The following is a 115,343-nucleotide window of genomic DNA, read 5'->3' on the forward strand; positions in this document are numbered from 1 at the left end:
TCACCATCTCCCAGATTTTCATCTGTTCGATCGGCGAGGCAACTTTTCCAGCTTAGCTCAACCATCGGACCCGAACCAAATCGGGGTCTCGGTCGAACCAGTGTGATCGTCAGGCGCTCCCCGTACTACCGCGTTGTCCCCTTGCCTTCCGGCCCGGGGTTGGTGTCCGTGTCGCTCTGACTTGGAATAAGTTACGTGGCGGTTGATTCTATGTCAAATCGCCTGGTCAGGAAGGTCTTTCGGATGTACGGCGGACTACGCCGGCGTGCCGACCCGTTTCACCTCGGCGCCCAGCGAGCGCAGGTTCTCGACGAAGTGGGGGTAGCCGCGGTCGATGTGGAAGACGTCGTGCACCTCGGTGACGCCGTCGGCGACGAGACCCGCGAGCACCAGACCCGCGCCGGCGCGGATATCCGACGACCACACCGGCGCACTCGACAGCCGCGGGATGCCACGAACCACGGCGTGGTGGCCGTCGGTACGGGCGTCGGCGCCCAGGCGGATCATCTCCTCGACGAAGCGGAAGCGCGCCTCGAAGATGTTCTCGGTGATCATCGACGTCCCGTCGGCGATGGTCGCCAGGCCGATCGCCATCGGCTGCAGATCGGTGGGAAAGCCCGGGAACGGCAGGGTGGAGAAATTCACCGCCCGCGGGCGCTCCGGTTGTTCCACTCGGAAACCGTTGGGTTCGAACGTGATTCGCGCCCCCGACGAACGCAGCTTGTCCAGCACCAGTGAGAGGTGTTTGGGGTTCAGGCCGGTGACGCGGACGTCACCCCTCGTCATCGCGGCGGCGATTCCCCAGGTCGCGGCCACGATCCGGTCGCCGATCACCTGATGGGTGGTGGGGGCAAGTTTGCGCACGCCGGAGATGGTGAGGACCGAGGTGCCGGCGCCGTCGATACGGGCGCCCATCCGGGTGAGCATGGTGCACAGGTCGACGATCTCGGGTTCGCGCGCGGCGTTGTCGATCACCGTCTCCCCCTCCGCGAGGACCGCGGCCATGAGGATGTTCTCGGTCGCGCCGACCGACGGGAAATCCAGCCGGATCCGCGCGCCCTGCAGTTCGTCGGCGCGTGCGACCAGGCAGCCGTGCTCGATTTCGCTGGTCGCGCCGAGCAATCTCAGACCGGCCTGGTGCATATCGAGCGGACGGGACCCGATCGCGTCGCCGCCGGGCAGGGCGACGACGGCGCGCTTACACCGCGCCATCAGTGGTCCGAGGACGCAGACCGAGGCGCGGAACTGGGTCACCGCCGGGAAGTCGGCGTGATATTTCGGCTCGGCCGGTGTGGTGATGGCGACCACGGATCCGTCCACGGTGACATCGCAGCCCAGACCGCGCAGGACCTCCGCCATCAGCGGCACATCCAGGATGTCCGGGCAGTTGGTGATCGTCGTCGTGCCTTCGGCCAACAGGGCGGCGGCCATCAGCTTGAGGACGCTGTTCTTCGCGCCACCCACTGAGACCTCGCCGACCAGCCGACTGCCCCCGGTCACCAGAAACCGTTCACTCACGGGGGCCAGCCTAACGGGAGGGCTGGTCGGTCGCGGCCGGTCCGCCGGTCTCCGATCCCCCGGGCCGCCACAGCACGTCACCGTCGGGGTTGGCCACCCGGCCGAGGATGAACAGCAGATCGGACAGCCGATTGAGGTATTTCGCGGGCAACACGCCGATGTCGTCCGGATGCGCGTCCACCGCCGCCCACGCCGCGCGTTCCGCCCGGCGCGCCACGGTGCGGGCCGTATGCAGCAGCGCGGCCAACGGCGTGCCGCCGGGCAGGATGAACGAATTCAGCGGAGCGAGCTCGGCATTGAACTCGTCACACCAGCGTTCCAGGCGGTCGATATAGGACTGGGTGATCCGCAGCGGCGGATATTTCGGGTCCGGCACGACCGGGGTGGACAGATCGGCGCCGGCATCGAACAGATCGTTCTGCACCTGGCGCAGCACCTCGGCGATGCGCGCCGGCGGCTGTCCGAGGGCGAGCGCCACGCCGAGGGCGGCGTTGGTCTCGTCGCAGTCGGCGTAGGCGACCAGTCGCGGATCGGTCTTCGGCACCCGGGAGAAGTCGCTCAGGCCGGTGGTGCCGTCGTCTCCGGTCCGGGTATAGATCTTGGTCAGATGCACACTCATTGCTGGTGACCACCTATTTCTGGGTCAACGCCCCGGGCGTCGCCGGATGCGTTCGGAGGGCCGAGATTCGACCCAGGACAGGAATGCCGTCAGCGCAGGGCGATCCAGGGCGAGTTCATAGCTGCCGTCACCGTCGGAGACCGCGATCACGACGATGTCGTCGGTCATGATGTCGTACTCGTCGCCCACCGGAGAACGCCGATCGACCACTTCGATGCCCAGCCGCCGGATGGTCGAATCCGGTCCCACTTTCAGGCTGGTGAGTTTGTAGAAGACGAGCCGGGATTCGCCGTAGCGAATCAGTCCGTGCCGCCACCCTTGACCACCCTGCGCCGGAAGTACGCGCAGAATCGCCGCGGTTCCACCTCGGCGCAACATGATCAGGCGATACAGCGACACCAGCGCTACGCCGACCAGCAGCAGCACCAGAATGATCAGAAGCACCATCCCGGTCCGCAATCCAGGTCCGTCCCTTCGCTTCGCCCCTGTGCCGTCGCCAGCGCCGTGCCATCCCCGAACAAGGCCGCTCCCGCAGCGAGTCTACAAACCAGGGCGCCGCGGCACACAGCCGGTACATCCGTTCCACAAACGAGGATATCGGGCGATTCGCCGATCCGGAGGAAGGTGAGCAGAGGCACACTCGCACAACGACATTCGAAGCCCGTCACGGTTGGCTGCGCGCCGGGTCCGCGACGGGCCCGTTATCACGCCGGCATCGGCGCGCGTCGACCCATCGTGAAGGGCATTTCCGGAGTCCTCCTCGTAGGGGTCTGATGCCCGGCCCGTCGACGTGACCGTCCGGCAGCGGCAGACCGCGCGATAGGCGGAAACGCCGTGTGGCGGCCCGGATATCCGGACCGCCACACGGTTGCGCTATTCGGTTCTCGCCCTGAGGCGTTCGCGTCAGGCGCTCGCCGCTTCCACCGCGCGAATTCGCGCGGTGGCCGCATTCTGTTCCTGCTCCGAGGCATTCGGATCGGCCAGTACCGCGCGGGCCGCGTCGAGATCGATATCGCCCGCGAATTCCGCCGACTCGGCGAGAATCCGGACCGCCTCACCCGTGCACGAGAAGAAGCCGCCGTGCACGGCTGCGACGATGCGCTCGCCCTCGGTGCTGTCGATGGTCACGATCCCGCCCTCGACCAGCTGGCCGAGTACGGGCTCGTGGCCGTGCAGAATACCGATCTGACCTTCCGTGGTCTGGGCGCTGACGAAACTCGCCGTCCCCGACCACAGCCGCCGCTCGATGGCGACCAGATCAACTGACATATCCGCCATGGTGGACTACTTCCCGGCGATCTTCTTCGCGGCCGCCTCGACGTCGTCCAGGCCACCGCAGGAGTTGAACGCCTGTTCCGGCAGGTGGTCGAATTCGCCCTTGCAGACCCGCTCGAAGTCGTCGATGGTCTGCTCCAGCGGCACGACCGAACCCGGCTGACCGGTGAACTTCTCGGCCACGATGAAGTTCTGGCCGAGGAACTTCTCCAGACGACGGGCCCGGCCGACGAGGACCTTGTCCTCTTCGGAGAGCTCGTCCATACCCAGAATCGCGATGATGTCCTGGAGTTCCTTGTACTTCTGCAGAATTCGCTTGACCTCGTTGGCCACCGCGAAGTGCCGCTCGCCGACGATCGAGGCCTCGAGGATTCGCGAGGTCGAGGTCAGCGGGTCGACGGCGGGGTAGATACCCTTCTGCGAAATCGGGCGGGAGAGCTCGGTGGTCGCGTCCAGGTGGGCGAAGGTGGTCGCCGGCGCCGGGTCGGTGTAGTCGTCGGCGGGAACGTAGATCGCCTGCATCGAGGTGATCGAACGACCACGGGTCGAGGTGATGCGCTCCTGCAGCTGACCCATCTCGTCCGCCAGGGTCGGCTGGTAACCGACGGCCGAAGGCATACGACCCAGCAGGGTCGAGACCTCGGAACCGGCCTGGGTGAAACGGAAGATGTTGTCGATGAACAGCAGCACGTCCTGACCCTGCACATCGCGGAAGTACTCCGCCATGGTCAGCGCGGACAGCGCGACGCGCATACGGGTGCCCGGCGGCTCGTCCATCTGGCCGAAGACGAGGGCGGTGTCCTGGAGGACGCCCATCTCCTCCATTTCCAGGTGGAGGTCGGTGCCCTCACGGGTGCGCTCACCGACGCCGGCGAACACCGACGTACCGGAGAACTCACGCGCGATACGGGTGATCATCTCCTGGATCAGAACGGTCTTGCCGACACCGGCACCACCGAACAGACCGATCTTGCCGCCCTTCACGTACGGGGTCAGCAGGTCGATGACCTTGATGCCCGTTTCCAGGATCTCGGTCTTACCCTCGAGCTGGTCGAAGGCGGGCGGCTGGCGGTGGATGCCCCACTGCTCGCCGTCTCGGCCCAGGCCCGGGGTGTCGAGGCAGTCGCCGAGGGCGTTGAACACGTGGCCCTTGGTGACGTCGCCGACCGGAACCGAGATCGGCTTGCCGGTGTCGGACACCGGGACGCCGCGAACCAGGCCGTCGGTCGGCTGCATCGAAATGGTGCGAACGATGTTGTCGCCCAGATGCTGCGCGACCTCGAGGGTCAGCGTCTTGGCCACCGACGGCAGGGTGACGTCGGCGTGCAGGGCGTTGAACAGCTCTGGGATGGCGCCGCGGGGGAACTCGACGTCCACCACAGGGCCGTTGACCCGGACGACGCGGCCTGTGCCAGCGCCCGCCCGGCTTGCGTTTTCTTGCGTGACAGCTGCGGTCATTTGTTCTCTTCCATGGGGGCTAGGGCTTAGTCGCGATCCGAGGACGCAGCCAGCGCGTTCGCGCCGCCGACGATTTCACTGATTTCCTGCGTGATGTTCGCCTGCCGGATCGAGTTCGCCTGGCGGGTCAGGGTATTGACCAGCTCGGTGGCGTTGTCGGTGGCAGCCTTCATTGCGGTGCGGCGCGCGGCCGACTCCGAGGCCGCGGCCTCGAGCAACGACGAGTAGATGCGGGTATTGATGTACTTCGGCAGCAGGGCGCCGAGCAGCTTGTCCGCATCCGGTTCGAACTCGTAGAGCGAGGTGATCTTCGCGTCCGGCGAGTCGGTGAGCATGTCCTCGCCGAGTTCGAAGTTCTCATCGACGAAGCTCACCTGGATCGGAGCGAGCCGGCGAACCTCGGGCACCTGCGACAACATCGAGACGAAGCGGGTGTAGACGATGTGAATCTCGTCCACGCCCTCGATGGTCCCGGTGCCGCCCGGCCCCTCCACCTCGGTGTCGGAGCCCGCCATGAACACATCCACCAGGTGGTGGCATGCGGCCGACGCGTCGGTGTAGTGCGGCTGCTGCGAGAACCCGGTCCACGAACCGGCCAGCGGGCGGTTGCGGAAGGTGTAGTACGTCAGGCCCTTGCTGCCCATCACGTACAGCACCGGCTCCTTGCCCTCGGAGCGCAGCGTCGTGATCAGTTCCTCGGTGCGCTTGAGCACGTTGGAGTTGTAGCCACCACACATACCGCTGTCACTGGTGATCACCAGGATGGCGGCGCGGCGCGGAGTGGCCCGCTCGGTGAGCAGGGGGTGGTTGAGATTCGAGGAGGCCCCGGCCAATTCGCCGAGCACCTTCGTGATCTCTTCCGCGTACGGCTTCGCGGCGGCCACCCGGGCCTGGGCCTTGCTGATTCGCGAGGTCGCGATCAGTTCCTGGGCCTTGGTGATCTTCTTGATCGAGCTCACGCCACGAATACGGGAGCGCAATTCACGCAAGTTCGCCATCAGCGGTTCACACTCCCTTCGCGTATCGAATTCGTAGGCATCGTCGGACCCGGCTTACTTCTCGACGTGCTTACGGGTGACCGACAGCGACTCGACCTCTTCGTGGTCCAGTTCACCGGCGTCGGCCTCGTTGACCACGCGGCTGCCGTCGGAGGCCAGGAAGCCCTGCTTGAAGCGCTCGGTCTCGGTCTTGATCGCGTCGGCGGGCTCGCCCTCGAGCCGCTTGGCGCCACCTTCGAGGGCATCGAAGGAACTCTGCACCTTGTTGTGCAGGTGTTCGAGCAGCTCGGCGTTGAAGCGCCGCACGTCGCCGACCGGCACCGAATCGTAGTAACCGGCGTCGACCAGGTAGATCGAGACGATCTGGTCCTCGACCGCGACCGGCGAGTACTGATCCTGCTTGAGCAGCTCCACCCAGCGCGCACCGCGCTCGAGCTGGGCCAGGGAGGCGGCGTCCAGATCGGAGGCGAAGGCGGAGAACGCTTCGAGCTCGCGGTAGGAGGCCAGCTCCAGACGCAGCGAACCGGCGACCGTCTTCATGGCCTTGGTCTGGGCGGCGCCACCGACACGGGAGACGGAGGTACCGACGTTGATGGCCGGACGCACACCCTTGTTGAACAGGTCGGACTCGAGGAAGACCTGGCCGTCGGTGATGGAGATGACGTTGGTCGGAATGAACGCCGAGATGTCGTTGGCCTTGGTCTCGATGATCGGCAGACCCGTCATCGAGCCGGCGCCCATCGCGTCGGACAGTTTCGCGCAACGCTCCAGCAGACGGGAGTGCAGGTAGAAGACGTCACCGGGGTACGCCTCACGGCCCGGCGGGCGACGCAGCAACAGCGAGATGGCACGGTAGGCCTCGGCCTGCTTGGACAGGTCGTCGAACACGATCAGGACGTGCTTGCCCTGGTACATCCAGTGCTGGCCGAGCGCGGAACCGGTGTAGGGCGCGAGCCACTTGAAACCGGCGGAGTCGGACGCGGGGGCGGCGACGATGGTGGTGTACTCCATCGCACCGTGCGCCTCGAGCGCGGACTTCACGCCGGCGATGGTGGAGCCCTTCTGGCCGATCGCGACGTAGATGCAGCGCATCTGCTTCTTCGGATCGCCGGACTCCCAGTTGGCCTTCTGGTTCAGGATGGCGTCGATGCAGACCGCGGTCTTACCGGTCTTGCGGTCGCCGATGACCAGCTGACGCTGGCCACGACCGATGGCGGTCAGCGCGTCGATGGCGGTGATGCCGGTGGCCATCGGCTCCTCGACCGGCTGGCGCTCCAGCACGGTCGCGGCCTGCAGCTCCAGCACGCGGCGCTCGTCGGCCTCGATCTCGCCCAGGCCGTCGATCGGCTGGCCGAGGGGGTTGATGACGCGGCCCAGGAACTTGTCGCCGACCGGCACCGAGAGCACGTCACCGGTGCGGCGGACCTGCTGGCCCTCTTCGATGCCGTCGAACTCACCGAGGATGACCGCACCGATCTCGTCGGGGTCGAGGTTCAACGCGACACCCAGCACACCGCCGGGGAATTCGAGGATCTCGTTGGTCATCGCCGACGGCAGGCCACTGACGTGCGCGATGCCGTCACTGGTGTCGGTGACCGTGCCGATTTCCTCGATGGAGGTTTCGGGGGTGTAGCTCTGGGTGTAGCTTTCGATCGCGCTACGGATCTCATCGGGGGAGATCGTCAGCTCCGCCATGGTTCTTCCTGCTCTCGCTGTGGTCTGGAATGTCGGGGTGGGGTGGCCGGGCTCGTGGGCTCGGCTAGGCCAGGGCCTGGCGCAGGCGCTGCAGTCGGCCGACGGCGCTGCCGTCGATCACGTCGTCACCGATGCGCACGACGACACCGGCCAGCAGTTCCGGATCGACCTGCACGTGGATGGTGACCGGCTTGTCGTAGATTCGCTGCAGCGATGCGGCGAGATGCTCCCGCTGCTGCGGCGTCAGGGCCGTCGCCGAACGAACGTGCGCGACGATCTGCTTGCGCAACGACGCCGCCAGATCGGACAACTGGTCGAAGGCGACGCCGACATCACCGCGCGACCGGCCGACCGCCTGTTCGGCCAGCTGCATGGTGACGTCTTCGACCTTCCCGGTGAGCAGCCGCGTCAGCAGATCGCGCTTGGCGGCCGCCGGCTTACCGCGATCGGTGAGCGCCTGCTCCAGATCCGGGTTGTCTTCGACGGTGCGGCCCAGCCGGAACAACTCGTCCTCGACGGCGTCGATACGTCCGCGGTCGGCCGCGGCGCGCAGCAGCGCCTCCTGCCCGAGCAGCACCAAGGTGTCGACCAGATCTCGGGTACGAGACCAGTCCTGGGCGACGGCAGTGGTCAGCACGGCCTGAGTGGCCGCGCTGATCTTGCCGCCGAACACGCGTTCGGCCAGTTCGGCACGCACCGAACTCGACACCGACTTATCCGCGAGCGCCACACGCAGCGAACGCTGGTCGTCGAGCACGGCGACTACGGCGAACAGTTCGGAGCCCGTCGTGGCGGCGACGGAGTCACTCCCGGTGAGTGCGGCCGAAAGAGCTTCCCTCGCACGGGAACTCGCCTCGCGGCTCGCTGCGTACATGATTCCCACTTTCACTGTGTTGAATTCCGGGGCCCGGAGTGGTCGGGCGCCGGTGACTTGCGTCACCGACAAGACCTCTCAGGCGCAGGTTACCTTCCGACCCCGATGCCGGCCTTCTGATCCAGCTCGGTGAGGAACCGATCGATGGACGCCGCCTGCTTGGCTTCGTCCGCCACGGACTGCCCGATGATCTTCTCGGCCAGGTCGACCGCGGTGCGGCCGAGCTCGGACCGGAGCTCGGTCACGATCTGCTGACGCTGGGCGTCGAGCTGGGCATGACCGGCGGAGACGATGCGATCGGCTTCGGCCTGAGCCTCCGAGCGCAGCTGCGCGAGGATCTGCTGGCCCTGGGTACGCGCTTCCTCACGGATGCGCGCCGCCTCGAGCCGGGCCTCGGCCAGCTGCTGCTGGTACTGCTGCAGGGTTTCCTGCGCCTCGGCCTGCGCGGCCTCGGCCTTGGCCATCCCGCCTTCGATCTTCTCCGAGCGCTCGTCGAGCACCTTCGTCAATCGAGGAACCACGTACTTGTAGAACAGGATCCCGATGACGACAACGCACACCACCGACCAGACGATGTCGTATGGCTCCGGAATCAGAGGGTTCTTGTCCTCTGCATTCTCGGCGAGCAAGTACATGCTGTTCATCGGAATCAGAAGATGAAGCCGGCGACGAGACCGATCAGCGCGAGCGCCTCGGTGAACGCGATACCCAGGAACATGTTGGTCCGGATGGTGCCCTGCAGCTCGGGCTGACGGGCGATACCCTCGATCGCCTTACCGACGACGATGCCGACGCCGACACCCGGGCCGATCGCGGCCAGACCGTAACCGATAGCGCCGTAGCCCTTGACCCGATCCGAGGTCTGGGCGAGTTCGGCGGCCACGTAGGAGAGGCTCATGAGATTTCTTTCCCTTTCTGTTGCCCACCCGCCCGGCGGCAGGTGGGGCAGTTCTTGTGCGGTCGTGCGGTCAGTGCGAGTCGGCGTGCTCGGCGAGGCTGATGTACACAGCCGTCAACAGCGCGAACACGTAGGCCTGCAGGAAGATCACCAGAAGTTCGAAAAGGGTGAATCCGAATCCCGCGAGCAAGGAGAACGGCGAGAAGATCTTCATCCACGAAGCGGCGTCGAAGAGGAAGAACTGGGTGGCACTGAAGAACAGCACCAGCATGATGTGACCGGACAGCATGTTGGCCATGAGTCGGACGGTCAGCGTGAACGGACGCAGGATGAAGGTCGAGACGAACTCGATCGGAATCAGCAGCACGTGCAGCGCAACCGGAACATTCGGCACCACGACGGACGAGCGCATGTACCGCCAGAATCCGTACTTGCGGATACCGACGTAGTTGAACGTGATGTAGGCGATGGCCGCCAGCACGATCGGCATTCCGACGCGCGCGTTCGAGGAAATGTTCAACAGCGGTATGACGCTGGAGAAGTTCAGGAACAGCACCGTGAAGAAGATCGTGGCGATCAGCGGGAAAAACCTGCGGCCGGTCTTCTTGCCCAGCACTTCATCGCAGATCTGCTCACGAACGAACAGCAGGCCGATCTCCGCGACGTTCTGCAGACCGCGAGGAACGAGACGGGGACTGCGGAATGCGAGCAACATCACCGCAACCAATACCGCCACCATGATGAGGCGAACCATCATCAATCGGTCGATCTCGAAAGGTGTCCCCCCGAACAGCAGCGCATCAGGGAAGAAGTCTTGTAGCGAAGGCGCGTGGAACTCGCCCGCCAGAGTGGTGACGCTCAGCATTCTCTCCCGTGTTCGGCCACGAGACATGTTCCATCTCGCGGTTCGATCGGACATTGACGATCAGGTGGTCGACTCAGGTCGGCTCGAAGTTCGTCAGCAGCTGCGCGGGGAGACCCGCAGTGGCGTCTGTACGTCGGCGACATCGTCGACGGTGCAGGGCCGGAACTTCTCACCGAAGGACCGGCACGGCAGTAAGCATAACCTCTCGCACCGGCGACGATGCGGTCGGCCCCGTTGGTTCGGATGCTTACGGTAAAGAGTTTACCAAGCTATCTACGACAACGTGTAGGGGGTCTTGTTCACACGTTCGAACGATCTTGGTCGGCGGGCCCCGCCGGCGGGTCGATCACCGGAACACGTTGGCGCAGAAGTCCGTACGTCTCGGCTCCGAGAACAATCAGCAACGCCCCCACGACGGTCAGGAAAAGGGTGCCGGGGCTGTAGAAATCGAACTGGTGCAAGATCGCGACCACGATCATCACGACCAGGATTTTGCCGATCCAGCTCGCCAGCATCACCATGCCCTGAATGCCGGAATCCAATTTCGCGCTGAACAGCACGAGAGCGGCGGTGGTGAGAATGAAGAAACCACCGATCGCGGATCCGATGAGCGCGCCCCAGAAACCGGCCCAGCCCGCGACGATCGAGCCGGCGACGACCGAAACCACCACCAGCACGCACAATCCGGCGATGCCGTAACGCAGCGCTGCTCGTAGTGGCGCGTCGGGGTGCAATTCGGGTGCCGTGCTCACGTCGAGCCACTTTACCCGTTCCTTACTTGCGGCGACCGCGGAGCCCGACCACTTCACGCAGCGATGGGACGGCCGTCACAACCAGGGAGAAAACCAAACCCGCCGCGAACAGCAGAACCACCAACCGGCGATCCATCAAAGAGGTTCCCACGGCCGCGAATGCGAGCACGCCGACCCACAGATAGATCAACAACACCACGCGCCGATGCGAATGCCCGATCTGCAACAGACGGTGATGCAAATGCATTTTGTCGGGAGTGGAGAAACTCACACCCGCGCGCACGCGGCGCACGATTGCCAGCACCAGATCCAATACCGGAATGAACATCACCGCTCCCACCAGCAACAGCGGTGACAGCAGACCCACGATGTCGCGCGGCCCGTATCCGGTGAGCGGAATTCGGCCGGATGCGCCGGTGGAGACCGCGGCGAGCATCAGACCGATCAACATCGATCCGGAATCGCCCATGAATATTCGGGCCGGGTGGAAATTATGTGGCAGAAATCCCAGACATCCCCCCGCCAGCGCGGCGGCCAGCAGGGCCGGTGGATAGCCGTCGGTCGCACCGCCCTGCTGATAGAGCAAACCCACGGTGAACACGAACACGGCGGCGGCGGCGATCAGCCCCAGCCCCGCCGCGAGCCCGTCGAGACCGTCCACGAAATTCATCGCGTTGATCATGGTGACGGTGATGGCCACCGTCACCACCCACCCCTGCAACTGGTCGAGCACGACCGTGGTGTTGCTGAACGGGTTGTAGATGGCCACCCAGCTCAGGCCCATCACGGCCATCGCCCCGGCGGCCGAGATCTGGCCCACGAACTTCGTCAGCGCGTCCAGGCCCCAGCGGTCGTCGACGATGCCGACCAGGACGATCAGGGTGCCCGCGACCAGCACGGCCGGAATATCGCGCGGATAGTCGAAACCGCGGCGCAGCGCCGGCAGCTGATGGGCGAACAGCACCGCGGCCAGCACACCCAGATAGATGCCGACGCCGCCCATGCGCGGAATCGGCTCGAGATGCACATCACGATCGCGGGGTACCGCGATGGCGCCGAAACCGATGGCCAGCACCCGAATTCCGCCGGTGGACAACATCGTCACCACCGCGGACACGAGCAGCACCAGAAGCAGCTCGCGCAGCGGGACGACCGCACCCTGACTGAAAACCATCTACCGGGCCGTCAGCGGGTGGTCTCGGGCGACAGTTCGTCCGGCGCCATACCCAGCACCTCGGCGACCTGCGCGACGGTCACCGCGCCGGCCCGCAGCACCCGCGGACGGTCGCCGGTCAGATCCACGATCGTGGAGGGCACGCCGTGTTCGGCCGGGCCGCCGTCCAGATACACGCCGACCTGGTTGCCCAGCTGGTGTCGCGCCTCGGTGACCGTCGTGGCGGGCGGCTGCCCGGAGACGTTCGCGCTCGACACGGCCATCGGGCCGACCTCGCGCAGCAGTTCCAGCGCGATCGGGTGCAGCGGCATGCGCAGCATCACCGTGCCGCGGGCGTCACCGAGATCCCAGGCCAGCGAGGGCGCCTGCTGCACGACCAGGCTCAGCCCGCCCGGCCAGAAGGCGCGGATCAGGTCGCGTGCCTGCGGCTGCACGGAGAAGACGAGTCCGTCGATGGTGTTCCACGAACCGACCAGCACCGGCACGGGCATGTCGCGCCCGCGCCGCTTGGCCGCCAGCAGGCCGGCCACGGCCGTGGAATCGAACGCATCCGCGGCGATTCCGTAGACCGTATCGGTGGGGATGACGGCCAGCCGTCCGGATTTCAAGGTGGTCCGCGCGGCGGTCAATCCGGCGGCACGAGAATCGGGATCGGAGCAGTCGTAGACGGTACTCACGGCGGTGAGTCTATTGAATGTGTCTCCCGGCACGTTGCCCGGCTTCGCGCAAATTCTCGGCAATCGCGAGGGTCAGCGCGCGCGGCGGGCGGCGACGAAGCGCGGCCGGCCGGCCAGATCCGGGTGTTCGACGATGTCGCAGAACCGGCCGTCTCCGGCGAACAGCGCCGCGACCTGAGGACCGTGCGAATCGTCGTGTTCGACGGCCGCCACGCCCTCGGGGCGCAGCAGCCGGGTGATGGTGGCGACCATGGGGGCGATCACCTCGAGTCCGTCGGGGCCGCCGAACAGGGCGAGATGCGGATCGTGTTCGGCCACTTCGGGATCCAGCCGTGCGTCCGAGGGGATGTAGGGCGGATTCGCGACGACGACGTCGACCCGGCCGTTCAGCTCGGCCAGCACCTGCGCGTCGGTGACATCACCTGCATGCAGGACGATCGGCGTATCTCCTTGCGCGGCTTGCCGTTCGGCGTTGCGCTGCGCCCATTGCCTTGCGGTGGGGTCGATTTCGACGGCGTGGACCTCGGCGTCGGGACGGGCATTGGCGATCGCCAGGGCCAGGGCCCCCGATCCGGTGCACAGGTCGACCACGATCGGGGGGTGCTCGTGGCCGGCCGCCTCGAGCTGGGCCAGCGCCCACGCGAAGATCAGCTCGGTTTCCGGCCGCGGGACGAACACACCCGGGCCCACCTCGAGATCCACCTCACCCATCGAGGCGGCGCCGGTCAGATGCTGGAGCGGTACCCGCTCGGCCCGGCGCGCCACCAGCTCGAGGAACCGTTCGAGTTGTTCCGAGGTCACCATCGGCACAAGGGCCAGCCGCGATCGCTCGACCTCGAGGACGAAGGCGGCCAGAAATTCCGCGTCGATCTGCGGACTGTGCACCCCCGCCGCCGCGAGCGTGCGCGTGGCGGCGATGATCGCGGGACGGAGCGGCACTCGGTGCCGATCCGCCTCGCCGGAAGCCCGCATCACTCCGCCGCGAGCCGGGCGGCGCGGTCGGCTTCACCGAGAGCGTCCAGCAGCGCGTCCAATTCTCCGTCCAGCACAGAGTCCAGATTGTGAGCCTTGAAGCCGATGCGGTGGTCGGTGATGCGGTTCTCGGGGAAGTTGTAGGTGCGGATGCGCTCCGAGCGGTCGACCGTGCGGATCTGCGAGGCACGTCCGGCGGCGGCGTCGGCCTCGGCCTGTTCCTCGGCCAGGCTCTGCAACCGCGCCGAGAGCACCTGCATCGCGCGGATCTTGTTCTGCAGCTGCGAACGCTCGTTCTGGCAGGTCACGACGATGCCGGTCGGCAAATGGGTGATCCGGACCGCGGAGTCGGTGGTGTTGACGCCCTGGCCGCCCTTACCGGAGGAGCGGTAGACGTCGATGCGCAGATCGGATTCGTCGATCTGGACCTGTTCGACCTCGTCGGGTTCGGGATAGATCAGCACGCCGGCCGCGGAGGTGTGGATGCGGCCCTGCGATTCGGTGACCGGCACACGCTGGACGCGATGGACCCCGCCCTCGAACTTCAGCCGGGACCAGACGCCGTCGCGGCTGGGCTCGCGGCTCTTGATCGAGAGCGTCGCCTCCTTGTATCCGCCCAGGTCGGACACGTTGGCGTCGAGGACCTCCACCTTCCAGCCGTGCCGTTCGGCGTAGCGGATGTACATGCGTGCCAGATCGGAGGCGAACAAAGCCGACTCCTCGCCGCCCTCCCCCGACTTCACCTCGAGCACGACATCGTCGCTGTCGTGCGGGTCGCGCGGGGCCAGCAGATCGGTCAGCGCCTTCGACAGCTCTTCGACCTGCTGTTCGAGTCCGGGGACCTCGGCCGCGAAGGACGCATCGTCGGCGGCCAGCTCCCGGGCGGCGGCCAGATCGTCGCGGGCCGCGCTGAGCTTGGTGTAGGTCGACATGATCGGCGCCAATTCGGCGAACCGCTTACCGACGCGACGGGCCTCACCCGGGTTGTTGTGCAACGCCGGATCCGACAGCTGTGTCTCCAGGCCGGCGTGTTCGGCGAGGATATCGTCGATGGCGGAGGGGGCCGTGATCTTGTCGGCCATGGCGGTCATGCCTTCCGTAGGAGCGTGCGAACACCTGTAAACGCACCAACGCCCGGCCTGCGCTGGGCAGGACGGGCGTTGGCGGGGTAGCTACTCGGCTGCCGAACTCTCGGACTGCTCGGCCTTCTTGGCGCGCTTGCCGTAGCGGGCCTCGAAGCGGGCGACGCGGCCGCCGGTGTCGAGGATCTTCTGCTTGCCGGTGTAGAACGGGTGGCACTGCGAGCAGACCTCGACGGTGATGTGGCCCGACTCCTTGGTGCTGTGAGTCTGGAAGGTGTTGCCGCAACCGCAGACAACGGTGGTCGGCACGTATGCCGGGTGAATTCCTGCCTTCATGGGTGTCCTCTCGATCTGGCCCCGGGTCGCCCGAGCCCACGGCTGTATCTGCCGTGCTGCCGTAATGGACGTGAACCGGAACCGACTAGGCGGGATGGTCTGCCGATCGCAGACGCACCGACGGTCCAGTATGCCAGAACCGCCGATACGCACTCACAACGCACCCTGTACCGCATTTGTTCCGGCATCGACACCCCGGACAGCGGCAGACCCCCAAGGAAGTAACGGCACGCGTCTTCGCGATTCTCGAGCCACGCTGAAACGAGTAGTCGGCTACTCGGGAATATGAACACCTTTGTTCGTAGATTCGTTGCAGGAAGTAGACCCATGGCAATCGAACCGACGATCCGAGGGACAGCAGTGAATTTCTCCACCGCGCGGGGGACGAGCAGGAGATCTCGATCCCCGGACGCCGGACATACCCGCCTCGGATACCGCACCCTCCGCCGGTGGCCCCGGAGCGGACATTCGAAGGAAATCGGCGCCGCGACGACGTTGGCCGCCCTGGCGGTCCTCGTCCTCGCCGGATGGCTCACGGCCTCCGGCACCCCGCCCCGCGCCGCCGTCGTGACCCCCTCCGGACCGGATCGGCCCTACGAATTCGCCGCGACCTCGATCTCCACCGGATCCATCACCGGTGCCACCGCACTGATCCTGATCGGGCTGATCGCCGGTGCCGCGGTCATCGGCCTGCTGTTCTACTCCCCTACTCCGCCCCGCCCCGGCAGACGGCGCGGTCGTCGGCGTGCACGTCTCCCGCAGACAGCAATGCGGCCCCGCCGAAGCGGGGCCGCATTATCGCGAGCCGAGCGGCACCCGCGGGTGCGCGCCGGGCGAACGTACTGCTCGTCGCCTATTCGTCCAAGGCTCCCGGTGCGGTCTTCGAGACCGTCATCAGGAATTCGACGTTGCTCTTCGACTTCTTCAAACGGTCGATGAGCAGGTCGATCGCCTGCTGCGAATCGAGGCCCGAGAGCACCCGGCGCAGCTTGTGGATGACCGCCATCTCGTCCGGCGACATCAACAGCTCGTCGTGGCGGGTGCTGGACGGGTTGATGTCGACGGCCGGGAACACGCGCCGCTCGGCGATCTTGCGATCGAGCTTGAGCTCGGCGTTACCGGTGCCCTTGAACTCCTCGAAGATCACCGTGTCACCGGTGGAACCGGTCTCCACCATGGCAGTGGCGATGATGGTCAGCGAGCCGCCGTTCTCGATGTTGCGGGCCGCGCCGAGGAACCGCTTGGGCGGGTACAGCGCGGTGGAATCCACACCACCGGACAGGATGCGACCCGAGGCCGGCGAGGAGTTGTTGTACGCACGACCCAGCCGGGTGATCGAGTCGAGCAGCACGACGACGTCCTGCCCCATCTCGACCAGGCGCTTGGCCCGCTCGATGGCGAGTTCGGCGACCGAGGTGTGATCGCTCGGCGGACGGTCGAACGTCGAGGCGATCACCTCGCCGCGCACCGAGCGCTGCATATCGGTGACCTCTTCGGGACGCTCGTCCACCAGCACCACCATCAGGTAGCACTCCGGGTTGTTGGTGGCGATCGCGTTCGCGATGTCCTGCAGGATCGTGGTCTTACCCGCCTTCGGCGGCGACACGATCAGCGCGCGCTGGCCCTTACCGATCGGCATGATCAGGTCGATCACGCGAGTGGTGAGCTTGTTCGGCGTGGTCTCGAGCCGCAGCCGCTGGTTCGGGTACAGCGGGGTGAGCTTGTTGAATTCCGGCCGGCGGCGGGCGGATTCGACATCCGAGCCGTTGACCGTGTCCAGCCGCACCAGCGGATCGAACTTCTGGCGCTGATTGCTCTGTTCGCCCTCGCGCGGAGCACGCACCGCACCGGTGATCGCGTCACCACGGCGCAGACCGTTCTTGCGCACCAGGTTCATCGACACGTAGACGTCGTTCTGGCCGGCCAGGTAGCCCGAGGTGCGCACGAACGCGTAGTTGTCGAGCACATCGAGGATGCCGGCGACCGGCTGCAGGACATCGTCCTCGCGGATCTCGACCTCGCGGCCGCCCTCGCCGCCCTCACGGTCACGTCCGCCACGACGGCGCTCCCGGAACCGGCGGCCGCGGCGCCCGCGCCCGCCTTCCTCGTCGTCCTCACCACGCTGGTCGCGGCCACGATCGCCACCGCGGGCGGCGCCGTTCTGGCCGGACTGGTTCTGGCCGCCGGACTGGTTGCGGTCGCGGCGACGATCGCCCGACTCCTGATCCGACTTGGCGTCGCCGCCCTCGGCCTTCGGTTCGGTCCTGGTCTCGGCGCGAGCCTCGCCACCGCGGTTCTCGCCACGGTTGTCGCCGCCCTCACCACGCTGGTCGCGGCCACGGCGCTGACGGCCGCGGCCGCGCTGGCCACCGTCACGGCCGGACTCGTCACCCGAATCGGCCGGGCGCGCAGCCGTTTCCGCGGTTTCCGCCTTGGCGGACGCGTTCTCGGTGCCGACACCGTCGAGAGTCTGCTGCTGGCCACGCGCGGCACCGTTGCGGGTGCCCTTCGGCGCATCGTTCCGGGCGCGTCCCTTACCGGCGGACTCGGCGGCGTTCTCGGAGGTCTGAGGGGACTCGGCCTTCGCCGCCGCACCGGATTCGGTCGCGACATTCGACGCGGACTTCACGGCGGGCTCGGCGCCCGCGTCCGCTTCGGCGGATTTCGCATCGCCCCGGCCACCACGCGCGGACTTGCCGGAGGCGGCCTGATTTTCCTTGATGGCGGCGATGAGATCGCCCTTACGCATTCCGGATGTGCCTCGGATACCGAGCTCTCCGGCAAGCGCACGCAACTGCGGCAACAACATTCCAGTCAGCCCCGATCGTGCGACGTCGGTGTGTTCGCTCATCTTCGAAATCTGTCCGGAGTCACTTTCGCGGCCGTCCGAGGGATTTGCAGTGTCCACCCCGGGTGTCGCGAGCAGGTCCGTATCTGTCACGGAGATCCTTTCCTTCCCTCGATTGCCGTGTGCATATTCGAGGGTTCGTCCCGAAGCCCGATCACTGTGCCGAGCTCGGATGCCGTATCGCCTGCCCCGCCGGACCGATGGAATCACCCACCTGGTCACGGCCACCGGTTCATTGAGTGGGAGTGATCATTCCAGTCGCTGTCCCCGACGTCGAGGTCGAAGTCCCGAGTGATTCGAGCCCCCGAGCCACCGAGCTTGAGCAAGGAGCCTGCTGGAGCGATTGCCCTGATGAAGCACCGGCGTCTGACGCGCACGATGTACGGACGTGCTCAGGATAGCTCTGTCCGACCACGTCAGCAAGGCAGCCACGCCATCAGTCCACGCTCACACCCGCGGAAATGTCGGGGTCGACCACGCGCAGACCGTCCTCCTCGGCGAGTTTGCGCAGGTCGTCCGGAAATTCTCCGGTACTCAGCGCCAGAATGGTCGGACCGGCGCCCGACACCATCGCGGCGAGTCCGGCGGTGCGCAGCCGGGTGATCCAGGCGGTGGTCAGCGGCAGCGCGGCGGCGCGATAGCCCTGGTGCAGGCGGTCCTGGGTCGCGGGCAGCAGCAGGTCGGGATGCTCGGTCAGGGCGACCACCGACAGCGCGGCGCGGCTGACGTTGAACGCGGCGTCGCCGTGCGGGACCATCTCCGGCAGCAAGCCGCGGGTGTGCGCGGTCGAGGAGCGCTCCTGGGGAATCAGCACCGTCGCGCGCAGGCGCGGGTGCGGTTCCAGCCGCACCGCGCGGTAGACGCGCTGGTGGTGCTCGACGGAACTGCTCGCGTCGAGTTCGCCCGCGCGGTCGGATTCGGTCCACGACACCACGATGCCGCCGAGCACGCTCGCGGCCGCGTTGTCGGGATGGCCCTCGAATTCCGAAGCCAGCTGCACCAATTCGGCATCCGAACCCGTCAGCGCCGGATCGAACTTCGCGGCCAGCCCGCGCGCGGCGGCGAGTCCGCCGACCGCCGCCGAGGCCGACGATCCCAGCCCTCGCGAATGCGGAATGACGTTGCGGCACACCACATCCAGCCCGTCGGCCCACACGCCCGCGGCTTCCAGGCCGCGTTCGATCGCGCGCACCACCAGATGCGAAGGGCCCCAAGGGACGTCGTCGGCACCCTCACCCTCCACTCGGATGGTAAGCCCGGAATCGGTGGTACGTACCACGATTTCGTCGTACAGCCCCAAAGCGATACCGAGCGAGTCGAATCCGGGTCCCAGATTGGCGCTGGAGGCGGGCACCTTCGCGGTAACGGTGATACCGGGCGGGAGGGTCCGCGTCATCAACTGACCTTCGCGCGCACTCAACTCAGGCCAACTCGAGCTCGCGGGCCACCGCTACCGGGTCCACCGCGATCGCCTCCACCGCGGGCATACCCAGCAGGGCGGTGTCCGGATCCTTCAGGCCGTTACCGGTGACGGTGCACACGACGGTGAGACCGGAATCGAGCCAGCCCTCCTTGCGCGCGGCCAGCAGACCGGCCACGCTGGCGGCCGAGGCGGGTTCGACGAAGACGCCTTCGGTGCTCGCGACCAGGCGATACGCCGCCAGGATCTCGTCGTCGGTAGCGGCCCGGAAGGCGCCACCGGACTGCTCCTGGGCGGCCACCGCGCTGTTCCAGGACGCGGGCGCGCCGATCCGGATCGCGGTGGCGATGGTTTCGGGGTCCTTCACCGGCGCACCGTTGACCAGCGGCGCGGCCCCGGCGGCCTGCACACCGAGCATGCGCGGGCGGCTCGTGGTGAGGCCGTCGGCGTGATACTCGCTGTAGCCCTTCCAGTACGCGGTGATGTTGCCCGCGTTGCCGACCGGCAGGGCGTGCACGTCGGGGGCCTTGCCCAGCGCGTCGCAGATCTCGAAGGCCGCGGTCTTCTGTCCCTCGATGCGGGCCGGGTTGACCGAGTTCACCAGGCCGACCTCGGGGAAGTCCGAGGTGACCTTACGGGCCAGCTCCAGGCAGTCGTCGAAATTGCCCTCGACCTGAATGATCTTGGCGCCGAGCATGACCGCCTGCGCGAGCTTGCCCATCGCGATCTTGCCCTGCGGGATCAGCACGGCGCAGTGCATGCCGGCCCGGGTGGCGTAGGCCGCCGCCGAGGCGGAGGTGTTACCCGTGGAGGCGCACAGCACCGCCTTCTGACCGCGGGCCTTGGCGTCGGTCATCGCCATGGTCATACCGCGGTCCTTGAAGGACCCGGTGGGGTTGAGGCCCTCGACCTTGAGATACACCTCGCAGCCGGTGAGCTCGGACAGGTGATGCGCGGGCACCAGCGGCGTGCCGCCCTCGTAGAGGGTGACCGGCTCCCAGTCCGCGCCGACCGCCAGGCGCTCGCGATAGGCGGCGATCAGCCCCGGCCACGGAGTGTGCACGGCCCCGGCCGACGGCGGCGCTCCTGTCTGACTCATTCCTCGGTGCCTTCCAATCTCAAGACGCTGGTCACGGATGTGACGGATTCCAGCTCGGCAAGTGCTGCCACGGTATCGGCCAGCGCCGACTCCGGCGCGTGGTGGGTGACCACGACCAGTCGGGCGCCCTCGTCGAATCCCTCCTGGCGGACCGTCGAGATGCTGACACCGTGTTCGGCGAATTTGCCGGACACCGCCTGCAGAACCCCGGTGCGGTCGGCAACCTGCAGGTTCACGTGATAGCGGGTCGGGATGTCGCCGATCGGCGCGATCGGCAGCTCAGCATAAACCGATTCACCCGGTGCGCGGCCACCGTAGAACTTGTTGCGGGCCGCCATCACCAGATCGCCCATCACCGCCGAGGCGGTCGGCGCGCCGCCCGCGCCCTGGCCGTAGAACATCAGCCGGCCGGCGTTCTCGGCCTCGACGACCACCGCGTTGAAAGCGCCGTTGACCGACGACAGCGGATGCCGCCGCGGGATCAGCGCCGGGTACACGCGCACCGACACCCGGTCCTTACCGGCGGCCGAGCTGCCCGCATCACCCGGCGCGGCGACCGCCGACCCGTCCATCGACAGGCGCTCGCCGCCGGGCATGCGCTCGCAGATGGCCAGCAGCTTCACGGTGCAGCCGACCGCCGCCGCGGTCTCCAGATCCTCGGCGGTGATCTTCGAGATGCCTTCGCGGTAGACGTCGGCGGCGGTGACGCGGGTGTGGAAGGCCAGCGAGGCCAGGATCGCGGCCTTGGCGGCGGCGTCGTAGCCCTCGACATCGGCGGTGGGATCCGCTTCGGCGTAGCCGAGCCGGGTCGCCTCGGCGAGCGTGTCGGTGTAGTCGGCGCCGGTCTCGTCCATCGCCGAGAGGATGAAATTCGTTGTGCCGTTGACGATTCCGACCACCCGGTTCACCCGGTCGCCGGACATCGACTGGATCAGCGGGCGCACCACCGGAATGGCGCCGGCGACCGCGGCCTCGAAGTACAGGTCGGCACGGCTGCCCTCGGCCGCCGCGGCCAGCTCACCGGTGTAGTCGGCCAGCAGCGCCTTGTTCGCGGTCACGACCGACTTGCCGCCGTTGAGCGCGGCCAGGATCAGCTTGCGAGCCGGATCGATACCGCCCATCACCTCGACCACCAGGTCGACGTCGTCGCGAGCGACCAGCGCTTCGGCATCGGTGGTCAGCAGCTCGGCCGGAATGCCGCGGTCGACGTCGAGGCGCCGCACCGCGACGCCGCGCAGCACCACCGGGGCGCCCACTCGCGAGCGCAGGTCGTCGGCGTGGTCGCGCAGGATGCGCACCACCTCGGTGCCGACATTGCCCATACCGAGCACCGCGACCCCGATGGGATGTTCGATCCCGAACGCACCGCCCCGGGCCTGGTTCGTCAGCTCGGTCATGAGTGCACCTCCGTCGCTTCCAGGCTCATCAGATCCGCCACCGTCTCACGGCGCAGCAACAGCCGTGCCTGCCCGTCGCGGACCGCGACCACGGCCGGGCGGGTGAGCATGTTGTAGCGGCTGGCCATCGAATAGCAGTACGCGCCCGTGGCCGCGACCGCAACCAGGTCGCCCGGCCCGACGTCGGCCGGCATCCAGGTGTCGCGGATGACGATATCGCCGCTCTCACAATGCTTTCCGACCACGCGCGCCACCACGGGGGCGGACTCGCTGGAGCGGGAGACCAGCCGGCAGTCGTAGTCGGCCTGATACAGCGCGGGACGGATGTTGTCGCTCATCCCGCCGTCGACGCTGACGTAGCGGCGCTGCGCGCCGGCGTCGAGCGAGACGTCCTTGGTGGTACCCACCTCGTAGAGGGTGACCGTGCCCGGCCCGGCGATCGCGCGGCCCGGCTCCACCGCGATGGTCGGGGTGGGCAGGCCGATCTGCGCCGCCTCCACCTCGACGAGGTCGCGCACCTTCGCGGCGAATTCGTCCAGCGGCGGCGGATCGTCGCTCGGCAGATACGAAATGCCCAGTCCGCCACCGAGATCCAGGATCGCGATCTGCTCGGTGCGCTCGACGCCGAACTTCTCGATGGCATCGCGCAGCAGTCGCAACATGCGCCGCGCGGAGATCTCGAATCCGTCGATGTCGAAGATCTGCGATCCGATATGGCTGTGCAGGCCGACCAGGCGCAGATTGTCCGCCTCGAAGACCCGGGCCAACGCCTCCATCGCATCGCCGCCGGCGATCGAGAAGCCGAACTTCTGATCCTCGTGCGCGGTCGAAATGTATTCGTGGGTATGCGCTTCCACGCCGACCGTGACGCGGACCAGCACGTCCTGCACCACGCCCGCGCGGGCGGCGACCGCCTCCAGGCGCTCGATCTCGATCAGCGAGTCGACGACGACGTGCCCGACGCCCGCCGCCACGGCCTGCTCCAGTTCGGCGACCGATTTGTTGTTGCCGTGCAACGCGATTCGCTCGGCCGGGAAACCGCCGTGCAGCGCCACCGCCAGCTCGCCGCCGGAGCACACGTCCAGGTGCAAGCCCTCGTCGCGCACCCAGCGTGCGATCTCGCCGGACAGAAATGCCTTGGAGGCGTAGTGAACTCGCGCGCCGGGACCGAAGGCGCGGACCATATCGCGGCAGCGGGAGCGGAAGTCGTCCTCGTCGACCACGAACAGCGGCGTGCCGAATTCGGCGGCGAGCTGCGTGACGGGCACACCGGCCAGGCGCACCACACCCGCGGCGTCACGAGAGGCGTTGCGCGGCCACACCTTGTCGGGCAGGTCGATCATCTCGCGGGGGTCCGCGGGCCGCTCCGGCAGGTTGGGGGCGTGGGGGATCTCGGCGTGCCGAGGTCCCGCCGGATGCGCACTCACAATAATTCCTTCCTCACACGATGACCTGACCGACGGCGGTTCACATGCGCTCCGGGGCGGATACGCCCAGCAGCGCAAGGCCGTTGGACAGCACCTGACGGGTGGCGTCGACCAGTTGCAGGCGGGCGGCGTTGACCGGCAGGACCGGGTCGTCGTTCTGCGGCAGAATCCGCAGCGTCTTGTTGGTCTGGAAGCGGTGGTAGGCGCCCGCCAGTTCCTCCAGATAACGGGCCACGCGGTGCGGTTCGCGCAGACTCGCCGCACTCGCCACCACGGCCGGGAACTCGCCGAGGGTGCGGATCAGCTCGCCCTCCTCGTCGGCGACCAGCAGGCCGAGATCCGGTGTGACACCGGCGAATCCGAAGTCGGTGGCATTGCGGGCGACCGCGCAGGTGCGGGCGTGCGCGTACTGCACGTAGTAGACCGGATTCTCACTGCTCTGCTTGGTCCACAGATCCAGGTCGATATCGATGCTCGAGTTCACCGAACTGCGCACCAGCACGTAGCGGGCGGCGTCCACACCGATCGCCTCGACCAGATCGTCGAGGGTGACCACCGTGCCCGCGCGCTTGCTCATCCGCACCGCCACGCCGTCGCGCACCAGGTTCACCATCTGGCCGATCAGCACCTCGACGGTGTTCGGATCGTCGCCGAACGCGGCCGCCGCCGCCTTCAGCCGGCCGATGTAGCCGTGATGGTCGGCGCCGAGCATGTAGATGCAGAGGTCGAACCCGCGCGAGCGCTTGTTCTGGAAATAGGCGATATCGCCACCGATATAGGCGGACTTGCCGTCACTCTTGATGACGACGCGGTCCTTGTCGTCACCGTATTCGGTGCTGGCGATCCACCAGGCACCGTCCTTCTCGTACAGATTGCCCGAGGCCTTGAGCTGGTCGAGCGCCTTCTCCACGGCGCCGGAGGCGAACAGCGAACTCTCGTTGAAGTAAACGTCGAAATCGGTGCCGAAATCGTGCAGCGTCTGCTTGATGTGGGCGAACATCAGCTCCACACCCTCGCGGCGGAACAGTTCGTGCCGCTCGTTCTCCGGCAGACTCGCCGCGTCCGGATGCGCCGCGGTGATCTGACCCGCGATCTCGGAGATGTAGGCGCCGGCGTAGCCGTTCTCCGGGGTGGGCGCGCCGGTGGCGGCGGCGACCAGCGATTCGGCGAAGCGGTCGATCTGCGCGCCGTGGTCGTTGAAGTAGTACTCCCGGGTCACGTCGGCGCCCTGAGCGGCCAGGATGCGACCCAGCGCATCGCCGACCGAGGCCCAGCGGGTACCGCCGAGGTGGACCGGGCCGGTCGGATTGGCGGAGACGAACTCCAGGTTGATCTTGGTGCCGGTGAGCGCCTGCGCGGTGCCGTAGGCGGCGCCCGCGGCGCGGATCTGCTCCACGATGGCGCCCTGGGCGGCCGCGGCGAGGCGGATGTTGAGGAAGCCCGGACCGGCCACGTCGGCGGATTCGACGCCGTCGGTGGCGGCCAGCGCGTCGGCCAGCAGACCGGCCAGTTCGCGCGGATTCATTCCGGCCTTCTTACCCACCTGCATGGCCACATTCGTGGCATAGTCTCCGTGTTCCGGATTACGGGGACGCTCCACCTTGACCTCGTCGGGCAGGACCGCAGGGTCGGATCCACGTTCGACGAGCACCTTCGCCGCGGTCGCACGAAGGAGTTCTGCAAGGTCAGCTGGAGTCACGAGTCTCTATCCTATGGTCCGAGCGGGTGTGCGCCGTCAGCGGGCACCTGCTCGGCGCACCCGGCATCCGGCACCGGCGGCCCCGGCCGTCGTTCCGACACCGCGAGAACCACCGACGCACCCGAAGAGAGCGCCAACCGATGCCGAACACCAGCGCGAAATCAGCCAAGGCGATTCGTGCCGCCGCCAAATCCGCCCCCGGCGGGGCGTACAACGGCAATTCCAACCCGCCGAAGCACCGGCGTGTTCCCTGGGCGCTGGTCGGCGCGGTCGTGGTGATCGCCGTACTGGTCGTCGCGCTGGTCGTCTATTTCGTCCCCAAGTCGCGCCACCACGCCGACGAGGAGAAGGCCGTCCCGCCCACCGGCCAGATGGACGAAGTCCCCGCCGGTATCCCCGGCATTCCCGCCATCCCCGGTATGCCGGGTGCGCCGATGCCGACGCGGTAGTGCCGTGACGCCGAACTGAATCCCTGCTCGGACCTGTCTTTTGGCGCACGCCGTGTGATGCGATACGCTTTCCCCGCCCGATCGGACGACGTATCCACTGGTGTCGACCGGGTCCAATCCCCGCCCTCGTAGCTCAGGGGATAGAGCGTCTGCCTCCGGAGCAGAAGGCCGCAGGTTCGAATCCTGCCGAGGGCACAGAACGCGAGGTCCCGACCGATCCGGTCGGGACCTTTCTCGTTTGTCGATTCTGGGGATGCTCGCGCGTCGGAGAGGTGTATGGCCCGAACAAGGACCCCGCCGACGAACGAAGGACATGCCATGACCACGACTCGAACCGACGACTCGGCCGCCATCGCGCAGATCTTGGCCGATCAGTACAAGGCCTGGGCGGCCGGGGACGCGGACGCTTTCGTCGCCGACTACGCCGAAAACGCCACGGTGATCATGCCGGGGACCGCTCGGCGCAGCCGGGCGGAGATCCGGCAGGGTATGGCGGACAGTTTCGCGACCGCCCTCGCGAACTCGACCGTCACCGATGACATCGAAGATATCCGGTTCCTCGGCGCGGATCACGCTGTCGTCATCAGCAGGGCCGCCATTCTGTTCGCCGGCGAAACCGACGTACCAGCGGACCGATACGTGAACGCGACCTGGGTCCTGCACCGGCGGGACGGCAAGTGGACGGTTGCCGCGTATCACAACAGTCCGGCCGCGGCGCGCTAGCGGCCCGGCGGGAAGTCACCCGAATCGAATGATCGACACCACCCCCACGATCACGCAGTACGCCGCGAACGGCAGCAGGGTCCGGGTCCGGAAATACCGTTCGAGGTAGCGGACGGCGAGCCAGGATGTCACGCCGGAGACGACGGCGCCGACGATGATCGGGCCCCAGATCACCTCTGCGCGTGGGGTTATCAGGTCGGGGAGGTCGACGATCCCGGCGCCGAAGATCGCGGGGGTGGCGAGGAGGAAGGCGAATTTGGCGGCGTGTTCGTGCTCCAGACCGCGCCAGAGGCCGCCGACCATGGTGAGGCCGGCCCGGCTGAAGCCGGTGAGGAGCGCACCGGCTTGGGCCAGGCCGATGCCGACGGCGTCCCGGGAGTCGAGGGCCGCGAGGCGACGGTCGGATTGCGGCAGGGAAAGCGTTGTGGCCGTGCGCGTTCGGCGGTTCGCCTGGTTCAGGGCCACGCGCCGGCCGTATTCGGCGAGGGTCGGCTCGTTGCGGCGACGCAGACCCTCGCCGACGACCAGCACCATGCCGTTGACGGTCAGGAAGGCCGCGGCGCACAAGGGAGCGGCGAAGACGTCGTGCAGCGGATGTTCCAGCAGCGGATGTTCCAGCAGCGGACCGAGAATCGCGACCGGCACGGTCGCGATCACGATCAACCAGGCCAGCCGTTGCGGCACGGTGTCCAGCCGCCTGGTCCGCACCATCTCGACGAATCCGGCGGCGATCGCGCACCACTCCCGCCAGTAGTAGATCACCAGCGCGACCGCCGTCGCCACGTGCAGAGCGACGACGAACGCCAGATAGGTTGCGGCCGAATCGGTTCCGCCCCGGCCGGGCAACGCTCCCCATCGACCTCCCAGCCAGGCCGCCACGAGGACCGAATGTCCGAGACTGGAGATCGGGAACAGCTCGGTGAAGCCCTGCACCGCGCCGATGACCATCGCTTGAAAATAGGTGAGCATCGCAACGAGTTTCGCACGGCAGGTGGCCCTCGGAAGTTCCGAGGGCCACCGTCCGGTCACTCACCGTTGCGCTCGCACACTGCGAAATGTCGACGCCACGAGCAAGGTCAGCACCGCGATCCCGGCCGCCGCGGCGAAGGCGGTCGTGATACCGGAGACGAGCACGTGCACGGCCGATCCGGACGCGGCGCGCACAGCGGTGCCGAATACCGTGACCAGCACCGCCAGCCCCAGCGCGGCACCGGTCTGCTGCAAAGTCTGCAGCGCGCCACCCGCCGCACCGGCCTCCTCGGGCGCCACATTCGCCATGATGATCACGTTCAGCGGCGAAAAGGCCAGGCCGATACCGCATCCCATCAACACCGTCGCCACCGCGAGCAGCGGGAAGTAACCGGTATCGGTATCGAGCAGGGTGAGCAGCGCCAGCCCGGCGATCATCGCGGACGTGCCCACCAGCGTCACCGGTTTGGGACCGAAGCGCGGCAGCAGGCGCGGAATCAGCCGGATCATCGCGAACATCGTCACCGCGGTCGGAAGGAAGGCGAAACCCGTTGCCAGCGCGCTCATTCCCCGCACTTCCTGCAGATACTGGGTGAGGAAGAAGAACATCGAGGTACCCGCCATCGGCCCCAGGAACATGTTGGCGTACGCGGCGGCGCGATTGCGGTCGGCGAACAGGTGCAGCGGCAGCAGCGGTTGTGCGGCCCGGCGCTCGATCAGCAGGAACGCCACCAGCGCCAGCACGCCGGCCGCCAGCGACACATCGGTCGTCACATTGTCCCAGCCGTGCGCCGCGGCGCTGATGAAGCCGTAGACCAGCGCGGCCACCGCACCCGTCGCGGTCACCGCTCCGGGCAGGTCGAGGTGGGCGCGACGGCGCGGCGCGTCGGGCAGGTACCGCGCCGCCAGCAGCGCCACGGCCAGTCCGAACGGCACGTTGATGAACAGCACCGAGCGCCAGCTCAGCCACTGGGTCAGCAGTCCGCCCAGGATCAGCCCGATCGCGAATCCCGCACTGGACATTCCGGAGAACAGCGCGAGCACCCGGACCCGCATCTTCGGATCGGCGAAGGTCGTGGTCAGCAGGGCGAGGGTGTTCGGACCGGCCATCGCACCGCCGAGGCCCTGCACGATGCGAGCGACGATCAGCCAGGCTGCCGACGGTGCCAGCCCGCCGCCGAGGGAAGCGAGGGTGAAGAGCACGGTTCCGAGGATGAACATGCGCCGGCGCCCGAACAGATCGCCGGCCCGGCCGCCGAGTAGCAGCAGCCCGCCGAAGACCAGGGTGTAGGCGTTCATCACCCAGGACAGGCCGGTGGCAGTGAAGTGCAGATCGTGCTGAATGCGCGGCAGCGCCACGTTCATCACGGTGATGTCGAGCACGATCATCAACTGGCAGGTCAGCAGCGTGGCCAGAACGATGCCGGAGCGCAGCCGCCCGGGCGGTGCGCCGACCTGCGTGGATGAGGAAATCGTGGAGGTAGTCAAGGGGGCTCCATCGGATGCGGAACTAAACGGAGAATGTCTCCGTTTCCAATGGAGATAGCATATGGAGAAGTTCTCCGGTTACGCAAGACTAAGCGGAGAGTTCATCCGTTTCCACTGGAGGAATCGTGAGCGCACCGTCGACACAGGGGTCCGGGCGCGCGGCGCCGCCGCGTCCGATGCGCGCGGATGCGCGGCGCAACTACGAGCGCATACTCGAGTGCGCGCGGGAGGCGTTCGCCGAACACGGCCCGGAGGCGCCCCTGGACGAGGTGGCGCGCCGAGCCGCGGTGGGTCCGGGCACCCTCTATCGCCACTTTCCCAATCGGGACGCGCTCATCGAGGCGGTCTATCGATCGAGCATCGAGGCATTGGCCGAACTCGCCGCCGAGCTGACCGAAACCCTCTCCCCCCTCGACGCTCTGGAGCAGTGGTTCCGCGCCCAGGTGCGGTTCGTGATGGACAAACGCAGTCTGGCGGTGACCCTCAAGGCGGCCATCGACCGCGGATCGCAGACCTTCACGCTGTGTTCGAATCTGATCACCGACGCCGCGACGGCGGTCCTGCAACCCGCCCAGGACGCCGGACTGGTCCGTCCGGAGATCGAACCGCGCGATCTGTTGCGCCTGGGCCACGGCATCGGCGTCGCGTGCGAAACCTCACCCGATGCGGCAGAACGGCTGATCACGGTCACCCTCGCCGGACTGCGCAGCACCGGCTGAGCCGATATTCGATTGCCCGCCGGGACCGGCGGCCGTAGCCTCGCTCCGTTTTCCGTTCATCCATTCGGAAGGAGTGAACACGTGCAACCACTGACCGAACGCGAGATCCGCTCGTCGTTCGTCAACTGTTCCAAGGGCGATGCCAAACGCATGCCGGTCCCCCGGGATCTGGACACACAACCCTGGGAGGACCTGGACTTCTTCGGCTGGAACGACCGGTCGATGCCGGGCCGCGCGTATCTGGTGACCCCGCAGGACGATCGGCTGGTCGGCGTGGCCTTGCGCTACGAGACGGGCGGATCCGGCCGGGCCCAGCTCTGCTCGATCTGCCTGACCACGCACACCGGTACCGGGGTGTCGCTGCTCACCGCGCACAAGGTCGGCGAATCGGGGCGGCGCGGTAACTCGATCGGCATCTACATGTGCACCGATCTGGCCTGTTCGCTGTACGCGCGCAACAAGAAGCGCCCGGCGCTGGGCAACCGCTACCGCGAGGATCTGACCGACGAGGAGAAGGCCGAACGGGTGCGCACCAACCTGCGCGCATTCGTCGAGCGCCTCTACAGCTGACCGAACAGGACAGCGTCCACCCGATCGAACGGAGGTAGATGCCGTGCGCCGACACTCGAGGACCGCACCGCAGCCCTGATGCCCCGAGCCCGCACTGCCGGACTCGGGGCATTGTCATATCCGTTCCCGGCCCATCGCACCGGGACCCATCTCATCTCGGCACCGACACCAGATACCGCTGCACCGTCGCGCCGATCTCCGCGACTATCTCCTCGGCCGTCAACGCCACCACCGGCGGCAGGCGCAAAACATAGCGGCACACCGCCAGTCCCAGAATCTGCGTGACCACCAATCCGGCTCGCCGCGGCGCGTCCGCGGGATCGCCGACGCGGGTCACCATCGGCATCAGCTGTTCGGCGAAGACGCGTTGAAACCGTTGCGCCACAGTCTCGTCCGACACCGAAGAACGCAACAGGGTCAGCAGCAGTTCGTTACCCGGTGGCGTCTCCCACAGTTCCAGGAAGCGCCGGGCGACCGTCGCACCCAGCTCGTCCTCGGCCACCGCGGCCAGATCCGGCAGGGCGAGATCGACATCGAGCGCCGCGTCGAACAGGCCGTCCTTGTTGCCGTAGTACCGCATCACCATCGACGGATCGATGCCGGCGTCGGCGGCGATCGCCCGAATGGTCGCTTTGGCGTATCCCTCGCGGGCGAAATGCCGGCGAGCCGCCTCCAGAATCGCCGCGCGAGTGGCGTCCGAGCGGCGCGGCACAGTGTCTTCACTCATGCCTACAACCGTAGGCCAACAGCTGTTGACTTTCCATCCCGGGCCGCCTTATTCTTATGTCAACAGCCGTTGGCCAACATTTGTTGGCAAACCTCAGGGAGTAGTCATGAGCAGCACCGTTCCCGCCACCGCCGCGATCGTCATCGTCGGCGCCGGACCCGCCGGACTGACCGCCGCGATCGCACTCGCCGATGCCGGTGCCGACGTGGTTCTGCTGGATCGACTCGCCGCCGGGGCGAACACGTCCCGCGCCGCGGTCGTCCATGCCCGGACGCTGGAGGTCCTCGACGAACTGGGCATCGCCACGACTTTGCACGACCTCGGACTCGAGGTGCCGCGCTTCGTCATGTACGAAGGCGCCGATCGGCTGACCACCATCGGCTTCTCCGAACTGCCGACACCGTTTCCCTTCACGCTGATGATCGGCCAGGAGACGACCGAGGCCGTCCTGCTCGACCGGCTGCACCGGGCGGGCGGAACGGTCGTGCGCCCCGTGGAGGTCACCGAGGTGATACCGGGCGAGGACTTCGTCACCGTCGAATTCACCGATGCCACAGGGCAATCCGGATCGATCCGCGCCGAGTACGTGATCGGCGCGGACGGGATGCACAGCCAAGTCCGCGAGGCGGCGGGAATCGGCTTCACCGGCGCCACCTATCCGGAATCGTTCGTCCTGGCCGATGTGCGGATGGACTGGCCCGCCTCGCGCGACGAGGTATCGCTGCACGTCTCGCCGGAGGGCATCGTGGTGGTCGCGCCCTTGCCGGATACCGAGCACGATCGTTTCCGCATCGTCGCCACCGTCGCCGAGGCACCCGAACATCCCACCCGCGCGCAGGTCCAAGCACTGCTGGATGCCCGCTGCCCCGGCGCCACGGTGCGAGAGGTGCTGTGGAGCTCACGTTTTCGCGTGCACCACCGAGTGGCCGACCGCTATCGCGCCGGGCGGATCCTGCTGGCCGGGGATGCCGCACATGTGCACAGCCCGGCCGGTGGGCAGGGAATGAACACCGGGATCCAGGATGCGGCCCTGCTGGGCACGCTGCTGGCCCGGGTCCTGGGCGGCGAACCCGACGCGCTGCTCGACGACTACGAGCGCACCCGCCGCCCGGTCGCGCTGGACGTGGTGGCCTTCACCGATCGCATGACCCGGATGGCGACGCTGCGCCCGCGACCGGCCCGCGTGCTGCGCAACACCGCGATCCGCCTCGTCACCCGCATCCCGGCGGTACGCACGGCGCTGGCCTACCGGCTCGCCGAACTCGCCAACCGATGAAAAACGCTCAGGCGCAGGCCAGTCCGAACTCCGCGGTCGCGGTCCGGCCGGTCACCACATCGACCTGCTGGGCGGGGTCGGTGGCCAGCCGGCATCCCATCGGCACCGACGTCACCTGAACCTGATAGCAGTCGGCGGCCACATCCTGGTGGGCCTTGCCGTCGCGGCCGGTGGTCAGGGTGGCCAGCACCGATCCGGCCTGACAGGTGGTGATGCCCGCGGCGAGTCCGGCGGCGGCGTATTTCTCGGGACCGTGGGTGGCCACCACCTCGATCGTGCCGTTGGTGCCGTGGTCGGCAGCCGCGGGCGCGGACGCGGGCGCCGATGTCTTCGCCGGTGCGCGGTCGGCCTCGGCGGAGCAGGCGAGCGCGGGTAGTACGGCGGCACACAGCGTCATCGCGAACAGTATGCGGCGCACCTGGTCTCCTCTCACCGGACGGATATCGCTCTCACTGTAGGCGACCGAGCCCTCCGGACCGGCACACGCTCGCGGCGATCCGGCCCGGCGATTCGGTCCCGGTGAGCGGGACCGGGTTCGGCGAATCGCGAGTGCCGCACGGTAGACGGAATTACCGTCGTCGCTGCCGAACGCAGTTCCCCGAAAGGATCCGGCATGAAATTGATGTACGCCCTCTGGGGGCCGGATCTCGCGGACACCCTGCACGCGCCGGAGTTCCACCGGCGGCTGGCCGCCGCGGGGGCGACCGAACTCCAGGTCAACATCGGCGACGCCGACGTCGCGGCCGCACAACTGCGGGTGAGTACCTACGACGAACCCGTCGCCGCGATCGTCGGCATCTGGAGCGAGGGGCAGAACGGGCCGATCACCGATGTGCTCAGCGGCGTCGCCGAGCGGATCAACGGCTGGATCGTGGACGAACGCGAACCGCTCACCACCGCGCGGCCCCCGGACGGAACCCGCTACGAGGCGCTGGCCAATATCGCGCTGCTGCGGATTCCGCAGGAGCTGACCCGCGCCGAATGGCTGCGCAATTGGCAGGACCGGCATACCACCGTGGCCATCGAAACCCAGGCCACCTTCGGTTATGTGCAGAACACCGTGGTCGCGGCGGTCACTCCGGGTCCGCGGGTGGACGCGCTGGTCGAAGAACTGTTCCCGATGGACGCGATGACCGACCAGCACGCGTTCTGGGGCAGCGGCGGTGACGACGCGGAGTTGCAGCGCCGCGCCGGTCGCATGATGGCCAGCGTCGCGACCTTCGGCGCCGACCGCGATCTCGACGTCATTCCGACCAGCAGGTACCGCTACGACCTGACCGCCTCGTAGCGGATCAGAGCAACCCCGCCTCGCGCATCAACGCCTCGACTCGCTCCGGGTCGAGTTCGCTCGGATTCACGCGCGGCGGGTCCAGTGAATCCAGCGGCGGCAGGGCCGGATCGGCGGGGACACCGACGGCCACCGGATACTCCATGGCCGCACCGCCGCTGAGCAGTCGCTGCCCGGCCGCGGCCGTCACGAATCGCACGAACCGCTGGGCCTCGGCGGCGTGCCGGCTCGACTTCAGCACGCCCGCGCCGGACAGCGAGAGGTATCCGCCCGGGTCCCCGCCGCGGAAATAGTGCGGCGCCGAGGGCCCGGTGATCCGCTCGGGCGCGAGCTGGTCGCGGTACCAGTCGGTGGCGAAGACCAGCGCGCCGCCGACCCCGCCCGCGCCGACCGCCTTCAGTGCCGCGAAGCCGTTGGGCGCGACGGTGGCGTTGTCCTTCACCCCGTGCAGCCACGCGCGCGTGGTGTTCTCGCCGTCGAGGGCCAGCAGCGCGGCCACGATCGCCTGGAAGTCCGCACCGTGCGAATCGGCGGTCCAGCGGCCGTGCCACCGCGGCTGTTGCAGGTCCAGCAAGCCTGCGGGCAGTTCGGCGGGCGGGATCTTCCCCGGATGGAAGACGAAAGCCGTCGACCGCGCGGCGATTCCGGTCCACTGCCCCGAACTCGGACGGAACTGTTCGGGCACCTGCGCGAGGGTGGCGGGGTCGAGGCCGGCGAACAGGCCGGCGCGCTCCATCCGGGCCATCGCCGGTGAATTCTCGGTGAGAACCACATCGGCCGGCGATCGGTCGCCCTCGGCCAGCACCTGATCGGCGACTTCGGCGTCGGCGCCGTCGCGTACCGTCACCCGGATTCCGGTCTGCTCGGTGAAGGCGTCGGCCCACTGCCGGGTCAGGCGCTGATCATGCGCGTTGTAGACCACGATCTCCGGTTCCTCCGAGGACGCCGAACACGCGGTGATCACGGCCGAGGCGGCCAGCGCCACCACACCGAGCACGAGTTTCCACCGACGTTCGCGCTGCTGCGCCGCTGCCATGGACCGTCCTTCCGATCGGAAATTGCGCCGAGGCGACCGGCTAGCCAACCTACCCGGTGAGTCGGCGGCCCGACACGCGGTATGGCGTCGGTCCGGTTAGGGTCGGGCGTGGATCGGTATCGACACCCACGAGGGAGCGACGATGACCTGTTGCGGGCCGAATCGCCGCCGCCTGCTCGCGGGCCTGGCCGCCGCGGCCGCCGTACCGCTCGCAGTCCCGAGTTCAGCTCGGGCACAGGCGAATTCACTGCGCGCGACGGATCTGGAGGTGGTCACGCTCACCGACACGTCGGCGATCATCACCTGGACGACACTCGCCGCCGATGCGTCGGGAGCCCCCGTCCCGGTCGAGGCCGGCACCGAGATCCGCTTGGCCCCTGCGGATTCCGCCGGGCCCGCCCGGACGGTCCCCCTGGCCGGGGCCGATCGGACGCCGTATCACTACGCCCAGATCGAGGGCCTGGAGCCGGGCCGGCGATATCGATTCGAGGCGTGGTCGGACGGGGTGCGGGCGGTACCGGCCCCGGAGCTGGTCACTCATCTGCCCGGCGCACCCGAAAGCAGCGGTGAATTCACCACTCTCGTCGCTCCCCCGGGCCGGCTGCTGCGCACCCTCGCGCTCTGCAACGACGTGCACATCGGTGAGGAGACCAGCGGCATCATCGCCGCCGGGCTGCCGCCGGGCGTGCGACAGGAACCGGGACTGCCGCCGTACCCCGAGGTGATGCTGGCGGCATTGCTCGACGATCTGCGCCGTCCTGATCGCGGCGCCGACCATCTGATCCTGGCCGGTGATCTGACCGCGGAAGCCACCCCCGAGCAGACCCGGACGGTGCGAAATCGGCTGGACGCCTGGGGAATCGAGGGGCGGGACTGGTTCGCCGCACGCGGCAATCACGACCGTCCCCATACCGGCGCCGACTACGCCGGCTGTCCGGCGGTGACGGCCGGCCACTACGACTGCTGGGGCGAATCCTTCCTGCCCCCGGCACAATCGAGCGAACATCGACTCGGCGGGCTGCGGCTGATCGGACTCGACACCACCGAACTCGACGGCTCCGGGGGCAGTATCGGTCCCGAGCAATTCGATCGCCTGCGCGAGTCGCTGCGTCGCGATCCCGATCGGCCGACGGTCGTCTTCGGGCATCATCCGGTCACCGCGGAATCGGGGCTGACCAATCTCGCCGGGCCGAATTTCGTGCTGAATCGATCGGACGCGCTGACCCTGCAGCAGCTGTATCAGTCGACGCCGGGGGTGTTCTTCCACCATGCGGGCCATACCCACCGCAATCGCCGCACCCGGCCAGACATCCCGCTCCGGGTGGAATTCCTGGAAGTGGGCGCGGTGAAGGAGTATCCGGGCGGCTACACCCTGCTGCGCCTCTACGAGGGCGGTTACATGGTCAATTTCTACAAAACCCGCACCCCGGACGCGCGGCGGTGGAGCACCCGAAGCCGGGCCGAATATCTGGGACTGATGCCCGAGTACACGCTGGGAAGCACCGCCGATCGCAACCACGTTGTCCTCGGTGACCTTTCGGGACTGTCCTGAATCACCGATCCGGCGACTCCGGACCGCAGCGTGGGAGCGGGCGGGCAAATACACTCGGCGGTATGGCCGCACCCCGCCCGCTTCCGCTGGACCCCATCGAAGAGGCCCACCGCCAGTGGACCTCGCACGGCTGGGGCGATGTCGCCGACGGCATGGCCGCGGTGACCTCGCTGGTGCGTGCCCAGCAGATCGTGATGGCCCGGGTGGACGAGGCGCTGCGCCCGTCGGGGCTGACCTTCTCCCGCTACGAATTGCTGACGCTGCTCGGCTTCAGCAAGTCCGGGGCGCTGCCGATGGCGACCGCCAGCGCCCGGCTGCAGGTCCACCCGACGAGTGTCACCAATACCGTCGATCGGCTCGAAGCGGCCCAACTGGTCAAACGAGTACCGCACCCCAGCGACCGCCGGGCAACCCTGATCGAGATCACGGCCGCCGGCCGAGATCTGGCGGCCGCGGCCACCCGGGAATTGAACGAGAAGGTCTTCGCCCAGCCGGGCCTGCCTCCGGAGCGTCTCCAGCTGCTGCTGCAACTGCTCGCGGAATTCCGGCGCGAGGCGGGTGACTTCGACAGCGGCGATACGCCGACCCGGTGGGCCTGAGGGTCGACTCGCCGGCATTCCGGCAGCGACATCCCGGGCCGCTGCCTTCCCATCGGCGGCCGAAAGGTTCACCATGGACGCCATGGTGCTGGTCCTGGGGGTGTCGGCGGGCGCTGGAGGCGCGCGCGCCATGCTCACCCACTCCGATCAGCCGCATCTGCCGCCGATCGACCGCTGTGTGGTCGCGCGCCGCGCGGGGGCGGGGGTCGAGGAGCCGGTCTTCCAGGCCATCGATGCGATGCGGGCCTCCGCGGCCGACCGCGACGAATTCGTCACCGGCATCGCCGTCACCTCCCGCTGCGCCCTGCACGCCGAGGCCATCCGGGCCGCGGCCGGACGCAGCCGGCTGACCATCATCGACGAACCGCCGGCCCAGCTGCGGTATCTGCGGTTCAGCGGGCAACTGCCCGACGAGGGTGCGGTGCTGATCTACGACCTCGGCAGTTCCGGGCTCACTCTCACCGAGGCCGACTGCCGCACCCAGGCCATCCTGGCCGCCAAGCGCAGCACCCTGCTGGGCGGCGACGGACACGACGCCCTGCTGCGCTGGCATCTCGCGCACGGCGGGGTGGAGATCGACAATGCCGCCGGGCGCGAATACAAGGAGCAGCTCAGCGCCACCCGGGTGGTGACGGTCGGCGATCCTCGTTCCGGCACGCGAATCGTCGTGACCCGCAGCGATTTCCGTGATCTGGTCGCGGCCGGGATCCATCATTCGGTGTCGTATGTGCGGCAGTTGATCGACGACACCGGGGTCGTGCCGCGGGCCGTGGCACTGCTGGGTGGTTGCACGCGCAGTCCGGGGATCCGGGAGTCGCTGGAGCAGCTGCTGGACCTGCCGGTGATCTACGATCCGGAGCCGGATTTCGTCTCCGCGCGCGGGGCGGTGCTGATGGCCACCGAACAACCGGCGGCGCGCCGGGTGCGCGGTATCCGATTCGCCCCGCCGCAGTGCGGGCCGGCGACGCCGACGCCACGACCGGCGGTATCGCGACGCAAGGTGGTCGCCGCGCTGGCCGTGACCGCGGCCCTCGGCGCCACGGTGACCGGCCTGCTGGTCACCGGACACGATTCGGCGCGGCCGGCGCACGACGGCACCCCGGCCCGTCCGGTGGAGGTCGCGGGCAGCAGCGCCGAACCCGTTCCCGGGAAGTGACGCCAGGCGCAGCTGGTCGGTCCGCCCGCGCGGGGACCCGCGCACCACGGCATGGGCCGAGAGCGCTCAGCGGTGTTCGAAGTTCGCGGCGCGCTTCTCCACGAAGGCGGTCATGCCCTCGGTCTGATCCTCGGTGGCGAACAGCGAGTGGAACACCCGGCGCTCGAAACGCAGGCCCTCGGTGAGTGTGGTTTCGTACGAGCGGTTCACGGCTTCCTTGGCGATCATCACCGACGGCAGCGACATGCCGGCGATGGTCTCGGCGACCTCACGCGCGGTGGACAGCAGTTCCGCCGCCGGAACGACGCGGGCCACCAGTCCGGCGCGTTCGGCCTCCTCGGCGCCCATGTTGCGGCCGGTGAGAATCAGATCCATGGCCTTGGCCTTGCCGACCGCACGGGTGAGGCGCTGTGAGCCGCCCATACCGGGGATCACGCCGAGCTTGATCTCCGGCTGGCCGAACTTCGCGGTATCGGCGGCGATCAGGATGTCGCACATCATCGCCAGCTCACAGCCGCCGCCCAGGGCGTATCCGGCCACCGCCGCGATGATCGGCTTGCGGAACGCGCCGACCCGGTCCCAGCCCTGGAAGAAATCGGCCAGGAACATGTCCATATAGGACTTGGACTGCATCTCCTTGATATCGGCGCCGGCGGCGAACGCCTTCTCCGAACCGGTCAGCACCACCGCGCCGATGCCCGCATCGGCCTCCAGCTCGTCGAGGGCGGCGGTGATATCGACGAGCACCTGCGTATTCAACGCGTTGAGTGCCTTGGGCCGATTCAGGGTGATCACCGCGACTCGTCCGGTGCGCTCCAGCAGAATGGTCTCGAAGTCGGTCACTGTTTCCCTTTCTCGGCTACTCGCCGGAATCCTGGCCCGGCTCCGCGCCGGAACGGCGACGAATATCGGTGACGATAGCGGAGAAGTCCAGGTCGCCCGCCGACCGGTTGAACTGCTCGTAGATCTCGGCCGCCAGCAGACCGAACCGCCCCTCGACATCGTTGTCGCGCAGGGCATTCGCGGCCAGGCCGAGGTCCTTGTTCATCAGCGCGGTGGCGAATCCGGGCCGGTATTCGTTGTTGGCGGGGCTGGTCGGCACCGGGCCGGGCACCGGGCAATAGGTGGTCAGCGACCAGCATTGGCCCGACGCCGTGGAGACCACGTCGTAGAACTTGTCGTGGGTCAGCCCCAGCTTCTCGCCCAGCACGATCGCCTCGGACAGACCGATCATCGAGATGCCCAGCATCATGTTGTTGCAGATCTTCGCGGCCTGCCCGACGCCCGCGCCGCCGCAGTGCACGACCTTGCCGCCCATCACGTCCAGCACCGGCTGCGCCGTGGCGAAGTCCTCGGCCGCACCGCCGACCATGAAGGTCAACGTGCCGGCGGTGGCACCGCCGACGCCACCGGACACCGGTGCGTCCAGGGCCCGATGTCCCGCTGCCACAGCGACTTCCGCCGCGCGCTTGGCGTCGGCGACATCGATGGTGGAGCAGTCGATGAACAGGGTGCCGGGCTTGGCGGACGGCAGCACCGCGTCGTAGACGTCGAGCACGATGCGGCCGTTGGGCAGCATGGTGATGACGATCTCGGCCTCGGTCACGGCCGCCGCGGCGGTGTCGAAGACCTCGGCCCCGTCGGCACGGGCCTGCTCCTGTGCGGCCGGTACGGGGTCGTAGGCCAGCACCTGATATCCGGCACGCACCAGATTCGCCGCCATCGGGCCGCCCATATGCCCGAGGCCCAGGAAGGCCACCTTCGTCACGCTCATCACTCCTGTGCTCCGCTCAGTCCGAGTTCCCGGTCGCCCAGATCGGCGAAATAGCTGTCCACCAGTGCATCCGATACCTCGGCGAGGGTGGCGGGCGACCACTGCGGATTGCGGTCCTTGTCGACCACCTGGGCACGGATGCCCTCCACCAGATCGTGGGTGGTCAGCGCGGCCACCGAGACCCGGTACTCCTCGTCGAGCGCCTGTTCCAGGTTCGCCGCCCGCCGGGCGTTGCGCAGCGACCGCAGCGTAACCTTCAGCGCCACCGGCGATTTCGCCAGCACATCGCCGGCGGCCTTGGCCGCCTCGGGGGCATCGTGGCGCTGCAGCCGCGCGACGATCTCCTCGACCGTGTCGGCGCTGTAACAGGCGTCGATCCACGACCGCTGCGCGGCGAGATCCGATACCGGTGCGGGCTGCGCGACGGCGGCGATCGCGGCGTCGGCATCGGTGCGCCGCAGCTGCGCCAGCAGATCCGGAATGCGTTCGGCGGGAACGAAATGGTCGGCGAATCCGGCCGCGATCGCATCACCGGCGCCCATGCGGGCCGTGGTGAGAGCGACATGGGTGCCCAGTTCACCGGGTGTGCGCGCCAGCAGATAGGTGCCGCCCACATCGGGAACGAAGCCGATACCGGTCTCGGGCATACCGACCATCGACCGCTCGGTCACGATGCGGCGATTACCGTGCGCGGACAGCCCCACACCGCCGCCCATCACGATGCCGTCCATCACGGCGACATACGGTTTCGGATAGTTGCCGATCAGCGCGTTGAGGATGTACTCGTCGCGCCAGAACCGGCCGCTCGGCGAATCGGCGCTGTCGTGGCGCGAAACACCGTTCGCCACAGCGTTCTTCGCATCGGTGTGAATCGCGACGATATCGCCGCCCGCGCACAGCCCGCGTTCGCCGGCGCCGGTCAGCACCACCGTGCGGACCTCGGCGTCGTCGGCCCACTCGCGCAGGGTCGACAGAATCGCCTGCGCCATCGGGTGATTGAGCGCGTTGATGGCCTTGGGCCGGTTGAGCGTGATCAGGCCGACGCCGTCACGCTTGTCGAACAATACTTCTGCTTCGGTCATGTGATTCCTTACGCTGTATCCGCTCACGCCGCGCCGACTACCGAACGGGCCACCACGACCCGCATGATCTCGTTGGTTCCCTCGAGAATCTGGTGCACGCGCAGGTCGCGCACGATCTTCTCGATTCCGTACTCGGCCAGATAGCCGTAGCCGCCGTGCAATTGCAGTGCCTTGTTGGCCACCTCGAATCCGGCGTCGGTGCCGAAGCGCTTGGCCATCGCGCACAGCTCCACCTTGTCGGGGGCATCGGCGTCCAGCGCGGCCGCGGCCCGCCACAGCAGGGTCCGCGCCGCCTCCAGCGAGGTGCGCATATCCGCCAGGTCGAACTGCAGTGCCGCATTGTCGAGCAGCCGCGCCCCGAACGCGGTGCGCTGGGCCATATACGCCACGGTCCGGTCCAGCGCGGTCTGGCCGCCACCCAGGGAGCAGGCCGCGATGTTGAGCCGGCCGCCGTTGAGGCCGTTCATCGCGATCCGGAAGCCGTTGCCCTCGCCGCCGAGCAGATTCGCCGCCGGCACCCGGGCCTCGTCCAGGATGACCTGCCGGGTCGGCTGCGCGTTCCAGCCCATCTTCTTCTCGTTGGCGCCGAAGGAGAGTCCGGGCGTATCCGCGGGCACGATGAAGGCCGAGATGCCACGCGAACCGGCATCGTCGGTCCGCGCCATCAGCACGTACACATCGGTGCTGCCCGCGCCGGAGATGAACTGCTTGACCCCGGTGAGCAGATAGTCGTCGCCGTCGCGAACGGCCCTGGTGCTCAGGGCCGCCGCGTCCGAGCCGACTCCCGGTTCGGTGAGCGCGTAACTGCCCAGCAGATCCATCGAGGTCAGCCCGGGGAGCCACCGATTGCGCTGGGCCTCGGTGCCGTAGCTGTCGATCATCCACGCGGCCATGTTGTGGATGGAGATGTAGGCCGCGATCGCCGGGCATCCGGTGGCGAGCTGTTCGAAGATCCGCACCGCGTCCACGCGGCGCAATCCGGAACCGCCGACATCCTCACCGACGTAGATGCCGCCCATGCCGAGCGAGCCGGCCTTGCGCAGCACATCGACCGGAAAGTGCTTGTGCTCGTCCCATTCCAAGGCGTTCGGAGCGAGCAACTCGTCGGCGAAACCGCGAGCGGTGTCCACGATCGCCTGTTCGTCCTCGTCGAGTACGAACATCGGGTCAGTCCATCGTCGGGATGACGAAGTGATCGGCACCCGCGTCCGCGGCCGGCGCGGTCCGCAGGCCCTGGGGCCAGCGCTGGGTGACCGTCTTGGTCTTGGTGTAGAAGCGGATCGAATCGGGACCGTGCTGGTTCAGGTCGCCGAAGCCGGACGCCTTCCAGCCGCCGAAGGTGTGATAGGCGATCGGCACCGGAATCGGGACGTTGACGCCGACCATGCCCACCTGCACGCGGGCGGCGAAATCGCGGGCGGTGTCACCGTCGCGGGTGAAGATCGCGACGCCGTTGCCGAATTCGTGTTCGCTCGGCAGCCGCAGCGCCTCCTCGTAGTCGGCGGCGCGCACGATCGCGACCACCGGACCGAAGATCTCCTCCTTGTAGATCCGCATCTGCGGGGTGACGCGGTCGAAAAGTGTTGCGCCGACGAAGAATCCGTCCTCGGCACCCGCGACTTTCAGTCCCCGGCCGTCGACCACCAGTTCGGCGCCCTCGTCGACACCGATCCGGACGTAGTTGTTCACCCGGTCCACACCGTCGCGGCCGACCAGCGGCCCGAAGTCCGCGCCCGGATCGTCGGAGCGGCCGACGTTCAGCTTGCCGATGCGCTCGACCAGCTTGGCGCGCAACCGATCCGCGGTCTCCTCCCCGACCGGCACCGCCACCGAGATGGCCATGCAACGTTCCCCCGCCGAGCCGTAGCCGGCGCCGATCAGCTGATCGGCGACATCGTCGAGATCGGCATCCGGCATGACGATCGCGTGGTTCTTGGCGCCGCCGAAGCACTGGGCGCGCTTGCCGTTCGCGGTCGCGGTTTCGTAGATGTACTGCGCGATCGGGGTGGAGCCGACGAAGCCGACAGCCTTGATCCGCTCGTCGTTCAGCAGCGTGTCGACCGCCTGCTTGTCACCGTTGACGACGTTGAACACACCGGCCGGCAACCCGGCCTCGAGGAACAGTTCGGCCAGCCGCAGCGGCACCGAGGGATCGCGCTCGGACGGTTTGAGCACGAAGGCGTTACCGCAGGCCAGCGCCGGTCCGGCCTTCCACAGCGGAATCATGGCCGGGAAGTTGAAGGGGGTGATGCCGGCGACCACACCGAGCGGCTGCCGCATCGAATACACATCGATACCGGTACCCGCGCTCTCGGTGTACTCCCCCTTGAGCAGGTGCGGGATGCCGATCGCGAATTCGATCACCTCGAGCCCACGCTGGATATCGCCCTTGGCGTCCGGGATGGTCTTGCCGTGTTCGCTCGACAGCAGCGCGGCCAGCGAATCCATCTCGTCCTGGACCAGGGCGACGAACTTCATCAGCACCCGGGCCCGCTTCTGCGGATTGAACGCGGCCCACGCGCGCTGCGCCTCGGCCGCATTCGCGATGGCCGCCTCGACCTCGGACACACTGGCCAGCGGCACCCGCGCCTGCACCTGCCCGGTGCTGGGGTCGTAGACGTCGCCGAAGTTACCGGAGGTCCCGGGCACCTGCTGCCCGCCGATGAAATGAGTCAGTTCGCGAACCATGCCAGTCCTGTTCTCGATGCGGTCGATGCCTCCCACGCGGAGCCGAGGCAGTACGCGGCCATCCTATAGTTGGACATCCAAGTATTGGAAGTCATGTGATTTATGCCACCGATGGCGCCGTGGTCCGCATCACAGTACAGTTGATTTGACGTCCTACTATCGGGACGCCAAGCGTAGGCGCCCGGCGGTCCCGCGCCGGCCTCTGGTGGAGGATTACATGGCCGACCTGCACGTTCCGGTCCATCCCGTACGTTTCGTCACCTCCGCGGCCCTGTTCGACGGCCATGACGCGGCGATCAACATCATGCGGCGCATCCTGCAGTCGCAGGGCGCCGAGGTGATTCACCTGGGCCACAACCGCGCGGTGCACGAGGTGGTCGACGCGGTGCTGACCGAGGACGTGCAGGGTGTGGCCGTCAGTTCGTATCAGGGCGGGCACGTCGAATACTTCGAATATCTGGCGTCCGCGCTGCGGGAGGCCGGCGCGGGGCACGTCGAGATCTTCGGCGGTGGCGGCGGCGTGATCGTCGCGGAGGAGATCGAACGGCTGGCGGCGGCGGGAGTGCGCATCTTCTCGCCCGAGGACGGCCAGCGCCTGGGCCTGCCCGGCATGATCAACGAACTCGTCCGCGCCTGCGACGTGGATCTGTCGACCGAACCGGCCGCGATCGAGGCGGTGCTCGCCGGTGAACGATATGCGTTGGCGCGCACCATGACCTGCCTGCAGGCCGATGCGCTGCCCGCCGCACATCTGGACGAACTGCGGGCCGCGGCGGCCGGCCGGACCGTGCCGGTGCTCGGCATCACCGGCACCGGCGGATCCGGAAAGTCCTCGCTCACAGACGAACTCGTGCGGCGGTTGCGCACCGATCAGCAGGACAAACTGCGGGTGGCGATCCTCGCCGTGGACCCGACTCGGCGCCGCGGCGGCGGCGCACTACTGGGTGACCGCATCCGGATGAACGCGCTCGACAGCGAACACGTCTACTTCCGGTCGCTGGCCACCCGCGGCGCGCACGAATTGCCGACCAATATCGACGCGATGATCCTGGCCTGCAAGGCGGCCGGATTCGATCTGGTGATTCTCGAAACGCCGGGCATCGGCCAGGGTGACGCCGCGATCATCGACCACGTCGACATCTCGATGTATGTGATGACGCCGGAGTTCGGCGCCGCCTCGCAGCTCGAGAAGATCGACATGCTCGATTTCGCCGATGTGGTGGCCATCAACAAGTTCGAACGCCGCGGCGCCGAGGACGCCCTGCGCGACGTCTCGCGCCAGCTCGTGCGCAACCGGGAGGCGTTCGGGTCGGCGCCGGAGGACATGCCGGTATTCGGCACCAGCGCGGCGACATTCAACGACGACGGGGTGACCGCGCTCTACCAGCATCTGGCCGGGCTGCTCGGTGCGCGCGGCCTGCCGCTGGAGTCCGGGGTGCTGCCGCGGGTCGACACCCGGGCCTCCACCCGCTTCGCGCAGATCATCCCGCCGGGACGAGTGCGATATCTGGCCGAGATCGCCGAGACCGTCCGCGATTACCATGCCGAGACTCGACGGCAGGTGACGGCGGCGCAGCGGGTACAGCGCTTCGAACAGGTGCTGGCCGAACTGCCGGCGGGCGCCGACGACGATTCGACGGACACGAACACCCTTGCGCCGGAGGATATTTCCGCTACGCGGCGAACGGTGTCCGGACTACTCGCGCGGGCGAGCGAGGAGCTCACCCCGGAATCCGCCGCGCTGCTGCGGGATTGGCCCGCCACCGTGGAGTCGTATCGGGGTGAGGAGCAGGTGGTCCGCGTCCGCGACCGCGAAATTCGCACCCCGCTGCGACGAACCACATTGTCGGACAACTCGATCCCGCGCGTGGCGTTGCCGCAGTTCACCGACCACGGTGAGCTGCTGCGCTTCCTGCGATCGGAGAATCTGCCGGGCCGATTCCCGTACACCGGCGGCGTATTCGCGTTCAAGCGCGACAACGAGGATCCGGCCCGCATGTTCGCCGGTGAGGGCGATCCGTTCCGCACCAACCGGCGATTCAAGGTGCTCTCCGAACACGCCGAGGCCAAACGCCTGTCGACCGCCTTCGACTCGGTGACGCTCTACGGCCACGATCCGGCCCCGCGTCCCGATATCTACGGAAAGGTCGGCACCTCGGGCGTTTCCATCGCCACCGTCGACGATATGAAGGCCCTCTACGACGGCTTCGACCTCAGCGCGCCGAACACCTCGGTCTCGATGACCATCAACGGTCCGGCGCCGACGATTCTGGCCTTCTTCCTCAATACCGCGATAGATCAAGCGCTGCAGCGCTTTCGGGAGGACAACGGGCGCGAGCCGAGCGGCGACGAAGCGGCCGGCATCCGTGCCCGCACCCTGGCCACGGTCCGGGGCACCGTGCAGGCCGATATCCTCAAGGAGGATCAGGGGCAGAACACCTGCATCTTCTCCACCGAATTCAGCCTGCGCATGATGGCCGATATCCAGGAATGGTTCGTCCGCAACGGCGTGCGCAATTTCTACTCGGTGTCGATTTCCGGCTATCACATCGCCGAGGCCGGCGCGAATCCGATCAGTCAGCTGGCGTTCACGCTGGCCAACGGATTCACCTATGTCGAGGCCTATCTGGCGCGCGGCATGGCCATCGACGATTTCGCGCCGAATCTGTCGTTCTTCTTCTCCAACGGCATGGATCCGGAGTATTCGGTGATCGGGCGGGTGGCCCGGCGGATCTGGGCGGTCACCATGCGCGACAAATACGGCGCCAACGATCGTTCGCAGAAGTTGAAGTACCACATTCAGACCTCCGGGCGGTCGCTGCACGCCCAGGAAATGAACTTCAACGACATCCGCACCACCCTGCAGGCGTTGATCGCCATCTACGACAACTGCAACAGCCTGCACACCAATGCCTACGACGAGGCGGTGACGACCCCCACCGAGGAATCGGTGCGGCGCGCCCTGGCCATCCAGTTGATCATCAACAAGGAATGGGGCCTGGCGATGAACGAGAATCCGTTGCAGGGCAGTTTCGTGATCGACGAGCTGACCGATCTGGTGGAGGAGGCGGTGCTCGCCGAATTCGAGCGGATCAGCGAACGCGGCGGGGTGCTGGGCGCGATGGAGACCGGATATCAGCGCGGGCGCATCCAGGACGAATCGATGCGCTACGAACACCGCAAACACGACGGCACGCTGCCCATCATCGGAGTGAACACGTTCCGCAATCCGAACGGCGAAACCCATCAGGTGCTGGAACTGGCCCGCGGCACCGAGGCCGAGAAACAATCGCAGCTGCGGCGCACCGAGGAATTCGTGACCGCGCACCGCGAGCCGGCGCAGGCGGCCCTGGCCCGGCTCGAGGCCGCCGCACGCGGCGACGACAACGTCTTCGACGTGCTGATGGATGCCGCGCGGGTATGCACTCTGCAGCAGATCACCGACTGTTTCTTCACCGTCGGCGGGCAATACCGCCGCAATGTGTGACAAGGGTTCGGATGTGGCCCGCCGGTGTGCGCGGGCGTGTGACAATGCCGGAGAGCGGACAGTCGAACGCGACGGAAGGGCGCCATGGACCTCGCCGGTATCAGCGTTGTGGACGCACATATCCATCAATGGGATCCGCTGAACACCCCGCGGGATTTCAGCATGCTGGCGAAGCTGTTCCGATTCGTGCCGGTGCCGGTCGACAAGGCCGCACGGCTGGCTCCCAAACGGGACCGCGATTTCGTCGGGATTCCCGATGCGTATCTGCGGCCCTATCTGCCCGCGGATTACCGGGAGGATCTGGGCGCGGTGCCGGTGGAAGCGCTGGTGCACATCGAGGTGGAATGGGCGGGGCGGGCGCCGGACGCCAAGGCCGACGAGACACGCTGGGTGGCCAGCCTGCCCTTCGGGGTGGACACCCCGGCCCTGGGCGCGATCATCGGCAGCGGTGATCCCGCGACGCCCGGATTCGCCGAACTCGTCGACAAGCATCAGTCCGCGTCACCGCTGTTCCGCGGCATTCGCACCATGGTCGCCCACCACCCGGACGCGGGGGTGCGGTCGTTCTGCCGGGCCGACGGCGCCCTGACCGAGTCGGCGTTCCTCGACGGCTTCGCGGTCCTCGCCGAACGCGGGCTGTCGTTCGAGGCGTGGGTCTATTCGCATCAGATCCCGCAGGTCACCGCCCTGGCCCGGCGCTATCCCGAGGTGACGATCGTGCTCAACCATCTCGGCACGCCCGCCGGGATATTCGGCCCGGTCGGCAAGAACACCGGCACCCAACCGGGCCGGCGCCGCGAACTGTTCGTGCAGTGGCGCGACGATATCGCCACCCTCGCGACACACCCCAACGTGATGGCCAAGGTCAGCGGGCTGGCCATGCCGATCCTCGGCCACCCGGTGCCGGCCAGGGGAATTCCGACCACGGTCTCCGAACTGCTGGACCGCACCGCGCCGCTGCTGCACCACGCCTTCGACGTCTTCGGCGCCCAGCGTCTCATCTGGGGCTCCAATTACCCTGTGGACAAACCGATTACGAGTATCGCCAACGGCGCGCAGGCGGTGATCGACGTGCTGGCCGACCGCGGCGGCAGCGCGGAGGAACTCGAACAGGTCTTCCGCACGAACGCCCAGCGCACCTACGGCATCGACGCGGAACTGCTGGCCTGAACACGGCGGCACGCCACTTGCGCTGTCTCCCGGGAGGTCTCGTGCGCGGTGGCGGTCTCAGCCGAAGCGCAGTTCGGGAATCGTCGCCATCAACTCCTTCCACTCCGGGTACATGGCCAGTTTGCGGTCGTTGACGGCCATGATCTTCGCGCTCAACTCGGGGTCCGGATCGTCGGAGACGTCCGGGCCGATATGCAGCTTCGCGAAGTGCGGAATGATCTCCGGATCACCGGCCAGGTGGACCGGGTCGTGCATATACCGCTCCAGCGCCGCCAGATCCTCGATACCGAAGTAGTAGGCGTGGGTGTACCCGTCGTCGGGGTCGTTCAGCAAGGCCTGGCCGACGGCCGAGAACGACACCGACTCGACCGAAGCCGTGCGGCGGATGGCTGCCAGAACTCGTTCCTTGTCCGCCTCGGACGTCTCGGGACGGAAGGCGAAGCGCAGTGTGTGGATGATCATCCGTTCCTCCTGTTTTGAACCGACGAGTTCAATCTAATGAACTTATCCGCAAGTGCACAAGAGCTGACCAGGAAGTCCATCGGATTGGACGTACGATGCGGAGGTGACGAAGGCACCGGTCGCGCGGGGACGCATCGACAAGCGCCAGGCGATCCTGGACGTCGCATTCGACGTTTTCGCCCGGCGCGGTTACGGCCGCGCCTGCGTCCAGGAGATCGCGGACGAGGCGGGGGTCGCCAAACCCACCGTCTACAACCACCTCAGCGACAAGGAGACGCTGTTCCGCAGCACGGTCGAGGCGGCCGCCGACCAGGTCGGCGCGCAATGTCTCGCCGCGGTGGAGACACTGCGGGCCGTCGACGGCGACCCGGGGCCGGCGCTCACCGCCACCGCGCGCGAACTCGTGCACATCTGCGCCGGGCCGCGGTCGCACGCCTTGCGCGCACTGGCCTATGCCGAACTGGGCACCTTTCCCGACCTGGTGCTGACCGTGCAGGAACGCACCTCGCTGCGCCTGGCGCAGACCCTCGCCGACCGCTTCGCGCGGCTGGCGCTCTCGGGCGGGCTGCGCCGATGCGATCCCGAACTCGCCGCCGAACATTTCCTCGCGCTCCTGACCGGGCCTCTCGAGGCTCGTTCCCGGCTCGGCACCCGCACCGTGGAACCGGCCGAACTGGACGAGATCGCCGACGCCGCCGCCGATGCTTTCCTGCGGGCCTACGGCACGGCCTGAGCAGGCCGGGCGTTGACATCCCCGCCACCGCGCGGTTAATTGGTGGCAGGTGCGGCCAGTCAGGTGCCCTGGCCGAGGACGGCACGGGAGCAGTCATGGCCATCGACCACGAAGTGATCATCGTCGGCGCCGGATTTTCCGGTATCGGGGTGGCTATCGCCTTGCGGAAGGCCGGTTTCCGGGACTTCCTGATCGTCGACGACGCCGACGGCGTGGGCGGCACCTGGCATTGGAACACCTATCCCGGCATCGCCGTGGACATCCCCTCGTTCAGCTACCAGTATTCGTTCGAGCAGAGTTCGCGGTGGTCGCGCATCTACGCACCCGGGCGCGAACTGAAGGACTACGCCGAACACTGCGTAGACAAGTACGGGCTGCGCCCGCGCATCCGGTTCAGCACCACGATCACCGCCGCGGAATTCGACGACGACGCCTCGGTGTGGACCCTGCGCACCGACGACGGTGACACCCTGACCGCAGGCTACGTCATCGGCGCGACCGGTGTGCTGACCCGGCCGAAGCTACCGGATATTCCTGGCGTGGAATCGTTTTCGGGTCTCACCATGCACACCTCGCGCTGGGACCACGACCGCGACCTGCGCGGGAAGCGCGTGGCGATCATCGGAACCGGGGCGTCCGCGGTGCAGGTCATTCCCTCGATCGCTCCGGATGTCGCCGAGCTGACGGTCTTCCAGCGCACGCCGATCTGGTGCCTGCCGCGGCCGGACACCGCGTTGCCCACACCCGCCCGCTGGGCGCTGCGGTATCTGCCCGGCGGACAGGCGATTTCGCGCCTCGCGAGCCAGGCGTTCGTCGAACTGACCTTCCCGCTGTCTGCGCATTACTATTCGAATCTGCCCCTGGCCAAACTCGGCGAGCGCTCCGGACTGGCCCATCTGCGGCGCCAGGTGCACGATCCGGTGGTCCGGGACAAACTCACTCCGTGGTATGCGCTCGGATGTAAGCGGCCGGGTTTCTCCAACGATTACCTGCCGACCTTCAACCGCGACAATGTGACGCTGGAAACCGATCCGATCGCCGAGATCACCCCCACCGGCGTGCGGACGGCGGCCGGCACCGAATATCCGGCTGACGTGCTGATCCTCGCGACCGGCTTCAAGGTCATGGAATCGGGCAATATGCCGACCTTCGACATGACCGGGGTCGGCGGCCGTGACCTCGAGAAATGGTGGGACGAGAACCGCTTGCAGGCCTACGAGGGCGTCAGCGTGCCGGGCTTTCCCAACTTCTTCTCGATCATCGGACCCTACGGATACAACGGCTCGTCGTATTTCACGCTGATCGAGATGCAGACCTCCCACATCCTGCGGTTGCTCCGGCATGCGCGCGGCAAGCGCGCCCACCGCATCGAGGTCACCGCGGCGGCCAACGAGCGATACTTCCGGGAGATGCTGGAACGGCGCGGCGGACAGGTCTTCTGGCAGGACAGCTGCGCTGTGTCGAACAGTTACTACTTCGACAAGCACGGCGATGTGCCGCTGAAACCGATGAGTACCGTCGAAGCGGCCTGGCGCGCAACCCATTTCGATCTGGACGACTACACCTTCGAACAGGTCCCGGCTCAGCTGCCGACCACGCGGGCCAGCTGAGCGGTCAGCCGCTCGCGCGCCTCGACCAGCGACGGCCCGTACCAGGTGAGGTCGCGGCCGCTCACCAGGGCGACCGGGATGCCCGCAAACGCCTCCGGACCGTCGGTCGCGGTGAAGACGTACGGCTCGTCCGGCAGCACCGCCAGCCGAACTCCCCGCACCAGTTCCGATTCCGTCACCCTGGGATAGCGCTCCGCGCCCGTGGCGTGGACCAGGTTCAGACCGAGGCGACCGGCGAGGTCCGCGGTGAACGTGTCGCGGCCGACCACCATCCACGGCTTGCGCCAGATCGGGATCACCGCATCGATCGGCGGCGTCGGCGCGGGCTCGGACCAGACCTCGCGGGCCCGGGACAGCCAGGACGGCACCGCACCGCCCAGGGCGATGCCGAACAGCCGCGCCATCGAGGTGAAGGCCTCGTCGACGGTGCGAATCCTGGTGACCCACACCGGAATTCCCGCCTCACGCATTCGCTCGACATCGAGGCGGCGGTTCTCCTCTTGATTGCACACCACGAGATCCGGCGCCAGTTCGGCGATCCGGCGCAGATTCGGGTTCTTCGTGCCCCGCACCCGTTCCACCGCCAGTTCCGGCGGATGGGTGCACCAGTCGGTGGCGGCGAGCAGCAACTCCGGGCGGCTCACCGCGATGGCCTCGGTCAGCGACGGGACCAGCGACACCACCCGGCGCACCGGGCGCCGCAGCGCCACCGCGGCATCCAGATCGTCGACGGGATCTTCGGGCACCACGCCAGCATATGGGCTAGCCGGAGCTCTCGAGGGCCCGGTAGAGGGCGCGAAGTTCCCGCATACCGGCCTCGGCGACCGATTCGTCCTCACTGGTCATCCGCAACGCCTGCCGCAGGGGAATCGGATCGAGGTCCTCGATCGCCGCACGGAACTGCGGCGCCGGCAGGTCGGGCAGGACCACGTTCTCGCCGTAGATGTCGTCGGAGACGGTCGGGCCGCTGTCCTCCTGCACCCCGCGAATCAGCGTGTCGAGATCGAGTCCGCGCAGGGTCAGCATGATCGCCGGGGATTCGTCGAGGCGTTCGGCCACGATGTAGCACAGCGCGGCGACGTGTTTACAGGGCCAGCCGTCGTCCGGGCAGGTGCAGGAGAAATCGAGTTCGGCGGCGGTATCGGGCAACAACAGCGGGCCGAGCTCCTGCGGCAGGGCGCCGGAGGCGAGCTGGGCGAGCATGCCGGGTGTGCCGCGGACCTGCCCGACCAGCTCCGCCAACCGGTCGTCACGCAACACCCGCAGCGTCAGCACCGAGGTGAACGGCCGCGGTTGACTGCCCTGCACCTCGGCCGCCACCGCGCCGGGCTCGATGTGGTAGTTGACGACCTGTCCGGAGCGGGCGTAGGTGCGCCCCCGGGAGAGCCGGCCGGCGTCGGCGACCTGCTCCACGGCTTCGAGGAAGGCCCGGCCCCACCAGGATCGCGCGAAAGATCCACGGCGGCTGCGAGGTTCGACGCCGCCGCGCACCGGGCGGCGCTTGCCGTAGACACTGAAATCGGGAACCGGAAACTCGGGCGCCGGACTCATTCGCCCACCGCCTCGGCGCCGAGCATGAACAGGTCGCGCAATTCGTCGGTACTCAGTTCGGTGATCCAGTTCTCCCCGGTGCCGACGGTGAGATTCGCCAATTCCTGTTTGCCGGTGAGCATATCGTCGATGCGCTCCTCGATGGTGTCGACACAGACCAGTTTGCGCACCTGCACATCGCGGCGCTGGCCGATGCGGAAGGCGCGGTCGGTGGCCTGGTTCTCCACCGCCGGATTCCACCAGCGATCCAGGTGCACCACATGATTGGCGGCGGTGAGATTGAGCCCCGTACCGCCCGCCTTCAGCGACAACACCATGATCGGCGGTCCGTCGGTCTCGGCGAAGCGCTCCACCATCCCGTCGCGGCGCTTCTTGGTGACGCCGCCGTGCAGGAACGGGATCGCGGTGCCGAACCGCTCGCTCAGATACGGGGTGATCAGATCACCGAATTCGCGGAACTGGGTGAACAACAGTGCCCGCTCCCCCTCGGCCAGTACCGATTCGAGCACGTCCTCGACCAGGGCCAGCTTGCCGGAGCGGTGGCGTCCCCGCCGCAGCAGCGCCGACCCGTCGCCGAGGAAGTGCGCGGGGTGGTTGCACACCTGTTTGAGCCGGGTGAGCGCGGCCAGGACCGCACCCCGGCGAGCCATGTTCACCGCGCCGGAACCGGTGGCGCGCGAGGCCTTCAACTGCGCGAGCATATCGTCGACGACCGCCTGGTACAGCGCGGCCTGTTCGACGGTGAGGTTGGCGCGCACCGTCATCTCGAACTTCTCCGGCAGATCCGAGATGACCGCGGGATCGGTTTTCACCCGGCGCAGGACGAACGGCGAGGTGACGGCCCGTAGACGGCTGACCGCGTTCTCGTCGTGTTCGCGTTCGATCGGCACCGCGAAGCGCGCGTGAAATTCCGACGGTTTGCCCAGCACGTTCGGCGCCGCGAAATCGAGGATCGACCGCAGTTCCTCGAGCCTGTTCTCCACCGGAGTTCCGGTCAGCGCCAGCCGATGCCGGGCCGGGATCGCGCGGGCGGCGCGGGCCTGCCGAGTGGCGGCGTTCTTGATGTGCTGCGCCTCGTCGAGCACGACGCGTTCCCAGGGCTGTCGCTTCAATTCCTCCACATCGCGGGCCAGTAGCGCGTAGGTGGTCAGCACCAGATCGGAATCGGCCACGGCCGCATCGAATTCCGCGCCGGAGCGGCGCGACGAGCCGTGATGGACCAGCACCCGCAATCCCGGAGCGAAGCGCTCGGTTTCGCGTTGCCAGTTGCCGACCACCGACATCGGGCACACCAGCAGCGTCGGCCCCGGAACGGAATCCGTTGCGGCGCTTTCGTTCTCGTGCAGCAACAACGCGAGTACCTGCACCGTCTTGCCGAGGCCCATATCGTCGGCGAGGATGGCGCCGCAACCGAGACGGTTCATCGTCGCGAGCCACGACAGGCCGCGCAGCTGGTAGGGACGCAGCTGCGCCTTCAGGCCGGCGGGCGGGTCGACCGGGTCGCCGGAGTGGACACCGTCGAACAGTTCCCGGACCCAGCCGGTCGCGGTGACCTCCTCGATCGGAACCTGGCGCACCTGGGTGGCCGCGATCTCGCCGAGCAGCTGCGTCAGTGTCGCCGGACGTTCGTCGACCTTGCCCTCCAGATAGGCGGCGGCCGCGGCCAGGCTGCGCTGATCGGCCTGCACCCAGTGTCCGCGCAACCGCACCAGATCCGATTTGGCCTGGATCAGCCGGCCCATCTCCGCCGGGGTGAGGACCGTATCCCCCAGGGCCAGTTCCCAGCGATAGGAGACCAAGCCGCTGAGGCCGACCGCGGTCTCGGTGGCGGCCGGGGACTGTACCCGCAACCGCATACTCGGCGAGACGATGCGCCAGGCCCGGGGCAGCATCAGATGCACGCCCGCCGAACGCAATTCGTGCGCACCGTGGGCGACCAGCTCCTGCACGACCGGCGTCGGGAGCAGGAAATCCATCCCGTACGGGTCGCGCGGGACCTGCTGCAGCCGCGGGTAGGCCTGGACCGCGGCGGCCACCTTCTCCCCGGCGAGCCGGATCAATGCCGGGTCGCCCTGGATCGGAACCGGTTGCGGCGCTTCACCTTCCGACCGGAGGCAGACTTCCAGCCGCCACAGGGCGTCGACCGCCTGCGGATCGTCGTCGGGATCGTCGTCCGGTTCCAGCAGGCGCAGGACGAGTTCCGGCTCGCCGACGGTGAGGCTCGCGCGCCACTCGTCGAGCACCGAGGCCACCCGATGCGATCCCGATTCCAGCGGAACCGCCGCGACCAGCGCGGCCGTCAGCGGATGCGACGGTTCCCGGACGCTCAGCTCGAGCCGGACGAGCGGGTCGGCGAGTTCGGTGACGAAGTCCTCGAGGATCGAGGCCGCGGGCCGGGCATCCGGCACCCGCAGCGCGGGCGGCATCGCGGCCGCCAGTTCGGCCAGCCAAGCCCGCTGCCGCTGCCCGCCCACCAGCCGCCACCGCACCCACCACTCGCCGTCGGCGCGATGCAGTTCGGGCACGATGCGCCCGGCTCGCACCCATCGCCGCAGTCCGCGGGCCACGTGGGCGAGAAAACGCAGATCCGCCGCCACCGCCGTCTCCGGCAGGGCCTGGGTGAGCACCCGGGCGGCCACCTCCGGCGCCAAGGCATGCCCGCGCACCTCGGCCACCTCCGGTCCGGCGCCCCCGGGCACCAGCACCCGCACCCGATGCCGGAACCGCGCCGACCGCGCGATCGCCCCCAGCGGATCGGGCAGCTCGCCGAATGCCTCCTCCTCCGGTCGTGCCACCGACTCGGGCAGGCGCCACAGCACCAACCCCGACCCCGGCGACCACAAACCGTGCAGCATGCCTTCCATCCAATCAGCCGCCACCGACACGCCAGGTCGCGGCCGGTGGTGGGGTGCGGACCGGGCGCTGGTTCGTGCGCCCAGGCACTCCGAGGTCTGGGGATGCAGCTGTCCACGTGACCGCTACGCGGCCGAGTCGGCCGCGACGCCGGTTGCAGACGACACGAAGTCGACCGATGCCGGGATACGACCGTCGCAGGCCGACGCGACGGAGGCGGTGACCCGGTCGCAGCGGCGTCCGATTCGGGCGTATCGAACGAACGCACCCCGTGCAGGTCCTTCGGGACCGAAGTTGTCGGGCGCGGCCGGTAGATCTGGGATATGCGGTGGGGATGTCGGGCGGGGTGGGCGGCGGTGGTGGTCGTGGTCATGGCGATGACGGGGTGTGGGATCGTCGGCGGGCCCGACCCGGCGCCGGGGAGTCCGAGCCGGGCTCGGATCGAGCAGTTGCTGGGCGCGGTCGCCGTGGTGGCGCGGCGGCCGCATCCGGGCGGGTACGACCGGGACTGCGGGGCGGGGCACGGATGTGTGTTCGGGCCGGCGTGGTCGGACGATCAGGACGGGCCGGGTGGGCACGACGGATGCGATTCGCGCAACGGCGTGCTGGCCCGGCAGTTGCGCGAGGTGAGATTCCGGCCGGGTACCCGCGAGTGCGTGGTGCTCGCGGGCACACTGCGGGATCCGTACACCGGCCGCTCGATCACCTTCGACAAGGCGCGGGCCCGGGAGGTGCAGATCGACCACGTCTACCCGCTGGCCGCCGCCTGGGATATGGGTGCGGCGGCCTGGCCTGCCGAACAGCGGCTGCGCTTCGCCAACGACATCGAATTCAACCTGCTGGCCGTCGACGGCCCGGCCAATATGGACAAAGGCGATCGCACACCCGCGGACTGGCTGCCACCCGCCGGGGCCTATCACTGCTTCTACGCCGGAAAGTACCTCACCACGGCGGCACAGTACCGGCTGCCGATCACCGCAGCCGACCACACCGCGCTCGCCCGCATCGCCCGGCAATGCCCCTGACGCGGTTATTCGCCCGCGTCCAGTCGCCGGAGTAGCTGCTCGGCGGCGGCGCGCAGCACGGCCGGGTCGTCGGTGACGCCCAGCAGACGCAGCGCGGCGTCGGGAATGGTGGTTTCCGCGTAATCGGGTGCGGTGCCCTCGTCGGAGCGAATGTTGATGACCGTCTCCACCATTCGGAATGGCAGCACGTGGGCACCGGGGACGCCGGTGGGTGTGGCCTCGATCGCCGCCGCCGCGAGTTCCTCGTAATGGCGGCGCAACCGGGCGCGGCGGCTCCGGAAGTCGGCGAATCGGTCGCTGCGCAGTTCGGGCAGCAGATACAGGGCACCGAGATTCCACTTGGCGGCGCACAGCTGGCGCACGTCGGCGCGGGCCAGGGCGTACAACCGGACCGCCGCCGGCTCGGGTTCGGCGCGCAACCGCTCGGCCAATTCCAGTGCGCCGGTGATGGTTTCGGCGAGCAGCGCGTCCAGGATGTCATCCTTGGCGGCGAAGTGGTGGTAGAGCGAGGCCTGCCGGATCCCCACCGCATCCGCGATACCCCGCGTGGATGTGCTGCCGTAACCGTTGGCCGTGAACAATTCCGCTGCGGCGTCGAGGATCTCGGCGCGCGGCGTCCGCCCGCGACGGCTGCGCTGATCGACGCGAGGACGGCCCGGACCCAGGTGTGTCACCGCCTCATCCTGCCACCGCCGCCGCACCGCGGACCGGCACAGGGCCGCGCACCGCGTCCCACCTGCGGTTGTGAAATATCTGTCACTCGACAGAAATACCGGCAACGCAGACGTTACGCGGGTTACCGCAAGCGATACACAGCCGTCACCGGAAGCGCGATCCGGCCCGCAAAACTGTCACCTGATAGATATTGGCCGCCACGCCGAAGGACCGCCCATGGCCATCGCACTCGATCCACCCTCCCAATCCCCGACCGGTGACAGCGCCGATCTCGAACGCTTCGGATATCAGCCGGTACTGCATCGCAAACTCGGCCGCTACGCGTCGTTCGCCGCCGGATTCTCCTTCGTCTCGATCCTCACCACCATCTTCCAATTCTTCGGATTCGGTTACGGATTCGGCGGCGGCGCGTTCTTCTGGACCTGGCCGATCGTGTTCGCCGGCCAGTTCCTCGTCGCACTGAATTTCGCGGAACTCGCCGCGCGCTATCCCATTTCGGGCTGCATCTACCAGTGGTCGCGCCGGCTCGCGGGTGAGGTGGTGGGCTGGTTCGCGGGCTGGATGATGATCATCGCGCAGATCGTCACCGCCGCCGCGGCCGCCATCGCGCTGCAGGTCGTGCTGCCCTCGATCTGGAGCGGATTCCAGCTGGTCGGCACCGAGACCGCGCTCACCTCCACCGACGGCGCGGCGAACGCCGTTCTGCTGGGCAGTGTGCTGCTGGTGATCACGACGGTGATCAATGTGATCGGCATCGATCTGATGGCTCGGATCAATTCGATCGGCGTCACGGTCGAGATCGTGGGTGTGCTCGCCGTCATCGCCCTGTTCTTCACCCATACCGAACGCGGCGCCGATGTGGTCCTGCAGACCGACCAGGCGGCGCCCGGCCCGTACTGGGCGGCGTTCCTGGTCTCCGGTTTGATGGCCGCCTATGTGATGGTCGGATTCGATTCCGCCGGAGAGCTTTCCGAGGAGACGAAGAATCCGCGCCGAGTCGCGCCGCGCACCATCCTGCTGGCGCTCGCCGCCTCCGCCCTCGGCGGCGGCCTGCTTCTGCTGGGTGCCTTGATGGCCGCACCCAGCATCAGCGACGGCCACCTGGCCACCGACGGCCTGGCCTACGTGATCACCGCCAAACTCGACAGTCCGGCCGGCACTGTGCTGCTGTGCTGTGTCGCGGTGGCGATCACGGTGTGCACCTTGGCCATTCAGACCGCGGGTTCACGTCTGATCTTCTCGATGGCCCGCGACGGCCGCCTGCCGTTCGCGTCGCGGCTGGCCGCCGTGCATCCGCGCTTCGGCACCCCGGTCCTGCCCGCCGTGATCATCGGCGTGCTCGCCGTGGCGCTGCTGGTGGTGAACCTCGGCAACGCCGCGCTGTTCGCGACGCTCGCCAGCGTGTGCATCGTGACGCTGTACGTCGCGTACCTGCTGGTCACCGTCCCGCTGCTGATCCGGCGGCTGCGCGGGCTGCCCGCCGCCGAACCCGGCCTGTTCTCGCTGGGCCGCTACGGCATCGCGGTGAACGTGGCGGCGGTGGTGTGGGGGATCGCGATGGCGGTGAATCTGGCCTGGCCGCGCCCGGAGGTGTACACGCCGGCCGGCGGCGGCTGGTGGATGCTCTGGGCCGCACCGCTGTTCGTGCTCCTGACCGTCGCGGTGGGCGCGGTGGTGCACCGCATCGTCACTCCCCGCGCCGCGGCCGCCGAAGCCCGGCCCGCACCGCAACCCGCCTGAGCGACATTCCCATCCGACTCTGCGAGGAGACATCATGTCCGCAACCGCCTCGACCGTCGGCGCCCGCGACCACGCGCGAGCGCAAGCCGCGGCCGCGACCGTCGCCGGTCCCGATCTACCCGAGGGCCTCGACCCGGCGAAAGTTACCTTCGCCCAACGTGTTCCGGGTAACGGATACACCACCGCGGTACTCGCCCGCGGCACCCGGCTCCGGCTGGCCGATCCGGACGGCGCGGCCGGCGCCCACCTGCTGCTCCTGCGGGCCGAGGCACCGTGGGAACGGTTGAACGTCGCCGACACCATCAAGGTGCCGTGGCAGGCCTATCCCGGCCCGGGCCATCCGCTGCTGTCGGATCAGGGGCGCGTCCTCGCCACGATCGTCGCCGACACGTCCGGCCACCACGACACGCTGTGCGGACCGACCCCTGAGGTACGACGGACGATGCGGGTCGCGGGGACGAAACACGGTCTCACACCGCGCGATATCGGTCCCTCGATCGCGCTGTTCCGCGGTGTGCGCGTCGGCGCGGACGGCGCCCTCACCGCCACCGGCAGCGCCGGTCCGGGCCGCTCGGTCGAACTGCTGATCCACCTGCCGCTGACCGTCCTCATCGCCAACGGCACCCATCCACTCGACGACCGGCCCGCCACGGCACTGGACGTCGTCGCCTGGCGCGGCGCCGCGGAGCCGAACGACGCCGGCACCGAGCCGGAATATCGCCGGGCCGTGGAGAACACCGAACAGGCCTGGCTGGCCGCACACGATCCGGAGGCGATCGCATGACCACCGTTACCGAACGCACCGTTGTCCTGGACGAGACCGTGGCCGCCTGCGCACCGTGGTCGACCGTGGTCCGGGCGGGTCAGCAGTGGCAGATCATCGACCTGTACGGCAATCAGGCGGTGGACTGCCTGCTCTACTCGGCCGCCGATCACGCCGACCGCTACAGCGCCCAGGCGACCGTCGCCGCCCAGCGCAATATCTTCCTGACCACCGGCAGCGTGCTCCGCACCGAAGCGGGGACGGCACTGATGACCGTGGTCGCCGACGAGGTCGGCAATCACGACACCATCGCCGGCGCGTGCTCGCAGGAATCCAACACCCTGCGCTACGGCCACCACACCCGCCATCAGCACGCCTGCGTGGAGAACTTCCTCACCGAGGCGTTGCGCTGGGGGCTCGGTAAACGCGATCTGGTCTCGAACATCAACTGGTTCATGAACGTTCCGGTCGAGGCCGACGGCACCCTCGGCATCGTCGACGGGCTCTCCGCACCGGGTAAATCGGTGACGCTGCGTGCCGAGATCGACACGCTCGTCCTGGTCTCCAACTGCCCGCAGATCAACAACCCCTGCAACGGATTCGATCCGACGCCGGTACGGATGGTGGTGACGCGATGACGACGGCGATCGAAACAGACTCCGGAACAACGACTCTGGATGCCGACGCTACCGATATCGAGGTAGTGCGGCCGGGGATGCTGACCACCGTGCAGGATTGGCCGGGCCGCGTCGGCTACTGGCACGTCGGCGTCCCGCCGTCGGGACCGATGGATGATCTGTCGTTCCGGCTCGGCAATCGGGCGCTGGGCAACGACGAGGGCGCAGCCGGACTCGAATGCACCCTCGCCGGGCCCGCGTTGCGATTCCACACCGCGACCCGGGTATGCGTGACCGGTGCGCCCGCGACGGTGACCGTCGACGGCGAGCGCGTTCGCCCGTGGCGCACCGTCGAGGTCCCGGCGGGCGGCACGCTGGATGTCGGCGCCGTGCAGGGACCGGGTATGCGGACCTACATCCTGTTCGATGGCGGCCTCGCCCTGCCCGAATACCTCGGCAGCACAGCCACTTTCACACTCGGCAGGTTCGGCGGCGGCACCGGTGCCGCCCTTCGCACCGGCGATCGGTTACCACTGGGAGAGCCGACCGGCACCGTCGGGTCCGGGGTGCCGATGGCCGAGCAGCCGGTGCTGACGCGCCGATGGGAACTCGCGGTCACCGAGGGCCCGCACGGCGCGCCGGAATTCTTCACCCGCGCCGATATCGACACCATCCTCGGCACCGACTACGAGGTGCACTTCAACTCCGATCGGACCGGGGTGCGGCTGATCGGGCCGAAACCGCACTGGGCGCGCGGCGACGGCGGCGAGGCGGGACTACACCCCTCGAACATCCACGACACCGCCTATTCGATCGGCGCCCTGGACTTCACCGGTGATACCCCGATCCTGCTGGGTCCGGACGGACCCAGCCTCGGCGGATTCGTCTGTCCCGTCACGGTTGTCGCCGCGGAGCGCTGGAAACTCGGGCAGCTCTGTCCCGGTGACACCGTGCGCTTCGTCCCGGTGCGTGCCGACCGCGCCGCCTCGATCCGTGCTCTGGGGCCGGCCCGGCGAGCCGACTGGCCGATCGTGCTGTCCGACGGCGGTGACGGCGACGACGGCATTCTGGCCCGCGCCGACGCCGACGACACCACCACCGTCACCTATCGCCGCGCCGGCGACGACGGTGTCCTCGTCGAATACGGTGATATGACACTGGATCTCGCATTGCGCGCCCGCGTCCACGCCCTGCACCGGCATCTGCTCGAGTATGCCGAGCCGGCGATCACCGAGTTGACGCCCGGAATCCGTTCGCTGCAGGTGCGTTTCGATCCGGACCGGCTGGCCACGCCGAAACTGTTGCGACTGCTGCGCGAGGCCGAATCCGCGCTGCCACCGGCTGCGGAACTGGTGGTGCCGAGCCGCACCGTGCACCTGCCGCTGTCGTGGGACGATCCGGCCACGCGCGAGGCCATCATCCGCTACATGCACGGCGTGCGGGCGGATGCGCCGTGGTGCCCCTGGAATATCGAGTTCATTCGCCGGATGAACGGATTGTCCACGGTGGCAGATGTTTTCGATACCGTCTTCGCCGCCGAGTACCTCGTGCTCGGCCTCGGCGACGTGTACCTCGGCGCACCGGTCGCGACCCCGACCGATCCGCGCCACCGCCTGGTCACCACCAAATACAATCCGGCCCGCACCTGGACGCCGGAGAACGCGGTCGGCATCGGCGGCGCCTATCTGTGCATCTACGGCATGGAGGGTCCCGGCGGATATCAATTCGTCGGCCGTACCACACAGGTGTGGAACCACCGCTCCATCGGCGATGCCGAGGATCCTTGGCTGCTGCGGTATTTCGATCGCATCCGCTGGTATCCGGTGTCCGCGGAGGAACTGCTGGACCTGCGGGCCGACTTCGCCCGCGGCCACGGGACACTGCGCGCGGAGGAGGGCGAATTCCGCCTCGCCGACTATCGCGAATTCCTGGCCGCCAACGCCGAATCCATCGCCGACTTCCGCGCCGCGCAGGCGGAAGCGTTTGCCGCCGAGCGTGATTCGTGGCAGGCGGCGGGCGAGTTGCACGAACGAGGATGAGGAGTCCGATATGAGCATCTGGATTCATCGATCCGAAGAACCGGGTTCGCACGGCACCGGCCCGCTGGCGGGTCTGCGGGTGGCCGTCAAGGACAACGTCGACGTCGCGGGCCTGCCGACGACCGCCGGCTGCCCGGACTACGCCTACCTACCCGACCGCGACGCGCCCGCGGTCGCGGCCCTGCGCGCCGCGGGTGCGGTCGTGGTCGGCAAGACCAATATGGACCAGTTCGCGACCGGTCTGGTCGGCACCCGCTCGCCGTACGGTCCGGTCTCGGACTCGCGCCGTCCCGCATTCATCTCGGGCGGTTCGAGTTCCGGTTCGGCCGTGGCCGTCGCGACCGGTGCGGCCGATATCGCCATCGGCACCGATACCGCGGGTTCGGGGCGCGTTCCGGCGGCGCTGCAGGGCATCGTCGGCATCAAACCGACCGTCGGAGTCGTCTCCACCGAGGGGGTCGTCCCGGCCTGCCGTTCCTATGATTGCGTGACGATTTTCGCCGCCGACCCGGCGCGCGCCGATCAGGCTATGGGGGTGATGGCCGCCGGTGCGCCGGCACGCGCCTGGCCCGCCGATACCCGGCTGGCGGCGCCGCCGCGCCCGACCGTCGCGATCTTCGCCGAACTGCCGGAACTGGATCCGGTGTGGCGGGCGGCGTTCGACCGGACCGTCACCGCGCTCCGGCAGCGCGGGGCGACCATCGTGGAGATCGACCCGGCGCCGTTCCTGGCCGCGGCCCGGCTGCTCTACGACGGGGCGCTGGTCGCCGAAAGGTACGCCGCGGTAGGGGAATTCATCGAGGCACATCCGGATGCGGTGGATCCGACCGTCGCGAGCATCATCCGCGCCGCGCGCGAGATTCCGGCGCATCGGCTGGTCGCCGACCGCGCCGAACTCGAGCGCTTGCGCGCTCTCGCGATGGACAGCCTGGGCGACGCCGATGCCCTGCTCGCGCCGACCGCCCCGATGCATCCGACCATCGCGCAGGTCGAGGCGGATCCGATCGGGGTCAACTCCCGGATGGGCATCTACACGAACTTTTGCAATCTCTTCGATCTGTGCGCCGTGGCCGTGCCCGCCGGGATGGCAGGCGAATCCTGTTTCGGTGTCACGGTTTTCGCGCGGCCGTTCGAGGATGCGGTGGCCTTGGACATCGCCGTGTCGATCACCGGCGATGTGGAGATCACGCGGCCGTGGCCGCTGGCGGTCGCACCGGTGTGCGAGCTGATCGTGTTCGGGGCGCATCTGCGGGGCCAGCCGTTGGAACACCAGTTGCACGCGCTCGGCGCGCGCTGGGCCGGAGCGGTCCGCACGGCCGCGGCCTATCGCCTCGCCGCCCTGGACACCACGCCGCCGAAACCGGCGGTGACCCGCTGCGAGGGTGGTGTGTCGGTCGCCGGTGAACGCTGGTTGCTCTCCCCCGCCGCCCTCGGTCGCTTCCTCGCCGCACTGCCGGCGCCGATGCAGCTGGGCGCCGTCGAACTCGACGACGGCACCTGGCACACCGCATTCGGATGCGACGGAACCGCCGCCGCCGATGGCAAGGACATCAGCGAATACGGTGACTGGCGTGCGGCCCTCGCGGCGGGGGCCGTGGGCTGATTCGCGTCAATCCAGCGCCGTGGCGACCGGGCGCTCCGGATCCGACGACCACTGCGACCACGAACCCGGATAGAGCGCCGCCGACACTCCCACGACCGACAGCGCCGCGATCTGGTGGGCGGCGGTCACCCCGGAGCCGCAGTAGACCGCCACCGGGCCGGAGCCGAGATCGGAGAACCGCGCCCGCAGCTGGTCCGGAGTCTTGAAAGTGCCCTCGGGCGTGAGGTTTTCCGCGGTCGGCACGCTCACCGCGCCGGGGATGTGCCCGGCGCGCGGGTCGATCGGCTCGACCTGCCCGCGATAGCGTTCCCCGGCTCGCGCGTCCAGCAGCGCACCACGCCAGCCCGCGACCTCGTCTGCTTCCACCACCGGCATATTGCCGGGCGTGAGCACCACGTCGCCGGGCTTCGGATCGGGTTCGGTGCCGACGGCCAGATCACCGCCGCCGCGCTCCCACGCGGGCAGGCCGCCGTCGAGAATGCGCACGTCGCGCACGCCCGCCCAGCGCAGCAGCCACCACGCCCGCGCCGCGGCCATACCGCCGGTGGCGTCGTAGACGACCGTCGGCTCCCCCGTGCGCAGTCCCCAGCTGCGGGCGCATTTCTGCAGGTGGGTGAGGCTCGGCAACGGGTGGCGGCCGTGTGCCGGGGACGGCGGCGCGGCCAGCTCGGTCTCCAGATCGACGAATATCGCGCCGGGAATGTGGCCGGCGAGATAGTGCTGGGGCCCGTCGGGATCGCCCAGCGCCCATCGCACATCCAGCAGATGCACCCGGCTCTCGCTGTCCGCCAGCGATTTCCGGAGTTCCTCGGGGGAGATCAGTACCGCGGTCAAGCCCGGCTCCTCAGTCAACAGATGTACCCGTGACGCGAATACGTGTCAGCCTACGACACCGGCGCGTCCCGGCGGGTCAGCATCCATCGCACGACCAGGCCCGCCACCACCGCCCAGAACGCGGCGCCGATGCCGAACACCGCTATCCCGGAGGCCGAGACCAGAAACGTCACCGTGGCCGCGACACGATGTTCGGCGACCCCGAGCGCCGCGGTGAGCGCGGCGGCGAAGGTGCCGAGGAGGGCAAGTCCGGCAACGGTTTCCAGCACACCGGCGGGTGCGGCGGCGGCGAGCGCGACCAGCGCCGCGGCGGCCGGAGCCAGCACGAGATAGCACCCGCCGGCGGCCATGGTGGCCGTCCAGCGCCGGCGCGGGTCGGGGTGGGCCGACGGCGCGGCCGCCAATGCCGCGCTGATCGCGGCCAGGTTGATCGCATGCCCGCCCGCCGGGGCGCCCACGATGGTCCCGAGCCCGGTGACCGTCATCGACGCCCGCCACGGCACCCGATATCCGAACGAGCTCATGACCGCCACACCGGGGATGTTCTGCGCGGCCATCGTGACCACGTACAGCGGAATCGCGATACCGATGATCGCCTGCCAACTCCAGTGCGGCACAGTGATTTCCAGCTTCGGCACCAGATCGGCGGCCGGAATCGAGCGATGTCCGGCGGCCATCGCGATCGCCGCCCCGGCCACCGCGGTGACGAAGGCGCCGGGCACCGCCCACCGCTGCGCGTACCGCTGCAGCACCACCCACACCACCAGCACCGGCGCCACCACCGCCGCGCTCGAGGTGGTCAGCGCCCGCAGCGGCGCCAGGCACAGCGGCAGCAGCACGCCGGCGAGCATGGCCTGCGCGATCTCCACCGGGATCGCGGTGATCAGCCGGCCCAGCCGCGACCAGCATCCGGTGAGGACGATCAATACCCCGGTGACCACGAACGCTCCCACCGCCGCGGGCCAGCCACCGGTCACCGCGCCGGCGCCGGCCAGCAGCGCCGCACCGGGAGTGGACCAGGCGAGGGTGATCGGCATGCGGTAGCGCCGGCTCAGTATCCACATGCCCACCGCCTGCGTGACACAGACCGCCAGCAGACCCGAGGCGGCCTGCGCCGGGGTCGCGCCGACCGCGGTGAGTCCGGCCAGCACGACCGCGAACGAACTGGTGAAACCGACCAGCGCCGCGATGATCCCGGCGCCCATCGCCTGTCCGGTACCGCCGGGCCCGTGCTCGCCCTCGACCGCCGCCGGGCGGCCCGTCTGTGCCTCGGCGACGTCGGGCGGGTGGGATGCGGAATCGGCGGTGGCAGTCACCGAGCTATCTTCGCGGGCGGCTGGCCCTGCCGTCAGCGGCCAGTACGCCGGAACTGGACCGAATTCTCCCCGGCATCGTTTCGCGCTGTGTCGTTCGGCCCGGCGTCCCGACGCGGCGCCGGCGACTCGTCGGCTCGGGCCAGTCGCTGCAGCAGCGGCGCGGTGCGCGGCCCGACCAATTGCTGCATCACCAGCGCCATATTGGTGCGCTGCACACCCGCGATCTTCAGAATCGCGCCGGTGATCCGGTACAGATCGTCGGCGTCGCGCGCGACCACGCGAACGGTCAGATCCGTCTGCCCGGTCGTGCCGCACACCTCGGTGACCTCGGGTATCTCGGCGAGTTCTGCCACCACGTCGGCGAGCCGATGCTGATCGACCACCACCGCGACGAAGGCCGCCAGCCGATAACCGAGGGCGCGCGGGTCCACGCGCCGTTCGAAGCCGGCCAGCACACCGGCGGCCTCCCACCGGGCCAGCCGGGCCTGCACGGTATTGCGGGACAGCCCCAGCCGCGTGGCCAGTTCTACCCCGGTGGCACGGGGGTTGGCGACCAGTTCCAGCAGCAGCCGGGCATCGGTGGCGTCGATTGTCGCCGGAGTGGGTTCAGCACTGGGCATGTAACGCAGTATGTCAGCCCGGGACCCCATCTGATCGAGCATTCTGCACAGTTGGCGTGTTACCGCTTGCGCATCCCGCTCAATCGTGGATGCTGTGAGGTACAGCACACAGCTGGCGAAAAGAAGCAGTCCGCCGGATCGCGAGGGACGGAGACCCCGTCGTACGCGGCAACGAGGAGGTGATGGCTGTGCACAACACCACGACGCACAACACCACAACCGGGTACGACACCGGGACGAACCCCTATCCCGTACAACTGGTCCAGCCCGACGGGCGCCGTGTTCTCGACCGCGAGCACGCGGCCCTGATCGCGGATATCGGTCCGGCAGAACTGCGCGAACTCTACGAGGATCTGGTCGTCACCCGCCGCATCGACGTCGAGGCGACCGCACTGCAGCGGCAGGGCCAGCTCGGCCTGTGGGCGCCGCTGCTCGGCCAGGAGGCATCGCAGATCGGCTCGGCGCGCGCCCTGCACGACGACGATTACGTCTTCTGCAGCTATCGCGAGGCGGGCGTCGCCTACTGCCGCGGCGTGGATCCCGCCCTCATCACCCGGCTGTGGCGGGGCGTGGCGCATTCGTGCTGGGATCCGGACGAGATCAACATGACCAATCCGGCCATCGTGGTCGGCTCGCAGGGCCTGCACGCCACCGGTTACGCCTACGCCGCGCATCTGGAAGGCGCGGAGATCGCGGTGCTGACCTATTTCGGTGACGGCGCCAGCAGTCAGGGCGATATCGCCGAGGCGCTCGGCTTCGCCGCCTCCTGGGGTGCGCCGGTGGTGTTCTTCTGCCAGAACAACCACTGGGCGATCAGCGAACCGGTGCAGCTGCAGAGCCAGACGCCGATCGTCCGGCGCGCCTACGGATACGGCATCCCGGGCGTGCAGGTCGACGGTAACGACGTGCTGGCCGTCCTGGCGGTGACCCGCCAGGCCGTCGCCCGCGCCCGCGCCGGTGGCGGACCGTCGTTCATCGAGGCGATCACCTATCGGATGGGCCCGCACACCACCGCCGACGATCCCACCCGCTACCGCTCGGCCGCGGAAACCGAACTGTGGCAGCGCCGCGACCCGATCGACCGCATGCGACGGCTGCTCGATCGAGAAGGCTTGTGGGACAGCGACTTCGAGCGTCAGGTGACCGAACGCGCCGATGCGGTCGCCGCCGCGGTCCGGACCGCGACCATCGATATGCCCGATCCGGATCCGATGCAGCTGTTCGACCACGTCTACACCACCGCGCATCCGCTGATCGCCGCCGAGCGCGACGAATACGCCGGGTACCTGGCGGGTTTCGAGGAAGGAGTAGGGGCATGATCACCACCTTCGCGAACGCGCTGAACACGGGGATGCGCCGGGCCCTGGAGGACGATCCGAAGGTCGTGCTGATGGGCGAGGACATCGGGCGGCTCGGCGGTGTGTTCCGGGTGACCGACACGCTGCAGAAGGATTTCGGGAACAACCGCGTCATCGACACGCCGCTGGCCGAATCCGGCATCATCGGAACCGCTTTCGGCATGGCGCTGCGCGGTTTCCGGCCCGTGTGCGAGATCCAGTTCGACGGATTCGTCTACCCGGCCTTCGACCAGATCGTTTCGCAGGTCGCCAAGATTCACTACCGCACCCAGGGCAAGGTCCGCGCGCCGATCACCATCCGGATTCCGTTCGGCGGGGGAATCGGTTCGGTCGAGCATCATTCGGAGTCGCCGGAGGCCTATTTCGCGCATACGGCCGGACTGCGCGTGGTCTCGCCGAGTACGCCCGAGGATGCGTATCGACTGTTGCGCCAGGCTATTTCGTGCGACGACCCGGTCGTCTTCTTCGAGCCCAAGCGGCGTTACTGGGACAAGGCCGACCTGGATTTCACCGCCCTGGACGCGGATCCGCTCCCCTTGGACCGGGCGCGCATCCGCCGGTCGGGCCGCGATGCCACGATCGTCGCCTACGGCGGCATGGTCGCCACCGCGCTGACTGCGGCCGAAATCGCGGCCGGAGAGGGGCATTCACTCGAGGTGATCGATCTGCGCAGCCTGTCGCCGATCGATTTCGACACCATCGAGGAATCGGTGCGCCGCACCGGCCGGCTGATCGTCACGCACGAGGCGCCGGTTTTCGCGGGGCTCGGCGCCGAGATCGCCGCCCGCATCGCCGAACGGTGTTTCTACTATCTCGAGGCGCCGGTCCTGCGCGTGGGTGGCTTCGACATCCCGTATCCCCCGGCTAAGCTCGAACGGCACCACATGCCAGACCCCGATCGCATTCTCGACGCGGTCGATCGAACGTTCGCCCGCTGACAACTGTTCGGACAGAGGTGCCCGTTGGAAGACCCCGCTGTGGACGACAACAACCACATACTCGAGTTCCGGCTGCCCGATCTCGGGGAGGGATTGACCGAGGCCGAACTGATCTCGTGGTCGGTGGCCGTCGGCGATACCGTGGAACTCAACCAGACCATCGCCGAGGTGGAGACCGCCAAAGCGCAGGTCGAACTACCGTGTCCGTTCGCCGGGCAGGTCGCCGAACTGCTGGCCCGGCCCGGCGAAACGGTGGCGGTCGGCGCACCGCTGATCAGAGTGCGCACCGCCGCGCCGGCCGCCGACGCTCCCGCGGCGGGCGAAAGCCGGACGTCGGTGCTCGTCGGTTACGGGCCCGGGGCCGAAGCGCCCACGCGGCGTCGTACGGCGTCGAAAAACGGTGCGGCGACGCCACATCCGGCCGCACCGGGACGGTCCGAGGAGATTCCGCCGGAGTTCCCGGGCCGTCCGCCCGCCACGCCGGCCGCCCGGCAGCTGGCTCGCGAACTCGGGATCAATATCGCGTTCGTGGCCGGCTCCGGGCCGGGCGGGGCGGTCACCGTCGAGGATGTGCGCCACGCGGTGCCGGTATCGCAGCCGCCGCGCCGAGTGCGGCCGGAGGAGGAGGCCGCCGATGCTCCGCGGCCGGCCGCTCCACCGGTGCCCACCATGCGCCCAGACGGCGGCATCATCCGGCCGACGCCGAGCGAACGCGAAACCCGCACCCCCGTCAACGGTGTGCGCAAGCGCATCGCCGCGGCCATGACCACCAGCGCCCGCACGATTCCGCAGGCCAGTGCGTTCGTGACCACCGATTTCACCGCCTCGATGGAGTTGCTCGACCATCTGCGCAGCACCGACTCCTTCACCGGGCTCTCGCTCACTCCCCTCGCGCTGGTGGCGAAGGCGACGCTCGCGGCGATCGCCGAATTCCCCGGGATCAACTCCTGTTGGGACGCCGAAGCCAATCAGATCGTCACCAAGCACTACGTCAACCTCGGCATCGCCGTGGCCACCGAACGCGGGCTGCTCGTCCCCAACATCAAGGAGGCGCAGTCGCTGAGTCTGCGCGAGCTGTGCCGTGAGATCGGCTGGCTCGCCGATGTGGCTCGCGCCGGTTCGGCGACACCCGCCGATCTGCGTGGTGGCACCTTCACCATCAGCAATGTGGGTGTCTTCGGCGTCGATACCGGTGTGCCGCTGGTGAATCCGGGTGAGGGCGCGATTCTGTGCCTGGGTTCGATCCGGAAACGGCCGTGGGTGTATCGCGACGAGCCGGCGATCCGGTGGATCACCACGCTCGGTGTGAGCTTCGATCACCGCATGATCGACGGGGAGCTCGGCGCGCGGTTCCTGTCGACGGTCGCCTCACTGCTCGAGGATCCGCTGACCCTGCTGGGCCGGGTCTAGGTCTCGTCGGTCACCAGCGCGGCGGCGGCGCTGCGGATGATCGCCGGGATCTCCACCGATTTGCGGGTCTCGTTGTCCACGTAGACGTGCACGAAGGTGCCGGTGGCGGCCAGCTCCAGATCCTCCCCGGCGGTGCCGGCGGCGGTGCCGGCGTCCAGGACGCGGAAGATCGCCAGATCGTAGGTGATGCTGGAGCGGCCGAGGCGGCTGATCCGCAACCCCACGCGCAGCTGGTCGGGGAAACTCAGCGAGCCCAGATACTGGCACGAGGTCTGGGCGACCACGCCGATCGCGGGCAGCTCCCGGATATCGGTGCCGGTCGCGGCCATCAGCCAGGCGTTGACCGCGGTGTCGAAGTACGAGTAGTAGGTCACGTTGTTGACGTGGCCGTAGTGGTCGTTGTCCGCCCATCGGGTCGGCACCGGCCAGAGCACCGGGTAGTCCTGCTGTGTGGTCACCGCCCCGACAATAGTGACGCGACCGGAGCGACGCGGGCGGAGGCGGCAGCCTGCGTCACCACGGAGCCCGCCGCGCAGGTCGCCGATCGACACCGCGACCGGAGCGACGCGGGCGGAGGCGGCAGTGAACCCGGCGCGGCTCCGAAACGTGTCGGTGGTAGGTCATACACTCGAATCGAAACCGGTTACATCCGGGGCCCGTGCGGTGACGTCGACGATGCCGTGATCGTTCGGGATACGGGGAGCCGCCGACCGCGGTCGGCGCCGCCGAATCAACGACGCTTCGACGCACTCCTCGCTCCGGAGTCGTACCCGCGGGGCAGGCGCTTCGGGTGTTGGGCCCCAAGGGGTTCCGCGTGCCGAGCCACCTGGTTCGGCACGGCCTCTCGTGCGGTGAACAATCGGTGCGCGCCCGGTACCGTCGAATCGATGCATTCACCGGTGGAGACGACACGGCGCGGGACGGTTGCTGCGGCCGCTCGCCGCGCGCGGGCAGCGGTGTTCGCGGTTTTCGCGCTCAATGGATTCCTGGCCGCGATGTGGGTGGTGCACATTCCGGTCATCACCGATCGCACCGGGGTCTCGCACGGGACGCTCGGGATTCTGATCCTGGTGATGGCCGGCAGCGGCATCGTCGGTATGCAGGCGGCGGGTCCGCTCGCCGACCGCTTCGGCAGCCGAACCCTGGTCACCGCGGCCGTCACCTGGCTGGTCGTGGCGGTGAGCGGACCGGCGTGGGCCACCGGGCCGGTGCAGCTCGGTATCGCGCTCGCGATCTTCGGTTTCGGCAACGGCGCGCTCGATGTGTCGATGAACGCCCAGGCCGTGCAGGTCGAGCGGGTCTACCACCGGCCGATCATGGCGGCGTTCCACGCGCTCTTCTCCTGCGGCGGCCTGGTCGGCTCGCTCGCCGGCGCGGCGGCCATGCACGCCGGAACCGATATCCGGGTGAGTTTCGCGGTCGCGGCCGTGCTGGGCCTGCTGGTGATGCTGGCCAGTGTGCCGAGCCTGCTCCCCCGCCTGCACGCCACCTCGCACGTCGAGACAGCAGCCGCGATCGCCGAATCCGCGACGGTCCCGGACCACTCCGCGGCCGGAAATGGTGGGGCTACCGAGTCGGCCGCGGCACTTCCGGCCGCCGGCGCGGGTTCGCGGCCCGGTCGCCGCGCAGCCGATTCCGCCGTGTGCCGACGCATCCGGCGCTGGCTCCCGTCGAAAGTCTTGGCGCTGGCCGCGATCGCGTTCGCCCTGCTGATGGCCGAGGGGGTGGCCAACGACTGGAGCGCCCTGCAGACGCACGAACATCTGGGCGTCAGCGACGCCACCGCCGCCCTGTCGTTCGGTGCGTTCTCCATCGCGATGACCGTCGGCCGCTTCACCGCGGACCGGGTCAGCGAACGCTTCGGCCGCATCGCCGTGGTCCGCTGGGGTTCACTCCTCGGCGCCGCCGGACTCGCCGTCATCATGGCCTCGCCGTGGCTGCCCCTGAGCCTGGCGGGCTGGATCCTCGCCGGCCTCGGCCTCGCCGGCGGCGTCCCCCAGATCTTCACCGCCGCGGGCAATCTGAGCACCGCCACCGCCGCCACCGACATGTCCAAGGTCTTCGGCCTCGGCTACCTGGGCTTCCTCGCCGGCCCCTCGGTCATAGGCTGGCTAGCCCAACTCACCTCCCTCACCCTGGCCTTCGCCTTCCCCCTACTCGCCGTCCTCCTCTGCGCCTGGTTCGCAGGAACCGTCGGGGACGAGAATCGAGTTATTGACCTATAGGACAAGAACTCGTAGAGTTCGGGACATGGGCAGGCCGCGTAACTTCGAGACCGAGACCGTGGTGGATCGGGCTCTGGATGCGTTCTGGACTCATGGATATGCGAATACCTCGCCGGCGCAGCTGGCCGAGGCTACCGGGATCGGGAAGGGGAGCCTGTACAACACGTTCGGCAGTAAGCGGGCGCTGTTCGAGCGGGTGCTGAACCGTTACGACCGGATGGGAGCGGAAGTGGCCGGGGAGTTCATGGCCCGGCCGGGGACCGCACGCGAATGCATCGGCGCGTTCATCCGGTTTCTGGTGGATTCCGATGTGGCACAGCCTGTTCGGCGTGGCTGTCTGGCGGTGAACACCGCTACCGAATTCTCCGCGCAGGATCCCGAGATCACGAAGGCGGTCCGGACCATGCAGGAGAACACCATGACCGCACTGTCCGATCGGATCGATCGGGGCCGACGCGACGGTGACGTGGCACAGGACGTCGATCCGCGGGCCGCCGCCGAATTCCTGATGAACACCATCGTGGGACTGCGCGTCATGGCGAAGACCAGCGATGCGCAGACCCTGCACCGCATCATCGACACCGCACTGACCACCCTCTGATATCCGGGCCGCCACCGCGGCCCTTTTACACACCGTAATTTTTGACCTGAAGTTCAAGAAAGGGCAGCTCATGGACCTCGAACTCACCGGTAAGACCGCCGTCGTCACCGGCGCGAGCCGTGGCATCGGACTGGCGATCGCCGAAGCGCTGACCGCCGAGGGAGCAGTGGTGGTCGGCGCCGCGCGCACCGTCACGCCGGAGCTGGAAAAGGCCAGTGTGGCAGCCTATTCCGTCGATCTCGGCACCTCCGAGGGCGCCACCACACTGATCGATTCGGCGCTGCGTGAACTCGGCGGCATCGACATCCTGGTCAACAATGTCGGTGGCGGTGATGCGGATCGGCTGGGGCTGGGCGCATTCACCGACATCTCCGACGAACAGTGGCGAACTCTGTTCGACCTCAATCTGTTCAGCGCCGTCTGGACCACGCGCGCGGCGCTGCCCAGCCTGCTGGAACGCCGCGGTGCGATCGTGAACATCTCCTCGATCAACTCGCGCCTGCCCGCGGCCGGGCCGATCGGCTACAGCGAGGCCAAGGCCGCGCTCACCGCGTTGAGCAAACGCCTCAGTGAGGAATTGGCCCCGCGCGGCGTGCGCGTCAACACCGTATCCCCCGGTGTCGTGGGCACTCCGCTGTGGCGGGACCCGAACCGATTCGGCGGGAAACTCGCTGCGGCGCAAGGTATCTCGCACCACGACCTGCTCGCCGGAATCGGCGAGAGTTTCGGCATCGCCTCGGGGCGGATCTCGGAGCCCGAGGAGGTGGCCGCGCTGGTCACCTTCCTCGTCTCCGCGCGGGCCGGCAATATCGTCGGCGCCGACTACGTCATCGACGGCGGGACATTGAAAGTCGCGTAGCCACTACCGTTCGTGCTTGTGCCGCAGGCCGTTGCCGAGTGCCACGGCCGCGGCCAGCCACGCCCCGACACTCAGCACCGCGAAGCTGATCACGTAGGCGTGCAGCGACGGCACGCCGGTGTGACCGATGGTGAGAGCGCTCAGAATCGAGGCGGTGATGGCGCCGGCGATACTGCCGCCGGCGGTGCGGACCAGTGAGTTGATCCCACTGGCGATTCCGCTCTCGCTCATCGGAACATGCTGGACGGCAAGGGTTCCGAGCGCGGCATAGCCGATACCGAAGCCGATGCCCTGCAGCGTATTCGAGATGACCATGTCGTAGCCGTGCGCGTTGGACAGCGCCAGCCATCCGGTCGCCGCACCGGCGAAGGCCGCGCCGATGGCCAGGGTGAAGGCGGGGCCGATGCGCGCGACGATGCGCCCGGTGCGGAAGGAGAAGAAGGTCATCAGCACCGAGCTGGGGATGCCGTAGAGACCCACGGCCAGGACCGACCCGGACAGGCCGTAACCGACCTTGTCGGCGGGGGTCTGCACGAAGTTCGAGATCAGGGTGAAGGAGCCGAACATCGCGAAACCCAGCAGCGCCGAGGCCATATTGGCCGACAGCGAGCGCGGGCCGACCAGCAGCGGCAACCGCACCAGCGGCTGTGCGACCTTGCGCTCCACCAGCACCCACACCACGGCCAGCACGGCGGCCGCGACGAACAGGCCGATCACGCTGGTCTCCCCCCAGCCCCAGCGCGGCCCCTCGCTGATCGCCAGCAGCAGGCACACCAGCAGACCGGCGAGCAGGACCGCGCCCAGATAATCCGGCTGCCCGCCGTGGCGCTGCCCCACATCCCTGGCGCTCACGCCGACGAGGACGGTGGCGAGCACGGCCAGCACCGCCGTCATCCAGAACACGGGATGCGGATCGGTGGTCTTGTCCGCGATGACACCGGTCACCAGCATGCCGATGGTGCCGCCGACGCCCATGGTGCCGCTGATGACGCCGATCGCGGTGGTGAGCCGTTCGCGCGGGAAGGTGTCGCGAATGATGCCGATCCCCAGCGGAATCAGCGCCGACGAGGTGCCCTGCAGCGCCCGGCCGACGATGTAGACGCCCAGCGAACTCGCCATCGCGCAGACCACCGAACCGATGATCAGCAGTCCCATGCAGAACATCACCATGCGCTTCTTGCCGTACATGTCGCCGAAGCGCGAAAGCAGCGGTGTGGCAACGGCTCCGGTGAGCAGCGCGGCGGTGAACAACCACGTGACACCCGCGACGTCGGTGTGCAGTTGCCCGATCAGCCTGGGCAGCAACGGAATGACCACGGTCTGCTGCAGCGAGACCACGAGTCCGGCCGCGCACAGCGCCAGCAGTGTCAAGACCAGGTGCGCCGGCGCACCGGTTTCGGAATCGGTTCCGGTGGATCGGCCGGTGACGGTCGACGTCATCTGAGTTCCCTATCTTTATACTTACCTAACTTAAGTAAGTTGGGTAGTAGGATAACCCTGTGCCGCGTTCCGAAGGAAGTCCCGAATCGGTGGTCGATGCCGACTACATCGTGGAACTCGAGCGCGCCCTGACCCGGATCGCGCACCTGCTCACCCGGGCCAGACGACACGATCGCACCGTGGCCGCGGCCGGGGTGAATCTCGATCGCGCCAACGTGCCGCTGCTGCGGATGCTCGCCGACGCCGCCGAGCCCATGCGCATGGGTGAGCTCGCGGCCTGCCTGGATGTGGAGGCGCCGCATGTCACGCGCCAGATTCAGCGCCTGGAGCGGGCCGGTTACGTCGACCGGGTGACCGATCCGGAGGACCGCCGGGCGCAGCGGGTGCGCATCACCGACGAGGGCCGGGCCACCGTCGACGCGATCCGCGCGGTGAGCCGCCGCCACATGCGCGACGCGCTGGCGGAGTGGTCGACCGAGGATCTGCGTCAGCTCGCCGCGCTCAACCACCGCATGGTCGATGCGTTTCTCGACAATGCCGAGCGCACCGACGCCTTCGGGCGGCGATGAAGCTCCTCAGTGCTCCTTGCGGTCGATCCGAATGGTGACGTCCGGCCACGGCGGATTGCGCACCACCGCGATCAGGGACAGCGTCGTCGCCACCAAGCCGACGAAGATGCCCAGCAGCGCGATGGCGGTGTCGTCGGTGACGGCGTGCCAGCCGGTGTTGCCGTCCTCGATGACGAAGACGCCCAGCGGCCGGGCCCGCCGGAACTTTCCGCCGGGGCGCGTCACCGGGATGACCGTGGCGCCTTCGGGGGTCTGATACGGCGTGCCGTAGATCGCCGAATCATCGCCCACCGCAGGCAGATCGAACCGCTCCCGAACCGTCATCTCGACCCCTTCCGGCTGCCGTGCCGCGCTCGCGGCATCATCGAGCCCTGCGGGCCACTCTAGTCCGCCACCCGCGGCTGGGAGGCGGCGTGCGCCCACGTTGCCGCAAGCCCGCATCGCCCACCGCCGGGAAACCGGAAACGGCCCGCAGCACATCTGCCGCGGGCCGTTTCGGGTCGAACCGACGCTCGTTACAGCGCCTTGAGTTCCTCGGTGACGGCGCCGACGGACTTCTTGGCGTCGCCGAACAGCATGGAGGTGTGGTCGGCGTAGAACAGCGGGTTGTCGATGCCGGCGAAGCCGGAGTTCATCGACCGCTTCAGCACGATCACGCTCTTGGCCTGGTCGACGTTGAGCACCGGCATGCCGTAGATCGGGCTGGAGGAGTCCTCGCGCGCGGCGGGGTTGGTGACGTCGTTGGCGCCGATCACCAAAGCCACGTCGGTGCGCGAGAATTCGCCGTTGATGTCGTCCATTTCCTTGAGCGCGTCGTAGGAGACCTCGGCCTCGGCCAGCAGCACGTTCATGTGGCCGGGCATGCGACCCGCGACCGGATGGATGGCGTATTTGACCTCGACACCCTTGGCTTCCAGCAGCGAGGCCATCTCCTTGACCGCGTGCTGGGCCTGCGCGACGGCCATACCGTAGCCGGGCACCACGATGACCTGGTTGGCGTAGGCCATCTGGATCGCGGCATCGGCGGCCGAGGTGGCCTTGGCCTGCTTCTGCTCACCGTCACCGGCTGCCGCGGCACCGCCGCCACCACCGAAACCACCCGCGACGATGGCCGGGATGGACCGGTTCATGGCCTTGGCCATCAGATTGGTCAGGATGGTGCCCGACGCGCCGACGATCATGCCGGCCACGATCATCGCGGTGTTGTTCAGCGCCAGACCGGCCGCCGCGGCCGACAGACCGGTCAGCGCGTTCAGCAGCGAGATCACCACTGGCATGTCCGCGCCACCGATCGGCAGCACGACCATCAGGCCGAGCACGGCGGCCAGCACCAGCAGCAGCACCATCCACCACCACGGCGCACCGTCCTTCGTGGCGCCGATACCGATCACCACCGCGGAAGCGATCGCCCCCAGGGCCAGCAGCAGGTTGACCGGCTGCTGCAGTTTGCCGAGTCCGATCGGTCGGCCGGGCAGGATCTCCTGCAGCTTGCCGAACGCGATCAGCGAGCCCCAGAACGAGATCGAACCGATGATCGCCGCGAACAGCGAACCGATCACGATGTGCACCGTGGGCTGCTCGTGCAGCGACGAGAAGCCGTCGCTGTTGAGGAATTCCGACCACGCGATCAACGCGACCGTGCCACCACCGACACCGTTGAACGCGGCCACCAGCTGCGGCATCGCGGTCATCTTGGTGAACCGCGCCGGCGGAACACCCAGCGCCACACCGACAACCAGGCCCGCGATGATGATGATCCAGTTCGAGGTGTCACGAATGGAGATGAACGTCGCGATCACCGCGATGCCCATACCGACCGCCGCGATCCAGTTGCCACGCACCGCGGTCTTGGGACCGGTCAGCCCCATCAGGCCATAGATGAACAGCGAGAACGCGACGATATAAAGAATATTGACCAGATTGTCCATGAGTCAGCGGCCCGCCTTCTCGGTGTTTCCAGGGCGCTCCGCGCCCGACGCAGCGGGCTTCTTGCCCTTGAACATCCCCAGCATCCGGTCGGTCACCACGAAACCACCGACCACGTTCAGCGTTCCGAAGACCACCGCGACGAACAGGATGATCTGCGTGATCACCGACGGATGCTCGACCTTGCCGAGGGTGACCAGCGCACCCAGCACCACGATGCCGTGGATGGCGTTGGTGCCCGACATCAGCGGAGTGTGCAAGGTGTTGGGCACCTTGGAGATCACCGCGAAACCCACGAAACCGGACAGCACCAGAATCGCGATATTGGCCAAAAGCTCGGTATACATCAGCCCTGCTCCTCGGAGTCGGCGGGACGGCTCGGCGCACCGGCCACACAGGAATCGGCGAGCACCTGGTCACCGAAATCGGGCTCGAGCCTGCCGTCTTTCAGCATCAGCTCCAGCAGCGCCGCAATATTCTTCGAGTACAGCTCCGAGGCGTGCTCGGGCATCGTCGCCGGCAGATTCAGCGGCGAGCAGATCGTGACACCGTGCTTGACCGCCGTCTTACCCGGTTCGGTCAGCTCGCAGTTGCCACCGGTCTCCCCCGCCAGGTCGACGATCACACTGCCGGGCTTCATCCCCTCCACCGCGGCGGCGGTCACCAGGCGCGGCGCGGGGCGACCCGGCACCAGCGCGGTGGTCACCACGACGTCGAAGCCCTTGATCGCATCCTCCAAAGCCTGCTGCTGCTGGGCCTTTTCGTCATCGGTCAGCTCGCGGGCGTAACCACCCTCACCGGCCGCGTCGATACCCAGATCCAGCCACTGCGCGCCCACCGACCGCACCTGATCGGCCACCTCGGGCCGCACGTCGTATCCGGTGGTGCGCGCACCGAGGCGCTTGGCGGTGGCCAGGGCCTGCAGACCCGCGACACCCACACCGAGCACCAGCACCGTCGCCGGCTTCACCGTGCCCGCCGCGGTGGTCAGCATCGGGAAAAATCGCGTCGACTCCGACGCCGCCAGCAGCACCGCCTTGTACCCGGCGACATTGGCCTGCGAGGACAGGGCGTCCATCACCTGCGCGCGCGAGATCCGCGGAATCGCCTCCACCGCGAAGGCGCGCACGCCCGCATCCTGAAGCGCGCCGATCTTGTTGTCCGCGTTGCGCGGAGCCAGGAATCCGATCAGCGTCTGGCCCTGCGACAGCTTGGCGATCTCCGCATCGTTGGGCGGGGCCACCTTCACCACGACCTCGGCCTGCCACGGATCACCGATCGTCGCGCCCGCGGCCTCGTAGGCTTCGTCGGGAATCAATGCCCCGAGACCCGCGCCGGCTTCGACGACGACCTGCACACCCTGCTTCACCAGGCTCGGGATGATCTTCGGCACCAACGCGACGCGTCGTTCATCGGTGCCGGTCTCACGAACCACACCGACACGCGTGCGGTGCGACGTGCGACTGTCGTCGCCGGGCTGCGCGCCCTCGTTCGCGCCCTGCGTTGTCTCCACTGGTCAACTTCCTTACTTGTGACGGCAAGCTGGCCCCCTGATGTCCAGGTGGGCCGCCTGTTGGGTCTGGCCGAGCAGAACTTACTTTCCAGTAAGTTCCGAAATAATTCTCGCAACTGTACCCGGCAGGTCGGTGAGATTAGTTGAGATCAACGTCACACCACACCACTCCTTTTCTGCCGAATGGCCGTTCACGCAGCACAGTAGCGGGCTATGCCGGCTGCGTCGTACGCCGTAATGTCTGCCTGGTGAGTGGCTGCATCTTCTGCCGGATTGTCGCGGGCGACGCACCGGCGACGCGGATCTACGAGGACGAGCGGGTGTACGCCTTCCTCGACATCCGGCCGATCACCCGGGGACACACCCTGGTGATTCCGAAGAGCCATGCCGCCCACCTCGACGAACTCGACGCCGACCTGGGCGCGGATCTGTTCCGCGTGGGCCATCGCATCGCAAAGGCGTTGCGGCGCAGCGACCTCGGCGCCGACGGGGCGAATCTCGTCCTCAACGACGGTAAGGCGGCCTTCCAGACGGTGCATCACGTCCACCTGCACGTGGTGCCGCGCCGCGGTGGTGACCTGTTCACCTTCGCCCGCGGCTTCCTGCTGCGGCGCCCGCACGATCCGGCGGCCACGGCGGCCGCGATCCGCACCGGCCTCGACCGGCTCGGCGCGGCGCCGGACCGACTCGACCCGACCGACAGGGAGACTCGTTCATGAGCACAGCCTCACTCGACCGCACCGAACTGACCAGTGCGCTCTCCGACCAGTGGGATGCGCTGGCGGAGCTGACCCGCGGATTGGACGAGGACCGCTGGCGGCTGCCGTCACCGCTGCCGGGCTGGACGGTCTTCGATGTGCTCGCGCATGTCGTCGCCATCGAATCGATGCTGCTCGGCGAGCCGCTGCCACAGGTGGACAGCGATGTCCGGGCGTTCGACCACGTCCGCAACGACACCGGGGCGCTGAACGAGATCTGGCTGGAATCGCTGCGGCCGCTACGCGGTGACGACCTGCTGCGCCGGTTCACCGAGGTGACCGGTCGCCGCCGCGCCGCCCTGGCGGCCGTCGACGAGGCCGCCTGGGCCGCCGACATCCAGTCCCCGATCGGGGTGGTGCCGTACGGCCGGTTCATGCGGGTGCGGTTGTTCGACTGCTGGATGCATCAGCTCGACATTACCGACGCACTCGGCGGCGAGGCGAAGGCCCTGGGGATGGACGAGGGCGGGCGGCGCGCCGAGATCGCGCTGGACGAGATCGAACCCTTCCTCGGGCGCGTGGTGGTCAAGCGTGGCGGCGCGCCCGACGGGTCCCGCATCACGATCGAGACCACCGGTCCGGTCGCCCGCACCGTGCACATTCGCGTCGACGGGCGCGCGGAAGTCGTTGCGGCCCTGGATGGCTCGGCCGACACCGTGATCCGGCTGGGCTCGAGCCTGTTCGCCCGCCTGTGCGGCGGACGCACCGCCGCCGCGGACCATCGCGACGAGATCGAGGTCGACGGCGACCGGGAACTGGGTGAGCGGATCGCCGCGAATCTCGCGTTCACCATCTGATCCGCCGTGCGACTCTTCCTGTCCAGCTACCGCTTCGGCGCCCACTACGACCGCTTCGCCGAACTGGTCGGCGGCCCGGGGCCGATCGCTGTGATTCCGAACGCCTGCGACGCCTGGCCGTCCGCGTGGTCCGGCGCGGTGACCAGTGATCTGGTTCCGCTGCGGCGCCGCGGATTTCGGCCCGAGGTGCTCGACCTGCGCGATTACCTCGGCCGTCCCGCCGCATTGGAGCAGGCGTTGCGCGGATATCCGGCGCTCTGGGTGCGCGGCGGCAACACATTCGTCCTGCGAGCCCAATTTGCCCGCAGCGCAGCCGATCTCGTGCTGCGCGAGTTGCTGGCCGAGGATGCGCTGGCCTACACCGGTTACAGCGCGGGCGCGTGCCTGCTGACACCCGACCTGCACGGCCTGGAGGACGCCGACGATCCGGGCGAGGTGCGGACCGCCTGCAGTATCGATCCGCGCTGGGACGGACTCGGGGTGGTGGACCGGGCGATCGTGCCGCATGTGGATTCGCCGGGCACCGATCCGGACGGACACGGCACCCGCCTGGCCGAGCGCTTACGCGCGGCGGGAACGCCGCACTGGGCGCTGACCGACGACGATGCCGTCGTGGTCGACGGTGACCGCACCGAGATGCTGACCGCGGGCACCTGACGCCGCGTAGGCCGAGCTCGCTCAGCCGAAAGTGATACCCGTTCGCTCACACCGCTTTTCGCCCCATTCGTACAATGCGGTCAGCACCGGAACCAGGCTGCGCCCCTCGGCGGTCAGATCGTATTCCACCTGAGGCGGGACGGTGTCGAAGACGGTCCGGCTGACGAGACCGTCGGCCTCGAGCTCACGCAACTGCTGTACCAGCATCTTCTCACTGGTCGAGGGCATGGCCCGGCGCAGGTGACCGTAGCGCCGCACCCCTTCCTTCAGATGCGCGAGGATCACCGGTTTCCACTTCCCGCCGATCAGATCGACAGTGACCTCGACCGGACAGTAATACCGCCGCTGCGACACCGCGTTCACCTACTTACCGAAAAGTGCGCTCTTGTAACACTGTAATCACCGGACTTGCATGGATCTCATGAAAGTTATCGCCTTCGACCGCTTCAAACCCGGAGTCACTCTCGAGACCATCACACCGTATCTGCCCGAGGAGGTCGCCAATGTGTGGCGCCTCTGGAAGGCCGGAATCGTCCGGGAGAACTACGCCCGCGCGGACGAATCGGGTGTGGTGATCATCTTCGAGGTGGACAATGTCGCGGAGGCCCGGCGCTATGTGGACGATTTCCCATTGTCCAAGAGGGGTTTTCTGGAATGGACCTACGTTCCGGTGACCGCCCCGCTCCCGCTCGAGGCGCTCATGGACGCGTCGATCGACACGGCCGAACCCTACGATCGGACCAGGTGAGCAGTAGATATGCAGCATGCATTCGGACTCGACATTCCCTTGACCGTGGCGGACGCATGCGATCCGGCTCGGACGGCGGTGCTGATCTACGACATGCAGGCCGGCATCGTGAATCAGATCGCCGCGGGACAGCAGATCGTCGATGCCTGCGTCCGGCTTCGAGACATTGCCCGTGAGAACGGTTTTCGTGTGTTCTACACCCGGCACATGTCGCTGCCGCCGGCCGCGTCCGGGGTATCACAACTGCGCACGGCGATGGCGTGGCAGCGGGTGGACGATCCGGCCCGGGTGCGCTCGATGTTCCCCCAGGGCTCACCGCAGTATCAGCTGGTTCCGGAGCTGACACCGGGAGCGGACGAGGTGGTCTTCGACAAGATCACCATGTCGGCGTTCGCGGGCACGCCCCTCGATATCGCCCTGCGCGACCTGCGCCTCGATACCGTCGTGATCGCGGGGATCGCCCTCGAGGTCGGTATCGAGCCGACGGTGCGGCACGGCATCGATCTGGGTTACCTGCCGATCATGGTGACCGACGCGTGCGGCGCCGGACATCCGGACGCGGCCGAGCGGTCCTATGCCGCAATGGCTTTCGCCGGCGGATCGCTCACCACCGATCTCGCCGCCCTCGAGCGGGAGATGGCCGCGCGCCGTTAGCGAGCGTTCGGCTCAGGCGTCCTCGCGCGGCGCCACGATCCGGCGCGCGGCGTCGCGCACCCAGTTGCGCAGCTCCGCCGGGTCGTCGGGGCCGCCGACGACGAACCGCCGGGACTGCGGGAGCGCCTGCTGATAGTTGATCAGTCCCGTCAGCAGGGTCAGCAGGTATCCGGGCGGCATATCGTCGCGCAGCAGTCCCCGCCGTTGCGCGGCCTCGACCTTCTCGATCTTGTCCCGGTAGCGGCGCGCGCGAGCCTCGCCGGCGGCGACCTGATCCGGCGCCAGTTCCAGCGCCTCCCACATCTGCAGCCGGAGGAATTCCGGATGCTCGCGGTGGTAGGCGATATGAGCGTCCACCCAGGCGTCGATATCGTCGATATCGGTCGATACCGCTGCGGCCACATCGATCATCGCCTTCTCCAGCACCTGCTCGAACAGGTGCTGTTTGTCGCCGAAGTAGGCGTAGATCAGCTGTTTGTTGGCCTTGGCATTGCGGGCGATGCGATCCACGCGGGCACCGGCGATCCCGTGAGCGGCGAACTCCTCGGTCGCCGCCTCGAAGATGCGGGCCTTGGTGGCCTCGGGATCGCGCGGGGGCATGCCATCGATGCTAACCAACCAATTGGTTGACACGACGTCGCGGGCGCTGGAATAGTTCTAACCAACCGGTTAGTTACATCCCTCGCGGAAACCGATCCGCATCCCGCGGCGCAGCGCGGCGCCGCCGACACTCTCGACCGATTCCGGGGAGTCCGATATGTCCACCCTCGAAACCCCAACCGCCCCACCGCTTCTGCGCACACCGTCGGCCGACGTCGTGCCCTACCCGGCTCGCTGGCGGGTCCTGCCGGTGGTGCTGAGTGCCATGTTCATGGCGATGTTCGACTGGTTCGTCGTCAATGTCGCCGCCTCCTCGCTGCAACACGACCTGAACGCCGGCGAAGCGGCGCTCGAACTGATCGTCGGCGGTTACGGCTTCGCCTACGCCTCGGGCCTCATCACGGGCGGCCGCCTCGGCGACCTGTTCGGCCACCGGCGCCTGTTCGTGATCGGCATGCTGGCCTTCACGGTGGCGTCGCTGCTCTGCGGCCTCGCGACCGACGCCTGGACGCTGGTCGGGGCCCGCGTGCTGCAGGGCGGCACCGCGGCGCTGATGGTGCCGCAGATGCTGGCGCTGATCAACACCCTGTTCCCGCCGCTCGAGCGGCCGCGGGCGATGGCCGCGTTCGGCGCCACCATCGGCCTCGGCGCGGTCGCGGGCCAGGTGCTCGGCGGCATCCTGGTCGACGCCGATCTGTTCGGCTGGGGCTGGCGCACCATCTTCTACATCAACGTGCCGATCGGAGTGGTCGCGGCCGTTCTGGCCGCGCGCTGGCTCCCCCGCACCGGTAGCACTCGCCGGGCACGGCTGGATCCGGTTGGTGCCGTGGGCATTTCCGCAGCGCTGGCCCTGCTGCTGATCCCGATCACCCTGGGCCGGCCGGAGGGCTGGCCGCTGTGGACCTGGGTGTCGATGGCGGCCGCGGCGCCGGTGCTGCTGGCGACGCTGCGCTACGAGAACCGGCTCGCACGCCGGGGCGGGGAACCTGTCCTCGACACCGCCATGGTCCGCGAACGCGGCTTCAGTCTCGGCTTGGTGATCGCGGGCGGCTATCTGACCTTCTTCGCCGGCTTCATGCTCTGCCTGACGCTGATGCTGCAGGGCGGACTCGGATTGTCGCCGCTGCGTGCGGGTTTGGCGTTCGCGCCGCTGGGACTGTGCTTCGCGGGCAGTTCACTGTTCCTCGCGCCGCGGGTCGCCGGCCGCTTCGGGAACCGGGTCATGGTGATCGGCACCTGCACCAGCCTGACCGGTCTGGGCATCACCCTGGCGGTGCTGGCCGGCATGGGCACACAGGTGAGCGCCCTCGCGCTGATTCCCGGCATGATGATCGTCGGCCTCGGCAACGGTATGACCATCCCCTCGGTCGTCTCGGCCGTGCTGTCCTCGGGTATCCCCGCGCCGCAGGCCGGGATGGCGGCCGGCGTGCTCACCACCGCGCAGCAGTTCGGAAATGCCATCGGCGCAACGGTTCTCGGCGTCATCTTCTTCTCGGCGCTGGGTGCGGCACACACCACCGGCAGCTATGTGACCGCGATGGAGATGGCCGCGGTGGCCGGGATCGTGGTCCTCGGTGTGGTGCTCGCCGCCGCGCTGGCGCTGCCGCGGCGAACCCGCTGAACGGCTCGATGCCCCCGGCCGCACGGCCGGGGGCATCGCCGTCGCGGTTACAGGTAGAGGCCGGTGCCGTGTTCGGGGCGTTCGCTGGCCACCGCGTGCAGATCGCGTTCGCGCAGCACCAGATAGGCCTGGCCCTGCACCTCCACCTCGAACTGATCCTCCGCGCTGAACAGCACGCGGTCGCCGACGCCCACGCTGCGTACATGCGAACCGACCCCGCTGACCTCACCCCAGGTCAGCCGCTTGGCCACCTGCGCGGTGGCGGGAATCAGAATGCCGCCACTGCTGCGTCGTTCGCCCTCCTCCTGGGAGACGCGAACCATGATCCGGTCGTGGAGCATCTGGATCTCGAGCTTGGCATCGGACACCGCGGCAGTGTACTGCGCACGGATCCCGTGCGAGCACGTAGGTTCGGGGTGTGGACATCGCAACACTCGCAGACCGGCTTCCCGACGGCACGGTCGTCACCGATCCCGACATCCTCACCGGGTACCGCCACGACCGCGCGCTCGATCCACAGGCCGGGATGCCGGCGGCGCTGGTGCGGCCGCTGACCACCGAGCAGGTCGCGACCGTGGTCGGCTGGGCACACGAACATCGGGTCCCGCTCGTGCCGCGCGGCGCCGGAACCGGGCTCTCCGGCGGCGCGACCGCACAGGACGGCGCCCTGCTGGTGAGCACCGAACGCATGCGCGAGATCACGGTCGATCCGGTCACCCGCACCGCCGTGACCCAGCCCGGACTGCTGAACGCGGAGGTCAAACGGGCCGCCGCGGAACACGGACTGTGGTATCCGCCGGATCCGTCGTCGTTCGAGATCTGCTCGATCGGCGGCAACGCCGCCACCAACGCCGGTGGGCTGTGCTGTGTGAAATACGGCGTCACCACCGACTACATCCTGGGTATGGAAGTGGTGCTCGCCGACGGCACGGTGGTGCGGCTGGGCGGGCCGCGGCTCAAGGATTCCGCCGGGCTGTCGCTGACCAAACTGTTCGTCGGCAGCGAGGGCACCCTCGGCATCATCACCGAGCTGACACTGCGGCTGCTGCCCGCGCAGCCGCAGCAGAGCACCGTGGTCGCCACGTTCTCCACCCTCACCGCGGCCACGGCGGCGATCGAGGCGGTCGCGGCCCGGCTGCGTCCCTCGATGCTGGAATTCATGGACTCGGTGGCGATCAACGCGGTCGAGGACGAAATGCGGATGGGACTCGATCGCGAGGCCGCCGCCATGCTGGTGGCCCGCTCCGACGCCCCCGGCGAATTCCGTGCGCGGGAGGCCGCGATCATCGCGGAGGCCTGCGAAAGCGCCGGAGCCGCCGAGGTTTTCCGGACCGAGGACCCGGAGGAGGGTGAAGCGTTCTGCGCCGCACGGCGATTCGCGATTCCCGCCGTGGAACGCAAGGGACCGCTGCTGCTCGAGGACGTCGGCGTGCCGCTGCCACGCCTGGGCGACCTGGTCACGGGAATCGCCGAGATCGCCGAGCGGCGCGAGGTGCTGATCTCGGTGATCGCGCACGCCGGTGACGGCAACACCCACCCGCTGATCGTCTACAACCTCGCCGACGCGGACGAGACCGCACGCGCCCATCAGGCATTCGGCGAGATCATGGACCTGGCCATCGCGCTGGGCGGCACGATTACCGGCGAGCACGGGGTCGGGCGGTTGAAGAAGGCGTGGCTGCCCGATCAGGTCGGTCCGGAGGTGATGGATCTGACCCGGCGCATCAAGGAGGCCCTGGACCCGCACGGCATTCTCAACCCGGGCGCGGTGCTCTGAACACGACCTCAGCCGGAAAAATCTCGCAAACCGGACAGTCGGCGGCTAGGCTGCGAGATCTCGGTTCGCTCGCCTGATGAGCGGCCCCTATCGAAAGCCTCCCGAGGACACATGATCAAGAGCCTGCCCGCCGTCGTGTTCGCCGCCGCGACGACCGCTTCCCTGCTGATTCTCCCCGCGGCCACGGCCCAGGCGAAATCTCCGGCCTGCGATCGAGCCATCGCCATGGTCAACGCGGGAGTGCAGATGAGCGGCGGTACATTCGACGCCGAGACGGCCCGTGCCCTGCACGATCGGCTGTGGACCGTCGGCGATCTCGCCACGGGTGAGGAGCGGGCGGCGATCACCGGATACGCCGACGCCCTGATCGACGACAACGTCACCGACCTGCAGCCCTTCACCGACGAACTCAATCGAGTCTGCGGGAGCTGACCCGCGCGCGGAACAAATCGGCCCGGGACGTCGGTTCCACCTGATATGACGACCAGGCTCGAGCACAATACGGCCGCCGGCCGCTACGAGATCTACATCGACGACACCCTCGCGGGCTACGCGGACTACAACGAAAGCAGCGCGGGCGGCAAGCCGATTCGCGACCTCAACCACACCCTCACCTTCCCCGAATTCCGGGGACGCGGGGTGGCGGCGCAACTGGTCGACTACGCGCTCACCGACTGCCGCGACAACGGATTCGCGGTGGTGCCGACCTGCTGGTACGTGGAGCAGTACATCGGCGACCACCGCGAATACGCCGACCTCGTCGCCTAGCGGACAGGGTCCGGCGGCCGCGTCAGATGCGGCGCCGCCAGACCAGGAACTGCCGGTCGCCGACCGTCCCCATCGCCTCGATCACGGCGGCGTTGTCGAAGCCCGGCAGTTTCTGCAGGCGGGCCAGGAACTCGGTGTCGGCAGCGGAATGCGGGACCACGCAACCGTTTCCGCGCACACCGATCAGCACGAAGAACACATCGTCGGCGAAGGGGCCGTCGGCGGTCGTGATGATCCGCACCTCGGTCAGCTCCAGCCAGGTGACCTCTTCGATTCGCCCGTTGTCCAGGGTGCGGCGGACGAACCTGTCGGTGATCTCCACGCCTGCCATGCATCAATATTGCGCCGCGAAAGCCGTTGGGACAATTCCGAATTCGCCCGATTGCGATTGAACGAACATTTGAAATTGCAGATGAAAGTACTTCGCAGAGATTTTCTGGGCACTACCGTTCTACCAGCGAAAATTGCCGGTAATTCACTGAATTCGGCGCTTCGATACCGTAACGCGCCCTGACAACCCGCCGCGCGCGACGCGCCACGAGCCCCGGCCGCTTCGGTTCGATGTCACAAGGTGACGCGGGCGGTGCCGAGTCGTCCCCGGCACCGCCCACGCCCTCGGGCGACCGTGCGATCAGCGCAGCAGCTGACGCGACATGACCAGACGCTGAATCTGGTTGGTGCCCTCGTAGATCTGGGTGATCTTGGCGTCGCGCATCATCCGCTCCACCGGGAAGTCGGTGGTGTAGCCGGCGCCACCGAACAGCTGCACCGCGTTGGTGGTCACCTCCATCGCCACATCGGAGGCGAAGCACTTGGAGGCGGCGGAGATGAAGCCCAGGTTCTTCTCGCCGCGCTCGGCGCGGGCGGCCGAGGTGTAGACCATCAGGCGCGCGGCCTCCACCTTCATCGCCATATCGGCGAGCATGAACTGAGTGTTCTGGAAATCGGCGATGGCCTTGCCGAACTGCTTACGGTCCTTGGTGTAGGCGATCGCGGCGTCCAGCGCACCCTGCGCCAGACCGACGGCCTGCGCACCGATGGTGGGCCGGGTGTGGTCGAGGGTCTGCAGCGCGGTCTTGAAACCGGTGCCCTCGGCGCCGATGATCCGGTCGCCCGGGATGCGGCAGTTCTCGAAGTACAGTTCGGCGGTCGGCGAACCCTTGATGCCCAGCTTGTGCTCGAGCGGGCCGACCACGAAGCCCTCGTCGTCCTTGTGCACCATGAACGCGGAGATGCCGTTGGCGCCCTTCTCCGGATCGGTCACGGCCATCACGGTGTACCAGGTGGACTGGCCGCCGTTGGTGATCCAGCACTTGGAGCCGTTGATCACCCAGTCGTCACCGTCGCGCTTGGCGCGGGTGCGCATGGAGGCGGCATCCGAACCGGCCTCGCGCTCGGACAGGCAGTAGGAGGCCATCTTGCCCTCGACGAGGTCGGGCAGCACCTTCTGCTTCAGCTCCTCGGAGCCCTGCAGGATCAGGCCCATGGTGCCGAGCTTGTTCACGGCCGGAATCAGCGAGGACGAACCACAGACGCGGGCGACCTCCTCGATGACGATGCAGGTGGCGACCGAGTCGGCGCCCTGGCCGCCGTAGGCCTCGGGAACGTGGACCGCGTTGAAGCCCGCGGCGTTCAGCGCGTCCAGGGCCTCCTTCGGGAACCGGGCGTTGCCGTCGACATCCTTGGCGTGCGGGGCGATCTCCTTCTCGGCCAGGCCGCGAATCGCCGCGCGCAGCTCGTCGTGGATGTCGTCCAACTTGAACAGATCGAATTCGGGGTTGCCCGCCATGGGTTCACTCCTGGTCGTGGGGTTTCGGTTCGCCTGGTCCGCGAATTCCGGCACTACACTGGCGCACCTCGGCACTCAGTGCCAGTCGTATCCGAGTATACGCCGCCGAAGGGCGACAACGTGAGGGGATACCGGGAATCCACCCTGGCACTCAGTGCCACACAGCCGACTCACCGGCCCGGCTCACAGATTATCGAGGCGGTCGGCCAGAAGGTCGGCGACCTGCCGGGCGGGCATCGTCCGCGGGAAGACCGCCACCACCAACTCGGCCGGATCCGGTGCCGGGCCGGGAGGCGCGATCGCCCGTACCGCCGCGCGCAGATCGGCCGCGCTCGCCTCGGATCGACCACGCACCATGCGGCGCAGCAGATAGTTGTGGGTGGCGGTGACGGCCGCGCTGAACTGGATCAGCGCCAGATCGGGCACCTCGGGAAGCCGATCACGCAGATAGTCGGTGAACAGCCGTTCGTACCGGAAGACGGTCACGATCTCGCGATCACGCAACGCCGACGCCTGCCGGACGACCCGATAGCGGCGCGCGGCCAGTTCCCTGGTCTCGGTGAACCGCTCGAAGATCCCGACCACCGCCTCCCGCACGGCATCCCACGGATCACCCTGCGCCGCAGTCAGATACGCCTTCGCCCGGGCGAGCTGCTCCTCGTGGTCGGCGAAGACCACATCCTCCTTCGACCGGAACTGCCGGAAGAACGTCCGCCGCGAAATCCCCGCCGCCTCCGCGATCTCCTCCACCGTGGTCGCCTCGTACCCCTGCTCCGCGAACAGCCGCAACGCGTGATCGACCACGGCCAGCCGGAACTCCGCGGCATCGGCGGCACGAACGGGGGTCGAATTGTCGCTGGGCACCCCACAACGGTAGCCGTGCCGTACGGGGAGGTCCCGGGCGCGCCGACGACTAACCCAGCAGGCGGGTGCGCAGGGCTTCGTCCTTGTCGAGGACCAGTTTCTCCAGGTCGGCCTGGAACTGTTCCATGCGGGTGCGCAGCTGGGGGTCGGCGGCGGCGAGGATGCGGACGGCCAGCAGGCCCGCGTTGCGGGCACCGCCGATGGACACCGTGGCGACGGGGACGCCGGCCGGCATCTGCACGATCGACAGCAGGGAGTCCATGCCGTCGAGGTACTTCAGCGGGACCGGGACACCGATCACCGGCAGCGGCGTGGCCGAGGCGACCATACCGGGCAGGTGGGCGGCGCCACCGGCACCGGCGATGATCACCTTGACGCCGCGACCGGCGGCCTCGCGGGCGTAGTCGAGCATGCGCTGCGGCGTGCGATGCGCCGAGACCACACCGACCTCGAAGCGAATCCCGAACTCCGCCAACGCTTCCGCGGCCGCTTCCATCGTGGGCCAGTCGGAGTCGCTGCCCATGATCAGGCCGACCGCCGGAGCGGAGCCCGCGGAGCGACCATCGAACCCGATTCCGTTACTCATGGGGATCCCATCCATCGGTCCACACCGCGTGCGACATCCAGTGCGCCGCCCGTTCGGCCTTCTCCCGCACCTCGGTCACGTCGTCACCGAGGATGTTCACATGCCCGATCTTGCGCTTCGGGCGCTCGCCCTTGCCGTAGAGGTGCACCTTCGCCTCCGGCATCCGGGCGAACAGGTGATGCAGCCGCTCGTCCATCGACATCGCCGGCGCCTCGGCCGCGCCGAGGATGTTCGCCATCACCGTCACCGGCGCCAGCGGCGTGGTGGCGCCCAGCGGATAGTCCAGCACCGCGCGCAGATGCTGTTCGAACTGTCCGGTGACGGCGCCGTCCATCCCCCAGTGCCCGGAATTGTGCGGGCGCATGGCCAGCTCGTTGACCAGCAGGTCACCGGCGTGGGTTTCGAACAGCTCGACGGCCATCGCACCGGTGACGCCGAGTTCGGCGGCCAGCCGCAGGGCCAGCGATTCGGCCTCGGTCGCGGCCTCGTCCGAGAGCTCCGGCGCGGGCGCGATCACCACGGCACACTGCCCCTCGCGCTGCACGGTCTCCACCACGGGCCAGACCGCGGCCTGTCCGAACGGCGAGCGCGCCACCATCGCGGAGAGCTCACGCTTCAGATCCACCCGCTGCTCGGCGAGCAATGTCACACCGTGCCCGAGCTGATCGGTGACGATGCGTTCGGCCTCGGCGGCGTCGTCGATCATCCAGACGCCGCGCCCGTCGTAGCCGCCCCGCACCGCCTTCAGCACGAACGGACCGTGTTCGGCGAGGAATCCGGTGGCATCCGCGACGGCCTCGACCGCCGTGAACGCCGGAACCGGCACTCCCATTTCGGCCAGCTTGCGCCGCATCGCGAGCTTGTCCTGGGCGTAGACCAGCGCGGCCGGCGGCGGCTGCACGTTGACACCCTCGGCCACCAGCGCCAGCAGATGCTCGGTCGGCACATGTTCGTGGTCGAAGGTCACCGCGTGCGTACCGACGGCAACCTTGCGCAGGGCCGCGAGGTCGGTGTGCGATCCGAGCACCACCTCGGGACTGACCTGCGCCGCCGGATCGTCGGGTCGCTCGACCAGGACCCGCAGGCACTGTCCCAGCGCCACGGCAGCCTGATGCGTCATCCGCGCCAGCTGCCCGCCGCCGATCATCGCGACGGTCGGCATTCCGCCACCTTCGAAACTGCGTGAAACCGGCATCGGTTCACCTTCGGCAACCTCTTGCACCCCGGTGGAAGGGTCCATCGATGGCCCACTACGCTCGCTCACAGCCCACCATGTTGTCATGCGCCCACACGCGGGAGTGAGTGCGGGTTGATTGCCCATCGCGGGACGGACGTAGACTCACCGGGTGCCATTTGTCGACGATGTGGTCAACATCCTGCCGAAAACGCTACGGGACCTCGCTATTCGTCATCACGAGCTGATCAAGTTCGCGATTGTCGGAGCGACCACTTTCGTCATCGACAGCGGTATCTTCTACATCCTCAAATTGACCGTTCTCGAGTCGAAACCGATCACCGCCAAGATCATTTCCGGGGTTATCGCGGTCATCGCGTCCTACATCCTGAACCGGGAATGGTCGTTCAAGGGTCGCGGCGGTCGTGAGAAACACCACGAAGCCCTGCTGTTCTTCGTGGTCAGCGCCATCGGTGTGCTGCTGTCGAATCTCCCGCTGTGGGTTTCGCGGTATTTCTTCCACCTGCACGTCCCCGATGTCAGCTTGACCGTGGAGAACATCGCCGACTTCGTCAGCGCCTTCATCATCGGCAACATCCTGCAGATGGTGTTCCGATTCTGGGCGATGAAGCGCTGGGTGTTCCCCGACGAAATCGATGCGCTGGTCGAAGAATTCGAAGAGCTGTACGAGGAAGAGAAACCGCTCGGCTTCAGCTGAACCCGTCGTTCAGCGGGGCTCCCCGATGACGCCGTTACCCGACCGTCCCGCGGTCGGCTTACCGAGAAATACCGCGAACAGCGCCGGACGCCGTCGCTGGAGTTCCAAGCGGCCACCGTCGGCTTCGATCAGCGCGCGCGCCAGCGCCAGCCCCACTCCGGTCGATCCGGCGCCGGAGAAGCCGCGGTCGAAGATGTGCGGCGCCAGTTCGTCGCTGACCCCCTCGCCCTCGTCGGCCACCTCCACCGCCACCAGCGGTTCCCGGTCGGGGCCGCCGTAGACCGTGCGCACCGACACCGAGCAGTCACCCCCGCCATGCACCAGCGCGTTGTCCACCAGCACGGCCACCGCCTCACGCAACCGCGATCCGGTCACCGGGGCGCGCAGACCGGGATCGCCGGAGAGCACGAGCTTGCGCCCGGCCTCGGCGAAGGGATGCCGCCATTCGGCGACCACCCCGCGCAATTCGGCGACCACCGGAACCGGTTCGTGATCGGCGGCGTCCTGGTCGCGGGAATCGCGGACCAGTTCGTCGATCGCCTCGGTGAGCCGATCGACCTGCGCCATCGCCTCCTCCGATTCCTGGACGACCGCCGGATCCGGATGCGCCGACAATTCGTCCAGGCGCAGCCGCACCGCGGTCAGGCGACTGCGCAACTGATGGGAGACATCGGCGACCAGCGCATGCTCGCGCTGCAGGCGGCCCGCGATCTCCACCGTCGCCGAATCGAGCACATCGGAGACGCGGTCGAGTTCGGTGATCCCGTGCCGGCGCGGATCGGGCCGGAAATCGCCCTTCGCCAGCCGCGCGGCGCGCGCGGCCACATCCCGTAGCGGATCGGCGACCCGTCGCGCGGTCACCACCGCCACCGCGGCGCCCGCGGCCAGCGAGGCCAGGGCCACCAGCGCCACCGCGCCCACCGCTTGCCGCTGCATCGAGTGCATGGGGGCGGCCGGCACCTCGAGTCGCAGCGAGCCGGACGTGCCCATCGACAGCGATTCCACCACCGGGTTCTCGACCTCCGGCGCACCCGCGTCCACGCGCAGCGCGGCATCCTCGGGCGTCGGATAGATGATGGTCAGCCGTCCGCCGGAGGGGATCAGCGGCCGCACCGAGCGCAGGTCGAGCACGCCGTGGACCAATCCGTCGTCACGCTCCTGGCCGACGATCTCCACCGACATGCGATCCAGCCGGGCCCGCAGGTCGCTGCGGGTGATATCGGCCACCCACTGCCACGCCGTGAACGCCAACGGGATACCCAGCACCACGGTGGTGAGGGTCAGGGCCGCCAGCATGGACAGCAGAATTCGGCGCCGCATCGGCGATCAATCGGTGTTGAAGCGGAAACCGACACCACGCACGGTGACGATGCGCCGCTCCGCGACGGGGCCCTCGTCGCCGATCTTGCGGCGCAGCCAGGACATGTGCATATCGAGGGTTTTGGAGCCGCGCAGATCGGCATCGCCCCACACCTCACGCAGAATCGTCTCGCGCGGCACCACCTGCCCGGCCCGGTCGATGAGCACCTTGAGCAGTTCGTACTCCTTGTTGGCCAGATTCACCTCGTGGCCGTTGACCAGTACCCGGCGCGCCGCGGGTTCGAGCCGCACGCCGCCGATCTCCACCGCCTCGTCGCCGATGCCGCTGCGCCGCAACAGGGCTCGCACGCGGGCCAGCAGTTCGGCGAGGCGGAACGGTTTGCCGACATAGTCGTCGGCGCCGGCGTCGAGACCCACCACGAAATCGACCTCGTCGGTGCGGGCGGTCAGCATCAGCACCGCGAGATCGGCGCCCCGGGCGCGTACCTGGCGGCACACCTCCAGGCCGTCCATACCGGGTAGCCCGAGGTCGAGGATGAGCAGATCGTGTTCGCCCTCCAGCGCCCGGCGCAGCACGGCGGGGCCGAAACTCTCGACGGTTACCGAATAGCCTTCGCGCCCCAGGGCTCGCGAGAGCGGAGCGGCGATGGCCTCATCGTCCTCGGCCAGCAGTACGGCGGTCACAGCACAAGATTACTGGCGAACCGGGCCGATCGGGCGTGCGCCACCGAACCGCGGCGGCCGCTACCGACGGCGGCCGTAACGGGGGTCCTGATACTGGTCGTGGCCCGGATCGCCGTGCGGGTTGTCGAAGACCTGGTGGTACAGCAGCGAATGCACCTTCTGCACGTTCGGAATGTCGTCGTATTCCAACGGATCCCCCGAGGCGGCGTCGATGATCAGCGTGCCCGTGCCCAGCAACCGGTCCGACAACCCGTGGCGGAACTGCACACTGGAGATGCGGTTCATCGGGATATCGATGCCGGTGTGGGTGAGCACGCCCTCGCGCACCAGCACCCGCCGGTCGGTGATGATGAAATGCGTTGACTTCCAACGGATCACCTGCGACAGGCAACGCCACACGACCAGCAGCGCCCACACCACGACGATCGCGATGAGAACGATGTTGCGCGTGGTGCCCTCGGTGTTGCGCCAGGCCAGCCCGCTCAGGAATCCGGCCAGCGCGGTGGCGAGGATGAAGGTGAGCGCCGGCAAGAACAACATCTTCCAATGCGGATGACGGTGCAGTAGCAGCTGCTCGTCCGGCGCGAGCAGCTCCTCCGGATAACTCATATGCGAACCCTACCCCCTGATTCGTCGCGCTATGCCGGGCGAAGATGAGTGACGTCGCCCGCCGATACCGAACGGCCGCCGATGATCAGGCGGCCGTAGCCGTCGATATCGGTGGCCACGCCGGTGAGGACCTCGCCGCCCGGCAATTCCGCCCGCACATCCGCGCCGAGGGTGGCGCAGCGGGCACGATACGCGTCGGCCAGCGGGCCGACATTCCAGTTCTCCGTCCGCCATTCGGTGAAGTGGCGGGCGAAGGCGCGCAGCAGGGCGAGGACCAACGCGGTGCGGTCGGCGTTCTCGGCACCGGCCAGGGTCAGTGAAATGGCATGCGGCACAGGCAGTTCGTCCTCGGTGAGGCTCACATTGAGCCCGACGCCGACGACGACCGCCGGGGCGCCCGCACCGGAGGCCACCTCGGCCAGGATGCCGGCCACCTTGCGACCGCCGATCAGAACATCGTTGGGCCACTTGAGGTTCGCGTCCAGGCCGGTGGATTCACGGACCGCGTCCACGACGGCGACACCGGTCAGCAGCGGCAGCCAGCCGAGGACGGCCGGTTCGATACCGCCGAGCCGCACCAGAATCGACATCGCGATCTGCGCGCGCGGCGGACTCACCCACGAACGTTCGTGACGGCCGCGGCCGCTGTCCTGATATTCGGCGACCAGCACCCGTCGATCGGAGGACGGATCGCCGGCCTCACCGATCAGATCCGCATTGGTCGAACCGGTCGACTCCACCACATCGATACGGGAGAAGAACGACAGGTCGGGCTGTTCGGCGACGGCATGTCGCAGGATATCGGCGTCCAAGGGTGGCCTCTGCACGCCTCGCAGGCTACTCCTGCGGGCTACGGCCGCCGATATGCCGCTCCGCAACGAACCTCCGCATCCGGCGAGTGCGACCGGGACGCGGGCGCCGGTATATCGGCGGCACCCGCGTCGCGGTTCCTCTCATCGGGCCAGGTCGTACTCCGGTAGATGGATCGAGCGCACCATCGCGCTCGCACCGCCGAATGCCATCACGGCGTCGGAGGCCGGTTCGCCGACCTCTTCCGGCGCCGGCTCCCCCGGCCGCTCGGCCCATTCCTCCGGATCCACGACGGTCGGCGCCGGTTCTCCGGCCGACCGGGTCCACGCTGTCGCGGTAGCCCGTTCCGCGACCGATCTACTCCACTCCCACATCGCGCACCTCCCCAGTGCTTGATTTCGGAGTCCTCACGGTACGGGTACGAGCACCCGGCAATCCACCGAATTAATCGCCCGCCCCGGGCGCCGGCCGCGAAAAGCGCTGCGGTACAGCATGTTCGGCGAAATCACAAAGGTTGCAGGCCCAGCGCCCCGGCGACGAAGCGGCTCACCGCGGTCAGGCCGGACTGCAGCGCGGAATCGTAGCCAGCACGCGACCAGCCCGAAATCTCCGCGGTGCCATCGGCTTGCGGCGTCACCACGATCTCGGCGACCAGTTCCGCGGTGGTGGGTTCGCACACCGCCCACGAATATCCGGTCTGCTCGGCCCATTCGCGGGCACGGCGTTCGACATAGCCGGGATCGGTGATACCGCCGTCGGCCAGCGCCGGGCGGTCGTCGATACGGTCGTCGGCACGCAGCGCGCGCAGATACCAACTGCCGGCGTTGATCTCGATCGGTTCCATCAGAACCTCCGGCGACGGTCGCGCCGACGGCGGCGGTCGAGCACTCGGTGATCGTCGCCGCCGAGGAGCCGGCGATCGTGGCCGCGCTGCTGCAGGCCGCCGGTGATGATGCCGGCCGCGGGGATGAGCAGGAACCAGAGCCAGGTGTGGGTGGTGAAGAACAGCACCAGCGCGAGGATCACCACCAGGCCCATCATCGGACCGGCGAATTCGCGGCGCCCACCCGGCTGGGCGGCGGCCGGTTCCGGCGGTTCCGGCGGCTCCGGTACGGCGGCCGGGAGGTCGCCGAACACCGGCGCCAGATCACCCCGCGTCACCGCCGCGGCGATCAGGCCGCTGCGTTCGTCGAACTCGGCGACCGACAACCGACCGGCGGCGAAGTGCTCCGACAGGCGCTGCATCGCCTGCTCGCGCTCCGCGGTACCGATGCGGACGTCGGGAGAATCAGCCATGGCACGAGATTACCGCGCTGCGCGCCGGTGAGCGGGCCCGATCCACCCGCGGTACCGCCGACCGCCTATCCGCACTATCGTCGGGGTCATGTTCCGCCAGCGCGGCATCGGCACCGCTGCCGCCCCGCTCGTCGCAGCGCCGAGCGCTCCCTCTCCGCTACCGGACGCCGAGACGCCTGCCCCGATCGGCGACGCAGAACTCCGGGCGTGGGCGGCGAGCTGCCGTGCACCCGGTCCGGGCTCGGAGGCGAGGCCGAGCCGGGTACCGACGCGCACGACGCCGTGCGCGGTCGCGACAGCGGATCGAACAGTGCGCACCCTCCTCGGACGTCGACCCGCATCGTGCGAGGAGGCGGCGTCGAGGCTGTCGAAAACCGAGGCACGGCAAGGATTTCCGTCAGTCGCCTCGCCCCGGGCGGCGATCGGGCGGATGCGATGACCGCGCGGGAATTCGGGCGGTACCGGCTCGATCGACTGCTCGGCCGGGGGTCGGCCGGGGAGGTGTGGCTGGCCTACGACCCGGCGGATGCGCGGACCGTCGCGCTGAAGATCTTGTCCGGGAGTGCGGCCGAGGACGCGGATTACCGGCGGCGGTTCGAGCGGGAGGCCCGGATCGGAGCGCATCTGGACAATCCGCATATCGCGCCGATCCATCGGTTCGGCGAATACGCCGGACGGCTGTATCTGGACATGGCCTACATCCCGGGCGTGGACCTGGCGCGGCTGGTGCGATCGAGTGCGATGGAGCCGGCGGAGGCGGTCGAGCTGATCTCGCAGATCGCCGAGGCACTCGATGCCGCACACGCGGCCGGGCTGGTGCATCGAGATGTGAAGCCCGCCAACATCATCGTGCACACCAGCGGATTCGCCTACCTCATCGATTTCGGCATCGCCCGCGCGGCCGGGCAGACCACCATCACCGCAACCGGTTTCACGGTCGGCACGCTCGCCTACATGGCGCCGGAACGCTTCACCGGGCACGGCGACTCCCGCTCGGACGTGTACTCGCTGGCGTGCGTGCTGTACGAATGCCTCACCGCGCGAAGGCCGTTCGGCGATACCGACGCCGTGCAGCAGTTGCACGCCCACCTGCACGAAGCCCCGCCGCGCCCCTCCGCCGCCGACGCGCACATCCCCGCCGCCCTCGACGCGGTGGTCGCACGAGGTATGGCCAAGCGTGCCGACGACCGGTACCGCACGGCGGGTGAGTTGGCGGCCGCGGCCCGGGCCGCCGTCGGAATGACCGTTGCCGATCGCACACCGCCGTTGCTGCAATCCGAACAGGGATCCACGACGCGGCTGGGATCGGCATCCGCGACCAGGTACATCAGCCCTGCACCAGCGGCGACCGGACCGGCCGGCCCCACCTTCGCGGCGCGGCAGGACGCCGCGCCGGCCCCGAGGAGTTACTCCGGCCCCGCGCCCGCCGCGTACGAGCACCCCGGGCCCGCACCCGTCACGAGAAGAGTCGGCTCCGAACCCGCGGGCATCGCAGCCGACCGGCCGCCTGCCCCGGTCCGGGCTACTCGTGTCCTGCCGGACGCGGGCGCACCCGTCGGTTCGCCGGCGGCCCCGGCAGATCACGCGGTGTCCGCCCGGCCGAATCCGCCGTCCGTTGGCAACCCTCGGCCCACTCTGGTGGGTAGCACGTCACTTCCGGTGAAATCCGTTCCGGCACAGCATGTTCCGGCCGCGCCGCCACGACGCCCGACTCTCGCCGTCGCCGCCGCCCTGATCGGCGCCGCCATCGTCGTCCTCGCGGTCGTCGCCGGGTGCACGGCCCTGCTCAGCAGTGGCTCCCGCACTCCGTCCGACCAGCCGTCGACCACCCGGACCGAGGTGAACACTCCCGCGCCGACCACCGCGGCGCCGGCCACCCCGGAACCCGAATACACCACGACGGTGATCCCACCGCGCTGGACGCTCCCCTTCCCGACGAACATTCTGCCGCCGCCGCTCCAATTTCCCCATCCCGCAGCGCATTTCGAGGAACACCACCCCGCACCGGCAAAGAAGGGCAGTCCCGGTACACCGCGTACCGACCGGGGCTCGTGCGCCGAGGACGCCACCGCCTGCGAGGGCGCGAGCCGATAACCCGTCCCGCGATCGGCCGCCGACGAGCCGTCGCCGTCTGCCCGCCGGGATACACGCCGACCGGCACAGGGCTGCCACACATCACGGCCGAAACGCCGAAGGCCCCGCTCCGATTCGGAGCGGGGCCTTCGGCGAAACCGTTGGTACTACTTGATTTCGGCGAGCACGGTGCCCTGGGTGATGGCGGCGCCGGCTTCGACGGCCAGACCGGTGACCACACCGGACTTGTGCGCGTTGACCGGGTTCTCCATCTTCATGGCCTCGAGCACGGCGATCAGGTCGCCCGCCTCGACCGACTGGCCCTCTTCGACGGCCACCTTCACGACGGTGCCCTGCATCGGCGCGGTCACGGCGTCGCCGGAGGCGGCCGAGGCGCCCGCGCCGCCACGCTTGCGCGGCTTGGGCTTCTTGCGGATCACGCCCGCGCCGTTGTTACCGGCGGCGGCCACACCCGCGCCCACGCTGAACTGGCCCGGCAGCGACACCTCGAGGCGACGTCCGCCGACCTCGACGACCACCGTCTGCCGCGCACCCTCGTCCTCGTCCTCGATGGGCTGGGCACCGGTGTAGGGCTCGATGGTGTTTTCCCACTCGTTCTCGATCCACTTGGTGTAGACGTCGAACTTGGTGCCGTCACCGACGAAAGCCGGATTGGTCACGATGTGGCGGTCGAACGGCAGCACCGTCGCCAGGCCCTCGATCTCGTATTCGGCCAGCGCACGCGCCGCCCGCTCGAGCGCCTGGGTGCGGTTCTCGCCGGTGACGATCAGCTTGGCCAGCATGGAGTCGAACTGGCCGCCGATCACGCTGCCGGCGACCACGCCGGAATCGACGCGCACGCCGGGGCCGGACGGCTCCTTGTAGACGGTGACCGGGCCGGGTGCGGGCAGGAACCCACGGCCGGCGTCCTCACCGTTGATGCGGAATTCGATCGAGTGGCCGCGCGGGGTCGGGTCCTCGGTGATGGTCAGCTCCTCGCCGTTGGCGATGCGGAACTGCCAGCGCACCAAATCCAGGCCCGAGGTCTCCTCGGTGACCGGGTGCTCGACCTGCAGGCGGGTGTTGACCTCGAGGAAGGAGACGGTCTCGCCCTGCACCAGGTATTCCACCGTGCCGGCGCCGTAGTAACCGGCCTCCTTGCAGATCCGCTTGGCGGACTCGTGGATCTTGGCCCGGACCTCGTCGGACAGGAACGGCGCGGGCGCCTCCTCGACCAGCTTCTGGAATCGGCGCTGCAGCGAGCAGTCACGCGTGCCGGCGACGATCACGTTGCCGTGCGTGTCGGCCAGCACCTGGGCCTCGACGTGGCGGGCCTTGTCCAGGTACTGCTCGACGAAGCATTCGCCGCGGCCGAAGGCGGCGGTCGCCTCACGGGTCGCGGAGTCGAACAGCTCCGGAATCTCCTCGATGGTGTGGGCGACCTTCATGCCGCGACCACCACCACCGAAGGCGGCCTTGATGGCCACCGGGACGCCGTACTGCTTCGCGAACTCGACGACCTCGTTCGCGTCCTTCACCGGATCCTTGGTGCCCGCGGCCATCGGCGCCTTGGCGCGCTCGGCGATGTGGCGGGCGGTGACCTTGTCACCCAGATCGCGAATCGACTGCGGCGACGGGCCGATCCAGATCAGCCCGGCGTCCAGGACGGCCTGGGCGAAGTCCGCGTTCTCGGACAGGAAGCCGTAACCGGGGTGGATCGCGTCGGCGCCGGATTTGCGCGCCGCGTCGAGAATCTTGTCGAAGACCAGGTACGACTCGGCCGAGGTCTGCCCCCCGAGCGCGAATGCCTCATCGGCCAATTTGACGAACGGCGCGTCCGCGTCCGGTTCCGCGTACACGGCGACACTGGCGATACCGGCATCCTTGGCGGCCCGGATCACACGCACCGCGATCTCGCCCCGATTGGCGATCAGGACCTTCGTGATCTGCGCGCTGGCATGGCTGGGCACTGAGCCTCCTGTGCTGTGGACAACTTACGTCTCGGGTGAGTGTAGGCAGTGTGCCAACAGACGCCGAACACGGCTAGGGCTACCGAACAGTAGCCCGGACCCCCGTGACGTGAACAACACCTTAGACCGACTGTGCCGCCGCCGACACGGCGGCCGGAGCCGAACCGGGTTCACTTCCCTTGACGATCGGCGTGCGCACGGCGTTGCTCCACTCGGTCCAGGAGCCGTCGTAGTTGCGCACATTCGCCACTCCCAGCAGCGAGGTCAGCACGAACCAGGTGTGTGCCGAATGTTCGCCGATGCGGCAATAGACGATGGTGTCCTCGGTGCCGAGCAGCGGCGCGTAGATCTGTTCGAGCTCCGCACGGCGGCGGAATCGGCCGTCGCCGCCCACCGCCGCGGTCCACGGGATGTTGATCGCGGTCGGAATGTGCCCGGCGCGCAAGGACTGTTCCTCCGGACGGTCCAGGATGCGGTCGTCGTCGCCGGTGTACTCACCCACCGCGCGCACGTCGACCAGTCCGATGCCCGATCCGCCGCGGTTCAGGTAGCCGCGCACGTCCTCGAGGAAGGCACGGCCGACCCGGTCGTCGCGCTCGACGAGCGGATACTCCCCCAGCCCGACGTCGGGCACCTCGAAGGTGGTGTCGCGGGCCTCGGAGATCCACGCCTCCCGGCCGCCGTCGAGCAGCCGCACATCGGGATGGCCGAACAGGCCGAGGACCCAAGCGGTGGCGGCGGCGGTGCCGTTGGCCTTGTCTCCGTAGACGACGACCGTATCGTCGCGGGCGATGCCCTTGGCGCGCATGAGTTCGGCGAAACGGGCGCCGTCGATCACGTCACGGGTGAGCGGATCGGTAAGCTCGGCCCGCCAATCGATCTTGACCGCCCCTGGCACATGGCCGATGTCATAGAGCAGGATGTCCTCGTTGGACTCGACGATCGCGAGGCCGCGCGTACCGATGTTTGCCGACAGCCACTCGGTGGTTACCAATCGTTGTGGATATGCATGAGAGCCGAAGGATGGATGAGAGTCCGGAGCGACGGGCACGGTGGAAGATCCTTCACACGTGGTAGGCGATGGTCGGCTGGGCAGTACCGATCGTAGGTGCGAACAATGCGCGCCGGCGGTTTCACATCACGAATCGGATGAAGCGCGATTAAGTCGCAGCGTCGTCCGATAAAGTCACATGGGAGGAGGGGTGAGCTATGTCCGATTCTTGGCCACGACGGCGCCTGCTTGCGATCCTACGCGGCGCCAGCGAGCCTCTCGATGCCCAGGAACTGGCGCGCATCACCGGACAGCACGTCACCACCGTCCGTTTTCATCTCGACGTTCTCACCCGGGAATCGCTGGTCCGCCAATTCCAGCAGCCACCCCGGGGCCGCGGCCGCCCGCGCATCGGATACACCGCGGTACAGCGATCGGTCGGTTATCAGGATCTGGCGCAGGTGCTCGCCGATCAGCTCGGCAGTGATCCCCGCCGGCGTTCCGAACTGGCCGTCACGGCCGGACGGGCGTGGGGCGCCAAGGTCGAACAGCTCGAGCAGCCCATCGCCTCGCTCGACGACGCGCGCGACATCGCGGTGACGGTGAGCTCCGAGCTGGGTTTCGCCCCCGAGCGCGATCCCGCCTCCGAAACCGGCGACCAGCTCAATATCCGCCTGACCGCGTGTCCGCTGCGCGAATTGGCACGCACCCATTCCGAGGTGGTCTGCGGTGTGCATCAGGGCCTGATGCGCGAGGTACTGGATCGCAACGGCGGGCGCGATGCGGTGAACGTCCGGCTGCACCCGTTCGTGGGTCCGGAACTGTGCGTGATCCACCTGGAAGCACTGGCGAGCACGCTGCCGGATCCGGCCCACATCCCCGATCAGTCGGGGGCGCGGCTGCCGACGCCGTCAGCCAATCGCGTCGGCCCGCAGCTGCGCACCGATCCACAACTGCGCAATACCGACGCCCACGTCGCCCAGGAGGCGACGCAGCAGCGGTAGGCCGATCCCGATGACGCTGGACGGATCACCGTCGATGCGATCGACGAACCAGCCGCCCATTCCGTCGAGGGTGAACGCACCGGCCACCCGCAGGGGCTCGCCGGTGGCGATGTAGGCATCCAACTCGACCGGCCCGGGTTCGGCGAAATGCACGGTGGTGGTGCTGCAGTCCTGGGCGTCGGCGACGATCGCCCCGTCCCGCAGGCGCAGCACGCAGTGGCCGGTCAGCAGATCGGCGCTGCGCCCTGCCATCTCGGCCCAGCGGGCGCGCGCGACGTCGGGAGTATGGGGCTTGCCCTGCAGGACGCCGCCGACCAGCAGCATCGAGTCGCAGCCGACGACCACGCAGTCGTCCACCAGGCGCGGAGCCCGCGCGGTGACGATGCCGTAGGAATCCGGAGCGGCCGGACCGTGTCCGGACGCCGCGGCGTCGGCGATCAGTGCGGCGGCCACGGTGTGGGCCTTGGCCGTGGCGAGGGCCGTGACCACGCCGGCGGGCGGAGTGTCCGGCGGCAGGGCCGCGGCGACCGCGTCCTCGTCGACCTCGGATATTCGCACCACCGGATCCAGCCCGGCCGCGCGCAACACTTGCAGCCGCGCGGGCGAGGCGGAACCGAGAACGAATCCCGTCACGTCAGCCGCGGATGTGCGACAGGTAAGGGAAGGCGTACGGGGAGAACGGCGAGGTACCGCGGTGCATCATGGTGGGCCGGCCCCAGTTGTCCACCGGGCCCTGGTCCTGCGGTGCGCCGGCATTCGCGCTCGCGGCGGCGAACACGGTGACCAGTGCGGCGAGGTCCTCGTCGGTGGGCGAACCCTTCAGGACGCGGATGACCGGCCCGTGACCGGCCTCGACCTCGACGGCAGCGGTGACGGATGCGAGCTTCGTCTCGTCCTCACCGAATTCGTCGACCGCCAAATCCACTTCGGCAGCGCGCAATATCTCTTCGTCAGCCACAGCCGTCACAGCGCCAACTCCTCCTGTTCTGTGCCGGCCCCGAGGGGCCGGCGTTCACGGTGCGGGACGAACCCACGCCGCGAAGGGTATTCGTGCGGCCCTCAGCGAATGAGGGCCTCTTCCTACCATCTTCGCCCGGATGCGGCGATCGTGCGCGGTGCGAACGCCGCACTCATCCGGAAAGTGTGCCTCCGCTACCGCACATATCGTCGGATCAGAGCGGAATGTTGCCGTGCTTCTTCGGCGGAAGAGTAACCATCTTTCGCTCGAGCAAGCGCAGCGCCGAGACGATCTGGCCGCGGGTGTGCGAGGGCGGGATCACCGCGTCGACGTAGCCGCGCTCGGCCGCCACGTACGGGTTGACCAACGTGTCCTCGTACTCGTTCTGCAGCTCGAGGCGCAGTGCGTCGACATCGGCGCCCTCCGCGGCGGCTTGCTGCAGCTTCTTGCGGTAGACGAAGCCGACCGCGCCCGAGGCGCCCATGACGGCGATCTGGGCGGTGGGCCACGCCAGGTTCACGTCGGCGCCCATGTGCTTGGAACCCATCACGTCGTACGCGCCGCCGTAGGCCTTGCGAGTGATGACCGTGATTTTGCCCACAGTGGCCTCACCGTAGGCGTAGAGCAGCTTCGCACCGCGGCGGATGATGCCGTTGTACTCCTGGCCCGTGCCCGGCAGGAAGCCCGGAACGTCGACCAGCGTGATGATCGGAATGTTGAACGCGTCGCAGGTGCGCACGAACCGCGCGGCCTTCTCCGAGGCGTCGATGTCGAGGCAGCCGGCGAACTGGGTGGGCTGATTGGCCACGAAACCCACACTGCGGCCGTCGATGCGGGCGAAGCCGACGATGACGTTCATCGCGCGCTCGGCCTGCACCTCGAAGAACTCGTCGTCGTCGACCAGGCGCCGGATGACCTCGTGCATGTCGTAGGGCTGGTTCGGCGAATCCGGGATCAGGGTGTCGAGCTCGAGGTCCTCCTCGGTCAGCGAATCCTCGATCGCGCCGGCGATCGGGTCGGTGGCCGGGAAGCGCGGGGCCTCGGCGCGGTTGTTGCTCGGCAGGTAGCTCAGCAGGTCCTTGACCCAGTCCAGCGCGTCCTGCTCGCCGGAGGCGACGTAGTGCGCGGTACCGGACTTCACCATGTGGGTGTGGGCACCGCCCAACTCCTCCATGGTGACCTCTTCACCGGTGACGGTCTTGATGACGTCCGGGCCGGTGATGAACATCTGGCTGGACTGGTCGACCATCACGACGAAGTCGGTCAGCGCCGGGGAGTACACGTGACCACCGGCCGCGGCGCCCATGATCAGCGAGATCTGCGGGATCACGCCGGAAGCCTGGATGTTGCGGTGGAAGATCTCGCCGTAGAGGCCGAGCGAGACCACGCCCTCCTGGATGCGAGCGCCGGCGCCGTCGTTGATGCCGATCAGCGGGCGGCCCGTCTTGAGCGCGAGATCCATGACCTTGACGATCTTCTCGCCGTAGACCTCACCGAGGCTGCCGCCGAAGACCGTCGAGTCCTGGCTGAAGATGCAGACGTCGCGGCCGTCGATGGTGCCGTAGCCGGTCACCACGCCGTCGCCGAGCGGACGGTTGTTCTCCAGGCCGAAGTTCACGCTGCGATGCCGGGCCAGCGCGTCCATCTCCACGAACGAACCCTCGTCCAGCAGGGCCAGGATGCGCTCACGCGCGGTCAGCTTGCCCTTGGCGTGGACCTTCTCGACCGCGCCCTCACCCATCGGGTGCTGGGCCTCTTCCAGCCGATTGCGCAGATCAGCCAGCTTCCCTGCGGTGGTGTGGATATCGGGGGCGCCCGCCGAACCCGGCGAAGGCTGACTCTGGACACTCGTCATGCCCCGGAGTGTAACCAGTGGCGCAGCCCGGCGGAATTCCAGTGGGGGCTACCGACCAGTACCCTTATTGACTACCTGCCAGCAGAAAACCGCTGGTGAAGTGCCACAACGTCACCGATCGGCCATGCCCGTGAGGACACGATCCAGGGCATCCACCGCCCGCTCCAGCTCGTCGGCGGTGACCGTCAGCGGCGGCCGGAACCGGATGCCGCGCTCGCCGGTTCCGAGGAACAGTACCCGTTCGCGCTGCCGCAGTTCCGCGAGGACGGCATCGCGCAATTCGGCGGATTCCAGCGTCACCGCGCACATCAGGCCGCGACCGCGCGGATCGGTCAGCCGCTCGTGCCGGTCGGCGAGCGCGCACAGCCGGTCGAGCAACAGGGCGCCCAGTTCTTGCGCACGGGCGGCCAGGTCTTCGGCCTCGACCACCTCGAGGATGCGCCGCGCCCGGACCATATCGGCGAGGTTGCCGCCCCAGGTGGAATTGATCCGCGAACTCACCGCGAACACGTTGTCGGGCACCTCGTCGACGCGCCCGCCGGCCATGATCCCGCAGACCTGCGTCTTCTTACCGAACGCGACCACATCGGGTCGCAGTCCGAACTGCTGGTAGGCCCAAGTCGAGCCGGTCATCGCCACGCCGGTCTGCACTTCGTCGACGAGGAACAGCGCGTCGTGCTCGTGGCACAGCTCCTGCATGTGCCGGAGAAATTCCGGTCGCATATGCCGATCGCCGCCCTCGCCCTGTATCGGCTCGGCGATGAAACACGCGATGTCGTGCGGATTTTCGGCGAACGCGGCCCGGGCCTGCGCCAGCGCACGCTGCTCGGCAGCCTCGATGTCGACACCGGGACACAGGTAGGGGGTCTCGATGCGCGGCCAGTCGAAGGCCGGGAACCGTTCGGTCTTGATCGGGTCGGTGTTGGTCAGCGACAGGGTGTAGCCGGAGCGGCCGTGGAAGGCGCCCGTCAGATGCAGCACCTTGGTGCCGAGGCCGGCCGGGCGGCCGTGCATCGCGTTGTGGCGGCTCTTCCAGTCGAAGGCGACCTTGAGCGCGTTCTCGACCGCCATCGCGCCACCGTCGATGAAGAACAGATGGGGCAGTGCCGGATCACCGAGGACGCGCGCGAAGGTGTCGACGAAGCGCGCCATCGCGACCGTATAGACATCGGAGTTACTGGGCTTGTTCAGTGCGGCCGTGGTGAGTTCGGCGCGAAAGCGGGCATTCGCCGCCAGCGCGGGATGGTTCATCCCCAGCGCCGAAGACGCGAAGAAGCCGAACATATCCAGATAGATGGTGCCGTCGCGGGCGTCGACCAGGTCGCGTCCCCGCGATCTGCGCAGGTCCAGCACCAGATCGAAACCGTCGGCGAGCAGATGGGCGGACAGGATGTCGTGTACGCGCGAGGCGGTGACCGACGCCGAGTTCGTGACCTCCGCGTCGGCCGTTCCGGGGCGCTCCAGTTCGAGGGTCACACCCACAGGATACGAAAATATTTACGGTTTCACTACGAACAATCGGATAAATTACGATCAGGTCTCACCTGTCATAGAATGTCTGCAGAATGATGGTGCTTCGGGTGCGGACATTGGCGGTGGCGCGGATCTCCTGCAGCAACTGTTCGAGATGCCGGGGTGAGGCCACTCGGACGAGCAGCACGTAGCTCTCCTCGCCCGCCACCGAATGGCATTCCTGGATACCGGGGATGTGCTGCAACAGGGCCGGAGCATCGTCGGGCTGCGAGGGATCGAGAGGAGTGATCGCGACGAATGCCGACAACAGTTGCCCCAGCGCCTCCGGATCGACCTTCGCGGAGTATCCGCGGATCACGCCACGCGCCTCGAGCCGGCGTACCCGAGACTGCACCGCGGATACCGACAGACTTGCCTTCTCGGCGAGATTGGACAGGGTGGCCCGGCCGTCGGCCATCAATTCGCGGATCAGGAGCCGATCGATATCGTCGAGAACAGGTTTCGCAGGTGCATCCGCCATCAGCGAAGGCTAACCCAGCGGGCGGTGGCCGGGGCCGGAAACGATCTCCCACCGGTGTGAAGTCCCTCGTCAACCGATTTCGGAAACGGAGCCGCAGATGACATCCGCACCCGTCCTGCCCACCACCGACGAACTTCGCGACCGGGCCGCACGCCTGCTGCTCGAACTCGGTGTCGACCCGATCGATTCCGGCGACCTGCCGGCCCGCACACCGATCACCGGCGGGGAACTGTTGCGCGTCCCGGCCACCTCGGCATTCGAGGTGACCAGCGCGATCGACAAGGCGCACAGCGCATTTCACACCTGGCGCACCGTCCCCGCGCCACAACGCGCCGCCGTGGTGCGCCGGCTGGGGCAACTACTGACCGAAAACCTCTACGCACTGGCCGAACTCGTCACCCTGGAGGCGGGCAAGATCGGCGCCGAGGCCCGCGGTGAGGTCCAGGAGATGATCGACGTCTGCGAATTCGCCGTCGGTCTGTCCCGCCAGCTCTACGGCCGCACCATGGCCTCCGAACGGCCCGGGCATCGGCTCATGGAGACATGGCATCCGCTCGGTGTGGTCGGGGTGATCTCGGCCTTCAACTTCCCGGTCGCGGTGTGGTCGTGGAATACCGCGATCGCGCTGGCCTGCGGCGACACGGTGGTGTGGAAACCCTCGCAGACGACGCCGTTGACCGCGCTGGCCTGCGATGCGCTGCTGCGGCGCGCGGCCCTCGACGTCGGCGCCGACCCGCAGATCCATCAGCTGATCCAGGGCGGCGCCGAGGTCGGCACCCAACTCGTCGACGACGAGCGGGTGGCCCTGGTCAGCGCCACCGGATCGGTGCGGATGGGACAGGCGGTGGCCCCCCGGGTGGCGGCCCGCTTCGGCCGGTGCCTGCTCGAGCTGGGCGGTAACAACGCCGCGATCGTCACCCCGTCCGCGGATCTCGACCTCACCACACGGGCCGTGGTTTTCGCCGCGGCGGGAACGGCCGGACAGCGGTGCACGACATTGCGCCGGGTCATCGCCCACGCGGACGTGGTCGGACCACTGCTGGATCGAATGAGCGCGGCCTATCGCCAACTGCCCGTGGGCAATCCGTTCGACGACGCGGTATTGGTCGGACCGCTGATCGACGGCCGCGCCCACACCGCGATGCGGGCGGCGATCGAGCGCGCGCTCGCCGACGGCGGTGAATTGATCTGCGGCGGTGAGCGGGCCGAGGTCGGTGGCGGCGACTCCTACTATGTGCGCCCGGCCGTCATCCGGATGCCCGCCCAGACCGCGATCGTGCGCGAGGAGACCTTCGCGCCGATTCTCTACGTGCTCACCTATCACGATCTCGACTCCGCGATCGCCCTGCACAACGGTGTGCCGCAAGGACTGTCGTCGGCCATCTTCACCGGTGACCAGCGCGAGGCGGAACGGTTCCTCGCCGCCGACGGCTCCGATTGCGGCATCGCCAATGTGAACATCGGCACCTCGGGTGCGGAGATCGGCGGTGCGTTCGGCGGTGAGAAACAGACCGGCGGCGGGCGCGAATCGGGGTCCGACTCCTGGAAGGCGTATATGCGCCGCGCCACCAATACGGTCAACTACTCCACCGAACTGCCACTGGCACAAGGCATTCGGTTCGGCTGAACGCCTAGCGCTCCGGTTCGCGAGCGATGCTGCGGACCTGGTCCTCGTAGACGGCCCGCACCGCCGCATCGCCCGGGTGCAGCGCCCGGTCGCCGTCGAAGAGGCCGCGCACCCTGCGCACGACCGATTCGGGCGCGGCCGCCAGCGCGATGTCGACGGGATCGAGGTACTGCGGCACCGCCACCTCTGCTCGGCGGGTGCGGCAGGTCTTGACGATCGCGCCGGCGACGTCGACCGGGTCGACCGTGGGCAGCCCGCGGCCCAGGGTCAGCCCCGAGGACAGCCTCGTGCGCACCGCGGCGGGCAGCACACAACTCACGCTGACCCCGGATTCGGCGAATTCCAGCCGGGTCGCGGCCGACAGCCCGACGGCGGCGAATTTGCTCGCGTTGTACACAGCCAGGCCGGGCAGCGGAATCTTGCCGGCCAGCGAGGCGACGTTGACGATATGACCACGGCCGCGATCGATCATCGCCGGCGCGACGGCCCGCATGCCGTGGATGAGTCCCCAGACGTTCACATCGATCGTGGTGTGCCCCACCGCATCCGGCTCGCTGAGGAACGGGCCCGCGGGCATCACTCCGGCATTGTTCACCAGGACGTCGATCGGGCCCAGATCGGCGACGACCTCGTCCCACCGGTCCCGGTCGCGCACGTCGAGTTCGACGGCGCGGGCGCCGAGAGCGGCCGCCGCGTCGGTGGCGGCCGCGACGTCCACGTCGGCGAGCACGACCTCGGATCCCTTGTGCGCGAAGACTTCCGCGGTGGCCCGGCCGATGCCGCGGCCGGCGCCGGTGACCAGGACGCGGGCCGCGGCGAGGTCGATCGGCGGATAGCCGTTACCGAACAGGTTCATGCGAATTCACTCCGTTCCATGGCGCGGCGGGTGCTGCGCAGACTGTGTTCGAAGGTCTCGCCGCGGCGGCGGCCGTCCATGAGATTCGGGCCCATGACCGCGAGGTCGGCGGATCGCAACCGTTCGGCAATGAACGCGCCCGCTACCGCCACGGCATGTACTGCAAACTCCAGGTATTGCCGTCGGGATCGGCGAAATGGGCGTACAGCACACCCCCGCCGACGTCCTCGACCTCACCCACGGCGACGCCGCGCGCGACGAGATCCGCGCGGGCAGCCTCGATATCGGCCACCACCAGATGCAGGCCACGCAGGGAACCCGCCGCGCCCGCCGTGGTGGGGACGCCTTCGGAGAGCAGGATCGAACAGGCCGAACCGGGCGGGGTCAGCTGCGCGATGCGCACACCCGGTGCGGGAGCCACGTCGACATCGAGATGGAATCCGACCCGATCGCGATAGAACTCGATCCCCCGATCGATATCGCGCACCGGGACCGGGACCAATTCCAGCAGCAGCGTGCCGGGCGGGACCGGCGGATTGTCCGGGTCGTTCGTGACCTGGGCGGGGTCGGCCGGAATCTCGGTCACAGTGTCGGGGCGCTCGCTCATGGTCGGTCCCATCGTCGGTATCCACCGCGTTCGCGGCCAGCCTATCGGGACGAGGCCGGGGACCGGCGCCGATCCGGCCACCTCGTCCGGCGAGGTCGAGCCCGGGAAACACCCCCGCACACATCGCCGTCGGGACTCGATGTCGGTGCCCGGGTGCAAACTGAACCCATGCAGCAGTTCTCCCGGCCGACCCAGGAGTGGTTCGACGGTGCGTTCCCCGCGCCCACGACCGCCCAGCTGGGGGCATGGGAGGCGATCTCCGCCGGAGAACACACCTTGGTGATCGCGCCGACCGGCTCGGGCAAGACGCTGTCGGCCTTCCTGTGGGCGATCGACCGGCTCGCCACCCGCGAACCCACGGACGGCCCGCAGCGCACGGCCGTGCTCTACATCTCCCCGCTCAAGGCACTGGCGGTCGATGTCGAGCGCAATCTGCGCGCACCCCTGGTGGGCATCACCCGCACGGCCGCCCGGCTCGGTATGCCCGCCCCGGAGATCAGCGTCGGCGTACGGTCCGGCGACACCACCCCGGCCGACCGGCGGACCCTGCAGCGCCGGCCGCCCGACATCCTGATCACGACGCCGGAATCGCTGTACCTGATGCTCACCTCGGCGGCGCGCGAGACGTTGTCACAGGTAGGCACCGTGATCGTGGACGAGGTGCACGCGATCGCCGGTTCCAAGCGCGGGGCGCATCTGGCCCTGTCGCTGGCCCGGCTCGACCAGCTCACCGAGCGGCCCGCCCAGCGCATCGGGTTGTCGGCCACCGTCCGGCCGCCGCAGGAGGTGGGGCGCTTCCTGGTCGGCTCGGCGCCGATCACGATCGTGTCGCCGCCGGCGCCGAAGACGTTCGACCTGTCGGTGCGGGTGCCGGTGGCGGATATGACCGAGCCGGGCGAATCCGATCAGCCGGGTTCGATCTGGCCGCATGTGGATGCCGCGATCGTGGATCTGGTGCTGGCGCATCGATCGTCGATCGTGTTCGCGAATTCGCGGCGGCTGGCCGAACGCCTGACGGCGCGGCTCAATGAGGAATACGCCGAGCGCATCGCCGAACCGGACGAGCCGGAGGGCGTCGCGGACCGCCGCGAGCACGCGCCGCCCGCACAACTCGGGTCACCGACCGAGGTCAATCACGGGGCGGCGCCGTTGCTGGCGCGGGCCCATCACGGTTCGGTCAGCAAGGAACAGCGCGCGATCATCGAGGACGACCTCAAGAGCGGCCGGTTGCGGTGTGTGGTCGCGACCAGCAGCCTCGAACTGGGTATCGATATGGGGGCGGTGGATCTGGTGGTGCAGGTCGAGGCGCCGCCGTCGGTCGCCGGCGGGCTGCAGCGGGTCGGCCGCGCCGGACATCAGGTGGGTGAGATCTCGCGCGGGGTGATCTTCCCCAAACACCGCACCGATGTGATCCACTGCGCGGTGGCGTCGATGCGGATGACGGCGGGACAGATCGAGGAGTTGAAGATCCCCGCCCATCCCCTCGACATCCTCGCGCAGCAGACCGTGGCCGCGTGCGCGCTGGAACCGATCGATGTCGACGAGTGGTTCGAAACCGTCAGGGGGACAGGTAGTTTCGCGGCTTTGCCGCGCTCGGCGTACGAATCGGTGCTGGATCTGCTGTCGGGCCGCTACCCCTCCGACGAATTCGCCGAACTGCGTCCGCGCCTGGTGTGGGATCGCGATGCGGGCACCCTGACCGGACGCCCCGGCGCGCAGCGCCTCGCGGTGACCTCCGGCGGCGCGATTCCCGACCGCGGCCTGTTCCCGGTGTTCATGGTCGGCGAAAAGGCTTCGCGGGTCGGTGAACTCGACGAGGAGATGGTCTACGAATCGCGGGTGGGCGATGTGTTCGCCCTCGGCGCGACCAGCTGGCGCATCGAGGACATCACCCACGACCGGGTTCTCGTCTCCCCCGCCTTCGGCCTGCCCGGCCGGCTGCCCTTCTGGCACGGCGACTCCCTCGGGCGGCCGGCCGAATTGGGCGCGGCCCTGGGCGAATTCGTCCGCACGGCCGGTCAGGCCGTCGAGCGCGCACCGGCCGGGCGGATCGAGGAACTCGTGCGGGATGCGGGCGGTTTCGATGCTGCGCCCGACGGTGAAGTCATCGACTCCGAGCCGGCGACGCGCGGCCGCGGACGGCAGCAGTCCGCTCGCCGGGCCTCCGGGAATGGCGCCGATCCGATCGGTGACGAGCAGCCGCGGTCCCCGGCGGCGCGGGCGGAAAGTCCTGCGCGACAACGCCGATCGTCCGCCGACCCCAGCGGCAACGGCGCCGCGCGACGCACGTCCTCCCGCGCGGGAGCCGCGGCCTCCAAGGCGGGTAAGACGGCCGCGAAGGGCGGCGAACTCGTCGAACTCGAACAGCTCGTGCACGCCGCCGGCCTCGACGATTTCGCGACCGCGAATCTGGTCGCACTCCTGGCCGAACAGCGCCAGGCCACCGGCCATCTGCCGACCGACCGGACCCTGCTGGTCGAACGCTTTCGCGACGAGCTCGGCGACTGGCGGCTGATCCTGCACTCGCCCTTCGGATTACCGGTGCATGCGCCGTGGGCACTCGCCGTGGGCGCGCGGTTACGGGAGCGATTCGGGGTCGATGCCGCGCCGACCGCCTCCGACGACGGCATCGTGGTCCGACTGCCCGATACCACCGACGATCCGCCGGGGGCGGAACTGTTCGTCTTCGAACCGGACGAGATCGACGACGTCGTGACCGAGCAGGTGGGCGGGTCGGCGCTGTTCGCCTCCCGCTTCCGCGAATGCGCGGCGCGGGCACTGCTGTTGCCGCGCCGGGATCCCGGACGCCGCGCGCCGCTGTGGCAGCAGCGCCAGCGCGCGGCCCAATTGCTCGATGTGGCAAGGAAATTCCCGGATTTCCCGATCCTGCTGGAAACGGTGCGCGAATGCCTGCGCGATGTCTACGATCTGCCCGCGCTGCGGGAACTGCTGACGAATGTGGCGCGGCGCAAACTGCGACTGGTCGAGGTCGAGACGGCCTCCCCCTCACCGTTCGCCAATGCGTTGCTGTTCGACTACATCGGTCAGTTCATGTACGAGGGCGACAGTCCGCTGGCCGAGCGCCGCGCGGCCGCGCTGTCGCTGGATTCGAGCCTGCTCGCCGAACTGCTGGGCCGGGTGGAACTGCGCGAACTCCTCGACGCCGCCGTCCTCGAACTGACCGAACGCGAACTGCAACGGCTCACCCCCGAACGCCATGCCCGCGACGCGGAAGGACTCGCCGACCTGTTGCGACTGCTCGGCCCGCTCACCCCGGCCGAGGCGGCCGAGCGCTGCACCGCGGACCCGGGCCCGTGGTTCGCCGAATTGCTGCGGGCCAGGCGGGTCCTCGAGGTGTCGTTCGCGGGATCGCGGTGGTGGACGGCGATCGAAGACGCCGCCCGGTTGCGCGATGCCCTGGGCGTCCCTCTGCCGATCGGCACGCCGGCGGCCTTCATCGAACCGGTCGCCGATCCGCTGGGTGATCTGGTCGCCCGCTACGCCCGCACCCACGCCCCGTTCACCCTCGACGCCGTCGCCCGGCGCTTCGGGATCGGCCCGGCCGTCGCGGCCACCGCACTGCATCGGCTCGGGGCCGAGAAGCGAGTGGTGGAAGGCGAATTCACGCCCGGTTCCGCCGGTGCGGAATGGTGCGACGCGCAGGTGTTGCGCCGGCTGCGGCGGCGGTCGCTGGCCGCCGCGCGCAAGGAGGTCGAGCCGGTATCCACGGGCGCGTTCGGCCGGTTCCTGCCGGCGTGGCAGCATATCGGCACCTCGACGCTGCGCGGCGTGGACGGCGTGGCCGCGGTGGTGGAACAGCTTGCGGGCGTGCCGATTCCGGCTTCGGCGTGGGAGTCGCTCATCCTGCCGTCGCGGGTGCGTGACTACACACCGGCGATGCTCGACGAACTCACCGCCTCCGGCGAGGTGCTGTGGTCCGGCCACGGCGCCATCACCGCCAAGGACGGCTGGATCGCCCTGCATCCGGCGGATCAGGCACCGGTCACGCTGGGGCCGCCGCAGGAGATCGACTTCACCGATCTGCAACTGCGGCTGCTGACGG

Annotated in this window: 110 protein-coding genes, 1 tRNA gene and 3 pseudogenes (1 of these 114 running past the window's edge); 42 read left to right on the plus strand and 72 right to left on the minus strand. The window is 68.3% G+C overall.

Translation table 11 applies throughout. From position 1 onward, the window contains the following. Positions 1–255: 255 nt before the first annotated feature. From murA to argS, 23 genes are all read right to left on the minus strand, one after another. Positions 256–1,518 carry a UDP-N-acetylglucosamine 1-carboxyvinyltransferase gene (gene murA / locus NK1_RS20875; RefSeq protein WP_063011069.1) on the minus strand — a complete coding sequence of 421 codons (1,263 nt, stop codon included), beginning with the start codon at positions 1,516–1,518 and terminating at the stop codon, positions 256–258. Positions 1,519–1,528: 10 nt separating this feature from the next. Next, on the minus strand, positions 1,529–2,137 hold the full coding sequence (locus tag NK1_RS20880; protein WP_063011071.1) for a cob(I)yrinic acid a,c-diamide adenosyltransferase: 609 nt from the start codon (positions 2,135–2,137) through the stop codon (positions 1,529–1,531). Positions 2,138–2,161: 24 nt separating this feature from the next. Continuing rightward, positions 2,162–2,584, minus strand: a complete 423-nt coding sequence (locus tag NK1_RS20885; RefSeq protein WP_030518273.1) for a DUF2550 domain-containing protein — start codon at positions 2,582–2,584, stop codon at positions 2,162–2,164. Positions 2,585–3,040: 456 nt separating this feature from the next. Beyond that, positions 3,041–3,415 carry a F0F1 ATP synthase subunit epsilon gene (locus tag NK1_RS20890; protein ID WP_063011073.1) on the minus strand — a complete coding sequence of 125 codons (375 nt, stop codon included), beginning with the start codon at positions 3,413–3,415 and terminating at the stop codon, positions 3,041–3,043. 6 nt (positions 3,416–3,421) lie between these two features. Further along, positions 3,422–4,870 (minus strand): F0F1 ATP synthase subunit beta, encoded by a 1,449-nt coding sequence (atpD, locus tag NK1_RS20895; RefSeq protein WP_030518275.1) that lies wholly within the window; start codon positions 4,868–4,870, stop codon positions 3,422–3,424. A 26-nt stretch (positions 4,871–4,896) separates the two neighbouring features. Then, positions 4,897–5,868, minus strand: coding sequence for a F0F1 ATP synthase subunit gamma (locus NK1_RS20900; RefSeq protein WP_036498574.1), 972 nt, complete (start codon positions 5,866–5,868; stop codon positions 4,897–4,899). Positions 5,869–5,922: 54 nt separating this feature from the next. After that, complete coding sequence (gene atpA / locus NK1_RS20905; RefSeq protein WP_063011075.1) at positions 5,923–7,563, minus strand: F0F1 ATP synthase subunit alpha; 1,641 nt, start codon at positions 7,561–7,563, stop codon at positions 5,923–5,925. A 64-nt stretch (positions 7,564–7,627) separates the two neighbouring features. After that, the gene (locus NK1_RS20910; protein WP_063011233.1) at positions 7,628–8,437 is read right to left on the minus strand and encodes a F0F1 ATP synthase subunit delta; all 810 of its coding nucleotides are present in this window, start codon (positions 8,435–8,437) and stop codon (positions 7,628–7,630) included. Between the two features lie 89 nt (positions 8,438–8,526). Beyond that, on the minus strand, positions 8,527–9,081 hold the full coding sequence (locus NK1_RS20915) for a F0F1 ATP synthase subunit B (protein WP_039776814.1): 555 nt from the start codon (positions 9,079–9,081) through the stop codon (positions 8,527–8,529). A gap of 5 nt (positions 9,082–9,086) precedes the next feature. Beyond that, positions 9,087–9,335 carry an ATP synthase F0 subunit C gene (locus tag NK1_RS20920; protein ID WP_025347580.1) on the minus strand — a complete coding sequence of 83 codons (249 nt, stop codon included), beginning with the start codon at positions 9,333–9,335 and terminating at the stop codon, positions 9,087–9,089. Positions 9,336–9,405: 70 nt separating this feature from the next. Continuing rightward, on the minus strand, positions 9,406–10,227 hold the full coding sequence (atpB, locus tag NK1_RS20925; RefSeq protein WP_223273948.1) for a F0F1 ATP synthase subunit A: 822 nt from the start codon (positions 10,225–10,227) through the stop codon (positions 9,406–9,408). A gap of 272 nt (positions 10,228–10,499) precedes the next feature. After that, a complete protein-coding gene (locus tag NK1_RS20930; RefSeq protein WP_063011077.1) occupies positions 10,500–10,952 on the minus strand; it encodes a Cg1360 family ATP-synthase-associated protein in 453 nt (150 codons plus the stop codon). Positions 10,953–10,974: 22 nt separating this feature from the next. After that, positions 10,975–12,126, minus strand: a complete 1,152-nt coding sequence (locus tag NK1_RS20935) for an MraY family glycosyltransferase (RefSeq protein ID WP_063011079.1) — start codon at positions 12,124–12,126, stop codon at positions 10,975–10,977. Between the two features lie 11 nt (positions 12,127–12,137). Beyond that, entirely contained in the window at positions 12,138–12,803 is a 666-nt protein-coding gene (locus NK1_RS20940) for an L-threonylcarbamoyladenylate synthase (protein ID WP_036498542.1), read from the minus strand. A 72-nt stretch (positions 12,804–12,875) separates the two neighbouring features. Then, positions 12,876–13,775, minus strand: coding sequence for a peptide chain release factor N(5)-glutamine methyltransferase (gene prmC / locus NK1_RS20945; protein ID WP_063011081.1), 900 nt, complete (start codon positions 13,773–13,775; stop codon positions 12,876–12,878). Next, positions 13,775–14,857, minus strand: coding sequence for a peptide chain release factor 1 (gene prfA, locus NK1_RS20950; protein WP_036498560.1), 1,083 nt, complete (start codon positions 14,855–14,857; stop codon positions 13,775–13,777). Before prfA ends, prmC begins: the two co-directional genes overlap by 1 nt. Positions 14,858–14,947: 90 nt before the next feature. Continuing rightward, the gene (gene rpmE / locus NK1_RS20955; protein ID WP_063011083.1) at positions 14,948–15,193 is read right to left on the minus strand and encodes a 50S ribosomal protein L31; all 246 of its coding nucleotides are present in this window, start codon (positions 15,191–15,193) and stop codon (positions 14,948–14,950) included. Between the two features lie 853 nt (positions 15,194–16,046). Continuing rightward, on the minus strand, positions 16,047–18,134 hold the full coding sequence (gene rho, locus NK1_RS20960; protein WP_084461298.1) for a transcription termination factor Rho: 2,088 nt from the start codon (positions 18,132–18,134) through the stop codon (positions 16,047–16,049). 343 nt (positions 18,135–18,477) lie between these two features. Beyond that, complete coding sequence (thrB, locus tag NK1_RS20965; protein ID WP_063011085.1) at positions 18,478–19,437, minus strand: homoserine kinase; 960 nt, start codon at positions 19,435–19,437, stop codon at positions 18,478–18,480. A 25-nt stretch (positions 19,438–19,462) separates the two neighbouring features. Then, the gene (gene thrC, locus NK1_RS20970) at positions 19,463–20,560 is read right to left on the minus strand and encodes a threonine synthase (protein WP_063011087.1); all 1,098 of its coding nucleotides are present in this window, start codon (positions 20,558–20,560) and stop codon (positions 19,463–19,465) included. Further along, positions 20,557–21,957 carry a homoserine dehydrogenase gene (locus NK1_RS20975; protein WP_157104376.1) on the minus strand — a complete coding sequence of 467 codons (1,401 nt, stop codon included), beginning with the start codon at positions 21,955–21,957 and terminating at the stop codon, positions 20,557–20,559. The genes thrC and NK1_RS20975 overlap by 4 nt, the downstream gene beginning before the upstream one ends. Continuing rightward, positions 21,954–23,384, minus strand: a complete 1,431-nt coding sequence (lysA, locus tag NK1_RS20980; protein WP_063011089.1) for a diaminopimelate decarboxylase — start codon at positions 23,382–23,384, stop codon at positions 21,954–21,956. Before lysA ends, NK1_RS20975 begins: the two co-directional genes overlap by 4 nt. A 40-nt stretch (positions 23,385–23,424) precedes the next feature. Continuing rightward, positions 23,425–25,083, minus strand: coding sequence for an arginine--tRNA ligase (argS, locus tag NK1_RS20985; RefSeq protein WP_063011091.1), 1,659 nt, complete (start codon positions 25,081–25,083; stop codon positions 23,425–23,427). A 140-nt stretch (positions 25,084–25,223) separates the two neighbouring features. Between argS and NK1_RS20990 the strand changes: the two genes are divergently transcribed. The 3 genes from NK1_RS20990 (at position 25,224) to NK1_RS21000 (ending at position 26,255) form a co-directional block, all read left to right on the plus strand. Further along, positions 25,224–25,532 carry a hypothetical protein gene (locus NK1_RS20990; RefSeq protein WP_063011093.1) on the plus strand — a complete coding sequence of 103 codons (309 nt, stop codon included), beginning with the start codon at positions 25,224–25,226 and terminating at the stop codon, positions 25,530–25,532. Between the two features lie 122 nt (positions 25,533–25,654). Further along, a tRNA-Arg gene (locus NK1_RS20995) sits at positions 25,655–25,727 on the plus strand. Between the two features lie 123 nt (positions 25,728–25,850). Continuing rightward, entirely contained in the window at positions 25,851–26,255 is a 405-nt protein-coding gene (locus NK1_RS21000; protein WP_063011095.1) for an SgcJ/EcaC family oxidoreductase, read from the plus strand. A gap of 15 nt (positions 26,256–26,270) precedes the next feature. Here NK1_RS21000 and NK1_RS21005 read toward each other — a convergent pair whose 3' ends face one another. Together NK1_RS21005 and NK1_RS21010 are read right to left on the minus strand one after the other, a co-directional pair. Continuing rightward, positions 26,271–27,224 carry an undecaprenyl-diphosphate phosphatase gene (locus NK1_RS21005; RefSeq protein ID WP_063011097.1) on the minus strand — a complete coding sequence of 318 codons (954 nt, stop codon included), beginning with the start codon at positions 27,222–27,224 and terminating at the stop codon, positions 26,271–26,273. Between the two features lie 60 nt (positions 27,225–27,284). After that, a complete protein-coding gene (locus NK1_RS21010; RefSeq protein WP_245660715.1) occupies positions 27,285–28,712 on the minus strand; it encodes an MFS transporter in 1,428 nt (475 codons plus the stop codon). Between the two features lie 125 nt (positions 28,713–28,837). Here NK1_RS21010 and NK1_RS21015 point away from each other — a divergent pair, with 125 nt between their 5' ends. Next, positions 28,838–29,431 (plus strand): TetR/AcrR family transcriptional regulator, encoded by a 594-nt coding sequence (locus NK1_RS21015; RefSeq protein ID WP_245660716.1) that lies wholly within the window; start codon positions 28,838–28,840, stop codon positions 29,429–29,431. A gap of 81 nt (positions 29,432–29,512) precedes the next feature. After that, positions 29,513–30,001 carry an FBP domain-containing protein gene (locus tag NK1_RS21020; protein ID WP_063011101.1) on the plus strand — a complete coding sequence of 163 codons (489 nt, stop codon included), beginning with the start codon at positions 29,513–29,515 and terminating at the stop codon, positions 29,999–30,001. A gap of 151 nt (positions 30,002–30,152) precedes the next feature. Here the strand turns inward: NK1_RS21020 and NK1_RS21025 are convergent, their stop codons facing one another. Then, a complete protein-coding gene (locus NK1_RS21025; RefSeq protein WP_063011104.1) occupies positions 30,153–30,728 on the minus strand; it encodes a TetR/AcrR family transcriptional regulator in 576 nt (191 codons plus the stop codon). A 106-nt stretch (positions 30,729–30,834) separates the two neighbouring features. Between NK1_RS21025 and NK1_RS21030 the strand changes: the two genes are divergently transcribed. After that, positions 30,835–32,004 carry an FAD-dependent oxidoreductase gene (locus tag NK1_RS21030; protein WP_063011106.1) on the plus strand — a complete coding sequence of 390 codons (1,170 nt, stop codon included), beginning with the start codon at positions 30,835–30,837 and terminating at the stop codon, positions 32,002–32,004. 7 nt (positions 32,005–32,011) lie between these two features. Here the strand turns inward: NK1_RS21030 and NK1_RS34640 are convergent, their stop codons facing one another. Beyond that, positions 32,012–32,422: a hypothetical protein gene (locus NK1_RS34640; RefSeq protein ID WP_063011107.1), complete on the minus strand. Its 411-nt coding sequence runs from the start codon at positions 32,420–32,422 to the stop codon at positions 32,012–32,014. Positions 32,423–32,617: 195 nt separating this feature from the next. Here NK1_RS34640 and NK1_RS21040 point away from each other — a divergent pair, with 195 nt between their 5' ends. After that, a complete protein-coding gene (locus tag NK1_RS21040) occupies positions 32,618–33,292 on the plus strand; it encodes an EthD domain-containing protein (RefSeq protein WP_063011110.1) in 675 nt (224 codons plus the stop codon). Positions 33,293–33,296: 4 nt separating this feature from the next. On the opposite strand, the gene NK1_RS21045 is transcribed toward NK1_RS21040, so the two are convergent. Continuing rightward, complete coding sequence (locus NK1_RS21045) at positions 33,297–34,328, minus strand: extracellular solute-binding protein (protein WP_063011112.1); 1,032 nt, start codon at positions 34,326–34,328, stop codon at positions 33,297–33,299. 142 nt (positions 34,329–34,470) lie between these two features. On the opposite strand from NK1_RS21045, the gene NK1_RS21050 reads away from it, so the two are divergent. From NK1_RS21050 to NK1_RS21060, 3 genes are all read left to right on the plus strand, one after another. Next, on the plus strand, positions 34,471–35,880 hold the full coding sequence (locus NK1_RS21050; RefSeq protein WP_063011114.1) for a metallophosphoesterase: 1,410 nt from the start codon (positions 34,471–34,473) through the stop codon (positions 35,878–35,880). Between the two features lie 62 nt (positions 35,881–35,942). After that, a complete protein-coding gene (locus NK1_RS21055) occupies positions 35,943–36,479 on the plus strand; it encodes a MarR family winged helix-turn-helix transcriptional regulator (protein ID WP_063011116.1) in 537 nt (178 codons plus the stop codon). Positions 36,480–36,552: 73 nt separating this feature from the next. Next, positions 36,553–37,635: an Hsp70 family protein gene (locus NK1_RS21060; protein WP_245660717.1), complete on the plus strand. Its 1,083-nt coding sequence runs from the start codon at positions 36,553–36,555 to the stop codon at positions 37,633–37,635. Positions 37,636–37,701: 66 nt separating this feature from the next. Here NK1_RS21060 and NK1_RS21065 read toward each other — a convergent pair whose 3' ends face one another. Genes NK1_RS21065 through NK1_RS21085 form a run of 5 tightly spaced genes read right to left on the minus strand, consistent with a single transcriptional unit; the run spans position 37,702 to position 43,179 of the window. After that, complete coding sequence (locus tag NK1_RS21065) at positions 37,702–38,478, minus strand: enoyl-CoA hydratase (protein WP_063011118.1); 777 nt, start codon at positions 38,476–38,478, stop codon at positions 37,702–37,704. A 16-nt stretch (positions 38,479–38,494) separates the two neighbouring features. Further along, a complete protein-coding gene (mmsB, locus tag NK1_RS21070) occupies positions 38,495–39,409 on the minus strand; it encodes a 3-hydroxyisobutyrate dehydrogenase (protein ID WP_063011120.1) in 915 nt (304 codons plus the stop codon). After that, positions 39,409–40,491, minus strand: coding sequence for an enoyl-CoA hydratase/isomerase family protein (locus tag NK1_RS21075; protein WP_063011122.1), 1,083 nt, complete (start codon positions 40,489–40,491; stop codon positions 39,409–39,411). Before NK1_RS21075 ends, mmsB begins: the two co-directional genes overlap by 1 nt. Before the next feature lie 23 nt (positions 40,492–40,514). After that, on the minus strand, positions 40,515–41,654 hold the full coding sequence (locus tag NK1_RS21080) for an acyl-CoA dehydrogenase family protein (protein WP_063011124.1): 1,140 nt from the start codon (positions 41,652–41,654) through the stop codon (positions 40,515–40,517). Positions 41,655–41,658: 4 nt separating this feature from the next. Beyond that, positions 41,659–43,179 (minus strand): CoA-acylating methylmalonate-semialdehyde dehydrogenase, encoded by a 1,521-nt coding sequence (locus tag NK1_RS21085; RefSeq protein WP_063011126.1) that lies wholly within the window; start codon positions 43,177–43,179, stop codon positions 41,659–41,661. Between the two features lie 217 nt (positions 43,180–43,396). On the opposite strand from NK1_RS21085, the gene icmF reads away from it, so the two are divergent. Then, positions 43,397–46,666 (plus strand): fused isobutyryl-CoA mutase/GTPase IcmF, encoded by a 3,270-nt coding sequence (gene icmF, locus NK1_RS21090; protein ID WP_063011243.1) that lies wholly within the window; start codon positions 43,397–43,399, stop codon positions 46,664–46,666. An 84-nt stretch (positions 46,667–46,750) separates the two neighbouring features. Next, positions 46,751–47,836, plus strand: a complete 1,086-nt coding sequence (locus NK1_RS21095) for an amidohydrolase family protein (protein ID WP_063011128.1) — start codon at positions 46,751–46,753, stop codon at positions 47,834–47,836. Between the two features lie 57 nt (positions 47,837–47,893). Here NK1_RS21095 and NK1_RS21100 read toward each other — a convergent pair whose 3' ends face one another. Continuing rightward, a complete protein-coding gene (locus tag NK1_RS21100) occupies positions 47,894–48,298 on the minus strand; it encodes a Dabb family protein (RefSeq protein WP_063011130.1) in 405 nt (134 codons plus the stop codon). Between the two features lie 103 nt (positions 48,299–48,401). Between NK1_RS21100 and NK1_RS21105 the strand changes: the two genes are divergently transcribed. Beyond that, positions 48,402–49,031 (plus strand): TetR/AcrR family transcriptional regulator, encoded by a 630-nt coding sequence (locus tag NK1_RS21105; RefSeq protein WP_063011132.1) that lies wholly within the window; start codon positions 48,402–48,404, stop codon positions 49,029–49,031. A gap of 95 nt (positions 49,032–49,126) precedes the next feature. Beyond that, on the plus strand, positions 49,127–50,641 hold the full coding sequence (locus NK1_RS21110; RefSeq protein ID WP_063011134.1) for a flavin-containing monooxygenase: 1,515 nt from the start codon (positions 49,127–49,129) through the stop codon (positions 50,639–50,641). Here the strand turns inward: NK1_RS21110 and NK1_RS21115 are convergent. The 3 genes from NK1_RS21115 to NK1_RS21125 are packed head-to-tail and all read right to left on the minus strand — an operon-like array spanning position 50,614 to position 55,047. Further along, a complete protein-coding gene (locus NK1_RS21115) occupies positions 50,614–51,387 on the minus strand; it encodes a helical backbone metal receptor (RefSeq protein WP_063011245.1) in 774 nt (257 codons plus the stop codon). The two genes, NK1_RS21110 and NK1_RS21115, sit on opposite strands and share 28 nt — an antisense overlap. Before the next feature lie 16 nt (positions 51,388–51,403). Then, on the minus strand, positions 51,404–52,192 hold the full coding sequence (locus NK1_RS21120) for an SWIM zinc finger family protein (protein WP_063011136.1): 789 nt from the start codon (positions 52,190–52,192) through the stop codon (positions 51,404–51,406). Next, positions 52,189–55,047: a DEAD/DEAH box helicase gene (locus NK1_RS21125; protein ID WP_174552741.1), complete on the minus strand. Its 2,859-nt coding sequence runs from the start codon at positions 55,045–55,047 to the stop codon at positions 52,189–52,191. Before NK1_RS21125 ends, NK1_RS21120 begins: the two co-directional genes overlap by 4 nt. Positions 55,048–55,368: 321 nt before the next feature. On the opposite strand from NK1_RS21125, the gene NK1_RS21130 reads away from it, so the two are divergent. Next, entirely contained in the window at positions 55,369–56,070 is a 702-nt protein-coding gene (locus tag NK1_RS21130) for an HNH endonuclease family protein (RefSeq protein WP_063011140.1), read from the plus strand. Between the two features lie 5 nt (positions 56,071–56,075). Here NK1_RS21130 and NK1_RS21135 read toward each other — a convergent pair whose 3' ends face one another. Further along, complete coding sequence (locus tag NK1_RS21135; RefSeq protein WP_063011247.1) at positions 56,076–56,744, minus strand: TetR/AcrR family transcriptional regulator; 669 nt, start codon at positions 56,742–56,744, stop codon at positions 56,076–56,078. A 217-nt stretch (positions 56,745–56,961) separates the two neighbouring features. On the opposite strand from NK1_RS21135, the gene NK1_RS21140 reads away from it, so the two are divergent. Genes NK1_RS21140 through atzF form a run of 5 tightly spaced genes read left to right on the plus strand, consistent with a single transcriptional unit; the run spans position 56,962 to position 63,507 of the window. Beyond that, the gene (locus NK1_RS21140; protein WP_063011142.1) at positions 56,962–58,485 is read left to right on the plus strand and encodes an amino acid permease; all 1,524 of its coding nucleotides are present in this window, start codon (positions 56,962–56,964) and stop codon (positions 58,483–58,485) included. Between the two features lie 34 nt (positions 58,486–58,519). Then, positions 58,520–59,269 (plus strand): DUF1989 domain-containing protein, encoded by a 750-nt coding sequence (locus tag NK1_RS21145; protein WP_063011144.1) that lies wholly within the window; start codon positions 58,520–58,522, stop codon positions 59,267–59,269. Then, positions 59,266–59,886, plus strand: coding sequence for an urea amidolyase associated protein UAAP2 (locus NK1_RS21150; RefSeq protein WP_063011146.1), 621 nt, complete (start codon positions 59,266–59,268; stop codon positions 59,884–59,886). Before NK1_RS21145 ends, NK1_RS21150 begins: the two co-directional genes overlap by 4 nt. Beyond that, positions 59,883–61,904, plus strand: a complete 2,022-nt coding sequence (locus NK1_RS21155; RefSeq protein WP_084461303.1) for a 5-oxoprolinase/urea amidolyase family protein — start codon at positions 59,883–59,885, stop codon at positions 61,902–61,904. The genes NK1_RS21150 and NK1_RS21155 overlap by 4 nt, the downstream gene beginning before the upstream one ends. A gap of 10 nt (positions 61,905–61,914) precedes the next feature. Continuing rightward, positions 61,915–63,507 carry an allophanate hydrolase gene (atzF, locus tag NK1_RS21160; RefSeq protein ID WP_063011148.1) on the plus strand — a complete coding sequence of 531 codons (1,593 nt, stop codon included), beginning with the start codon at positions 61,915–61,917 and terminating at the stop codon, positions 63,505–63,507. A 6-nt stretch (positions 63,508–63,513) separates the two neighbouring features. On the opposite strand, the gene NK1_RS21165 is transcribed toward atzF, so the two are convergent. From NK1_RS21165 to NK1_RS21175, 3 genes and pseudogenes are all read right to left on the minus strand, one after another. Then, on the minus strand, positions 63,514–64,329 hold the full coding sequence (locus NK1_RS21165; RefSeq protein ID WP_063011251.1) for a sulfurtransferase: 816 nt from the start codon (positions 64,327–64,329) through the stop codon (positions 63,514–63,516). Between the two features lie 62 nt (positions 64,330–64,391). Beyond that, complete coding sequence (locus NK1_RS21170) at positions 64,392–65,546, minus strand: benzoate/H(+) symporter BenE family transporter (RefSeq protein WP_063011253.1); 1,155 nt, start codon at positions 65,544–65,546, stop codon at positions 64,392–64,394. 245 nt (positions 65,547–65,791) lie between these two features. Further along, positions 65,792–66,277 (minus strand): annotated as a pseudogene (locus NK1_RS21175) (Lrp/AsnC family transcriptional regulator); the annotation flags it as partial. A 182-nt stretch (positions 66,278–66,459) separates the two neighbouring features. Here NK1_RS21175 and pdhA point away from each other — a divergent pair. From pdhA to NK1_RS21190, 3 genes are read left to right on the plus strand one after another with little or no spacing between them, the layout of a single operon-like run. Next, entirely contained in the window at positions 66,460–67,596 is a 1,137-nt protein-coding gene (pdhA, locus tag NK1_RS21180; protein ID WP_084461308.1) for a pyruvate dehydrogenase (acetyl-transferring) E1 component subunit alpha, read from the plus strand. Next, entirely contained in the window at positions 67,593–68,573 is a 981-nt protein-coding gene (locus NK1_RS21185) for an alpha-ketoacid dehydrogenase subunit beta (protein ID WP_063011150.1), read from the plus strand. Before pdhA ends, NK1_RS21185 begins: the two co-directional genes overlap by 4 nt. A 24-nt stretch (positions 68,574–68,597) precedes the next feature. Next, complete coding sequence (locus tag NK1_RS21190) at positions 68,598–69,983, plus strand: dihydrolipoamide acetyltransferase family protein (protein WP_063011152.1); 1,386 nt, start codon at positions 68,598–68,600, stop codon at positions 69,981–69,983. Here the strand turns inward: NK1_RS21190 and NK1_RS21195 are convergent. Continuing rightward, positions 69,980–70,441, minus strand: coding sequence for an acyl-CoA thioesterase (locus tag NK1_RS21195; RefSeq protein ID WP_084461310.1), 462 nt, complete (start codon positions 70,439–70,441; stop codon positions 69,980–69,982). The genes NK1_RS21190 and NK1_RS21195 overlap by 4 nt on opposite strands. A gap of 429 nt (positions 70,442–70,870) precedes the next feature. On the opposite strand from NK1_RS21195, the gene NK1_RS21200 reads away from it, so the two are divergent. From NK1_RS21200 to NK1_RS21210, 3 genes are all read left to right on the plus strand, one after another. Next, a complete protein-coding gene (locus tag NK1_RS21200; RefSeq protein WP_063011260.1) occupies positions 70,871–72,208 on the plus strand; it encodes an MFS transporter in 1,338 nt (445 codons plus the stop codon). A 25-nt stretch (positions 72,209–72,233) separates the two neighbouring features. Beyond that, positions 72,234–72,809: a TetR/AcrR family transcriptional regulator gene (locus NK1_RS21205; protein WP_063011154.1), complete on the plus strand. Its 576-nt coding sequence runs from the start codon at positions 72,234–72,236 to the stop codon at positions 72,807–72,809. 70 nt (positions 72,810–72,879) lie between these two features. Beyond that, positions 72,880–73,668: an oxidoreductase gene (locus tag NK1_RS21210; RefSeq protein WP_063011156.1), complete on the plus strand. Its 789-nt coding sequence runs from the start codon at positions 72,880–72,882 to the stop codon at positions 73,666–73,668. A gap of 3 nt (positions 73,669–73,671) precedes the next feature. Here NK1_RS21210 and NK1_RS21215 read toward each other — a convergent pair whose 3' ends face one another. Further along, positions 73,672–75,108: an MFS transporter gene (locus NK1_RS21215; RefSeq protein ID WP_063011158.1), complete on the minus strand. Its 1,437-nt coding sequence runs from the start codon at positions 75,106–75,108 to the stop codon at positions 73,672–73,674. Positions 75,109–75,167: 59 nt separating this feature from the next. Here NK1_RS21215 and NK1_RS21220 point away from each other — a divergent pair, with 59 nt between their 5' ends. Beyond that, positions 75,168–75,677 (plus strand): MarR family winged helix-turn-helix transcriptional regulator, encoded by a 510-nt coding sequence (locus NK1_RS21220; protein ID WP_051024353.1) that lies wholly within the window; start codon positions 75,168–75,170, stop codon positions 75,675–75,677. Positions 75,678–75,683: 6 nt separating this feature from the next. Here the strand turns inward: NK1_RS21220 and NK1_RS21225 are convergent, their stop codons facing one another. The 4 genes from NK1_RS21225 to NK1_RS21240 all read right to left on the minus strand — a co-directional run bounded on the left by NK1_RS21225 (position 75,684) and on the right by NK1_RS21240 (position 79,038). Continuing rightward, positions 75,684–76,001 carry a hypothetical protein gene (locus NK1_RS21225; RefSeq protein WP_063011160.1) on the minus strand — a complete coding sequence of 106 codons (318 nt, stop codon included), beginning with the start codon at positions 75,999–76,001 and terminating at the stop codon, positions 75,684–75,686. A 191-nt stretch (positions 76,002–76,192) separates the two neighbouring features. Continuing rightward, entirely contained in the window at positions 76,193–77,605 is a 1,413-nt protein-coding gene (locus NK1_RS21230) for an NAD(P)(+) transhydrogenase (Re/Si-specific) subunit beta (RefSeq protein WP_063011162.1), read from the minus strand. A 3-nt stretch (positions 77,606–77,608) separates the two neighbouring features. Then, positions 77,609–77,950: an NAD(P) transhydrogenase subunit alpha part 2 gene (locus tag NK1_RS21235; protein WP_063011164.1), complete on the minus strand. Its 342-nt coding sequence runs from the start codon at positions 77,948–77,950 to the stop codon at positions 77,609–77,611. Continuing rightward, entirely contained in the window at positions 77,950–79,038 is a 1,089-nt protein-coding gene (locus tag NK1_RS21240) for a Re/Si-specific NAD(P)(+) transhydrogenase subunit alpha (protein ID WP_063011262.1), read from the minus strand. Before NK1_RS21240 ends, NK1_RS21235 begins: the two co-directional genes overlap by 1 nt. Before the next feature lie 326 nt (positions 79,039–79,364). Between NK1_RS21240 and NK1_RS21245 the strand changes: the two genes are divergently transcribed. From NK1_RS21245 to NK1_RS21255, 3 genes are read left to right on the plus strand one after another with little or no spacing between them, the layout of a single operon-like run. Continuing rightward, complete coding sequence (locus tag NK1_RS21245) at positions 79,365–79,835, plus strand: HIT family protein (RefSeq protein WP_063011167.1); 471 nt, start codon at positions 79,365–79,367, stop codon at positions 79,833–79,835. After that, positions 79,832–80,671, plus strand: coding sequence for a maleylpyruvate isomerase family mycothiol-dependent enzyme (locus NK1_RS21250; RefSeq protein WP_063011169.1), 840 nt, complete (start codon positions 79,832–79,834; stop codon positions 80,669–80,671). Before NK1_RS21245 ends, NK1_RS21250 begins: the two co-directional genes overlap by 4 nt. A gap of 6 nt (positions 80,672–80,677) precedes the next feature. Next, complete coding sequence (locus tag NK1_RS21255; protein WP_063011171.1) at positions 80,678–81,328, plus strand: Type 1 glutamine amidotransferase-like domain-containing protein; 651 nt, start codon at positions 80,678–80,680, stop codon at positions 81,326–81,328. Positions 81,329–81,349: 21 nt separating this feature from the next. Here the strand turns inward: NK1_RS21255 and NK1_RS21260 are convergent, their stop codons facing one another. Further along, on the minus strand, positions 81,350–81,682 hold the full coding sequence (locus NK1_RS21260) for a winged helix-turn-helix transcriptional regulator (RefSeq protein ID WP_063011264.1): 333 nt from the start codon (positions 81,680–81,682) through the stop codon (positions 81,350–81,352). A gap of 67 nt (positions 81,683–81,749) precedes the next feature. Here NK1_RS21260 and NK1_RS21265 point away from each other — a divergent pair, with 67 nt between their 5' ends. Both NK1_RS21265 and NK1_RS21270 read left to right on the plus strand, forming a co-directional pair. Beyond that, complete coding sequence (locus tag NK1_RS21265; protein WP_063011266.1) at positions 81,750–82,076, plus strand: YciI family protein; 327 nt, start codon at positions 81,750–81,752, stop codon at positions 82,074–82,076. Positions 82,077–82,085: 9 nt separating this feature from the next. Beyond that, positions 82,086–82,730, plus strand: coding sequence for a cysteine hydrolase family protein (locus NK1_RS21270; RefSeq protein ID WP_063011173.1), 645 nt, complete (start codon positions 82,086–82,088; stop codon positions 82,728–82,730). A gap of 12 nt (positions 82,731–82,742) precedes the next feature. Here the strand turns inward: NK1_RS21270 and NK1_RS21275 are convergent, their stop codons facing one another. Next, positions 82,743–83,330: a TetR/AcrR family transcriptional regulator gene (locus tag NK1_RS21275; RefSeq protein ID WP_063011175.1), complete on the minus strand. Its 588-nt coding sequence runs from the start codon at positions 83,328–83,330 to the stop codon at positions 82,743–82,745. A gap of 157 nt (positions 83,331–83,487) precedes the next feature. On the opposite strand from NK1_RS21275, the gene NK1_RS21280 reads away from it, so the two are divergent. Continuing rightward, a complete protein-coding gene (locus NK1_RS21280) occupies positions 83,488–84,951 on the plus strand; it encodes an MFS transporter (RefSeq protein ID WP_063011177.1) in 1,464 nt (487 codons plus the stop codon). A gap of 47 nt (positions 84,952–84,998) precedes the next feature. Here the strand turns inward: NK1_RS21280 and NK1_RS21285 are convergent, their stop codons facing one another. Beyond that, complete coding sequence (locus NK1_RS21285; RefSeq protein WP_030513633.1) at positions 84,999–85,319, minus strand: GroES family chaperonin; 321 nt, start codon at positions 85,317–85,319, stop codon at positions 84,999–85,001. A 50-nt stretch (positions 85,320–85,369) separates the two neighbouring features. Between NK1_RS21285 and NK1_RS21290 the strand changes: the two genes are divergently transcribed. From NK1_RS21290 to NK1_RS21300, 3 genes are all read left to right on the plus strand, one after another. Next, a complete protein-coding gene (locus NK1_RS21290; RefSeq protein ID WP_063011179.1) occupies positions 85,370–86,728 on the plus strand; it encodes an FAD-binding oxidoreductase in 1,359 nt (452 codons plus the stop codon). A 111-nt stretch (positions 86,729–86,839) separates the two neighbouring features. Next, positions 86,840–87,160 (plus strand): hypothetical protein, encoded by a 321-nt coding sequence (locus NK1_RS21295; protein ID WP_063011181.1) that lies wholly within the window; start codon positions 86,840–86,842, stop codon positions 87,158–87,160. Positions 87,161–87,205: 45 nt separating this feature from the next. Then, entirely contained in the window at positions 87,206–87,496 is a 291-nt protein-coding gene (locus tag NK1_RS21300; protein WP_063011183.1) for a GNAT family N-acetyltransferase, read from the plus strand. Positions 87,497–87,518: 22 nt separating this feature from the next. Here the strand turns inward: NK1_RS21300 and NK1_RS21305 are convergent, their stop codons facing one another. The 5 genes from NK1_RS21305 to NK1_RS21325 all read right to left on the minus strand — a co-directional run bounded on the left by NK1_RS21305 (position 87,519) and on the right by NK1_RS21325 (position 91,930). Further along, a complete protein-coding gene (locus NK1_RS21305) occupies positions 87,519–87,827 on the minus strand; it encodes a hypothetical protein (RefSeq protein ID WP_030513629.1) in 309 nt (102 codons plus the stop codon). Positions 87,828–88,127: 300 nt separating this feature from the next. Next, positions 88,128–89,285, minus strand: coding sequence for an acyl-CoA dehydrogenase (locus tag NK1_RS21310; RefSeq protein WP_063011185.1), 1,158 nt, complete (start codon positions 89,283–89,285; stop codon positions 88,128–88,130). 183 nt (positions 89,286–89,468) lie between these two features. Further along, a complete protein-coding gene (locus NK1_RS21315) occupies positions 89,469–90,149 on the minus strand; it encodes a TetR family transcriptional regulator (protein ID WP_063011187.1) in 681 nt (226 codons plus the stop codon). A 49-nt stretch (positions 90,150–90,198) separates the two neighbouring features. Beyond that, positions 90,199–90,735 (minus strand): 5-(carboxyamino)imidazole ribonucleotide mutase, encoded by a 537-nt coding sequence (gene purE, locus NK1_RS21320; RefSeq protein WP_063011189.1) that lies wholly within the window; start codon positions 90,733–90,735, stop codon positions 90,199–90,201. After that, a complete protein-coding gene (locus NK1_RS21325; RefSeq protein WP_063011268.1) occupies positions 90,728–91,930 on the minus strand; it encodes a 5-(carboxyamino)imidazole ribonucleotide synthase in 1,203 nt (400 codons plus the stop codon). The genes purE and NK1_RS21325 overlap by 8 nt, the downstream gene beginning before the upstream one ends. A 151-nt stretch (positions 91,931–92,081) precedes the next feature. On the opposite strand from NK1_RS21325, the gene NK1_RS21330 reads away from it, so the two are divergent. Continuing rightward, entirely contained in the window at positions 92,082–92,627 is a 546-nt protein-coding gene (locus NK1_RS21330; RefSeq protein WP_063011191.1) for a GtrA family protein, read from the plus strand. Positions 92,628–92,636: 9 nt separating this feature from the next. Here NK1_RS21330 and NK1_RS21335 read toward each other — a convergent pair whose 3' ends face one another. The 7 genes from NK1_RS21335 to NK1_RS21365 all read right to left on the minus strand — a co-directional run bounded on the left by NK1_RS21335 (position 92,637) and on the right by NK1_RS21365 (position 97,346). Beyond that, positions 92,637–93,947 carry a sensor histidine kinase gene (locus tag NK1_RS21335; protein ID WP_036498426.1) on the minus strand — a complete coding sequence of 437 codons (1,311 nt, stop codon included), beginning with the start codon at positions 93,945–93,947 and terminating at the stop codon, positions 92,637–92,639. Positions 93,948–93,953: 6 nt separating this feature from the next. Next, positions 93,954–94,631, minus strand: coding sequence for a response regulator transcription factor (locus NK1_RS21340; RefSeq protein WP_030513615.1), 678 nt, complete (start codon positions 94,629–94,631; stop codon positions 93,954–93,956). Positions 94,632–94,691: 60 nt separating this feature from the next. After that, positions 94,692–95,240: a PH domain-containing protein gene (locus NK1_RS21345; protein ID WP_036498425.1), complete on the minus strand. Its 549-nt coding sequence runs from the start codon at positions 95,238–95,240 to the stop codon at positions 94,692–94,694. Between the two features lie 29 nt (positions 95,241–95,269). Beyond that, positions 95,270–96,067 (minus strand): biotin--[acetyl-CoA-carboxylase] ligase, encoded by a 798-nt coding sequence (locus NK1_RS21350; RefSeq protein WP_245660719.1) that lies wholly within the window; start codon positions 96,065–96,067, stop codon positions 95,270–95,272. A gap of 126 nt (positions 96,068–96,193) precedes the next feature. Continuing rightward, positions 96,194–96,424, minus strand: a complete 231-nt coding sequence (locus tag NK1_RS21355; RefSeq protein WP_063011193.1) for a hypothetical protein — start codon at positions 96,422–96,424, stop codon at positions 96,194–96,196. Between the two features lie 131 nt (positions 96,425–96,555). Beyond that, positions 96,556–96,894 carry a hypothetical protein gene (locus NK1_RS21360; RefSeq protein WP_062994070.1) on the minus strand — a complete coding sequence of 113 codons (339 nt, stop codon included), beginning with the start codon at positions 96,892–96,894 and terminating at the stop codon, positions 96,556–96,558. Further along, the gene (locus NK1_RS21365) at positions 96,894–97,346 is read right to left on the minus strand and encodes a DUF1707 SHOCT-like domain-containing protein (RefSeq protein WP_063011195.1); all 453 of its coding nucleotides are present in this window, start codon (positions 97,344–97,346) and stop codon (positions 96,894–96,896) included. Before NK1_RS21365 ends, NK1_RS21360 begins: the two co-directional genes overlap by 1 nt. Before the next feature lie 435 nt (positions 97,347–97,781). Between NK1_RS21365 and NK1_RS21370 the strand changes: the two genes are divergently transcribed. Further along, positions 97,782–99,440 carry a serine/threonine protein kinase gene (locus NK1_RS21370; RefSeq protein WP_157104378.1) on the plus strand — a complete coding sequence of 553 codons (1,659 nt, stop codon included), beginning with the start codon at positions 97,782–97,784 and terminating at the stop codon, positions 99,438–99,440. 146 nt (positions 99,441–99,586) lie between these two features. On the opposite strand, the gene NK1_RS21375 is transcribed toward NK1_RS21370, so the two are convergent. Together NK1_RS21375 and NK1_RS21380 are read right to left on the minus strand one after the other, a co-directional pair. Beyond that, positions 99,587–101,389: an acetyl-CoA carboxylase biotin carboxylase subunit gene (locus NK1_RS21375; RefSeq protein ID WP_063011199.1), complete on the minus strand. Its 1,803-nt coding sequence runs from the start codon at positions 101,387–101,389 to the stop codon at positions 99,587–99,589. Positions 101,390–101,510: 121 nt separating this feature from the next. Continuing rightward, the gene (locus NK1_RS21380; RefSeq protein WP_063011201.1) at positions 101,511–102,440 is read right to left on the minus strand and encodes a sulfurtransferase; all 930 of its coding nucleotides are present in this window, start codon (positions 102,438–102,440) and stop codon (positions 101,511–101,513) included. A gap of 158 nt (positions 102,441–102,598) precedes the next feature. Here NK1_RS21380 and NK1_RS21385 point away from each other — a divergent pair, with 158 nt between their 5' ends. After that, positions 102,599–103,384 carry a helix-turn-helix transcriptional regulator gene (locus tag NK1_RS21385; RefSeq protein WP_063011203.1) on the plus strand — a complete coding sequence of 262 codons (786 nt, stop codon included), beginning with the start codon at positions 102,599–102,601 and terminating at the stop codon, positions 103,382–103,384. On the opposite strand, the gene NK1_RS21390 is transcribed toward NK1_RS21385, so the two are convergent. From NK1_RS21390 to NK1_RS21410, 5 genes are all read right to left on the minus strand, one after another. Further along, positions 103,292–104,017, minus strand: a complete 726-nt coding sequence (locus tag NK1_RS21390; protein ID WP_063011205.1) for a nucleoside triphosphate pyrophosphatase — start codon at positions 104,015–104,017, stop codon at positions 103,292–103,294. The genes NK1_RS21385 and NK1_RS21390 overlap by 93 nt on opposite strands. Before the next feature lies 1 nt (position 104,018). Continuing rightward, on the minus strand, positions 104,019–104,351 hold the full coding sequence (locus NK1_RS21395) for an acyl-CoA carboxylase subunit epsilon (protein WP_063011207.1): 333 nt from the start codon (positions 104,349–104,351) through the stop codon (positions 104,019–104,021). 205 nt (positions 104,352–104,556) lie between these two features. After that, complete coding sequence (locus NK1_RS21400) at positions 104,557–106,197, minus strand: acyl-CoA carboxylase subunit beta (RefSeq protein ID WP_063011209.1); 1,641 nt, start codon at positions 106,195–106,197, stop codon at positions 104,557–104,559. A gap of 111 nt (positions 106,198–106,308) precedes the next feature. Beyond that, entirely contained in the window at positions 106,309–107,673 is a 1,365-nt protein-coding gene (gene lat, locus NK1_RS21405; RefSeq protein WP_063011272.1) for an L-lysine 6-transaminase, read from the minus strand. A 64-nt stretch (positions 107,674–107,737) separates the two neighbouring features. Next, complete coding sequence (locus NK1_RS21410) at positions 107,738–108,190, minus strand: Lrp/AsnC family transcriptional regulator (RefSeq protein WP_063011211.1); 453 nt, start codon at positions 108,188–108,190, stop codon at positions 107,738–107,740. A gap of 97 nt (positions 108,191–108,287) precedes the next feature. Here NK1_RS21410 and amaB point away from each other — a divergent pair, with 97 nt between their 5' ends. Continuing rightward, positions 108,288–109,817: an L-piperidine-6-carboxylate dehydrogenase gene (amaB, locus tag NK1_RS21415; protein WP_063011213.1), complete on the plus strand. Its 1,530-nt coding sequence runs from the start codon at positions 108,288–108,290 to the stop codon at positions 109,815–109,817. Between the two features lie 4 nt (positions 109,818–109,821). Here amaB and NK1_RS21420 read toward each other — a convergent pair whose 3' ends face one another. From NK1_RS21420 to NK1_RS21425, 3 genes are read right to left on the minus strand one after another with little or no spacing between them, the layout of a single operon-like run. Continuing rightward, a complete protein-coding gene (locus NK1_RS21420) occupies positions 109,822–110,673 on the minus strand; it encodes an SDR family oxidoreductase (protein ID WP_063011215.1) in 852 nt (283 codons plus the stop codon). Then, positions 110,670–110,825 (minus strand): hypothetical protein, encoded by a 156-nt coding sequence (locus NK1_RS34645; RefSeq protein ID WP_439955953.1) that lies wholly within the window; start codon positions 110,823–110,825, stop codon positions 110,670–110,672. Before NK1_RS34645 ends, NK1_RS21420 begins: the two co-directional genes overlap by 4 nt. Then, entirely contained in the window at positions 110,816–111,292 is a 477-nt protein-coding gene (locus NK1_RS21425; RefSeq protein WP_439955954.1) for a VOC family protein, read from the minus strand. Before NK1_RS21425 ends, NK1_RS34645 begins: the two co-directional genes overlap by 10 nt. 156 nt (positions 111,293–111,448) lie before the next feature. Between NK1_RS21425 and NK1_RS36335 the strand changes: the two are divergent. After that, a pseudogene (locus NK1_RS36335) lies at positions 111,449–111,994 on the plus strand (DEAD/DEAH box helicase); the annotation flags it as partial. Positions 111,995–112,417: 423 nt separating this feature from the next. Further along, positions 112,418–115,343: pseudogene (locus NK1_RS33895) on the plus strand (Lhr family ATP-dependent helicase) (its annotated part continues 1,037 nt past the right edge of the window); the annotation flags it as partial.

This window comes from Nocardia kruczakiae NBRC 101016 (assembly GCF_001612965.1).
GTDB classification, from domain to species: Bacteria; Actinomycetota; Actinomycetes; order Mycobacteriales; family Mycobacteriaceae; genus Nocardia; species Nocardia kruczakiae.

Coding starts and splice junctions, on each gene's coding strand:
- NK1_RS20880 (WP_063011071.1), bottom strand. CDS start 2,137: ATGAGTGTGCATCTGACCAAGATCTATACCCGGACCGGAGACGACGGC.
- NK1_RS20885 (WP_030518273.1), bottom strand. CDS start 2,584: ATGGTGCTTCTGATCATTCTGGTGCTGCTGCTGGTCGGCGTAGCGCTG.
- NK1_RS20890 (WP_063011073.1), bottom strand. CDS start 3,415: ATGGCGGATATGTCAGTTGATCTGGTCGCCATCGAGCGGCGGCTGTGG.
- atpD (WP_030518275.1), bottom strand. CDS start 4,870: ATGACCGCAGCTGTCACGCAAGAAAACGCAAGCCGGGCGGGCGCTGGC.
- NK1_RS20900 (WP_036498574.1), bottom strand. CDS start 5,868: ATGGCGAACTTGCGTGAATTGCGCTCCCGTATTCGTGGCGTGAGCTCG.
- atpA (WP_063011075.1), bottom strand. CDS start 7,563: ATGGCGGAGCTGACGATCTCCCCCGATGAGATCCGTAGCGCGATCGAA.
- NK1_RS20910 (WP_063011233.1), bottom strand. CDS start 8,437: ATGTACGCAGCGAGCCGCGAGGCGAGTTCCCGTGCGAGGGAAGCTCTT.
- NK1_RS20915 (WP_039776814.1), bottom strand. CDS start 9,081: ATGAACAGCATGTACTTGCTCGCCGAGAATGCAGAGGACAAGAACCCT.
- NK1_RS20920 (WP_025347580.1), bottom strand. CDS start 9,335: ATGAGCCTCTCCTACGTGGCCGCCGAACTCGCCCAGACCTCGGATCGG.
- atpB (WP_223273948.1), bottom strand. CDS start 10,227: ATGTCTCGTGGCCGAACACGGGAGAGAATGCTGAGCGTCACCACTCTG.
- NK1_RS20935 (WP_063011079.1), bottom strand. CDS start 12,126: ATGGTTTTCAGTCAGGGTGCGGTCGTCCCGCTGCGCGAGCTGCTTCTG.
- prmC (WP_063011081.1), bottom strand. CDS start 13,775: ATGCGGGCTTCCGGCGAGGCGGATCGGCACCGAGTGCCGCTCCGTCCC.
- prfA (WP_036498560.1), bottom strand. CDS start 14,857: ATGGCCGACAAGATCACGGCCCCCTCCGCCATCGACGATATCCTCGCC.
- rpmE (WP_063011083.1), bottom strand. CDS start 15,193: ATGAAGGCAGGAATTCACCCGGCATACGTGCCGACCACCGTTGTCTGC.
- thrB (WP_063011085.1), bottom strand. CDS start 19,437: ATGACGCGGACCCTCCCGCCCGGTATCACCGTTACCGCGAAGGTGCCC.
- thrC (WP_063011087.1), bottom strand. CDS start 20,560: ATGAGTCAGACAGGAGCGCCGCCGTCGGCCGGGGCCGTGCACACTCCG.
- NK1_RS20975 (WP_157104376.1), bottom strand. CDS start 21,957: ATGACCGAGCTGACGAACCAGGCCCGGGGCGGTGCGTTCGGGATCGAA.
- NK1_RS20990 (WP_063011093.1), top strand. CDS start 25,224: ATGCCGAACACCAGCGCGAAATCAGCCAAGGCGATTCGTGCCGCCGCC.
- NK1_RS21000 (WP_063011095.1), top strand. CDS start 25,851: ATGACCACGACTCGAACCGACGACTCGGCCGCCATCGCGCAGATCTTG.
- NK1_RS21005 (WP_063011097.1), bottom strand. CDS start 27,224: ATGCTCACCTATTTTCAAGCGATGGTCATCGGCGCGGTGCAGGGCTTC.
- NK1_RS21025 (WP_063011104.1), bottom strand. CDS start 30,728: ATGAGTGAAGACACTGTGCCGCGCCGCTCGGACGCCACTCGCGCGGCG.
- NK1_RS21030 (WP_063011106.1), top strand. CDS start 30,835: ATGAGCAGCACCGTTCCCGCCACCGCCGCGATCGTCATCGTCGGCGCC.
- NK1_RS21040 (WP_063011110.1), top strand. CDS start 32,618: ATGAAATTGATGTACGCCCTCTGGGGGCCGGATCTCGCGGACACCCTG.
- NK1_RS21045 (WP_063011112.1), bottom strand. CDS start 34,328: ATGGCAGCGGCGCAGCAGCGCGAACGTCGGTGGAAACTCGTGCTCGGT.
- NK1_RS21050 (WP_063011114.1), top strand. CDS start 34,471: ATGACCTGTTGCGGGCCGAATCGCCGCCGCCTGCTCGCGGGCCTGGCC.
- NK1_RS21055 (WP_063011116.1), top strand. CDS start 35,943: ATGGCCGCACCCCGCCCGCTTCCGCTGGACCCCATCGAAGAGGCCCAC.
- NK1_RS21060 (WP_245660717.1), top strand. CDS start 36,553: ATGGACGCCATGGTGCTGGTCCTGGGGGTGTCGGCGGGCGCTGGAGGC.
- mmsB (WP_063011120.1), bottom strand. CDS start 39,409: ATGAGCGTGACGAAGGTGGCCTTCCTGGGCCTCGGGCATATGGGCGGC.
- NK1_RS21075 (WP_063011122.1), bottom strand. CDS start 40,491: ATGACCGAAGCAGAAGTATTGTTCGACAAGCGTGACGGCGTCGGCCTG.
- NK1_RS21080 (WP_063011124.1), bottom strand. CDS start 41,654: ATGTTCGTACTCGACGAGGACGAACAGGCGATCGTGGACACCGCTCGC.
- NK1_RS21085 (WP_063011126.1), bottom strand. CDS start 43,179: ATGGTTCGCGAACTGACTCATTTCATCGGCGGGCAGCAGGTGCCCGGG.
- icmF (WP_063011243.1), top strand. CDS start 43,397: ATGGCCGACCTGCACGTTCCGGTCCATCCCGTACGTTTCGTCACCTCC.
- NK1_RS21095 (WP_063011128.1), top strand. CDS start 46,751: ATGGACCTCGCCGGTATCAGCGTTGTGGACGCACATATCCATCAATGG.
- NK1_RS21100 (WP_063011130.1), bottom strand. CDS start 48,298: ATGATCATCCACACACTGCGCTTCGCCTTCCGTCCCGAGACGTCCGAG.
- NK1_RS21110 (WP_063011134.1), top strand. CDS start 49,127: ATGGCCATCGACCACGAAGTGATCATCGTCGGCGCCGGATTTTCCGGT.
- NK1_RS21120 (WP_063011136.1), bottom strand. CDS start 52,192: ATGAGTCCGGCGCCCGAGTTTCCGGTTCCCGATTTCAGTGTCTACGGC.
- NK1_RS21125 (WP_174552741.1), bottom strand. CDS start 55,047: ATGCTGCACGGTTTGTGGTCGCCGGGGTCGGGGTTGGTGCTGTGGCGC.
- NK1_RS21130 (WP_063011140.1), top strand. CDS start 55,369: ATGCGGTGGGGATGTCGGGCGGGGTGGGCGGCGGTGGTGGTCGTGGTC.
- NK1_RS21140 (WP_063011142.1), top strand. CDS start 56,962: ATGGCCATCGCACTCGATCCACCCTCCCAATCCCCGACCGGTGACAGC.
- NK1_RS21145 (WP_063011144.1), top strand. CDS start 58,520: ATGTCCGCAACCGCCTCGACCGTCGGCGCCCGCGACCACGCGCGAGCG.
- NK1_RS21150 (WP_063011146.1), top strand. CDS start 59,266: ATGACCACCGTTACCGAACGCACCGTTGTCCTGGACGAGACCGTGGCC.
- NK1_RS21155 (WP_084461303.1), top strand. CDS start 59,883: ATGACGACGGCGATCGAAACAGACTCCGGAACAACGACTCTGGATGCC.
- atzF (WP_063011148.1), top strand. CDS start 61,915: ATGAGCATCTGGATTCATCGATCCGAAGAACCGGGTTCGCACGGCACC.
- NK1_RS21170 (WP_063011253.1), bottom strand. CDS start 65,546: ATGGGCGCCGGGATCATCGCGGCGCTGGTCGGTTTCACCAGTTCGTTC.
- pdhA (WP_084461308.1), top strand. CDS start 66,460: ATGGCTGTGCACAACACCACGACGCACAACACCACAACCGGGTACGAC.
- NK1_RS21185 (WP_063011150.1), top strand. CDS start 67,593: ATGATCACCACCTTCGCGAACGCGCTGAACACGGGGATGCGCCGGGCC.
- NK1_RS21200 (WP_063011260.1), top strand. CDS start 70,871: ATGCATTCACCGGTGGAGACGACACGGCGCGGGACGGTTGCTGCGGCC.
- NK1_RS21205 (WP_063011154.1), top strand. CDS start 72,234: ATGGGCAGGCCGCGTAACTTCGAGACCGAGACCGTGGTGGATCGGGCT.
- NK1_RS21210 (WP_063011156.1), top strand. CDS start 72,880: ATGGACCTCGAACTCACCGGTAAGACCGCCGTCGTCACCGGCGCGAGC.
- NK1_RS21215 (WP_063011158.1), bottom strand. CDS start 75,108: ATGACGTCGACCGTCACCGGCCGATCCACCGGAACCGATTCCGAAACC.
- NK1_RS21225 (WP_063011160.1), bottom strand. CDS start 76,001: ATGACGGTTCGGGAGCGGTTCGATCTGCCTGCGGTGGGCGATGATTCG.
- NK1_RS21230 (WP_063011162.1), bottom strand. CDS start 77,605: ATGGACAATCTGGTCAATATTCTTTATATCGTCGCGTTCTCGCTGTTC.
- NK1_RS21235 (WP_063011164.1), bottom strand. CDS start 77,950: ATGTATACCGAGCTTTTGGCCAATATCGCGATTCTGGTGCTGTCCGGT.
- NK1_RS21250 (WP_063011169.1), top strand. CDS start 79,832: ATGAGCACAGCCTCACTCGACCGCACCGAACTGACCAGTGCGCTCTCC.
- NK1_RS21265 (WP_063011266.1), top strand. CDS start 81,750: ATGAAAGTTATCGCCTTCGACCGCTTCAAACCCGGAGTCACTCTCGAG.
- NK1_RS21270 (WP_063011173.1), top strand. CDS start 82,086: ATGCAGCATGCATTCGGACTCGACATTCCCTTGACCGTGGCGGACGCA.
- NK1_RS21275 (WP_063011175.1), bottom strand. CDS start 83,330: ATGCCCCCGCGCGATCCCGAGGCCACCAAGGCCCGCATCTTCGAGGCG.
- NK1_RS21280 (WP_063011177.1), top strand. CDS start 83,488: ATGTCCACCCTCGAAACCCCAACCGCCCCACCGCTTCTGCGCACACCG.
- NK1_RS21295 (WP_063011181.1), top strand. CDS start 86,840: ATGATCAAGAGCCTGCCCGCCGTCGTGTTCGCCGCCGCGACGACCGCT.
- NK1_RS21300 (WP_063011183.1), top strand. CDS start 87,206: ATGACGACCAGGCTCGAGCACAATACGGCCGCCGGCCGCTACGAGATC.
- NK1_RS21305 (WP_030513629.1), bottom strand. CDS start 87,827: ATGGCAGGCGTGGAGATCACCGACAGGTTCGTCCGCCGCACCCTGGAC.
- NK1_RS21310 (WP_063011185.1), bottom strand. CDS start 89,285: ATGGCGGGCAACCCCGAATTCGATCTGTTCAAGTTGGACGACATCCAC.
- purE (WP_063011189.1), bottom strand. CDS start 90,735: ATGAGTAACGGAATCGGGTTCGATGGTCGCTCCGCGGGCTCCGCTCCG.
- NK1_RS21325 (WP_063011268.1), bottom strand. CDS start 91,930: ATGCCGGTTTCACGCAGTTTCGAAGGTGGCGGAATGCCGACCGTCGCG.
- NK1_RS21335 (WP_036498426.1), bottom strand. CDS start 93,947: ATGCGGCGCCGAATTCTGCTGTCCATGCTGGCGGCCCTGACCCTCACC.
- NK1_RS21345 (WP_036498425.1), bottom strand. CDS start 95,240: ATGAGTTATCCGGAGGAGCTGCTCGCGCCGGACGAGCAGCTGCTACTG.
- NK1_RS21355 (WP_063011193.1), bottom strand. CDS start 96,424: ATGTGGGAGTGGAGTAGATCGGTCGCGGAACGGGCTACCGCGACAGCG.
- NK1_RS21360 (WP_062994070.1), bottom strand. CDS start 96,894: ATGGAACCGATCGAGATCAACGCCGGCAGTTGGTATCTGCGCGCGCTG.
- NK1_RS21365 (WP_063011195.1), bottom strand. CDS start 97,346: ATGGCTGATTCTCCCGACGTCCGCATCGGTACCGCGGAGCGCGAGCAG.
- NK1_RS21370 (WP_157104378.1), top strand. CDS start 97,782: ATGACCGCGCGGGAATTCGGGCGGTACCGGCTCGATCGACTGCTCGGC.
- NK1_RS21385 (WP_063011203.1), top strand. CDS start 102,599: ATGTCCGATTCTTGGCCACGACGGCGCCTGCTTGCGATCCTACGCGGC.
- NK1_RS21400 (WP_063011209.1), bottom strand. CDS start 106,197: ATGACGAGTGTCCAGAGTCAGCCTTCGCCGGGTTCGGCGGGCGCCCCC.
- NK1_RS21410 (WP_063011211.1), bottom strand. CDS start 108,190: ATGGCGGATGCACCTGCGAAACCTGTTCTCGACGATATCGATCGGCTC.
- amaB (WP_063011213.1), top strand. CDS start 108,288: ATGACATCCGCACCCGTCCTGCCCACCACCGACGAACTTCGCGACCGG.
- NK1_RS21420 (WP_063011215.1), bottom strand. CDS start 110,673: ATGAACCTGTTCGGTAACGGCTATCCGCCGATCGACCTCGCCGCGGCC.
- NK1_RS21425 (WP_439955954.1), bottom strand. CDS start 111,292: ATGGGACCGACCATGAGCGAGCGCCCCGACACTGTGACCGAGATTCCG.